This is a genomic window from Agrobacterium sp. RC10-4-1, assembly GCF_014138475.1.
In the GTDB taxonomy this organism is placed as follows: Bacteria; Pseudomonadota; Alphaproteobacteria; order Rhizobiales; family Rhizobiaceae; genus Agrobacterium; species Agrobacterium pusense.
Genome location: NZ_JACJIT010000001.1, coordinates 173,015 through 288,357, shown reverse-complemented (window position 1 = coordinate 288,357; position 115,343 = coordinate 173,015). Strand labels below are relative to the sequence as shown.

The 115,343-nt window shown below is 58.9% G+C and carries 99 protein-coding genes, 1 other RNA gene and 2 pseudogenes (1 of these 102 cut by a window edge); 47 read left to right on the top strand and 55 right to left on the bottom strand.

Annotated features, from left to right (window positions below; genetic code table 11):
- Window positions 1-8: 8 nt before the first annotated feature.
- The 3 genes from ssrS to FHW77_RS01290 form a co-directional block, all read right to left on the bottom strand.
- A non-coding RNA gene (gene ssrS / locus FHW77_RS01300) (6S RNA) lies at window positions 9-167 on the bottom strand.
- A gap of 76 nt (window positions 168-243) precedes the next feature.
- Window positions 244-621 (bottom strand): cell division protein ZapA, encoded by a 378-nt coding sequence (locus FHW77_RS01295; protein ID WP_004445763.1) that lies wholly within the window; start codon window positions 619-621, stop codon window positions 244-246.
- 10 nt (window positions 622-631) lie between these two features.
- Window positions 632-904, bottom strand: a complete 273-nt coding sequence (locus FHW77_RS01290; protein WP_004445765.1) for a DUF4164 domain-containing protein — start codon at window positions 902-904, stop codon at window positions 632-634.
- A gap of 324 nt (window positions 905-1,228) precedes the next feature.
- On the opposite strand from FHW77_RS01290, the gene tkt reads away from it, so the two are divergent.
- The 5 genes from tkt to FHW77_RS01265 all read left to right on the top strand — a co-directional run bounded on the left by tkt (window position 1,229) and on the right by FHW77_RS01265 (window position 8,952).
- Window positions 1,229-3,211, top strand: a complete 1,983-nt coding sequence (gene tkt, locus FHW77_RS01285; protein ID WP_004445766.1) for a transketolase — start codon at window positions 1,229-1,231, stop codon at window positions 3,209-3,211.
- A 62-nt stretch (window positions 3,212-3,273) separates the two neighbouring features.
- Window positions 3,274-4,284: a type I glyceraldehyde-3-phosphate dehydrogenase gene (gap, locus tag FHW77_RS01280; protein WP_004445768.1), complete on the top strand. Its 1,011-nt coding sequence runs from the start codon at window positions 3,274-3,276 to the stop codon at window positions 4,282-4,284.
- A gap of 315 nt (window positions 4,285-4,599) precedes the next feature.
- Window positions 4,600-6,465, top strand: a complete 1,866-nt coding sequence (locus FHW77_RS01275; RefSeq protein WP_035209187.1) for a potassium/proton antiporter — start codon at window positions 4,600-4,602, stop codon at window positions 6,463-6,465.
- 67 nt (window positions 6,466-6,532) lie between these two features.
- Window positions 6,533-7,735 carry a phosphoglycerate kinase gene (locus tag FHW77_RS01270; protein WP_100911223.1) on the top strand — a complete coding sequence of 401 codons (1,203 nt, stop codon included), beginning with the start codon at window positions 6,533-6,535 and terminating at the stop codon, window positions 7,733-7,735.
- A 191-nt stretch (window positions 7,736-7,926) separates the two neighbouring features.
- On the top strand, window positions 7,927-8,952 hold the full coding sequence (locus tag FHW77_RS01265; RefSeq protein ID WP_182590344.1) for a class I fructose-bisphosphate aldolase: 1,026 nt from the start codon (window positions 7,927-7,929) through the stop codon (window positions 8,950-8,952).
- 54 nt (window positions 8,953-9,006) lie between these two features.
- Here the strand turns inward: FHW77_RS01265 and FHW77_RS01260 are convergent, their stop codons facing one another.
- Window positions 9,007-9,162 carry a hypothetical protein gene (locus FHW77_RS01260; RefSeq protein WP_004445774.1) on the bottom strand — a complete coding sequence of 52 codons (156 nt, stop codon included), beginning with the start codon at window positions 9,160-9,162 and terminating at the stop codon, window positions 9,007-9,009.
- A gap of 137 nt (window positions 9,163-9,299) precedes the next feature.
- On the opposite strand from FHW77_RS01260, the gene FHW77_RS01255 reads away from it, so the two are divergent.
- From FHW77_RS01255 to rcdA, 3 genes are all read left to right on the top strand, one after another.
- The gene (locus tag FHW77_RS01255) at window positions 9,300-10,589 is read left to right on the top strand and encodes an MFS transporter (protein ID WP_004445776.1); all 1,290 of its coding nucleotides are present in this window, start codon (window positions 9,300-9,302) and stop codon (window positions 10,587-10,589) included.
- Complete coding sequence (locus tag FHW77_RS01250) at window positions 10,586-10,777, top strand: DUF1192 domain-containing protein (protein ID WP_004445779.1); 192 nt, start codon at window positions 10,586-10,588, stop codon at window positions 10,775-10,777. The genes FHW77_RS01255 and FHW77_RS01250 overlap by 4 nt, the downstream gene beginning before the upstream one ends.
- Window positions 10,778-11,178: 401 nt before the next feature.
- The gene (gene rcdA, locus FHW77_RS01245) at window positions 11,179-11,694 is read left to right on the top strand and encodes a protease adaptor protein RcdA (RefSeq protein ID WP_003506184.1); all 516 of its coding nucleotides are present in this window, start codon (window positions 11,179-11,181) and stop codon (window positions 11,692-11,694) included.
- Between the two features lie 152 nt (window positions 11,695-11,846).
- Here rcdA and rpmE read toward each other — a convergent pair whose 3' ends face one another.
- A complete protein-coding gene (gene rpmE, locus FHW77_RS01240) occupies window positions 11,847-12,068 on the bottom strand; it encodes a 50S ribosomal protein L31 (protein WP_003497640.1) in 222 nt (73 codons plus the stop codon).
- Between the two features lie 260 nt (window positions 12,069-12,328).
- Here rpmE and FHW77_RS01235 point away from each other — a divergent pair, with 260 nt between their 5' ends.
- Window positions 12,329-14,128 (top strand): ABC transporter transmembrane domain-containing protein, encoded by a 1,800-nt coding sequence (locus tag FHW77_RS01235; RefSeq protein WP_037092114.1) that lies wholly within the window; start codon window positions 12,329-12,331, stop codon window positions 14,126-14,128.
- Between the two features lies 1 nt (window position 14,129).
- Here the strand turns inward: FHW77_RS01235 and FHW77_RS01230 are convergent, their stop codons facing one another.
- The 6 genes from FHW77_RS01230 to FHW77_RS01205 all read right to left on the bottom strand — a co-directional run bounded on the left by FHW77_RS01230 (window position 14,130) and on the right by FHW77_RS01205 (window position 20,845).
- On the bottom strand, window positions 14,130-15,776 hold the full coding sequence (locus FHW77_RS01230) for an FAD-binding dehydrogenase (protein WP_100911225.1): 1,647 nt from the start codon (window positions 15,774-15,776) through the stop codon (window positions 14,130-14,132).
- A gap of 89 nt (window positions 15,777-15,865) precedes the next feature.
- Window positions 15,866-16,897: a peptidoglycan -binding protein gene (locus tag FHW77_RS01225; RefSeq protein ID WP_004445789.1), complete on the bottom strand. Its 1,032-nt coding sequence runs from the start codon at window positions 16,895-16,897 to the stop codon at window positions 15,866-15,868.
- Window positions 16,898-16,899: 2 nt separating this feature from the next.
- Entirely contained in the window at window positions 16,900-17,916 is a 1,017-nt protein-coding gene (locus FHW77_RS01220; RefSeq protein ID WP_004445790.1) for a hypothetical protein, read from the bottom strand.
- Window positions 17,917-18,117: 201 nt separating this feature from the next.
- Window positions 18,118-18,918 (bottom strand): inositol monophosphatase family protein, encoded by an 801-nt coding sequence (locus FHW77_RS01215; protein WP_004445792.1) that lies wholly within the window; start codon window positions 18,916-18,918, stop codon window positions 18,118-18,120.
- 164 nt (window positions 18,919-19,082) lie between these two features.
- Window positions 19,083-20,183: a tetratricopeptide repeat protein gene (locus FHW77_RS01210; protein ID WP_044459136.1), complete on the bottom strand. Its 1,101-nt coding sequence runs from the start codon at window positions 20,181-20,183 to the stop codon at window positions 19,083-19,085.
- An 8-nt stretch (window positions 20,184-20,191) separates the two neighbouring features.
- Window positions 20,192-20,845 (bottom strand): thiamine phosphate synthase, encoded by a 654-nt coding sequence (locus FHW77_RS01205; protein WP_034497636.1) that lies wholly within the window; start codon window positions 20,843-20,845, stop codon window positions 20,192-20,194.
- Window positions 20,846-20,949: 104 nt separating this feature from the next.
- Between FHW77_RS01205 and FHW77_RS01200 the strand changes: the two genes are divergently transcribed.
- A complete protein-coding gene (locus FHW77_RS01200; RefSeq protein ID WP_004445798.1) occupies window positions 20,950-21,714 on the top strand; it encodes a sulfite exporter TauE/SafE family protein in 765 nt (254 codons plus the stop codon).
- 102 nt (window positions 21,715-21,816) lie between these two features.
- Here the strand turns inward: FHW77_RS01200 and FHW77_RS01195 are convergent, their stop codons facing one another.
- Window positions 21,817-21,993, bottom strand: coding sequence for a YdcH family protein (locus FHW77_RS01195; protein WP_003506164.1), 177 nt, complete (start codon window positions 21,991-21,993; stop codon window positions 21,817-21,819).
- Window positions 21,994-22,227: 234 nt separating this feature from the next.
- On the opposite strand from FHW77_RS01195, the gene FHW77_RS01190 reads away from it, so the two are divergent.
- The 5 genes from FHW77_RS01190 to FHW77_RS01170 all read left to right on the top strand — a co-directional run bounded on the left by FHW77_RS01190 (window position 22,228) and on the right by FHW77_RS01170 (window position 25,028).
- Window positions 22,228-22,431, top strand: a complete 204-nt coding sequence (locus FHW77_RS01190) for a YdcH family protein (protein ID WP_003497661.1) — start codon at window positions 22,228-22,230, stop codon at window positions 22,429-22,431.
- Window positions 22,432-22,479: 48 nt separating this feature from the next.
- On the top strand, window positions 22,480-22,947 hold the full coding sequence (gene purE, locus FHW77_RS01185) for a 5-(carboxyamino)imidazole ribonucleotide mutase (protein ID WP_034497641.1): 468 nt from the start codon (window positions 22,480-22,482) through the stop codon (window positions 22,945-22,947).
- Between the two features lie 11 nt (window positions 22,948-22,958).
- On the top strand, window positions 22,959-24,035 hold the full coding sequence (locus tag FHW77_RS01180; RefSeq protein ID WP_034497308.1) for a 5-(carboxyamino)imidazole ribonucleotide synthase: 1,077 nt from the start codon (window positions 22,959-22,961) through the stop codon (window positions 24,033-24,035).
- 146 nt (window positions 24,036-24,181) lie between these two features.
- A complete protein-coding gene (gene ykgO / locus FHW77_RS01175; RefSeq protein ID WP_003497670.1) occupies window positions 24,182-24,307 on the top strand; it encodes a type B 50S ribosomal protein L36 in 126 nt (41 codons plus the stop codon).
- Between the two features lie 100 nt (window positions 24,308-24,407).
- Entirely contained in the window at window positions 24,408-25,028 is a 621-nt protein-coding gene (locus FHW77_RS01170; RefSeq protein ID WP_006697180.1) for a tetratricopeptide repeat protein, read from the top strand.
- Between the two features lie 68 nt (window positions 25,029-25,096).
- On the opposite strand, the gene FHW77_RS01165 is transcribed toward FHW77_RS01170, so the two are convergent.
- The 3 genes from FHW77_RS01165 to FHW77_RS01155 form a co-directional block, all read right to left on the bottom strand.
- Window positions 25,097-25,354, bottom strand: a complete 258-nt coding sequence (locus tag FHW77_RS01165; RefSeq protein WP_006314683.1) for a DUF2312 domain-containing protein — start codon at window positions 25,352-25,354, stop codon at window positions 25,097-25,099.
- A 147-nt stretch (window positions 25,355-25,501) separates the two neighbouring features.
- On the bottom strand, window positions 25,502-25,807 hold the full coding sequence (locus tag FHW77_RS01160) for a DUF1244 domain-containing protein (protein ID WP_100911226.1): 306 nt from the start codon (window positions 25,805-25,807) through the stop codon (window positions 25,502-25,504).
- A gap of 15 nt (window positions 25,808-25,822) precedes the next feature.
- On the bottom strand, window positions 25,823-26,611 hold the full coding sequence (locus FHW77_RS01155) for an N-formylglutamate amidohydrolase (protein ID WP_077985791.1): 789 nt from the start codon (window positions 26,609-26,611) through the stop codon (window positions 25,823-25,825).
- Window positions 26,612-26,903: 292 nt separating this feature from the next.
- Here FHW77_RS01155 and FHW77_RS01150 point away from each other — a divergent pair, with 292 nt between their 5' ends.
- Both FHW77_RS01150 and pyk read left to right on the top strand, forming a co-directional pair.
- Window positions 26,904-27,290 carry a DUF1036 domain-containing protein gene (locus FHW77_RS01150; protein WP_318252556.1) on the top strand — a complete coding sequence of 129 codons (387 nt, stop codon included), beginning with the start codon at window positions 26,904-26,906 and terminating at the stop codon, window positions 27,288-27,290.
- Window positions 27,290-28,729: a pyruvate kinase gene (gene pyk, locus FHW77_RS01145; protein WP_004445813.1), complete on the top strand. Its 1,440-nt coding sequence runs from the start codon at window positions 27,290-27,292 to the stop codon at window positions 28,727-28,729. The genes FHW77_RS01150 and pyk overlap by 1 nt, the downstream gene beginning before the upstream one ends.
- A gap of 82 nt (window positions 28,730-28,811) precedes the next feature.
- Here the strand turns inward: pyk and FHW77_RS01140 are convergent, their stop codons facing one another.
- The 3 genes and pseudogenes from FHW77_RS01140 to FHW77_RS01135 all read right to left on the bottom strand — a co-directional run.
- Entirely contained in the window at window positions 28,812-30,716 is a 1,905-nt protein-coding gene (locus FHW77_RS01140; RefSeq protein ID WP_072493307.1) for a peptidoglycan L,D-endopeptidase MepK, read from the bottom strand.
- A 176-nt stretch (window positions 30,717-30,892) separates the two neighbouring features.
- Window positions 30,893-31,063, bottom strand: a pseudogene (locus tag FHW77_RS27045) (helix-turn-helix domain-containing protein); the annotation flags it as partial.
- A gap of 183 nt (window positions 31,064-31,246) precedes the next feature.
- Window positions 31,247-32,437, bottom strand: a pseudogene (locus FHW77_RS01135) (sigma-54-dependent transcriptional regulator); the annotation flags it as partial.
- 170 nt (window positions 32,438-32,607) lie between these two features.
- On the opposite strand from FHW77_RS01135, the gene FHW77_RS01130 reads away from it, so the two are divergent.
- Together FHW77_RS01130 and FHW77_RS01125 are read left to right on the top strand one after the other, a co-directional pair.
- Entirely contained in the window at window positions 32,608-34,458 is a 1,851-nt protein-coding gene (locus FHW77_RS01130) for a M3 family oligoendopeptidase (protein WP_100911227.1), read from the top strand.
- 101 nt (window positions 34,459-34,559) lie between these two features.
- Complete coding sequence (locus FHW77_RS01125) at window positions 34,560-35,195, top strand: aminotransferase class IV family protein (protein WP_006697186.1); 636 nt, start codon at window positions 34,560-34,562, stop codon at window positions 35,193-35,195.
- Here the strand turns inward: FHW77_RS01125 and FHW77_RS01120 are convergent.
- Window positions 35,192-36,100, bottom strand: coding sequence for a sensor domain-containing diguanylate cyclase (locus FHW77_RS01120; protein WP_006697187.1), 909 nt, complete (start codon window positions 36,098-36,100; stop codon window positions 35,192-35,194). The genes FHW77_RS01125 and FHW77_RS01120 overlap by 4 nt on opposite strands.
- Before the next feature lie 252 nt (window positions 36,101-36,352).
- On the opposite strand from FHW77_RS01120, the gene FHW77_RS01115 reads away from it, so the two are divergent.
- From FHW77_RS01115 to FHW77_RS01090, 6 genes are all read left to right on the top strand, one after another.
- Window positions 36,353-37,798, top strand: a complete 1,446-nt coding sequence (locus FHW77_RS01115) for a homospermidine synthase (RefSeq protein WP_100911228.1) — start codon at window positions 36,353-36,355, stop codon at window positions 37,796-37,798.
- Between the two features lie 146 nt (window positions 37,799-37,944).
- Window positions 37,945-38,319 carry an outer membrane lipoprotein Omp10 gene (gene omp10 / locus FHW77_RS01110; protein WP_003506132.1) on the top strand — a complete coding sequence of 125 codons (375 nt, stop codon included), beginning with the start codon at window positions 37,945-37,947 and terminating at the stop codon, window positions 38,317-38,319.
- A gap of 217 nt (window positions 38,320-38,536) precedes the next feature.
- Window positions 38,537-40,453: a 5'-nucleotidase C-terminal domain-containing protein gene (locus tag FHW77_RS01105; protein ID WP_100911229.1), complete on the top strand. Its 1,917-nt coding sequence runs from the start codon at window positions 38,537-38,539 to the stop codon at window positions 40,451-40,453.
- Window positions 40,454-40,806: 353 nt separating this feature from the next.
- A complete protein-coding gene (gene hemH, locus FHW77_RS01100; RefSeq protein WP_022563067.1) occupies window positions 40,807-41,841 on the top strand; it encodes a ferrochelatase in 1,035 nt (344 codons plus the stop codon).
- A 58-nt stretch (window positions 41,842-41,899) separates the two neighbouring features.
- The gene (locus FHW77_RS01095) at window positions 41,900-42,949 is read left to right on the top strand and encodes an SPFH domain-containing protein (RefSeq protein ID WP_022563068.1); all 1,050 of its coding nucleotides are present in this window, start codon (window positions 41,900-41,902) and stop codon (window positions 42,947-42,949) included.
- A 2-nt stretch (window positions 42,950-42,951) separates the two neighbouring features.
- On the top strand, window positions 42,952-43,416 hold the full coding sequence (locus FHW77_RS01090) for an NfeD family protein (protein WP_004445832.1): 465 nt from the start codon (window positions 42,952-42,954) through the stop codon (window positions 43,414-43,416).
- Window positions 43,417-43,451: 35 nt separating this feature from the next.
- On the opposite strand, the gene FHW77_RS01085 is transcribed toward FHW77_RS01090, so the two are convergent.
- Complete coding sequence (locus tag FHW77_RS01085) at window positions 43,452-44,447, bottom strand: KpsF/GutQ family sugar-phosphate isomerase (RefSeq protein WP_004445833.1); 996 nt, start codon at window positions 44,445-44,447, stop codon at window positions 43,452-43,454.
- Window positions 44,448-44,505: 58 nt separating this feature from the next.
- Entirely contained in the window at window positions 44,506-44,871 is a 366-nt protein-coding gene (locus FHW77_RS01080; protein WP_006697194.1) for a PAS domain-containing protein, read from the bottom strand.
- Window positions 44,872-45,284: 413 nt separating this feature from the next.
- Between FHW77_RS01080 and uppP the strand changes: the two genes are divergently transcribed.
- Window positions 45,285-46,778, top strand: coding sequence for a polysaccharide biosynthesis protein UppP (uppP, locus tag FHW77_RS01075; protein ID WP_111814621.1), 1,494 nt, complete (start codon window positions 45,285-45,287; stop codon window positions 46,776-46,778).
- Between the two features lie 58 nt (window positions 46,779-46,836).
- Here the strand turns inward: uppP and galU are convergent, their stop codons facing one another.
- Complete coding sequence (gene galU, locus FHW77_RS01070) at window positions 46,837-47,724, bottom strand: UTP--glucose-1-phosphate uridylyltransferase GalU (RefSeq protein WP_004445838.1); 888 nt, start codon at window positions 47,722-47,724, stop codon at window positions 46,837-46,839.
- 195 nt (window positions 47,725-47,919) lie between these two features.
- On the opposite strand from galU, the gene FHW77_RS01065 reads away from it, so the two are divergent.
- The 4 genes from FHW77_RS01065 to FHW77_RS01050 all read left to right on the top strand — a co-directional run bounded on the left by FHW77_RS01065 (window position 47,920) and on the right by FHW77_RS01050 (window position 52,716).
- Window positions 47,920-49,143, top strand: coding sequence for a lytic murein transglycosylase (locus FHW77_RS01065; protein ID WP_004445839.1), 1,224 nt, complete (start codon window positions 47,920-47,922; stop codon window positions 49,141-49,143).
- 65 nt (window positions 49,144-49,208) lie between these two features.
- Complete coding sequence (locus FHW77_RS01060; RefSeq protein ID WP_004445840.1) at window positions 49,209-50,444, top strand: SGNH/GDSL hydrolase family protein; 1,236 nt, start codon at window positions 49,209-49,211, stop codon at window positions 50,442-50,444.
- Between the two features lie 245 nt (window positions 50,445-50,689).
- Window positions 50,690-51,364 carry a response regulator transcription factor gene (locus tag FHW77_RS01055; RefSeq protein ID WP_004445841.1) on the top strand — a complete coding sequence of 225 codons (675 nt, stop codon included), beginning with the start codon at window positions 50,690-50,692 and terminating at the stop codon, window positions 51,362-51,364.
- The gene (locus tag FHW77_RS01050; protein WP_111814623.1) at window positions 51,361-52,716 is read left to right on the top strand and encodes a sensor histidine kinase; all 1,356 of its coding nucleotides are present in this window, start codon (window positions 51,361-51,363) and stop codon (window positions 52,714-52,716) included. The genes FHW77_RS01055 and FHW77_RS01050 overlap by 4 nt, the downstream gene beginning before the upstream one ends.
- Window positions 52,717-52,798: 82 nt before the next feature.
- Here FHW77_RS01050 and FHW77_RS01045 read toward each other — a convergent pair whose 3' ends face one another.
- Both FHW77_RS01045 and gltB read right to left on the bottom strand, forming a co-directional pair.
- Window positions 52,799-54,253, bottom strand: coding sequence for a glutamate synthase subunit beta (locus FHW77_RS01045; RefSeq protein ID WP_004445843.1), 1,455 nt, complete (start codon window positions 54,251-54,253; stop codon window positions 52,799-52,801).
- A gap of 179 nt (window positions 54,254-54,432) precedes the next feature.
- On the bottom strand, window positions 54,433-59,178 hold the full coding sequence (gene gltB / locus FHW77_RS01040) for a glutamate synthase large subunit (protein ID WP_006697197.1): 4,746 nt from the start codon (window positions 59,176-59,178) through the stop codon (window positions 54,433-54,435).
- A gap of 370 nt (window positions 59,179-59,548) precedes the next feature.
- Between gltB and FHW77_RS01035 the strand changes: the two genes are divergently transcribed.
- Window positions 59,549-60,601 carry a threonine aldolase family protein gene (locus tag FHW77_RS01035; protein ID WP_004445845.1) on the top strand — a complete coding sequence of 351 codons (1,053 nt, stop codon included), beginning with the start codon at window positions 59,549-59,551 and terminating at the stop codon, window positions 60,599-60,601.
- Window positions 60,602-60,631: 30 nt separating this feature from the next.
- Here the strand turns inward: FHW77_RS01035 and FHW77_RS01030 are convergent, their stop codons facing one another.
- The 9 genes from FHW77_RS01030 to FHW77_RS00990 all read right to left on the bottom strand — a co-directional run bounded on the left by FHW77_RS01030 (window position 60,632) and on the right by FHW77_RS00990 (window position 71,562).
- Window positions 60,632-61,321 carry a response regulator transcription factor gene (locus FHW77_RS01030; RefSeq protein ID WP_006697199.1) on the bottom strand — a complete coding sequence of 230 codons (690 nt, stop codon included), beginning with the start codon at window positions 61,319-61,321 and terminating at the stop codon, window positions 60,632-60,634.
- Between the two features lie 49 nt (window positions 61,322-61,370).
- On the bottom strand, window positions 61,371-64,085 hold the full coding sequence (locus tag FHW77_RS01025) for a DUF4118 domain-containing protein (RefSeq protein ID WP_111814625.1): 2,715 nt from the start codon (window positions 64,083-64,085) through the stop codon (window positions 61,371-61,373).
- A 54-nt stretch (window positions 64,086-64,139) separates the two neighbouring features.
- Window positions 64,140-64,706: a potassium-transporting ATPase subunit KdpC gene (kdpC, locus tag FHW77_RS01020; protein ID WP_034497332.1), complete on the bottom strand. Its 567-nt coding sequence runs from the start codon at window positions 64,704-64,706 to the stop codon at window positions 64,140-64,142.
- Window positions 64,707-64,718: 12 nt separating this feature from the next.
- A complete protein-coding gene (kdpB, locus tag FHW77_RS01015; RefSeq protein WP_100911233.1) occupies window positions 64,719-66,803 on the bottom strand; it encodes a potassium-transporting ATPase subunit KdpB in 2,085 nt (694 codons plus the stop codon).
- 43 nt (window positions 66,804-66,846) lie between these two features.
- A complete protein-coding gene (locus tag FHW77_RS01010; RefSeq protein ID WP_004445852.1) occupies window positions 66,847-67,011 on the bottom strand; it encodes a hypothetical protein in 165 nt (54 codons plus the stop codon).
- A 9-nt stretch (window positions 67,012-67,020) separates the two neighbouring features.
- Entirely contained in the window at window positions 67,021-68,724 is a 1,704-nt protein-coding gene (gene kdpA / locus FHW77_RS01005) for a potassium-transporting ATPase subunit KdpA (protein ID WP_100911234.1), read from the bottom strand.
- Between the two features lie 33 nt (window positions 68,725-68,757).
- The gene (kdpF, locus tag FHW77_RS01000) at window positions 68,758-68,847 is read right to left on the bottom strand and encodes a K(+)-transporting ATPase subunit F (protein ID WP_003506089.1); all 90 of its coding nucleotides are present in this window, start codon (window positions 68,845-68,847) and stop codon (window positions 68,758-68,760) included.
- 319 nt (window positions 68,848-69,166) lie between these two features.
- Window positions 69,167-70,114 carry an asparaginase gene (locus FHW77_RS00995; RefSeq protein ID WP_035208601.1) on the bottom strand — a complete coding sequence of 316 codons (948 nt, stop codon included), beginning with the start codon at window positions 70,112-70,114 and terminating at the stop codon, window positions 69,167-69,169.
- Window positions 70,111-71,562: an amino acid permease gene (locus tag FHW77_RS00990; protein ID WP_004445858.1), complete on the bottom strand. Its 1,452-nt coding sequence runs from the start codon at window positions 71,560-71,562 to the stop codon at window positions 70,111-70,113. Before FHW77_RS00990 ends, FHW77_RS00995 begins: the two co-directional genes overlap by 4 nt.
- Before the next feature lie 270 nt (window positions 71,563-71,832).
- Here FHW77_RS00990 and FHW77_RS00985 point away from each other — a divergent pair, with 270 nt between their 5' ends.
- Window positions 71,833-73,260 carry an aspartate ammonia-lyase gene (locus FHW77_RS00985; protein WP_245425376.1) on the top strand — a complete coding sequence of 476 codons (1,428 nt, stop codon included), beginning with the start codon at window positions 71,833-71,835 and terminating at the stop codon, window positions 73,258-73,260.
- Here the strand turns inward: FHW77_RS00985 and FHW77_RS00980 are convergent.
- The 4 genes from FHW77_RS00980 to FHW77_RS00965 form a co-directional block, all read right to left on the bottom strand.
- The gene (locus FHW77_RS00980; protein WP_004445862.1) at window positions 73,229-73,945 is read right to left on the bottom strand and encodes a FadR/GntR family transcriptional regulator; all 717 of its coding nucleotides are present in this window, start codon (window positions 73,943-73,945) and stop codon (window positions 73,229-73,231) included. The two genes, FHW77_RS00985 and FHW77_RS00980, sit on opposite strands and share 32 nt — an antisense overlap.
- A 188-nt stretch (window positions 73,946-74,133) precedes the next feature.
- Window positions 74,134-77,205, bottom strand: coding sequence for an efflux RND transporter permease subunit (locus FHW77_RS00975; protein ID WP_022563085.1), 3,072 nt, complete (start codon window positions 77,203-77,205; stop codon window positions 74,134-74,136).
- Window positions 77,202-78,287: an efflux RND transporter periplasmic adaptor subunit gene (locus tag FHW77_RS00970; protein WP_077985806.1), complete on the bottom strand. Its 1,086-nt coding sequence runs from the start codon at window positions 78,285-78,287 to the stop codon at window positions 77,202-77,204. The genes FHW77_RS00975 and FHW77_RS00970 overlap by 4 nt, the downstream gene beginning before the upstream one ends.
- The gene (locus tag FHW77_RS00965) at window positions 78,287-79,363 is read right to left on the bottom strand and encodes an efflux RND transporter periplasmic adaptor subunit (RefSeq protein ID WP_006697210.1); all 1,077 of its coding nucleotides are present in this window, start codon (window positions 79,361-79,363) and stop codon (window positions 78,287-78,289) included. The genes FHW77_RS00970 and FHW77_RS00965 overlap by 1 nt, the downstream gene beginning before the upstream one ends.
- Window positions 79,364-79,661: 298 nt before the next feature.
- Between FHW77_RS00965 and FHW77_RS00960 the strand changes: the two genes are divergently transcribed.
- Window positions 79,662-80,276 carry a TetR/AcrR family transcriptional regulator gene (locus FHW77_RS00960; RefSeq protein ID WP_100911236.1) on the top strand — a complete coding sequence of 205 codons (615 nt, stop codon included), beginning with the start codon at window positions 79,662-79,664 and terminating at the stop codon, window positions 80,274-80,276.
- 53 nt (window positions 80,277-80,329) lie between these two features.
- Here FHW77_RS00960 and FHW77_RS00955 read toward each other — a convergent pair whose 3' ends face one another.
- Window positions 80,330-81,364, bottom strand: a complete 1,035-nt coding sequence (locus FHW77_RS00955) for a LacI family DNA-binding transcriptional regulator (protein ID WP_004445871.1) — start codon at window positions 81,362-81,364, stop codon at window positions 80,330-80,332.
- 139 nt (window positions 81,365-81,503) lie between these two features.
- Between FHW77_RS00955 and FHW77_RS00950 the strand changes: the two genes are divergently transcribed.
- From FHW77_RS00950 to FHW77_RS00925, 6 genes are all read left to right on the top strand, one after another.
- On the top strand, window positions 81,504-82,538 hold the full coding sequence (locus tag FHW77_RS00950) for a Gfo/Idh/MocA family protein (RefSeq protein WP_111814627.1): 1,035 nt from the start codon (window positions 81,504-81,506) through the stop codon (window positions 82,536-82,538).
- 12 nt (window positions 82,539-82,550) lie between these two features.
- Window positions 82,551-83,453 carry a sugar phosphate isomerase/epimerase family protein gene (locus FHW77_RS00945; protein WP_111814629.1) on the top strand — a complete coding sequence of 301 codons (903 nt, stop codon included), beginning with the start codon at window positions 82,551-82,553 and terminating at the stop codon, window positions 83,451-83,453.
- A 61-nt stretch (window positions 83,454-83,514) separates the two neighbouring features.
- The gene (locus FHW77_RS00940) at window positions 83,515-84,747 is read left to right on the top strand and encodes an ABC transporter substrate-binding protein (protein WP_006697214.1); all 1,233 of its coding nucleotides are present in this window, start codon (window positions 83,515-83,517) and stop codon (window positions 84,745-84,747) included.
- 108 nt (window positions 84,748-84,855) lie between these two features.
- Window positions 84,856-85,758: a carbohydrate ABC transporter permease gene (locus FHW77_RS00935; RefSeq protein WP_006697215.1), complete on the top strand. Its 903-nt coding sequence runs from the start codon at window positions 84,856-84,858 to the stop codon at window positions 85,756-85,758.
- Window positions 85,755-86,582 (top strand): carbohydrate ABC transporter permease, encoded by an 828-nt coding sequence (locus FHW77_RS00930; RefSeq protein WP_004445880.1) that lies wholly within the window; start codon window positions 85,755-85,757, stop codon window positions 86,580-86,582. Before FHW77_RS00935 ends, FHW77_RS00930 begins: the two co-directional genes overlap by 4 nt.
- Entirely contained in the window at window positions 86,579-87,664 is a 1,086-nt protein-coding gene (locus FHW77_RS00925) for an ABC transporter ATP-binding protein (RefSeq protein ID WP_004445881.1), read from the top strand. The genes FHW77_RS00930 and FHW77_RS00925 overlap by 4 nt, the downstream gene beginning before the upstream one ends.
- A gap of 174 nt (window positions 87,665-87,838) precedes the next feature.
- Here the strand turns inward: FHW77_RS00925 and FHW77_RS00920 are convergent, their stop codons facing one another.
- From FHW77_RS00920 to FHW77_RS00905, 4 genes are read right to left on the bottom strand one after another with little or no spacing between them, the layout of a single operon-like run.
- On the bottom strand, window positions 87,839-88,615 hold the full coding sequence (locus FHW77_RS00920; protein ID WP_004445883.1) for an ABC transporter permease: 777 nt from the start codon (window positions 88,613-88,615) through the stop codon (window positions 87,839-87,841).
- On the bottom strand, window positions 88,602-89,423 hold the full coding sequence (locus FHW77_RS00915; protein ID WP_004445885.1) for an ABC transporter ATP-binding protein: 822 nt from the start codon (window positions 89,421-89,423) through the stop codon (window positions 88,602-88,604). Before FHW77_RS00915 ends, FHW77_RS00920 begins: the two co-directional genes overlap by 14 nt.
- Window positions 89,424-89,432: 9 nt before the next feature.
- A complete protein-coding gene (locus tag FHW77_RS00910; RefSeq protein WP_022563095.1) occupies window positions 89,433-90,434 on the bottom strand; it encodes an ABC transporter substrate-binding protein in 1,002 nt (333 codons plus the stop codon).
- Window positions 90,435-90,480: 46 nt separating this feature from the next.
- Window positions 90,481-91,563, bottom strand: a complete 1,083-nt coding sequence (locus FHW77_RS00905) for a 4-oxalomesaconate tautomerase (RefSeq protein WP_006697219.1) — start codon at window positions 91,561-91,563, stop codon at window positions 90,481-90,483.
- A gap of 105 nt (window positions 91,564-91,668) precedes the next feature.
- Here FHW77_RS00905 and FHW77_RS00900 point away from each other — a divergent pair, with 105 nt between their 5' ends.
- Window positions 91,669-92,565, top strand: a complete 897-nt coding sequence (locus FHW77_RS00900; protein WP_004445891.1) for a LysR family transcriptional regulator — start codon at window positions 91,669-91,671, stop codon at window positions 92,563-92,565.
- A gap of 83 nt (window positions 92,566-92,648) precedes the next feature.
- On the opposite strand, the gene FHW77_RS00895 is transcribed toward FHW77_RS00900, so the two are convergent.
- Together FHW77_RS00895 and FHW77_RS00890 are read right to left on the bottom strand one after the other, a co-directional pair.
- Entirely contained in the window at window positions 92,649-93,359 is a 711-nt protein-coding gene (locus FHW77_RS00895) for a DUF2161 domain-containing phosphodiesterase (protein WP_111814631.1), read from the bottom strand.
- A gap of 85 nt (window positions 93,360-93,444) precedes the next feature.
- Complete coding sequence (locus FHW77_RS00890) at window positions 93,445-94,728, bottom strand: cystathionine gamma-synthase family protein (protein ID WP_004445895.1); 1,284 nt, start codon at window positions 94,726-94,728, stop codon at window positions 93,445-93,447.
- 123 nt (window positions 94,729-94,851) lie between these two features.
- On the opposite strand from FHW77_RS00890, the gene FHW77_RS00885 reads away from it, so the two are divergent.
- From FHW77_RS00885 to FHW77_RS00865, 5 genes are all read left to right on the top strand, one after another.
- Entirely contained in the window at window positions 94,852-95,319 is a 468-nt protein-coding gene (locus FHW77_RS00885; protein WP_004445897.1) for an Lrp/AsnC family transcriptional regulator, read from the top strand.
- Window positions 95,320-95,477: 158 nt separating this feature from the next.
- Complete coding sequence (locus FHW77_RS00880) at window positions 95,478-96,443, top strand: MYG1 family protein (protein ID WP_111814633.1); 966 nt, start codon at window positions 95,478-95,480, stop codon at window positions 96,441-96,443.
- Between the two features lie 152 nt (window positions 96,444-96,595).
- Window positions 96,596-97,864: a sugar ABC transporter substrate-binding protein gene (locus FHW77_RS00875; RefSeq protein WP_111814635.1), complete on the top strand. Its 1,269-nt coding sequence runs from the start codon at window positions 96,596-96,598 to the stop codon at window positions 97,862-97,864.
- 11 nt (window positions 97,865-97,875) lie between these two features.
- Entirely contained in the window at window positions 97,876-98,964 is a 1,089-nt protein-coding gene (locus FHW77_RS00870) for a carbohydrate ABC transporter permease (protein ID WP_006697224.1), read from the top strand.
- Window positions 98,961-99,842 carry a carbohydrate ABC transporter permease gene (locus tag FHW77_RS00865; RefSeq protein ID WP_004445906.1) on the top strand — a complete coding sequence of 294 codons (882 nt, stop codon included), beginning with the start codon at window positions 98,961-98,963 and terminating at the stop codon, window positions 99,840-99,842. The genes FHW77_RS00870 and FHW77_RS00865 overlap by 4 nt, the downstream gene beginning before the upstream one ends.
- Before the next feature lie 84 nt (window positions 99,843-99,926).
- Here the strand turns inward: FHW77_RS00865 and FHW77_RS00860 are convergent, their stop codons facing one another.
- The 6 genes from FHW77_RS00860 to FHW77_RS00835 all read right to left on the bottom strand — a co-directional run bounded on the left by FHW77_RS00860 (window position 99,927) and on the right by FHW77_RS00835 (window position 108,319).
- Window positions 99,927-101,225: a hypothetical protein gene (locus FHW77_RS00860; protein ID WP_034497379.1), complete on the bottom strand. Its 1,299-nt coding sequence runs from the start codon at window positions 101,223-101,225 to the stop codon at window positions 99,927-99,929.
- Window positions 101,226-101,320: 95 nt separating this feature from the next.
- The gene (locus tag FHW77_RS00855; RefSeq protein ID WP_111814637.1) at window positions 101,321-103,285 is read right to left on the bottom strand and encodes a glycosyltransferase family 2 protein; all 1,965 of its coding nucleotides are present in this window, start codon (window positions 103,283-103,285) and stop codon (window positions 101,321-101,323) included.
- Window positions 103,286-103,433: 148 nt separating this feature from the next.
- Complete coding sequence (locus FHW77_RS00850; RefSeq protein WP_022563104.1) at window positions 103,434-104,888, bottom strand: HlyD family secretion protein; 1,455 nt, start codon at window positions 104,886-104,888, stop codon at window positions 103,434-103,436.
- 500 nt (window positions 104,889-105,388) lie between these two features.
- Window positions 105,389-106,426, bottom strand: a complete 1,038-nt coding sequence (locus FHW77_RS00845) for a sensor histidine kinase (RefSeq protein ID WP_111814639.1) — start codon at window positions 106,424-106,426, stop codon at window positions 105,389-105,391.
- A gap of 4 nt (window positions 106,427-106,430) precedes the next feature.
- The gene (locus tag FHW77_RS00840) at window positions 106,431-106,868 is read right to left on the bottom strand and encodes a response regulator (RefSeq protein WP_004445914.1); all 438 of its coding nucleotides are present in this window, start codon (window positions 106,866-106,868) and stop codon (window positions 106,431-106,433) included.
- On the bottom strand, window positions 106,865-108,319 hold the full coding sequence (locus tag FHW77_RS00835; protein ID WP_037092065.1) for a sensor histidine kinase: 1,455 nt from the start codon (window positions 108,317-108,319) through the stop codon (window positions 106,865-106,867). The genes FHW77_RS00840 and FHW77_RS00835 overlap by 4 nt, the downstream gene beginning before the upstream one ends.
- Window positions 108,320-108,529: 210 nt before the next feature.
- Between FHW77_RS00835 and FHW77_RS00830 the strand changes: the two genes are divergently transcribed.
- A complete protein-coding gene (locus FHW77_RS00830; protein ID WP_006699868.1) occupies window positions 108,530-108,904 on the top strand; it encodes a response regulator in 375 nt (124 codons plus the stop codon).
- A 44-nt stretch (window positions 108,905-108,948) separates the two neighbouring features.
- Here FHW77_RS00830 and FHW77_RS00825 read toward each other — a convergent pair whose 3' ends face one another.
- The 5 genes from FHW77_RS00825 to FHW77_RS00805 all read right to left on the bottom strand — a co-directional run bounded on the left by FHW77_RS00825 (window position 108,949) and on the right by FHW77_RS00805 (window position 114,558).
- Entirely contained in the window at window positions 108,949-109,941 is a 993-nt protein-coding gene (locus tag FHW77_RS00825) for a sensor histidine kinase (RefSeq protein ID WP_111814723.1), read from the bottom strand.
- Between the two features lie 13 nt (window positions 109,942-109,954).
- The gene (locus FHW77_RS00820) at window positions 109,955-110,410 is read right to left on the bottom strand and encodes a response regulator (RefSeq protein WP_037092067.1); all 456 of its coding nucleotides are present in this window, start codon (window positions 110,408-110,410) and stop codon (window positions 109,955-109,957) included.
- Complete coding sequence (locus FHW77_RS00815; RefSeq protein WP_111814641.1) at window positions 110,403-112,613, bottom strand: ATP-binding protein; 2,211 nt, start codon at window positions 112,611-112,613, stop codon at window positions 110,403-110,405. Before FHW77_RS00815 ends, FHW77_RS00820 begins: the two co-directional genes overlap by 8 nt.
- A gap of 119 nt (window positions 112,614-112,732) precedes the next feature.
- Window positions 112,733-113,773, bottom strand: coding sequence for an SAM-dependent methyltransferase (locus FHW77_RS00810; RefSeq protein ID WP_022563110.1), 1,041 nt, complete (start codon window positions 113,771-113,773; stop codon window positions 112,733-112,735).
- Window positions 113,770-114,558, bottom strand: a complete 789-nt coding sequence (locus FHW77_RS00805) for a DUF1295 domain-containing protein (RefSeq protein ID WP_022563111.1) — start codon at window positions 114,556-114,558, stop codon at window positions 113,770-113,772. The genes FHW77_RS00810 and FHW77_RS00805 overlap by 4 nt, the downstream gene beginning before the upstream one ends.
- A 188-nt stretch (window positions 114,559-114,746) precedes the next feature.
- Here FHW77_RS00805 and FHW77_RS00800 point away from each other — a divergent pair, with 188 nt between their 5' ends.
- Window positions 114,747-115,343 carry the 5' portion of an NAD(P)/FAD-dependent oxidoreductase gene (locus FHW77_RS00800; protein WP_022563112.1) on the top strand. The gene runs 777 nt beyond the window's last position, so only the first 597 of its 1,374 coding nucleotides appear in the window; it begins with the start codon at window positions 114,747-114,749; its stop codon lies beyond the right edge, outside the window.

The following is a 115,343-nucleotide window of genomic DNA, read 5'->3' as shown; positions in this document are numbered from 1 at the left end:
AACTTCAAGCGCGTTCCACGGCGACCGATGGAGATTTACGATCCTGGGTGCCTACAAAAGTAGGTGGGCACCGTGTGTCCAGCCCCACGGGACTGGCCAGGGACAGCTCCCTTTGGATCGAGTATGGCCCCAGGGATTGTGGTTCCTGTCGAGAAGCGCAGAACGCATTCAAGATATAGGACGGATCGGGAAAAACCGCCAGAGGCGCAGAGCGAAATTTTATCGCTTCGGAATTCCGGATGATCAGTGTGCCGCCGGTTTTGGGCGGTCCAGCAATTTTTCGGTAATGCCGTTCAGCCGGTCGGCCAGATCGCCGATGGCAAGCGCCACCATCTCATCCGACTTCGCCTTGTGCTCGGCCATGCCATCGCGATTGCGGGAGAGGGATGCGACCTCACCTTCCAGCTTCTCGATCTTGCGGTTGAGCTCGGAAAGCTCGTCCATCACCATGATACCAGCCATCACCGTTAGCCTCAGGTCGCCGATTTCTCCGAACTGGCTCTTTAGATGCCCCACATACCGGTCGAAACGGGTGGCAAGGTCGGTCAGGTGGTCTTCCTGGCCTGCTTCGCACGCCATGCGATAGGCCTTTCCGTCGATCATAACAGTAACTTGCGCCATGATACCGCTCCTATCGATCCAGCACCGCGCGGATCGTCTCCATGGCCGTCACCAGCCGGCGCGAAACCTCGCGATTGACTTCTTCAAGACGGTTAGCGCGAAACTCGGCCTGGTCCAGTTCCTGCGCCAGTCTGGCGCGGTCAACATGGACGCGCTTCACCTCGTTATCGATCTCGCCGGTCTCTCTCTGCCGCTCGATACGCATATCGATGGCATTTTCGAGATTTGTGATGGCAGCATTCAGCTCCGTCAGCGCAGATTGTAAGGTCTTCTCAGCCGACATCGTTTTTTCCAACTCGCACGCCACCGGCCGAATCGTCCGGTTTCAGGCCATTTAAACGCTCACGAGGTTATTACCCGATTTACCATCCCGTCAATCAAACCAGTGCATTGTGGCGTTTTGCTCTGTGGATGAACGAAGAAACCGGGCCGGGCGGGACACGCAATCCGTTCCAGCCCCCGCTTTGCGAAACGATTTTTATCGACCGCAGAACCGCAATTGCCCGTCGATTTATTGACTTGCCTGCCTCACCTGCTATGGATCAACCCGCTTTTTGGATAGTTGCGTAAAACTATCTCCTTTCACCCGGAAACAGACGGAAAAGCCATGATTTCTCGCGACAAACACAACCGGATGGCAAATGCGATCCGCTTTCTTGCCATGGATGCAGTGGAGAAGGCCAATTCAGGCCATCCCGGTCTGCCGATGGGCGCCGCTGATGTCGCCACCGTTCTCTTTACCCGTTATCTGAAATTCGATCCCAAGGCGCCGCTCTGGCCGGATCGCGACCGTTTCGTGCTGTCGGCAGGTCATGGTTCGATGCTTCTTTACTCGCTGCTCTATCTTACGGGCTACGAGGACATGACGATCGACGAGATCAAGCGTTTCCGTCAATTCGGTTCCAAGACCGCCGGCCATCCTGAATATGGCCACGCCACCGGCATCGAAACGACCACCGGTCCGCTCGGCCAGGGCATCGCCAACGCCGTGGGCATGGCAATCGCCGAACGCAAGCTGGAAGAGGAGTTCGGCTCCGACCTGCAGAGCCACTTCACTTATGTACTGTGCGGCGACGGCTGCCTCATGGAAGGCATCAGCCACGAAGCCATCGCGCTTGCCGGCCATTTGAAGCTTAACAAGCTCGTTCTCTTCTGGGATGACAACAACATCACCATCGACGGCGAAGTTGGCCTCTCCGACAGCACCGATCAGATTGCCCGTTTCCAGGCGGTTCACTGGAACACCATCCGTGTTGACGGCCATGATCCGGATGCGATCGCCGCTGCCATCGAAGCCGCGCAGAAATCGGACCGCCCGACCTTCATCGCCTGCAAGACCGTCATCGGTTTCGGCGCGCCCAACAAGCAGGGCACCCATAAGGTTCACGGCAACCCGCTCGGCGCAGAAGAAATCGCTGCGGCCCGCAAGAGCCTGAACTGGGAAGCCGAAGCTTTCGTCATTCCGGAAGACGTGCTGGATGCATGGCGTCTTGCCGGTCTGCGCTCCACCAAGACGCGTCAGGACTGGGAAGCCCGCCTCGAAGCCGCTGAAGCCGGCAAGAAAGCCGAGTTCAAGCGCCGCTTCGCCGGCGACCTGACGGGCAATTTCGATAGCTCGATCGATGCTTTCAAGAAGAAGATCATCGAGAACAACCCGACCGTTGCGACCCGCAAGGCCTCGGAAGACTCGCTCGAAGTCATTAACGGCGTGCTGCCGGAAATGATCGGCGGTTCTGCCGACCTGACGCCGTCCAACAACACCAAGACCAGCCAGATGAAGTCCATCACACCGACGGACTTCTCCGGCCGTTACCTGCACTACGGCATCCGCGAACACGGCATGGCTGCTGCCATGAACGGCATCGCACTGCATGGCGGTCTCATTCCTTATGCAGGCGGCTTCCTGATCTTCTCGGACTACTGCCGTCCGTCGATCCGTCTTGCTGCCCTCATGGGCATCCGTGTCGTCCACGTTCTGACGCATGATTCCATCGGCGTTGGCGAAGACGGCCCGACCCACCAGCCGGTGGAGCAGATCGCTGCCCTTCGCGCCATTCCGAACCTGCTCGTCTTCCGCCCGGCGGATGAGACCGAGACGGCGGAATGCTGGCAGCTGGCGCTGGAACAGAAGCATCGTCCGTCTGCGCTGGCCCTCACCCGCCAGAATCTCGCTCCTTCGCGCAAGGAATATGAAGAGAAGAACCTGTCTGCTTACGGCGCCTACGAACTCGTCTCCGCCAGCGACGCCAAGGTTTCGATCTTCGCTTCCGGTTCGGAGGTCGAAGTGGCTCTGAAAGCGGCCGCAACGCTGAAGGACAAGGGCGTATCCGCCCGCGTCGTTTCCGTTCCCTGCTTCGAACTCTTCAAGGAACAGCCGGAAACCTATCGCAACGCCATCATCGGCAAGGCTCCGGTCAAGATCGCGGTGGAAGCCGCCATCCGCCAGGGCTGGGATTATTTCATCGGTAACGATGGCGCTTTCGTCGGCATGCACTCCTTTGGAGCGTCCGCGCCGGCGAAGGATCTCTTCAAGCACTTCGGTATCACGGCAGAAGCTGTCGTCGCCGCAGTCGAGGCAAAACTTGCGTAAGGGCTTCCCAAGCCCTCACCATTCAGCAAAGACCAAGCCCATTCTTGATCGGGAGACTGTAAATGACTGTAAAAGTTGCCATTAACGGCTTCGGCCGCATCGGCCGCAATGTTTTGCGCGCCATCGTCGAATCCGGCCGCACCGATATCGAAGTCGTCGCCATCAACGACCTCGGCCCGGTTGAAACCAACGCTCACCTGCTGCGCTACGATTCGATCCACGGCAAGTTCCCGGCCGACGTCAAGGTCGAAGGCGACACCATCATCGTTGGCGGTGGCAAGCCGATCAAGGTGACGGCCGTTCGCGACCCGGCAACGCTGCCGCACAAGGAACTGGGCGTCGATATCGCGCTTGAGTGCACCGGCATCTTCACGGCCCGCGACAAGGCTGCTGCCCATCTGACGGCCGGCGCCAAGCGCGTCATCGTTTCGGCTCCCGCTGACGGCGCCGACCTCACCGTCGTCTTCGGTGTCAACCATGACCAGCTGACGAAGGATCACCTCGTCATCTCCAACGCATCCTGCACCACCAACTGCCTCGTGCCGGTCGTGAAGGTTCTCGATGACGCCGTTGGCATCGATCATGGCTTCATGACCACGATCCACTCCTACACCGGCGACCAGCCGACGCTGGACACCATGCACAAGGATCTGTACCGCGCCCGCGCCGCAGCCCTGTCCATGATCCCGACCTCGACGGGCGCCGCAAAGGCTGTTGGCCTCGTCCTGCCACACCTCAAGGGCAAGCTTGACGGCACGTCGATCCGCGTTCCGACCCCGAACGTATCGGTCGTCGACTTCAAGTTCGTGGCCAAGAAGAGCACGACGGTTGCCGAAATCAACGCAGCCATCAAGGCGGCTTCCGACGGCCAGCTGAAGGGCATCCTCGGCTATACCGACGAGCCGCTGGTTTCCCGCGATTTCAACCACGACAGCCACTCGTCGATCTTCGCCAATGACCAGACCAAGGTCATGGAAGGCAACTTCGTGCGCGTCCTGTCCTGGTACGACAACGAGTGGGGCTTCTCCAACCGCATGTCGGATACCGCTGTCGCCTTCGCGAAGACCATCTAACGAATACCCATCAGTCGATGCATTCCGGCGGGAGCGATCCCGCCGGATTTTTTATTCCCGGTTTTCCTCTACAGTGCCGCCATGTTTTCAATTTCCTGCCTTTGTCTGGTCCATTTTGAAACGGACAAGGGACGCAGGGATAACGGTCGTGCGCAATGCACTTCGGCCCTGCCGTATCTTTCGATACACCCCGCCTTGCGTTACCTTTCAACGCCGCCGACCGAGCGCTGACAGACCGCAACCCGTGGCGCATTGACTGCGAACGTGCAGAGCAATCATTGCGGTGGCCAGCGCGGCGTGAAAGAGGCGGTGGACGTGGAATCATTTTATCTGTTGTTGCTGGTGGCAACTGTTCTCGTCCTCGTCGCCGCCTTCTCGAGCCTCATCGCCTACCGCTTCGGCGCGCCGCTGCTGCTGCTCTTCCTTGTGATTGGACTTGCTGCGGGTGTGGACGGACTCGGTATCGAATTCACCAACAACCCTCTCGCCTATATGCTCGGTTCGCTGGTACTTGCCGTCATCCTGTTCGACTCCGGGTTTGGCACGTCGATCCAGTCTTTCCGGCTTTCCGCGGCACCGGCAATGGCGCTTGCCACGGTCGGCGTTATTCTCACATCCGTCTTTTTCGCGGGCGCAGCCGCCCTCCTGCTCGGGCTCTCCTGGCTAGAGGGCCTGCTGCTCGGTGCCATTGTCGCCTCCACCGATGCGGCAGCGGTGTTTTTCCTGCTGCGCATCGGCGGCATCCACATCCGCGATCAGGTGCGCTCCACGCTGGAGGTCGAATCCGGCACCAACGATCCAATGGCCATCTTCCTCACAGTCGCCCTGGTCGAGATCATCGCCAAAGGACAGGGCCTGGCCGGTATCGACAGCGGTTTTCTGCTGCTTTTTGTTGAGGAAATGGGCCTCGGTGTGATCGTCGGCGTGCTGGGCGGTCTCATGATCGCCGCCGTGGTCAACCGTTTTGCCGCCGATCGGGGACTGGCGCCAATCTTTGTGCTTGCGCTGGCGCTGCTCGTGTTTTCCTTCACCGGCACGATTGGCGGCAGCGGCTTTCTGGCGGTCTATGTCGCCGGCATTGTCGCCGGCAATCGCAGGATCTTCGCCAAGGAAACGATCCGTCGCTTCCACGAAGGGCTGACGTGGCTGGCACAGATCATCATGTTCCTGATGCTCGGCCTGCTTGCCACGCCGTCGCAGTTTCCTGCAATCGCAATTCCAGCCATCCTGCTGGCGCTGTTCCTGATCTTCGTCGCCCGTCCGCTCGCGGTCTGGCTCAGCCTCATGCCGTTTAACTACACCCAACAGGAAACCTCTTTCGTCGCCTGGGTGGGCCTGCGCGGCGCCGTCTCCATCCTGCTTGCCATCATGCCCATCCTCGGCGGACTTGATGACGCCCAGATCTATTTCAATGCCGCCTTCATCATCGTGCTGGTATCGCTCCTCGTGCAGGGCTGGACCATCAAACCGGTGGCAACAAGGCTGGGGCTGATCGTGCCGCCACGCATGGGCGAGGTGGACAAGCTGGAGGTTGACCTTCCCGGCACGGCCAATCACGAACTGATTTCCTACCGCGTGGCAAAGGGCAGCGCCATCCTGCAGGGCGAGCGCATTCCCCGCTGGGCGATGCCTTCGCTGGTGGTGCGTGACGGTAAATCGATTCGCTACCAATATGCCGGGCGACTGCGTGAAAATGATCTTGTCTATCTCTTCATCGCCCCCGGTTATTCCCGCCTGATCGACCGGCTCTTCGCGAGCGCCCTGCCCGTCGCCGATGACGACGCCGATTTCTTCGGCACCTTCGCGATCTCTCCCGCCCGGCCGGCGAAGGAGCTTGATGCCGCCTATGGTCCCGGCCTGCTTGCGCCAGCAGAACAGGCAATGAGCATCGCAGAACTCATCGAGACACGTCTTGCCGGACGGGCCGATTATGCCGACCGCGTGCGCCTCGGCTCCATCGTCCTGATCGTGCGAACTTTGGACGAACATGAGGCGATAGCTGGTGTCGGAATTTCGCTGGAGCCGGTCGAACCGGCTACCACCCTGCCGATCTTCATCAGCTTCTCGGAAATTTTCAAACGGGTGCGCGACTATCTGGCGCAGCGGCGTCAGTCGCGTTCCACCGCTACCGCACAAGACGTGGTCGCACCTTCAAACACCGTGAGAGAAAATGAAGCCTGACCGGCTTGCGTCGGCAATCAGGCATAGTATGGTCCCTGCCGAACTCGCAACAAATCAGGATCGACCTATGCCCGCTTTCAAGACCACCGATGACCTCAACGACATTGCCGGAAAGCGCGTTCTCGTCCGCGTTGATCTCAACGTGCCGGTCGCGGATGGCAAAGTTACGGACAAGACCCGTATCGAGCGGGTCGCGCCGACCATTCTGGAACTTTCCAAGAAGGGCGCAAAGGTTATTCTGCTTGCCCATTTTGGCCGTCCGAAGGGCGAACCCGCGGCTGACATGTCGCTTTCCCAGATCGTACCAGCAGTTGAGGAAGTGCTGGACCATGCCGTCTCCTTCGCGTCCGACTGCATCGGCGCGCCGGCGGCGGAAGCCGTTGCGAAACTGAATGACGGCGACATCCTGCTTCTGGAAAACACGCGCTTCCACAAGGGCGAAGAAAAGAACGATCCCACCTTCGTCGAGGCTCTGGCGGCCAATGGCGATATCTATGTCAATGACGCCTTCTCCGCCGCGCATCGCGCCCACGCCTCCACCGAGGGCCTCGCCCGCCACCTGCCCGCCTATGCCGGCCGCACCATGCAGGCCGAGCTTGAGGCTCTGGAAAAGGGCCTCGGCCAGCCGGTGCGTCCCGTCGTCGCCATCGTCGGCGGCGCGAAGGTTTCAAGCAAAATCGATCTTCTGATGAACCTCGTGAAGAAGGTCGATGCCCTCGTCATCGGCGGCGGCATGGCCAACACCTTCCTCGCCGCCCGTGGCGCCCAGGTTGGAAAATCGCTCTGCGAGCACGATCTGGCCGAAACCGCAAAGCAGATCATGATCGAGGCCGCGACTTCCGGCTGTGCCATCGTGCTGCCGGAAGACGGCGTCGTTGCCCGCGAATTCAAGGCCGGTGCGGCCAGTGAAACGGTCGACATCAATGCCATTCCCGCTGACGCCATGGTGCTCGATGTCGGCCCGAAATCGGTTGAAAGCATCAAGGCCTGGATTTCACGCGCGGAAACGCTGGTCTGGAACGGGCCGCTCGGCGCCTTCGAAATCGAACCCTTCGATGCAGCCACCGTGGCTGCCGCAAAACATGCCGCGGAATGCACGAAGGCCGGCAAGCTCGTCTCCGTCGCAGGCGGCGGCGACACCGTGGCCGCGCTCAACCATGCCGGCGTTTCCGAGGATTTCTCCTATGTTTCGACCGCCGGCGGCGCCTTCCTTGAATGGATGGAAGGCAAGGAACTGCCGGGCGTTGCCATCCTGACCGCCGCCAAGTAAACTTATCTCACTTGCCTGACACGAGGCCGGACAAGCGATGCTTGTCCGGCCTTGTTTTTTGGTAAGTGCACGCGGGAGGAAAAGTTTCAAACGATTGAAATCATTTCAATCGTTTCAATGAGTTAGCGTGCCATTTCCCTGCCCTGGAACTTCTGTTATCGGAAATTTATTGTGCCTTGGGAGAATAGCAAATGACCGAACGTCTCGAAGACATCGCAATCAAAATGGTCGCCGACGGCAAGGGCCTGCTCGCCGCCGACGAATCCACGGGAACGATCAAAAAGCGTTTCGACGGCATCAATCTGGAGTCCACCGAGACCGCCCGCCGCGACTATCGCGAGATGCTGTTCCGTTCCGACGACGCCATGAAGAAATATATCTCCGGCGTCATTCTCTATGAAGAGACCCTGTTCCAGAAGGCTGCCGACGGCACACCTTTCGTTGATATCATCAAGGCGGCTGGCAGCCTGCCGGGCATCAAGGTGGATATCGGCGCCAAGCCGATGGCCTTCCACCCGCATGAATTCATTACCGAAGGCCTCGACGGTCTTTATGAGCGCCTGCGCAAGTACCACGAAGCCGGTGCGCGCTTCGCCAAGTGGCGTGGCGTCATCACCATCGGTGAACAGCGCCCGAGCTGGGGTTCGATCAAGGCAAACTCCCAGTCGCTCGCCCGTTATGCCGCTCTCTGCCAGCAGGCGGATATCGTGCCGATCGTTGAGCCTGAAGTCCTGATGGATGGCGAGCCGGGCACGCATGACATCGACCGCTGCGCGGAAGTCACGCAATGGGTTCTGCAGACCGTCTTCGCGGACCTGTTCGACGCCCGCGTGAACCTCGAAGGCATGATCCTCAAGCCGAACATGATCATCGACGGCAAGCAGGCCCGCAAGGCTTCCGTCGAGGAAGTGGCGGAAAAGACCGTGAAGGTCTTGAAGGCGACCGTACCTTCCGCCGTTCCGGGCATTGCCTTCCTTTCCGGCGGCCAGTCCTCCGAAGAGGCAACGGCGCATCTCTCCGCCATGAATTCCGGTTATGACCTGCCCTGGTCTCTCACCTACTCCTACGGCCGCGCGCTTCAGGATACGGCCCTCAAGACCTGGGGCGGCAAGCAGGAGAATGTCGCTGCCGGCCAGCGCGCCTTCACGCACCGCGCCGCCATGAACAGTCTGGCGGCCAAGGGCAACTGGAAGCAGGAACTCGAAAAGGCAGCCTGAGGCTTCGCTCCAGAGCTTTAGTGAATGAAAGCCGCCTCCCGGGGCGGCTTTTTCTTATGGGCGCAGAAGCAGCGTTACCGACCAGATGACAAAGGCGGCAACCGCTATCTTCCAGCAATCGCCCCGTTTCTTCAGCCCCGGCAGGCCGAGCGGCCGGATAATCTGGACGGCCATGGCCAGCAGTAAAAAAAGGCCGATCGCCTTCGTCATTTATTGAGCCTTTTCTTTATTTCTGCATCGTCACAGGCTGGACATTTTTACCGTTCACCAGAAGAGTGCAACTCATTCGGGTAACTCCCGTTGTATGACCTGTCCGACCGTCCGTCCGAACGCATGAGAGTGTTGTCATGAGCAGAAATCTTCTACCCGTATTCGCTCTTTTATCCAGCACTCTGTTTCTCTTTCTCGGCAACGGTCTTCAGGGCCTCGTGCTGCCAGTGCGTGGCTCGGCAGAAGGTTACTCCAACGAGATCCTTGGTTTCCTCGGAACCTCCTGGGCTGCGGGCTTCGTTGTTGGTTGTTTTGTCGCGCCGGCCATCGTGCGCCGTGCTGGCCATGTGCGGGCTTTTGCGTCTTTCGTCGCATTGGTATGCCTGACCGTGCTCATGACCGGTCTCATCGTTGATGACGTCTGGTGGATTACGCTACGTGCTCTTACCGGCTTCTGCACCGCCGGCACCTCAATGATCATCGAAAGCTGGCTGAACGAGCGTGCCACGAACGAAAGCCGCGGCATGATCTTTTCACTCTATATCGCCATCACGCTTCTGGGCGTCGTGGCGGGACAGATGATCGTGCCGATGGGAGATATCAGCAATACCTCGCTGTTCATGATCTGCGGCATCATTTATTGCATCGCCATTCTGCCGGCAACGCTTTCAAAGGCGGCCAGTCCACAGCCTTTGCAGAAGGTGAAACTGGATTTGCCGGCGCTCTATCGCAACTCCCCGGTCTCCTTCGTCGGCATTTTGATGATCGGCATCGCCAACGGTGCGTACGGCACGCTCGGCGCCGTCTTCGGTGCCCGAGCAGGCCTGGATCCGACCATGATCGCCATCATGGTGTCCGTCACGATTTTCGTCGGCGCATTGGCGCAGTTCCCGGCGGGTCGCCTTTCGGACAGGATAGACCGTCGTTACGTGCTGGCCGGCCTCGCGGGGCTTGGCGCCGTCGCGGGACTTGCGGTCGCAGCCGTGCAGCCGCATCATGTCTACGTTCTAATTCCGATGATCGCCGTTTACGGTGCAGCCGCCAATGCGCTCTATCCCATAGCCGTGGCGCACGCCAACGACTTTGCGGCGTCCGAGGATTTCGTCAAGGTTTCAGGCGGGTTGCTGTTGCTTTACGGCGTCGGCACCATTATCGGACCGACGCTCGGCGGCGCTGTCATGACCTATTCCGGGCCCTATGCGCTGTTTCTGGTCACAGCCGTCGCCCATATTTTGATTACTGCCTATGCCATTATCAGAAGCCGCAGGCGCGCCGCGCTTTCAACCGACGAGAAGGACAATTTCTCGACGATGATGCCGACGACGCCTTCGCCGCTGGTGACACCGGAGAGTATTGCGCTTGACCCGCGCGCACCGCAATATCCCGGCGAGGATGGGGACTACGTGGAAAAAGGAGCAGGCATATGAGCCTCTTTGACGACGACCGCCCGCAAAAACCCGCTGCACACCAGATTGGCAGCGATCTCAGCCTCCTCTCCGTGGACGAACTGGACAGCCGGATCGAGCTTCTCCAGGCCGAAATCACCCGACTCGAAGAGGAAAGAAAGCGGAAATCCGCGGGAAGACAGGCGGCGGAGAATCTTTTCCGATCCTGATGCGCGTTGACCAATAAACCCGGCCCGCACGTGCCTAACGGCAGAAGCGGTTCAACGTGCGTTCCAAAATAAGAGGTTTTGGGTCAGTCTTTCGTTTACCATTAACCAAAAATTAAGCTTTCTGAGAGATTACTATACATGTCCAGTTCTTCTGGATTTCAGGCATCTTCTCCATTCGGCGAATTGGTCTGATTTTTCTCCCTGTTTTACCTTGAGAGCCGCTTTCGCGGCTCTTTTTTTGCCGCCGCCGGCTTCGGTAAAACTGTGGGTATTAACCCTTCTTTAATAATTGCCTTGCGCATTTCAGGTAAAGATACCATCCTGAAAACACTAAAGGCCGGAACAAAATATCCGGATCGTCGTTGCCTGACAGTGTGGTGCGTGAGCAGGGATTTAAAGAAATGTCGGAACAGGTTTTAAATACCATAAGCTTTGCGGGGCGCGCGGCTGCTTCCAACCAGTTCAAGACCCTCTATACCGAAGGCATGACCCTGGTCGAGGAAACTGCAAGCTATCTCGACGGCGCCGGCCGCGCTGCCTCGAAAGTTTTGCCGCGCATGGCCTCAGTGCTTTATGCCGCGGAATCGATGCGCCTCACGACTCGCCTGATGCAGATGGCCTCCTGGCTGCTTCTCCAGCGCGCCGTCAACAACGGTGAAATGACCCGAGATCAGGTTTTGAGCGAGAAGAATAAGGTTCGCCTCGACAGCTTTAACGTCGACCGCAACGCGCCCGGCTGGAACGACCTGCCGGAGTCCTTCCGCGATCTTATCGAGCGCTCGCTGCGTCTCCAGAACCGCATCGCCTTGCTCGACCGCGAAATCTATCGCCCCTCCGAAGCCGCGAAGGTGCCGGACAATGAGAACAGCGTTCAGGCGCAGCTCAACCTTCTGCGCACGGCTTTCTCGATCAACTGAGAAAACACCACATTGAGTGGACAATTTGAAAGCAGGCTCACCGGCCTGCTTTTTTTGTTTCAGCGGTCATGCGGGTAGATGCCGACGCCAAAACAGCGCAACAAAAAAGCCCGGTCAAACCGGGCTTTTTTAACAATCCGTCCGCAAAAGAATCAGAGGCCGAGGCCACCGAAACGCTTGTTGAACTTGGAAACGCGACCACCGCGGTCCATAAGCTGCTGGTTGCCGCCCGTCCATGCCGGATGGGACTTGGGGTCGATTTCAAGGTTCATGACGGCGCCTTCCGAACCCCAGGTAGAGCGGGTTTCGTATTCGGTGCCATCGGTCATGACCACCTTGATCGTGTGATAATCGGGATGGATATCAGCCTTCATGACAATCTTCCTGGTTAAGTGACGTGCGGTCCATTTGCCGCAATTGCGTCAACTGAGCCAATTCAATAAATGAAGCCATAGTCCAGATGGGCTATGGCTTCCCAATTCGATGCGGAGCCTATACATGAAGGTCGCCGAGATAACAAGAGCCTGCTATCCCCTTGTGAAAGGAGATGGCTGCCGGGCAGGAATTTTACCGCAGACCGGAAATTCGCCCGCAAAAGGCCGAAAAATGGCGAAGAACGAGGAGCATAGAGGACGTGGCAGACATCGAACAGCATAAAGCGGTGAAACAGAGAAGCCTGAAACCGCTCCTTGGCCTGTTTCCTTATCTCAGGCGTTATCGTGGCTTGATGGCTGCGGCTCTTTTTGCACTTGTTCTGTCTTCCGCCACGACTCTCGCCTTGCCGCTCGCCGTTCGCCGCATCATCGATCACGGTTTTCAGACGCCTGATGGCGGTATGATCAACAGCTACTTCGCCATGCTTTTGGCCATTGCGGTTGTTCTCGCGCTCGCCAGCGCCATGCGTTATTATTACGTCATGACGATCGGCGAGAGGGTCGTTGCCGATCTGCGCCGCGATGTGTTCGCCCATCTCACCACGCTGTCACAGCAATTCTTCGATGCCAACCGCTCAGGCGAGCTCACCTCGCGACTGACGGCCGACACGGTGCAGATCCGCTCCGCATTCGGCTCATCTGCGTCGGTGGCGTTGCGCAACATCATCATGTGCTGCGGCGCCGTGGCAATGATGATCTATACCAGCCCCGGTCTTTCCGGACTCGCGCTGCTGGCCATTCCCTTTATCGTTTTTCCCCTGATTGCCTTCGGGCGCTCGGTTCGCGCCCGCTCCCGTACGACGCAAGACACATTGGCCAATTCCGCCGCTTATGCTTCCGAGACGATTGCGGCGAGCCGCACCGTACAGTCCTTCAATGCCGAGACGCTGGCGAATGCCCGTTATGGCGCTTCGGTGGAAGCGGCCTATCAGGGCGCACGCGCCGCCATCGGCGCACGCTCCATCCTCACCGCCGTCGCCATCACGCTCGTCTTCGGCAGCGTTGTCGGCATTCTCTGGTATGGGGCGCAAAGCGTCCTGTCCGGTAGCATGACCGCGGGAACGCTCGGTCAGTTCGTGCTTTATTCGGTCATCGCGGCCAGCGGCCTTGGCCAGCTCTCGGAAGTCTGGGGAGAACTGGCGCAGGCCGGCGGCGCGGCGGAACGGCTGTCCGAACTGCTGGACGAGCGCTCGCCGGTTCTCGATCCCGTCGCGCCCGTCACTCTGCCCCAGCCACCGCGTGGCGAAGCCGCATTCGAGAATGTCGATTTTGTCTACCCGCTCGCGGCAGGACGGCCGATCGTCTCCGGCCTCTCCTTCAAAGTCAGCGCCGGCGAAACCGTCGCCATCGTCGGACCCTCCGGTGCGGGCAAGAGCACGGTCTTTTCGCTGCTGATGCGCTTTTACGATCCGCAGCAGGGCCGTATCACCATTGACGGCGCTGATATCCGCGACGTCAAGCTCGCCGATCTGCGGGCGCGCCTGTCCATCGTCCCGCAGGATGTGGCGATATTCGCCTCCTCCATCCATGACAATATCGCCTTTGGACGGCCTGACGCGACACGGGAAGAAGTGCGCGCCGCCGCCATCGCCGCGCAGGCCGACAGCTTCATCGAACGCCTTACCGACGGATATGACACCCAGGTGGGAGAGCGCGGCGTGACGCTTTCCGGCGGGCAGCGCCAGCGCATCGCCATTGCCCGCGCCATCCTGCGCAACGCACCTATCCTGCTTTTGGACGAGGCCACCTCGGCGCTCGACGCGGAAAGCGAGACACTGGTACAGAAGGCTCTCGATGAGCTCATGAGCAGCCGCACCACCATTGTCATCGCCCACCGCCTTGCCACCGTTCTCAAAGCCGACCGCATTCTGGTGATGGATGAAGGCCGCATCATCGAGGAAGGCACGCATCAGAGTCTCATTCGCCAGAACGGTCTCTATGCCCGGCTCGCCCGTCTGCAATTCCAGACCGGGCCCGAAGAACTGCGCGCACAGGCCTGAGTTACGTCAGCACGCTGCGCCCCGCAACGCGCCCGGAAAACAGGCATCCTCCAAGGAAAGTGCCTTCAAGCGCGTTATATCCATGCATGCCGCCACCGCCGAAACCAGCCACCTCGCCAGCGGCATAAAGCCCCGGCACCGGCTCACCGCCGGCGTCCAGCACCCTCGCCTCAAGGTCGGTGTGCAGGCCACCCAGGGTCTTGCGCGTCAGCACATGCAGACGCACGGCAATCAAAGGCCCCATGGCAGGATCGAGCAGGCGATGCGGTTTCGCCGTTCGCATCAGCCGGTCACCGAGGTAACGGCGCGCACCGTGGATCGCCGTTACCTGCGTATCCTTGCTAAAGCCGTTTTCAATCTCACGGTCGCGCGCTTCGATCTGCCGGCGGATGTGGTTGGTGTCCAGACGATCATTTCCAGCGATGGCGTTCATCGCAGGCACCAATTCTTCCAGCGTATCACGAACGGCGAAATCCTCGCCCCGTTCCATGAAAGCCCGCACGGGTCCAGGCGGCTCCTTTCCCAACCTTTTCAGCAACAGGCGCATATTCTTGCCCGTCAGATCAGGATTCTGCTCCGAACCTGAAAGCGCGAACTCCTTCTTGATGATCGCTTTGGTCAGAATGAACCAGCTGTAACCGCTGCCACGTTCACCCAGCATCTTCAGTGTGCCAAGCGTATCAAAGCCAGGCATGGCCGGCGCATGAAGCCGGTCACCATTCGCATCGCACCAGAAGGACGAAGGACCGGGCAGAATGCGGATGCCGTGACCTGGCCAGATCGGGTCGTGGTTTTTGACACCCTCGGTGTAATGCCACATGCGGTCACGGTTGATGACCCCGCCACCCGCCGCCTCGGTGATGGCGATCATGCGGCCATCCACATGCGCCGGCACACCGCAAACCATGTTTTGCGGCGGCTGGCCCAGTCGTTCCACGGGCCAGTTGCGCCGCACCAGCTCCTGATTACCGCCGATGCCGCCGGAACTGACAATGACCGCAGCAGCGGAAAGACCGAATTCGCCCTGCTCTTCCCGGCTGCTCTCCTCTCCGCGTTGCACGGGATCGCTCGCAAGAACCGCGCCGGAAACGCCGGTCACCCCGCCATCGGCGATATCCAGCCGATCAACCCGGTGGCGGAAGCGGAAGGATAGCCGCCCATCCGCCGCGATAAGCTTTGCCTTTTTAACGAAGGGAGCAAGCACCCCGGGGCCCGTGCCCCAGGTGACATGGAAGCGTGGAACAGAATTGCCATGGCCATCGGCCAAACCGCCGCCACGCTCGGCCCAGCCGACAACGGGAAACCAGCGCATACCCATGCGGTGCAGCCATTCCCGCTTCTCACCGGCAGCAAAATCGAGATAGGCCTCCGCCCAGCGACGCGGCCAGTGATCTTCCGGGCGATCAAAACCGGCCGAACCGAACCAGTCCTGCCTCGCAAGGTCGAGACTGTCTCGCACGCGCATCCGACGTTGTTCTGGGCTATCGATGAAAAACAGGCCGCCAAGCGACCAGAAGGCCTGTCCGCCCAGGTTCCGCTCACCCTCCTGATCAACCACGCAGACGCTGAGACCTCGCGCGGCAGCCTCCGTTGCCGCAACCAGCCCGGCAAGCCCCGCCCCGACAACGATCACATCATAGCGTTCCATCAGCCCCTCCCAGATATGACGGAATTACTTTTACGCGAACGTAAGTTTACTTTCGTCGGAAGGCAACCGCCCAGATGCGGTCCGCGATTTCAGCGCTCGGTCAGCTTGAGTTCGATACGGCGGTTCTGCTGCCGTGCCTCCGGTGAGTCACCTTCTGCAATCGGCTGATATTCTCCAAAGCCGGCAGCGACCAGACGGTTTGCCGGCACGCCCTTGGAGATCAGGAACTTCACAACCGAAGTGGCACGGGCCGAGGAGAGTTCCCAATTGTCGCGGTAGCGGCCGGAGCCGGACAGCTGGACATTATCCGTATGGCCATCGACGCGCAGGACCCAGTTGATCTCCGCCGGGATTTCCTTTGCGAGATCAAGCAGCGCGGTTGCGAGCTTCGCCATTTCCGCTTGCCCTTCCGGATTGAGTTCATTGCCGCCGGAAGGGAAGAGCACTTCGGATTGGAAGACAAATCGGTCGCCGACGATGCGGATGTTTTCACGATCGGACAGAATTTCGCGCAACCGCCCGAAGAAGTCGGATCGATAGCGGTTCAGTTCCTGCACCCGCTGCGCCAGCGCGACATTGAGGCGGCGGCCGAGATCGGCGATCTTGACCTGAGAAGAGGCATCCTTGGCTTCCGAAGCCTGCAGCGCGGCTTCGACCGAGGCAATCTGCGCCCTCAGCGCCGCAATCTGCTGGTTGAGCAACTCGATCTGCGCGGAGGCGCGGGAATTGGCCTGCCGCTGCTCGTCCAGTTCACCGGTGAGACTGCCGATACGGGCGTTGGCGCTGGCATTGTTGCCCGAGCCGGCGTCGAGCAGTGCCTGCAGCCGCGACCGTTCATTCTCAGACGCGGCAAGAGTGGATTGCAGGCTCGCCAAGGCGTCCTCCACATCCTGCTTGTTGCCCTTTTCCATGGCCAGAAGTTCGGTCAATTCGGCAATCTGGCTGTTGAGACGCGTCAGCACCTCGTCCTTGCCGGTAATCTCACGCGACAGCACGAATTGCGCGAGCACGAAGACCGTCAGCAAAAACATGATGGCCATCAGCAGCGTCGACAGCGCATCGACGAAGCCCGGCCAATAATCCACACCCCTGTCGCGGCGGCGGTTGCGCGCAAGCGCCATGGCTATTCGCTCCCGTTATCGTGCCGGGTGCGTCCGGAAGACTTCGTATCGCTGTCAATCCGCGCCGAAAGCCGGTCGAGCGTGCGGCGGAGCGATTTGGATTCCTCCTGTTGCGCCTCGATCCAGTCGCGCAACATCTGCTGTTCGCTGCGCATGTTCTTGACCAGACCCTGAATGCCTTCGGCAAGACTGGTCATGGCCGCGAGCGAACGCTCTGTGCTCACCACGGCCCCTGCGTCGCCTCGGGACTCCCTTGGGGCGTCCGTCGTATCCGTCACCGAGGAAAGCCAGTTTTCGAGTTGGGTGTAGAAACGGTTCTGGGCGCGGCCGGCCTGAAGATCGAGAAAACCGAGAATAAGCGAACCGGAAAGACCGAGCAGTGACGAGGAAAAGGCCGTTCCCATACCCGCCAGCGGCGCGGTGAGACCGGCCTTGAGCGAACCGAGAATATCATTGCTGTCACCGGCGCTTGGGTCGAGAGACTGGATGACGTTGCTGATGGCGCCAATGGTGCCGATAAGACCCCAGAAGGTGCCGAGCAGGCCGAGAAATACCAGCAAGCCGACGAGATAACGCGAAGTATCACGCGTCTCGTCGAGGCGCGTTGCGATGGAATCGAGGATCGTGCGTTGCGTAACGGCAGAAAGGCGGACTTCACCACGCTTGCCGATCAGCGTGCTCATCGGCGCAAGCAGTTTGGGCGCGCGACCGACCTTTTCGACGCTGCCGGCGGCACGAAAGGCGTTGAACCAGCGGACTTCCGAACGCAGGCTCATCGTCTGCGTAAACACCAGAATGATGCCGATGGCGAGCACACCGAGAATGAAGCCGTTGAGCCCCGGATTGGTCATGAAGGCGGTGTGCGCCTGCCGATAGAGAATCGCTGCCAGAAAACCGACGAGGATCAGAAACAGAACCATCGTCCAGAGAAACGGTGTGGGGCTGGACAGCTTGTGGCTGTATTCCCGTGTGGTCACCGGTTTCTCGACGCCAAGATCGAGCAGCTCCGAATCCGCCATAACGTTCGCATTCCCTTTGGTCAGCTATCCAGCGGACGCTATTTGAAAATTGCGACGATTTGAAGCGAAAAGCCGGTCTTTCGTGACAGGCCTTTCACGAAAAAGGCATGGAGCCGGGCGAGGGAACACAAAAACGCCCGGCGAACATTCGCCGGGCATCAAAAACTTGTAAAAAACGGCAGGTTTTCTGCTGAAAACCAATCAGCGGCCCGGAATAGGGCGGTTGGCCACCTCAACGAGCGCCTTGTGGATATATTCGTTGCCTGCAGCAACGGAACTGCTGCCGAAGATATCGGTGCCGCCCTTGATGTCGGAGGCGAAACCACCGGCTTCCCGAATCAGCACGAGGCCGGCCGCCATGTCCCACGGCGAAAGATCGGCTTCCCAGTAACCGTCGAGACGGCCAGCGGCAACGTAGGCGAGATCGAGCGACGCCGCACCCATGCGACGGATGCCTGCAGCCTCCCCCATGACGTGACGAAGCTCGACCAGGAACTTGCCGTGGTTGCCGCGGCCGAGATGCGGCACGCCGCAGCCGATGACGCAATCCGTCAGCGCCTTGCGCGCGGCAACGCGGATGCGGCGATCGTTGAGGAACGCGCCGCCGCCACGCTCGGCGGTGTAGAGTTCGTCGGTGGCAGGATTGAAGATCACACCGGCGACGACTTCGCCGTTACGCTCAAGCGCGATGGAAACCGCAAAATGCGGAATGCCGTGCAGGAAGTTGGTTGTGCCATCGAGCGGATCGACGATCCAGCGATGTGCACCATCGGTCCCCTTTTCCTCGCCGCCTTCCTCACCAAGGAAATCATAGGTCGGGCGCGCCTTCATCAGCTCCTCGCGCACGATCTTCTCGGCCTTCAGATCCGCCTGCGAAACGAAGTCGCTCGGTCCCTTGACCGAGACCTGCAGGTTCTGCACTTCGCCGAAGTCACGCGACAAAGACTTACCCGCCTTGATGGCGGCCTGAACCATGACATTGAGAAGGGCTGAACGGGCCATCGATGTTTTTTCCTGGAAAGCTTGCGAACCGCCCGGAAGCTCACCGGGCAGGCACGTCATTATTTTCTTGAATTGAAAGTTTGCGGTTCAAGACCACAAAACGCGCGGAAATTCAAGGTAAAAAGCCCATGGGTCAACCGCGGCCAGGGAACGCAACCCTTCCATCAGGTCGGACGGAAACGATTTGCGGCCTCGATCGCCTTCTTCTGCTGCTCGTCATTGATGCCGAGATAGAAGTCCTCGAGAGACGGATCCTTCAATCCGGCGCGGCGGGAAAGCACGTACCATTTGGCTGCCTCAACCGGATCAGGCCGGGTACCGAGTGCCTGAATATAGAGATGCGCAACCTTGTTCTGCGCCACGACATTACCGCGCTGTGCTGCGCCATAGAGCCAGCGGAAGCCTTCGTCGAGATTACGCTCGCCACCAAATCCGTTGACCAGCCAGATACCGAGATCGACCTGTGCAGTGTCATAGCCGGCCTTTGCGGCGCGCATCAACCAGTCGCGCGCCTTTGCCTTTTTCTCGGCAGGCACATCCTTCACGGACCAGTAAATTTGCGATACCGCATATTGCGCATCGGCAATGCCCTGTTCGGCGGATTTTTCATAGAAGGGCAAAGCCATCAGCAGACCCTTGGCGCCCGGATTTTCCGAAACCAATATCTGGCCCCAGTTGAACTGGGCAGAGGCGTTGCCGGCTTCCGCTGCACGACGCATGAAATCATCGGCCTTCGCCTTGTCACGCGTAACGAATTTTCCTTCCATCAGGATAAGGGCAAATTTGAACATGGCGACGGGATCGCCGCCCTGTGCGGCCTGCTGATACCAGAACGCAGCTGTTTTCTCGTCACGCGCAATGCCAAGTCCGCGCGACATCATTTCCGCCACCAGCGTCTGGGCGGGTGCGTCACCGTTCTGCGCGCGGTTCAGCGCCTTATCAAGCGCCTGCACATATTCGCCGCGCTGGAAATGGCCATAGGCCTCATCCACCCGGCCCTTGAATTCCTTCTCAGGCGGCAGTGCCGGCAGATCCGCACCCATGCGCTGATAGACGTTCACGCCGGCTGAAGGCTGCAAGTCCTTCTGCTCTTCGGATTGCACCCTGCCCTGACGGGTCGGCTGAGCCTCATTTTCCAGCTGTCGGGAAAGCGCGTTGTTTTCACTCTGCGGCCCGGATTGAGCAAGAGCGACACCCGCCGACGCGCCGAAAGCAAACGCCAGCAGCGAAACTGAGAGGCAGAAATGAAGCGAGCGCATGATCATCGCCTGTATCAACCGTCAAACCGTGGCGCTTTTTCGTCAAGCAAAGCGTTGATTTCAGAAACGGCCTGGGCGGCGCCACCGACATTATCGAAAACACCGCTGCGCATAGCCACGAACTCCACGCCCGTCTCGGCCACGGCAACCACGGATGAGAGGTCCGTGCCGCCCATGACGATGGCGGGGATTTCGATCATCGACGCCCACCACTCACCGAGCGCCAGGTTCTTGGGATGCGCCTCGGGCTTGATGTCGCCTTCGAGCTTCCCGAAAAACACGTAATCCGGATTGGCCTCGCCCTGCTCCAGCGCCTTGTGGCGGTCATCGGCATTTCCGCCGCCGACGATCAGTTTCGGGGTGAATTTTTCCACAGCCTCCGAAAGCGCCTCGGCGTTACCGACCACATGCAGCCCGTCCGCCTTCACCCGGCCGGCGACACGGCTGTCACCGGCAATGAGCGCTGCGGCACCCGACGCCTGGACGAGGGGTACGATCAGTTCGGCGCGTTTCTGGAAAGCGGCGTCATCCAGACCATATTGCGGAATGATGACCGAAGCGACATCGCCTCCCCGCAGCGCGGCTTCCACATCTGCCGCCTGCTTTTGCGCATCGTCCGATTGCGGGACGATCAGGACAAGGCGGCAACGGTCTTCAACAATGCTCATCGTTTCGTCCATTTCAGGCAGACGACGCTTCCGACGCGATCTGCACTCGTTTTCATATGACAAATCCGATAAACCGGACCGGCGAAAGGATCAACCATACATCCATGCTGACCGATTTTCATTTTTATCTCGTCGCCATTCCCGCAGTTGTTCTCGTCGGCCTTTCCAAAGGGGGACTGGGCGGCGCGCTGGCGCTGATGGGCGTGCCACTGATGGCGCTTGCCGTATCGCCCGTGCAGGCGGCGGCGATATTCCTGCCGATCCTGATCGTCATGGATATTGTCGCGCTTTTCGCCTGGCGGCACTACAACCATCGCCAGACGCTCCTTGTCATGCTGCCGGGGGCAATCGCCGGCATTGCGCTCGGCTGGGCAACTTCGAGCATGATCTCCGCAGATGCCATGCGTCTCGTCGTCGCCTCGGTCACGATCCTGTTCGTGTTGCGTTACTTTTATGAGAGTTTCAAAAGCCGCAACGGTCAGGAAATTCCGGCAAAACCGCAAAGGCCGGCCGCCGCCACGCTCTGGTCCAGCCTGTCCGGTTATGCGAGTTTCGTGGCCCATGCGGGTGGACCGCCCTTCCAGATCTACGTTCTGCCGCTGAAACTCGACCCGAAGACCTATACCGGCATGAGCGTGCGCTTCTTCGCCATCATGAATGCGATCAAGCTCATACCCTATTTCGCACTTGGCGCGCTCGACGCCACCAACCTCAAGACATCGGCAAGTCTGCTGCCCGTCGCGATGCTGGCGACGCTGGCCGGTGCAAGAGTGGTGAAATACCTTAAACCATCCGTGTTTTACCCGCTGATGTATGCCATGGCGTTGATTGCGGCACTGAAACTGCTGTGGGACGGACTGCCGTTCTAATACGGCAATAAAAAAGCTCTGGCAGCAGGTTTTCGCCGCCAGAGCTCGAAAGGGTCAGACCGCCGACCCCTCATTCATCGAGGGCCAGCGATCTGCCATAAATCAATGTCTTGTGGAGGCTTTGAGCCTCTGGAGTTCATCCTTCAGGCGCAGTTTACGACGTTTAAGGTCCGCGATCTCTCTATCGTCAGACGACGGGGAAGCAAGAATACTTTCGAGCTCCTCCTCCAGAGCACCGTGTTTCTTTTCGAGCGATGCAATATGAGCCTGAATGGTCATGCGGCACGTCCTTCCTTTTTGAACCTACCTCCAGCTCTCCATCGCTGGAGTTTCAGGTTTGCGACGACAATGTGACACGGATCGGTCGGCTTGTCGAAGGCGAAATGAAGGCAATAAGTGGGCAATTTGGTCGCAACGGATAACTTCCCGTTACCGCGATTTGATGATAGAGGCTCGTGAACGATCACATACGCGCCGGAGGCTATCCGGCTGGCATAAAATGGGGATGACAAGATGCCCGATCAGGACCAGGCGGACATCAGGCTCACGCTGGCGCGGCTGCGCCAGGAGCATGAGGATTATGACGCTGCGATCAATGCGATGATCCAGACCAGCTGCGACGCGCTGCGGATACAACGCATGAAAAAGAAGAAGCTGGCCGTCAAGGACAAGATGACGCAGCTGGAAGATCAGGTCATTCCCGATATCATCGCCTGAGCCCGGAGACATTACGTGACAGCAGAAACGCCCCCCGTCGCCATCATCATGGGCAGCCAGTCCGACTGGGAGACCATGAAGAACGCCGCCGACACGCTGGATGCGCTCGACATCGAATACGAAGCCCGCATCATTTCCGCCCATCGCACCCCTGACCGGCTTTACGATTTCGCCAACGGCGCGAAAGACGAAGGCTTCAAGGTCATTATTGCGGGCGCCGGCGGCGCTGCCCATCTGCCGGGCATGACAGCTGCCATGACGCCGCTTCCGGTCTTCGGCGTTCCGGTCCAATCGAAGACCATGTCCGGTCAGGACAGCCTCTATTCCATCGTGCAGATGCCCGCCGGCATCCCTGTCGGCACGCTCGCGATCGGCAAGGCCGGCGCGATCAATGCGGCCCTTCTCGCGGCCGCGGTGCTGGCGCTTGGCGATGAAGACCTTGCCGATCGTCTGGACGCCTGGCGTGCGCGCCAGTCGGCGGCTGTCGCGGAATACCCCATGGACAGCGCCCAGTGACGACACACGACATGGCAAAGACAACCAACCTCACCATCGGCATCATCGGTGGCGGGCAACTCGGCCGCATGCTGGCGATGGCCGCGGCGCGTCTCAACCACCGTACCATCGTGCTGGAGCCGCAGGCGGATTGTCCCGCGGCACAGGCCTGCAACGACCAGATCGTGGCAGCATATGATGACGAAAACGCACTTGCGCAACTCGCAAGCCGCTGTGATGTCGTGACCTACGAATTCGAGAACGTGCCCGTCGCCGCGGCAGAAAAACTCAGCGCCTCGGTTCCCGTTTATCCGCCAGCACAGGCGCTCAGCGCCTCACAGGATCGCTTGACGGAAAAACGCTTCCTCAACGATTGCGGCATTCCAACCGCCGATTTCCGCGCCGTGGATAGCCAGGAAGAGCTGGAAGCCGCGCTGGCCGCCTTTGGCGGCAAAGGTGTGCTGAAAACCCGTCGCATGGGTTATGACGGCAAGGGACAGCGCCTCTTCCGGGGAGGCGAAGACCTCGCAGGCGCGTTTGCAGCGCTTGGTGGCGTGCCGCTGATTCTTGAAAGCTTCATCGCCTTCGAACGCGAAATTTCGATCATCGCCGCCCGTTTCCGGGACGGGACCGTGACCTGTTACGATCCGGCCGAGAACGTTCATCTGAACGGCATCCTGCACACATCCACCGTGCCGGCCGCACTTTCGGATGCCGCAAGGGATATTGCCGTGAAATCGGCGGAAAAGCTGCTGGCCGCTCTGGATTACGTCGGCGTTATCGGCATTGAGTTTTTCGTCCTGCCGGATGGATCGCTGGTCGCCAATGAAATGGCGCCCCGCGTGCACAATACTGGCCACTGGACGGAGGCGGCCTGTGTGATCTCGCAATTCGAACAGCATATCCGAGCCGTATCGGGCCTTAACCCCGGCAACACTGATCGCCATTCCGACTGCATCATGACCAATCTGATCGGCGATGACATCAACGACGTACCGGCATGGCTGTCGAAAAAAGACTGTCTCGTCCACCTCTACGGCAAGACGGAAGCACGGCCGGGCCGCAAGATGGGCCACGTGACGCAGCTTCTGCACACAGGAAAAGCCTAGTCTTTTAAGGCAAAGACGCGGGCAAGTGTTGACAGGCAGGGCTCAAACAGGTATCTGCCTGCCAACCGAAAAGAGCGCGCCCCGTTGCGCGCTTTTGATTGTTTGAATAGCACGGCACAAACCGTGCAAAACTGCGGACCAGTAAAATGAAGATCAAGAATTCGCTTAAAGCGCTTAAGGCCCGTCATCGCGATAACCGCCTGGTTCGCCGCAAGGGCCGCGTCTACATCATCAACAAGCAGAACCCGCGCTTCAAGGCTCGTCAGGGCTGATTGACTGCGACTGCGTTTCGCGATCAGATCGCGGATCACTTTGTTGACAGACCAGAAGTTTGCATTTGATATTGGGCGCAGTCGGGTTAAGCTTTAACCCATGCGCCCAAATCGTTTTTGCACCGCTCTCATTATTGCTCAGGGCTTCATGGTCTCAAGCCTCGCGTTTGCGGGAACGGCTGCTGTTGCCCAAGCGGCAGACGGAAAGCCAGCTGTTACTGTCGAATCGGCGCCATCACCCGCCAAGACAATCGACACGCTTTTCGCTTCGCTGAAAAAGGAACGGAATGCGGTCAAGGCGCGCAGCATCGCCAACCAGATCGCCTCCGAATGGAATGATTCCGGCAGCGCAACGATCAATCTCCTGATGCAATGGGCGGGTGAAGCTGCCGACGAAAAGCGCAACGCCGCCGCTTACGATTTTCTCGACCAGGTTGTTTTGCTCGATCCCGACTATGTCCAGGCGCCCTATCGCCGCGCCATGGTCCATTTCGCCGATGGCGACACCCGCAAGGCAATGGCTGATATCAACCTGACGCTGGAAAAAGAGCCGCGCTATTTCCCTGCGCTTGCAAGCCTGGCCAACATCCTCGAAGCCTCCGGCCGCGACGAGCTGGCGCTGAAAGCCTGGGAGCGTTATCTGGCGCTTTATCCTGCAGACAAGGACGCCCGCAAGGAAGCCATCGACCTTTCAGAAAAGCTGGCTGGCACGCGCGGCTGATGTCGAGGGCAGTTTAAACAAAAATCGCCGCAGAAGCGGCGATTTTTCATTGAGGCATTTTCAGCCGATCATTCCATGCCGAGCGCGGCCATATAAGTCTGAAGAATCGTTTCTTCCTCGATGCGCTCGTTGGCATCCTTCTTGCGCAGGCGGATGATGGTGCGGATTGCCTTGGTATCGTACCCACGCCCCTTCGCTTCGCCCATGACATCCTTGATATCACCCTGAATAGCAGCCTTTTCTTCTTCGAGGCGCTCGACGCGCTCGATGAACTGACGCAGTTCGGCGGCGGCGACGGTTTCGGTGGTGCTGGTTTCGTCCATCATATCATCCTTCATTGGCGGCCCGCAGGTGGGCCTTGTTCATTCAAACTGGCAAGGCGTTCGCCGGTCGCTGCCAGCAGGCAGCAAAATTCAGGCCTGTGAACTGCCCACTGAAAGGCGTCCCGTCAAGTCGATTCCGTCGGTGAAGACTTATTCCTTGGGCCGGTTCTGCTCGAAAGCGGCTTTCTGGTCGCCACTCGCTTCGCCCTGGTGTTTCTCTTTCCAGTCCTCATAGGGCATGCCGTAGACGATTTCCCGGGATTTTTCCTTGCTGAGCGAAACACCCGCTTCCTCGGCCGCTTCACGGTACCAGTTGGAAAGGCAGTTGCGGCAGAAGCCCGCGAGATTCATCAGGTCGATGTTCTGCACATCGTGGCGTTCACGAAGATGTCTGACGAGACGCCGGAATGCGGCCGCCTCAAACTCGATCTGCCCGTTGTCGTTCTCATTTGTCATGGCGAAACTCCAGGCTCAATAGGGGCCGGTGCGGGAAGCGAACAGCTGATATTCATGTAGAACCGGATCGTCATTCATTGCGGCAAAAATGGGAGCGAGCCGGTCTGACCATTCGGCGATCCCCTCCTCGTTCCCTATCAGATCCTGCCTGACCTCCAGAAGTGCGTGCGGTATACCCTTCGCCATACAATGACGATACATGGTATCGCCCTTGAGTGCTCCGTCATAGGGTTCGTTGTCGCCGACGAGAATGTCGCCGGTAGCGCGCAGATGCGCCAGCAGCGGATCGACCGCGCGATGATCCGTATCCCACAGAACCGCCGCATGCCATGGCCTCGGCGTTTCCTTCCAGAACGGTGTATAGGAATGCAGTGACAGGACGAGCGGCGCTTCTTCCGAGGCCTCGGCCACACGGGTCAGCACGCTGTCCACGGCATTGTGATAAGGCCGGTGAAAAGTCTCGATCCGCTTTTGCCATTCCTCGTCGGAAATCGGATGGTTTCCGGGGATGACGGCTCCGTCCGAGATTTTCATGATGAGAGTTGGATCATCCTCACCACGATTCGGATCGATCAGCAGCCGCGAGAAACGCCCGAGCACCGCCGGCACGCCAAGGCGCACAGCCAGCGAGCGCGTTAGCCCCTCTATACCGATATCAAATGCGATGTGGCGATGAAAAGCGGTTTGCGGAAGACCAAGATTGCCGTAGTGTGCCGGCAGAAGGTTCATGGCGTGGTCTGCCAGCAGAACCATGCCTTTGTCATAATCGCCTTCTATGATTTCATAGGGTATGAAGTCGTTCATCGATGATTTTTCTGGGGCAGCATTGAGGAGAGAAACTTGATGGCATGGCTTGAGGCCGGGCGCAAGTTACGGCGGAAGAACAGCCATCTACCTTATCGCACTCACGATCCCACGAACAATATAATCGATTAAACTCGCGTTGACTTTCTTGGGCGGCCACGCCAAGAAGTGTGTTCATTATAACCATGGAATCCGGATGGAAGCCGTGACTCAGTCATCTCTCGCTCGTCCCCGCCACATCAGGCACCTCGCCCGTCTTTTTTCCATAGCGGCATTGTTTCTGACCCCTTTCATGATCGCGGCGCCCGCGTATGCGGATTTTCGCGTCTGCAACAGCACGCAGAATCTCGTGGGGGTCGCAATTGGCTATCGGGCACAGGAGGGCTGGGTCAGCGAAGGCTGGTGGCAGGTCCCCGCCTCGACCTGCGCGACGCTGATCGAAGGTGAACTGCAGTCACGTTATTATTATCTCTATGCCGAGGATGCCGCTCATGGCGGCCGCTGGACCGGTGACGTCAACATGTGCGTGGCGGAAAACGAGTTCAAGATCACCGGTGTGGATGATTGTTATGCCCGCAGCTTCCAGAGAATGGGTTTCAAGGAATATGACACGGGCAGACAGGGCAGCTGGATGGTCCAGCTTTCCGACACGCCAGGCACACAGGGAAATCAAAACTGATGAAGCGTAACCGCAAAGTCAAAATTCTTGCAACTCTCGGCCCTGCCTCCTCCGATGAGGCCATGATCGAAAAGCTGCATCTCGCCGGCGCGGATCTTTTCCGGATCAACATGAGCCATGCGAGCCACGACCTGATGCGGACGCTCATTCAGCGCATCCGTTCGGTCGAGAGCCGCAACGGCCGCCCCATCGGCATTCTGGCCGACCTGCAGGGTCCCAAGCTGCGCGTCGGAAAATTTGCGGAAGGCAAGGTCGAGCTCGTACCTGGCCAGACCTTCACCCTTGATAACAACGACGCACCTGGCGACAACACCCGCGTTTTCCTGCCGCACCCCGAAATTCTCGAGGCGGTCAAACCGGGCCATCGCCTGCTGATCGATGACGGAAAGCTGCATCTGCGCGCTGAAAAGAGCGACGGCAAGAGCATCGTCACCACGGTCATTTCCGGCACGCGCATTTCCGACCGCAAGGGTATCAGCCTGCCCGACACTCTGCTCGGCGTCGGCGTTCTCACCGACAAGGATCGCGTCGACCTCGATGCCGTGCTGGAAACCAACGAGGTAGACTGGGTCGCGCTTTCCTTCGTCCAGCGTCCTGAGGACCTGGCTGAAGTGCGCAAGATCGCACGCGGCCGCGTCGGCCTTATGTCCAAGATTGAAAAGCCGCAGGCGGTCGAGCGCATCGAAGAAATCATCGAGCTTTCTGACGCCCTGATGGTTGCCCGTGGCGACCTTGGCGTCGAAATGCCACTGGAAGCCGTTCCCGGCATTCAGAAGCAGCTGACCCGCGCCTGCCGCCGCGCAGGCAAGCCGGTCGTGGTTGCCACGCAGATGCTCGAATCGATGATAACAGCGCCTGTACCGACCCGCGCTGAAGTGTCCGACGTCGCCACCGCCGTCTTCGAAGGCGCTGACGCGATCATGCTCTCTGCCGAGTCTGCCTCTGGCGATTATCCGGTCGAAGCCGTTTCCACCATGGCCTCCATCGCAAGCACCGTGGAACAGGATCCGCATTATTCCAACATCATCTACGCGCAGCGCGCCCAGCCGGAACCGACAGGCGCCGATGCGATTTCGCTGGCCGCCCGCCAGATTGCCGAAACCCTGAAGCTTGCGGCGATCGTCACCTACACATCTTCGGGCACGACAGGTCTGCGCGCCTCGCGCGAGCGGCCGCAGGTTCCGATCATCGCCCTCTCGCCGATCATCCAGACCGCACGCCGACTGTCGGTTGTCTGGGGTCTGCACTGCGTCGTCACCGGCGACGCCAGCGATCTGGACGACATGGTGAACCGCGCTTGTCGCATCGTCGTTTCCGAAGGCTTCGGCAAGCCGGGTGACCGTATCATCATCTCCGCCGGCGTTCCGCTCGGCACACCCGGCGCGACCAACATGGTGCGTATTGCCTATATCGGCTCGGACGGCCAGAGCGGCGTCTGACGGACAGATATCAGGAACAAAAAAACCCGCCGTCACCGGCGGGTTTTTTATTGGCCTCTCGGGCCGCATTGGCAATGAAGGCTCAGTGCATCTTGACCGGCGTGCTGAAGCGGCTCGATTCGATGGCGACCGCGCCCGGCTTGAAGCTTGCCGACGTCGCGGAAGCCGACATATCGTGGCTCAGCATGCGGTTGGCGACAACCCGCGGCGCCTTGACCGAACGCCCGGTCGTGCCCTTGTTCTGATTGAGCGCCCAATCCGAAATCAGGTCCTGTGTCAGACGCCCGCCGCCGACCATGGCCTGGTGGGAAACCGCAGCATCCTGCTTGCTCGGGCGTGCGCCCTTGGTCGGCAGGCCGGCAGTGAGACCACTATTGATGGCAGGTTTCAGATCGAAAGCGTCACCGAAGCCGGGCTGTGGTTCTGCCTTGGCCGTTTCAGCAGGTGCGACCGTGACCTTGTGATTGACGGCAGCCGGGAAAGGAGCGGCTGTCGGCGTGACGGCTGACTGAACCTGCGACCGGGCAGCCTGACCGCTCTGTTCCAGAGCTGCGACCACCGTTGGTGAAAGGGTGTCCTGCTGCGTCTCGGCGAGGTCGTCTTCACCCTCCGGATCGGCATTCGCGGCCGCCAGCAGGGCTTCCGCAACAGCCGGACGGTTGGCGGGGACCGGAACAGAGGCCAGTTCGCCCGTTGCTGCGGGCGTTGCGCCTTCAGCGGAAGCGGTGAGAACAGAACCCTCGGCATCCCCCTTCATGCCACGCGGCCCGAGAAGCGTCGGCACCGGAACTGAAACCTCGGCGAGATCGGCAAATTGCTGACGCTCGGCAGGCGCGGATGTGGGCGTCGGTGTGGTCGCTGCCTGCAGCGCATCCTGGGCTGCGTTACGCGCCGGCGAATAAAGCGCGGTCGCAAGGCCGGTATTGGCAGGCGGCTGGTTGCCGAATGCGGGACGGGCCGTGGGCAACGGGGCATCGGTCACACCCGGAAGTGCCTGGGCCGAAGCAACGGCGATTGTCGGTTCGGGCTCAGGAGCCGCCTGCTGCGGAGCTGCCGGGCGAGCAACCGCCGGACGTTCGGCGGGCTCGGGCGCTGCGATGCTATCGGGATCTTCATCCTCGTCACCGCCGCCAAACAGGGCCTGCAACAGGGTCTTGCGCTTGCCGCCACCCGAAGAGGCCGGACCGGCACCGGCACTGGAAGCAACCTGAATGGAAGAGGAACTGACGCGCTTCTTGTAATCGGCAAGCGCCTGCTCATAACCGGGAAGCGGCTTGCCATCGGAAGGAAGATGCAGCGTATTGCCATTCGGGAAGATGCGGACGAGTTCCTGGCGGCTCATGCGCGGCCAGGCACGAACGCCGCCGACATCCATATGCACGAAAGGAGATCCCGATGTCGGATAGAAACCGACGCCGCCGATCTGCATCTGCATGCCGATCTCGCGAAGCCGGGAAAGTTTCACGCCGGGGATATAAAAGTCCATGGCCTTGCCTAGCATGTGCTGGCTCTTTTCTGCGACACCCTTGGTGCGCGTGCGCAGAAGACCATTGGTTTCAGGCGAGCGGAAAGCCGACACGACGTTGATATAATCGGTGGCACCACTGCGGCGATAGACTTCCCAGACGAGATCGAAAAGGCGCGGGTCCATGCGTGTCGGCTGGTTGCGACGCCAGTCGCGCAGGAATCGGTTCAGCTCCTGCAGACCCTTCTGGTCATATTTTCCATTGCGCTTGAAGGTGATGACCGCCTTCTCGCGTGTGTGGATATAATACAGCTTGAGACTGCGCGTTTCGGCGGCGGCTTCCGTCGCCGAAACACCAACGAAAGGCATTGCGGCGAGCATCAGGCAGGCAAAGGTGACAGCGCGTGCCGACAGCTTCGTGCATATATCCTTGATCAAGCCGCGCGCCATCTTGCCTGAAAGCGCGTTATTCCGATGCAGATATGGCAATTCGATCCCCGCCTGGAAGACAATTTCTGTCACATTGCCTCAAATGAACGTCAAATACGGTGACACGATGGCAAAATTGCCACACACATACAACCTTCCTCTATATAGTGAATCAGCCACTAACAAGAGGTTTATAGACGGTAAGCGGATATCCTTGCTCAGAAGTTAACGAATTTTGCGATCTGCCCTCGAATAAGTGCATTGCGCGATCATGCGACGTCTCGAAGTGGATCATCGGGATCGATGCCGTAATCCTTCAGCTTGCGATAAAGTGTCGAGCGGCCGATGCCGAGCTTTCTGGCAACCTGACTCATCTGCCCGCGATAGAAACGCAGGGCGAAACGAATAAGCTCCTCTTCGATCTCCGCCAGCTTCCGGATGTTGCCTGTCTCATCCGTGCTGGAGATCAGGCTTCCTCCCCTGTAAATGGTGGTGGAAACATCCGCCGGTTCATCCGTGACGACATGGTTTTCGACGGCTGGTGCCGGTGGCGAATAGGCTGCGAGCTTCAGTGACGATCCGGATGGCGAGCGGATGACATCCTCTGCGTCATCGCCTGTCGAGAATTCCGGCAGTTGCAGCGCGATCTGCGGAAAATCGGCATCCGACAGTTCCCCGCCCTGCGACAGCACGACGGCGCGGAAGACGGCATTTTCAAGCTGGCGAATATTGCCGGGCCAGTCATAAGCGGTCAGCAGCGCCAGCGCGCTGGCATCCAGGCCGACGGGATTGGGCAGCTTCTGCTCCGCGGAAAAACGTTCGGCAAACACCCGTGCGAGGTGGGGGATATCTTCCTTCCGGCGACGCAAGGCGGGAATGGTAATCGGAAAGACGTTGAGGCGATAATAAAGATCCTCGCGGAAGCGGCCTTCCTTGACCTCCTCGATGAGATTCTTGTTGGTGGCCGAGATCAGCCGCACATTTACTTTCTGCACCCGAGCGGAACCGACGGTTTCTATTTCGCCTTGCTGGACGGCGCGCAGCAGCTTGACCTGCACGTCCAGCGGCAGATCGCCGATCTCGTCCAGGAACAGCGTGCCACCATCCGCTTCCATGAATTTGCCGACGTGCTTTTCCGTCGCGCCGGTGAAGGCGCCCTTCTCGTGACCGAAGAGAATGCTTTCCACGAGATTATGGGGAATAGCGCCGCAATTGACTGTAATAAAGGGCTTGTTCGCCCGGTCGCCGGCGGACTGGATGGCCCGGGCGACCATTTCCTTGCCCACGCCCGACTCACCCTCAAGCACCACGGGAATGCTGGACTGGGCGGCGCGCTGCGCCAGTTCGATCACCCTCAGCATTGCGGGGCTTGCGGAAACGATATCGGTAAAATTCACTGCATTGCTCCGTCCGCGCCTGCCCGTGCGGGCCTTTGCCTCTCTTCTGTCGAGCTTGAGCGCATTGGAGATGGCGGCGCCGATCCTTTCCGGTGAGACCGGCTTGACGACGAAATCGAAGGCGCCGGCGCGCATTGCCTGCACCACCGTGTCGATGCCGCCCTGCCCCGTCTGGACGATGACCGGAACGTCGACGCCCAGTTCACCGACGGCTTTCAGAAAGCCGAGACCATCCATCTCCGGCATCATGAGATCGAGGACGACGACATTTATTTCACCGCTATATTGCTTGAGGAGCTCCAGGCCGGCCTTGCCGTTCTCGGCAAGCAGGGCCAGGTGCCCATAACGTTCCACCGCATTTTTGAGCAGGCGGCGCTGGACGGGATCGTCGTCTATCACAAGAACATGCGCGGTCATTTTTAGCTCCGGTTTCCGGTTTATGGACCTGCGTCATGCGGTCCCTTGTGCCGCACTCTGGCACGGGAGACTTGAACATCCAGTTTTGAGAATTGCTTGCATTTTATCCATTGCCGCGGGAAACAAAGGCCCCATATGCTGCGCAAAGCATAATCAGAAGGACATATCCGATGACCCTCAACCAACCCGTTCCGCAGCCTGTCTTCGCCCTCGCCGAAACAGCCGCCCCAGTGCTCGGCGACTTGCCCGGCTGGAAGCTTTCGGACCTTTATCCGTCGGGAGATTCGGCCGAATACAGGGGTGACTTGGAGAAATCGGCGTCGATGGCGGCTGCTTTCGAGCAGAAATGGAAGGGCAAGCTTGAGGCCGCCGCAAAGGCGACGGGCGAAAAGGGCATCGGCGCGGCGCTGAAGGAATATGAAGCGCTGGACGATCTTATCGGCCGCATCGGCTCTTTTGCCGGGCTCACCTATTTTTCCGACACATCCAATCCGGCAAACGGCAAACTCTACGGCGACGCCCAGGCGAAACTGACGGATATTTCCTCCCACCTCCTGTTCTTCACGCTCGAACTCAACCGCATCGACGACGCCACGATGGACGCCTGCATGGCGAATGATGCAGCTGCAGGCCATTACCGCCCCTGGCTCGTGGATTTGCGCAAGGACAAGCCGCACCAGCTCGATGATCAGCTCGAACAGCTTTTCCTCGAAAAATCGATGACCAGCGCGGCGGCGTTCAACCGCCTCTTCGACGAGACGATGGCAGATCTGCGTTTCGACATAGACGGTGCAAGCCTGCCGCTGGAAGTGACGCTCAACATGCTTCAGGAGCCGGAACCGGAAACCCGAAAGAAGGCGGCGGAAGCGCTGAGCGCCACCTTCAAGGCCAATCTGCGGGTCTTCACGCTCATCACCAACACGCTCGCCAAGGACAAGGATATTTCCGACCGCTGGCGCAAATTCGAGGATATTGCCGATAGCCGCCATCTGGCGAACCGCGTCGAGCGCGAGGTTGTCGATGCGCTGGCGGCGGCAGTCAAAAAAGCCTACCCGCGCCTTTCACATCGCTATTACGCCATGAAGGCGAAGTGGCTGGGCATGGAGCAGATGAATTATTGGGACCGCAACGCGCCCCTTCCCGATACGTCGAACACGATCATTTCGTGGGATGAGGCAAAGGATACCGTACTTTCCGCCTATGGCGACTTCGCGCCGGAAATGGCCGATATTGCCCGCCGCTTCTTCGATGAAGAATGGATCGACGCCCCTGCCCGCCCCGGCAAGGCGCCGGGTGCCTTTGCACATCCCACCGTGCCCTCGGCCCATCCCTATGTGCTGGTCAACTATCTCGGCAAACCACGCGACGTGATGACGCTTGCCCATGAGCTTGGCCACGGCGTGCATCAGGTTCTGGCCGGCGAACAGGGGGCCCTGATGTGCGCGACGCCTCTCACTCTGGCTGAAACGGCCTCGGTGTTCGGGGAAATGCTGACCTTCCGCAAACTGCTCGATGACACGAAGGATGTTCGGGAACGCAAGGCCATGCTCGCCCGCAAGGTCGAGGACATGATCAATACGGTCGTGCGCCAGATTGCTTTTTATGAATTCGAGCGCAAGCTTCACACTGCGCGCAAGCAGGGTGAACTGACCTCCGAGCAGATCGGCGACTTGTGGCTTTCCGTTCAGGCCGAGAGCCTGGGTCCGGCGATCCGGATTTCCGAAGGCTATGAAACCTGGTGGACCTACATCCCCCATTTCATCCACTCGCCCTTTTATGTGTACGCCTATGCCTTTGGCGATTGCCTGGTAAACTCGCTTTATGCGGTTTACCAGAAGGCCGAGTCGGGCTTTCAGGAGAAGTATTTCGAGCTTCTGAGGGCGGGCGGCACCAAGCACCATTCGGAACTCCTGAAGCCCTTCGGCCTTGATGCGACCGATCCCTCCTTCTGGGACAAGGGGCTTTCGATGATCGAGGGGCTGATCGACGAGCTGGAAGCGCTGGATAACAGGCAGGCTTAATCTCATCCACCGGCAGGGCTATCCTGTTCCGGATAAGCTTTGCCGGTTGATAGTGCCGGCACAGGATGCCGGTCATCAATTTCGGGCGACGAGCACAGGCCATGAAACGCAAACCCGCCGATCTGACCTTGAGGGAAACGCTGCGCTGGGAGCCACAGACCGGCTTTCAGCGCATTGACCAGCATATCCGCCGGCTGCTGCGCTCTGCCGACGCGCTCGGTTTCCGTGCCCCGGCCAATGCGGTTCAGGCGCTGGAAAAGGCGGTGGGCGGCGACAAGCCGCTCTGCGTCAGGCTGGTGATGAACTACAAGGGGGAACTGGACATCGAAACCACCGAGTTCGAGCCCCTGCGACAGGATACGGTCTGGCGGGTTCGTATCGCCCGGAACGTCACACTCGATTCCACTGATACCTTCTATCGCCATAAGTCCTCGCGCCGCGAACCCTATGACGCCGCCCGTGCTGAATTTTCAGCCGGAGAGGCCGACGAGGTGCTGCTGCTCAACGAACGCGGCGAATTGTGCGAGGGATCATCGACCAGCATTTTCGTGGAAATGCCAGATGGGCAATTGCTGACGCCGCCGCTCGACAGCGGCATTCTGCCGGGCGTGCTGCGCGCCGATCTGATCCGCGAACGCAAGGCGCGTGGACAGGCACTGAGGCCGGAAGACATTGCCGGCCGCAGGCTCTTCGTCGGCAATTCGCTGCATGGGCTGGTTGCGGCGGAACTCATCTAAACCGTTACCGCCAGAAGCCGGTCGCGGCCCTTCTCCTTGGCCGCATAAAGGGCCTGATCGGCACGCGTGAAAATATCGTCCGCGCTTTCCGCCGTCCGATAGGCCGTCATGCCGGCCGAGCAGCTGTAGGAGAAATCCGGAAAATCCGCGAGAGGTCGCGAAAGCCGAACTCGCTGCAGCAGCCGCTCGACAATGTCCCGCCCCTCGGCGAGAGACGTTCTCGGCAGGACGAGCATGAACTCTTCACCACCGATCCTGCCGAAACAATCGACCCTGCGGATGACGGAATGGGCGACGCCGACAAAATCGCGCAGCACCGCGTCACCGCACTTATGACCGAAACGATCATTGATCTGCTTGAAAAAATCGATATCGAGCGTGCAAAGGCAAAAAGAGGCTTCCAGCCCCTTTGAGACCTGCTCGACCTGCAACGCCAGCTTGGCGAAGACGAAGCGGCGGTTCGCCGTTCCCGTGAGTTCGTCCGTCTGGGAGGCGCGTACGGCCAGATCCCTGTCCTGCCTCAGCGTTCTGTAACCCTGGCGCAATTCGGTGACATCGCTTGCAACGCACAGCATCCAGCCATCCTGCTGCACCGTTTCCGTCATCCAGAACCAGCGGCCGTCATACATGTCCATCTCGAAGGCGCGGTAAGGCAGCTTGCCGCGACGGGACTGCGCCGACAGCAGCCATCCCTCGAAATCATTGTTGCGAATGACGACACCGGTCCGCAGCCGGTGGTTCAGCCGCATGATATCCGCCCAGGTCGGAAAATCATCTTCGGCAAGCCTGAAGCTCTCCCGAAACGACGGATTGGCATGCCGCAACCGATCGTCGGAATCATAGAGGGCGATCAAAACGGGGGTGGCACTCTGAAGCGCTGTTACACGCGCGAAAAGATCACTCAACAGGCAACTCCTGTGATGGAGAAATCCCTCCCCCATCATCCCGTCAAGCCCTCCCCGAGCCTTGGTCGATGGCGAAAAGAAGAGTTCAATTATAAACGCGCCCTCCAAAATGCGAAGAGGCAGAATGAAGGGAAGAGAAGCTGAACCGACCTTGCGGGCAGCACCGTCATATGTCCGTCATCTGCCTGCCCTTTATTGTGGCACGCTTTTGTGATCTAGCTTACTTATTGGCTGAAAAAGGAAAATTGACGAATGACGGACGCAAACCACCCGATTTATGGCGATATCGATGGCCCAATCATCATGATCGGCTTCGGCTCCATCGGGCGCGGCACTCTTCCGTTGATCGAACGTCATTTCAATTTCGACCGGACCCGCCTCGTGGTCATCGATCCGCGCGCAGACATCGCCCCGTTTCTGGCCGAGAAGGGCATCCGTCATATCCAGACACACCTGACAAAGGAGAACTATAAGGAGGTTCTCAAGCCGCTTCTTAAAGGCGTGCGGGGTCAAGGTTTCTGCGTCAACCTTTCCGTGGATGCCGCATCCGTCGATCTCATGCGGATTTGCCGTAAACACGGCATGCTCTACATCGACACCGTCGTCGAGCCATGGCCCGGCTTTTATTTCGATGCCGATGCCGACAATGCCGCGAGAACGAATTATTCGCTGCGCGAGACCATGCTCAAGGAAAAGGCGCGCAGACCCGGCGGCACGACGGCCGTTTCGACGTGCGGCGCCAATCCGGGCATGGTCTCGTGGTTCGTGAAACAGGCACTCGTCAATCTCGCAAAGGATATCGGCGTCGACATCGAGGAGCCGCAGTCCCATGACCGGGAAGGCTGGGCGAAACTGATGGAGCGGCTTGGCGTCAAGGGTGTTCACGTGGCTGAACGCGACACCCAGCGGGCGAAAGAACCCAAACCCTTCGGCGCTTTCTGGAACACGTGGTCCGTCGAAGGTTTTATCGCGGAAGGTTTTCAGCCGGCCGAGCTCGGCTGGGGAACGCATGAGAACTGGATGCCGAAAAACGCAAAAAAACAGAAGAAGGGCAGCAAGGCAGCGATCTATCTCGATCAGCCGGGCGCCAACACAAGAGTACGCACATGGTGCCCGGGCCTTGGGCCGCAATATGGATTTCTCGTCACGCACAATGAGGCGATTTCGATTTCGGATTATTTCACCGTCCGCAACGATGGTGGCGACGTGACATACCGACCCACCTGTCATTATGCCTACCACCCCTGCAACGACGCGATTCTCTCCCTGCATGAACTCTTCGGCAATGGCGGCATTCCCCAGCCGGTTCAGCATGTGCTGGGCGAAGACGAGCTTGTCGATGGCGCCGACGAACTGGGCGTCCTGCTTTATGGTCACAAAAAAAACGCCTATTGGTATGGCTCCCGGCTCAGCCTGCAAGAGGCGCGGTCGCTTGCCCCGAACCAGAACGCGACCGGACTGCAGGTCAGTTCGGCGGTGCTGGCCGGCATGGTCTGGGCGCTCGAAAATCCTCAGGTCGGCATCGTCGAAGCCGACGAGATGGACTATCGCCGCTGCCTTGAAGTGCAGCGCCCCTATCTCGGCCCGGTCGAGGGTCATTATACCGACTGGACACCGCTTGATGGTCGTCCCGGCCTGTTCCCCGAAAATCTCGACAAGTCCGATCCCTGGCAGTTCCGCAACATCCTCGTGCGCTGATGGAAGAGTCTCATATTTACCACGCTGGGACTTTCGTGAACGACTTCAGGAACCGGGTAGAGCGAACAACGTTGCCTTGAAATAAAGAACGCTTCACGGCATGGTCGAAGCAAGAAGCTTTTACCGAATCGCAGGAGAACAGGCTCATGAACTTCAAGACAAGCGCGGCTTTGCTTTCAGCCGCCATCGCAGTGTCTTCATGCGTCGCGCCGGGTCCATCGCAGCAAACCTCGATGGCGCCGTCCCTGTCCCGCGGGCCGGCTGTCGACGGCCGCTGGATCGACCGCAACGGCATCGTATCGACCTTCCAGAACGGCGCCTTCTCCACCCGGTCAACCGACACCAACACGCTGCTGGCCTCCGGCACCTATGTCACCATTTCGCCGACGCTTTACGAAATCAATATGACGTCGCTGGTGCGCAACACGCAGTCGCGCGTCAACTGCGCCCTCGTCTCCCCGTCACAATTGAACTGCACGACGGACACAAACAGCCAGTTCTCGCTCACGCGTCAGGGCTGATAATATCACCTATTCAATAAGATAAACCCCTCAGACGCACGCCTTTGGCGTGCGTTTTTCTTTATTGCCTACCTGTCATAATTTCGCTTGCGGCGACTGCCGCTAAATGGAAACATCCGGTTTTCGAAAGACTGACATGTTTTCGGACTAAAGAATGAGCGCGGTCGGAGAATGATCAACCGGCCAGGGCTTCCGCTTTGAACAGGAGAGAGGGACCATGAAGAAAATTTTGGGACTGGGCATGCTGAGCGTTTCGGCGATAACGCTTTCCGCCGGCGCGGCTCTGGCCGATTACGAGCTCAACATTCTTCACATCAACGATTTTCACTCCCGTATCGAATCGATCAACAAATTCGACTCGACCTGCTCTGCGGAAGAGGAAGGCAAGAATGAATGCTTCGGCGGTGCCGCGCGCCTGCTGACAGCGATCAACCAGACAAGGGATGCCCTGAAGGCCGGGGGAAAAAACGTCCTGCTGCTCAATGCCGGCGACAATTTCCAAGGCTCACTGTTCTACACCACCTACAAGGGCACGGTGGAAGCGGAAATGCTGAATGCCATGAAGTTCGACGCGATGACAGTCGGCAACCATGAATTCGACGATAGCGAGGACGGGCTCGCCGGCTTCCTCGACAAGGTTCAATTCCCCGTCGTGACCGCCAACGTGGTGGCCACCGCCGCCTCTAAAATCGGCGACCGGGTAAAGCCGTCCATCGTGCTCGAGGTCGGCGGACAGACAATCGGTATCGTCGGCGCCGTTGCCAACGATACGGCCGAACTGGCAACACCTGGTCCCAACATCACCATTGCCGAAGATGTCGCGAAAATTAGCGAACAGGTACAGAAGCTGAAGCAGGACGGCGTCGATAAGATCATCGCGCTCACCCATGTCGGCTACCCGCGCGATCTGGAATTCATCGCCAAAATTCCCGATGTCGATGTTGTGGTTGGCGGCCATTCGCATACGCTGCTGTCGAACACCGACCAGAAAGCCGAAGGCCCTTATCCGACGCTCGTTGACAATCCCGGCGGCTACAAGGTTCCTGTCGTGCAGGCCGGCCAGTACAGCAAATATCTTGGCGACCTCAAAGTCGTCTTCGACGACAACGGCGTGGTTAAGGAAAGCAAGGGAGACCCGATCCTCGTCGATTCCTCCTTCAAGCCCGATGAAGCCACGCTGAAGCGTATCGATGAACTGAAGGCGCCGATCGAAGCCCTGAAAGCCAAGGTGGTCGGCACTTCTGAGGGCCCGATCGAGGGCGACCGCAAGATTTGCCGCGTGAAGGAATGCTCGATGGGCAATCTGGTGGCCGACGCAACGCTGGCCCGCGTCAAGGATCAGGGCGTCACCATCGCTTTTGCAAATAGCGGCGGCCTGCGTTCCTCCATCGATGGCGGCGATGTCTCCATGGGTGAAGTGTTGACGGTTCTGCCGTTCCAGAACACCGTCGCAACCTTCCAGCTCAAGGGCGAGGATATTCGTGCCGCCCTCGAAAACGGCGTCAGCCAGATCGATGACGGTGCGGGCCGCTTCATGCAGGTTTCCGGCATGAAATATTCCTTCGACCGCTCGAAGCCGGCCGGCAGCCGCGTCGTTTCCGTCGAAGTCAAGGAAGGCGATGCCTTCGTGCCTCTCGATCCCGCCAAGACCTATATCGTTGCGGCCAATAACTACGTGCGGACCGGGGGTGACGGCTTCAAGGTTTTTGCGACCAAAGCCATCAACGCTTATGATTTCGGCCCCAATCTCGAGGAGGCCGTCGCGGCCTATATTACCGCCAACAGCCCCTATAAGCCCTATACGGATGGCCGCATCGCCGAAGTGACGCCCGCAGGTTACGTCGCCCCGGCGAAGCCCGCAGCACCCGCGCCGGCAGCGACGACAGCCGCTCCGGCCGCCACACCGGCACCCGCGCCTGCAGCCCCTGCCACGCCCGCACCGCCCACAACGACGCCTGCTGCAGCTGCTGCAGCCGCCAGCAAATATGTGGTGGAAAAAGGCGATTCGCTCTGGAAAATTGCTGCGGAGAAATATGGCGACGGCGCGCTCTGGCAGAGAATTGCCAAGGCAAACACGCTGAAGCATCCGAACCACATCGAAATCGGCGAGGAGCTGGAACTGCCGGCTCAATAAGCGGGGCTACAGCAGACAGGGCAATATGCCGCAGACACGAAGCCGGCCCTCGAATTTCTGGGCCGGCTTCTTTTTTCTAATTAAAAACAGATACTTACGGTAATGATTTTGCCGCCTGAAGGCATGTGCCTGCCGGAATGGCGGAAATAGCCGGTGGCGGTGGTTTAATCCTGAAGAATTTCGTCTAGAACACGATGAACAAAGTAACGCCACGGGCGTATAGCTCGGGCACGTCCAGCCAAACTTCATTGCTGTTTGCGTTGGGGTCAATAAACAGACGATGGAGCGTTTCCAGCCTTTATCCGAGGCGGAGCGTCCCTCGCACAACCAGTTCGAGTTTCAGGGTATCATTCATGGTGACAGAACTATCCGCACTCCCCGCGAACCATCCCCGTGTCGCATTTGGCAAGGTGGGCGTGCTGCTCGTCAATCTCGGCACGCCCGATGGTACGGATTATTGGCCGATGCGCCGTTATCTGGCGGAGTTCCTGAGCGACAAGCGCGTTATCGAATGGTCGCGCCTCTACTGGTACCCGATCCTTTACGGCATCGTCCTCAACAAGCGCCCGCAGAAGGTTGGCAAGGCCTACGAGGAAATCTGGAACCACGAGCGCAACGAAAGCTACCTGCGCACATATACGCGCAGCCAGGGCGAGTTGATGGCGCAGGCATTGAAGGATTTGCCCAACGTGGTTGTGGACTGGGCAATGCGTTACGGGCAGCCTTCCATCGCCTCGAAGATCGACGCGCTTAAAGAACAGGGCTGCGAAAAAATCCTGCTTTTTCCGCTTTATCCGCAATATGCCGCGTCCACCACGGCGACCGTGAACGACAAGGCGTTTGAACATCTGATGAAACTGCGCTGGCAGCCAGCGATCCGCACCGTGCCGCCCTATCATGACGATCCCGCCTATATCGGGGCGCTCGCCGCCTCCGTCAAAAACCATCTGGCGACGCTGGACTGGGAGCCGGAGATGCTGATCACCTCCTTCCACGGCATTCCGCAATCCTATTTCAAAAAGGGCGACCCCTATTATTGCCATTGCCAGAAAACCGCCCGTCTGCTGCGCGAGGCTCTGGGCTTGACCGAAAAGAACTTCATGATCACGTTCCAGTCCCGTTTCGGACCGGAAGAGTGGCTCCAGCCCTATACCGACAAGACCGTGGAAAAACTCGCCTCGGAAGGCATCAAACGTATAGCCGTGATGAATCCCGGCTTCGTATCGGATTGTCTTGAGACCCTGGAGGAAATTGCCGGTGAAGCCGGAGAAATCTTCCTGCATAATGGCGGCGAGAAATTCACCCACATCCCATGCCTGAATGACAGTGTCGAGGGCATGACCGTTCTCGAAAAGGTTGTGCGGCGGGAGTTGCAAGGCTGGGTGTAATCTTGCCATAACGATACGGGGGTAAAACCCTGATCATGATGTGCTGGAGGGTAAAGTGATGATCGCATTGGGCGGTTTCGACATCGTCGTCTTGGCAGCCGTGGTTCTGGTCATTCTGGTGCTGTTTGCCGGCATCAAGACCGTGCCACAGGGATACCGCTATACGGTGGAACGTTTCGGGCGCTATACGCGCACGCTCGAGCCTGGCCTGAACCTCATCGTACCCTTCTTCGAGCGCATCGGCGCCCGCATGAACGTGATGGAGCAGGTGCTCGACATCGCCACCCAGGAAGTCATCACCCGCGACAATGCCAGCGTTTCCGCCGATGCGGTGGCGTTTTATCAGGTTCTGAACGCGGCGCAGGCTGCCTATCAGATCGCCAATCTGGAAAACGCCATCCAGAACCTTACCATGACCAATATCCGCTCGGTCATGGGTTCGATGGACCTCGATGAATTGCTGTCGAACCGCGACGCCATCAACGACCGCCTTCTGCGCGTGGTGGATGAGGCCGTGGGACCATGGGGCATCAAGGTCACCCGCATTGAAATCAAGGATATCGCGCCGCCGAAGGATCTCGTCGATTCCATGGCGCGGCAGATGAAGGCGGAGCGCGAAAAACGCGCGCAGGTGCTGGAGGCGGAAGGCGCCCGCAATGCCCAGATTTTGCGCGCGGAAGGCGCAAAACAATCCGCTATTCTGGAAGCGGAAGGCCAGCGCGAAGCAGCGTTCCGCGACGCCGAAGCGCGCGAACGTCTCGCCGAGGCCGAAGCCAACGCCACCCGGATGGTGTCGGAAGCCATTGCCGCCGGCAATGTCCATGCCATCAACTATTTCGTTGCTCAGAAATACACCGAAGCACTTGCAGAGATTGGCACGGCCAAAAACGCCAAGATCGTGCTGATGCCGATGGAGGCCTCGGCGCTGATCGGCTCTCTCGGCGGTATCGGCACGATTGCTAAAGAGGTCTTCGGCAACGACGGAGACGCGCCCACTGCTCCCGCCGCCCCCGCATCCTCCCGCTCCGTGCCGCCGACACGGGCTTCGGGCCAGACGATTAACGTCACGGCTCCCGGCAATCCCTTCGGTTCTTCCTCGGAGAAGTGACGATGCTGCAAGGGCTTGCCACGGAACTTGGACCATGGAGCTGGTGGATCGTCGCTTTCGTGCTGCTCGCTGCCGAACTCATCGCCCCCGGCGTCTTTCTGATCTGGATCGGCCTTGCCGCACTGGTCATCGGTGCGCTCTCGCTGCTCCTTTGGCAAACAGCGTTTTGGGCGTGGCAATTGCAGTTAGTGATGTTTGCCGCGCTCTCCGTCGTTTTCGCTCTGCTCGGCCGGAAATACTTCGGCAGAAACCGGGCGACAAGCGACGAGCCCTTCCTCAACCAGCGAGAGGCAAGCCTTGTCGGCCGCACGGCGACGCTTCAGGAACCGATTGTCGAAGGGCGGGGCCGTATCAGGCTGGACGATACCTGGTGGCCGGTCAACGGTGAAGACCTGCCGGCGGGAACCCGGGTGAAGATCGCTTCCGCCCGGGGACGAACGCTGACAGTCGAGCCGTTAGAGCGATAGGTTTTCAGGATCAGCCTTCTCAGGATCGGCGGGCCTCAGGCCACGCCGATTCTCAGCAGATCGTGGAAATGCACCAGCCCTATCGGCCGGTTATCGTCATCAACCACGATCAATGCGCCGATGTGGAATTTTTCGAGCGTTGCCAGCGCACCCGTTGCCAGGACCGATTTTTTGACCGTCTTGGGCGTCCGGGTCATGATATCGTCCACGGTCAATTCGGCAAGATTGCGCGACAGGTTGCGCGCCATGTCCCCCTCGGTGACGATGCCGCACAGACGCCCGTCCTCATCGAGAACGCCGACGCAGCCGAAATGCTTGCGGGAGAGAACACCCACGGCTTCCGGCATGGCCGTTCCTCTGTTGACCAGCGGCACACGATCACCGGTATGCATTATGTCGCTGACCAGCGTGAGACTGGCGCCCAGCTTGCCGCCGGGGTGAAATACCTTGAAATCGCCCGCCGTAAAATTGCGCGCTTCCAGCAGCGCAACAGCAAGGGCATCACCAAGTGCAAGCTGCATCAATGTGGAGGTTGTGGGCGCAAGGCCAAGCGGGCAGGCTTCCTGCTCATTGGGAACCAGCAATACGATATCGGAAGCCTTCGCCAGCGATGATGTCTCGGAACAGGTGAGCGCGATCAGCGGAATGGAAAAGCGGCGCGAATAATTGATAATGCTGCGCAATTCGGCACTTTCCCCACCCTTGGAGATGGCCAGAACCACGTCGTCACCGCCGATCATGCCCAGATCGCCGTGATTGGCCTCCGCCGCATGGACAAAAAATGCCGGCGTTCCAGTGGACGCAAAGGTGGCCGCCAGCTTCGCACCTATATGCCCGCTTTTGCCCACACCGGTTATGATGAGACGGCCGTTCGACTGGCCGATTGTTTCGATCGCCTTGCAGAAGGGGACCGAGAGACCGTCTCGCAGAGCCGTCTCGAGGGCGGCAAGGCCCGCCCGCTCCATCGAAATCGTCCGTACGGCGGATTCGATGGCATTGTCTTCGACCAAGTTGACGGCGCGCGTAATCATGGCCGACTGTTACTCTTTCAGCCGGAATAAGTCCACTCCCTGCCGGAAGCCGCCTGCTTTAGTGGCGCAGATCCGGCGGAGAAATTTCCTCCATGGTTCCCAGCCGCTTAAAGGGAATGTTTTCTTCATCGACGAGATATCGGCCAGCGGTCCTCACCCAGGAAACCGAACCGTCGGTGCGGCGCACGGCATATTCCTGACTGTAGAAGCTTGCGTCCTTCAGGGTGTTCAAGGCGGTCTCTATCACCCGATTCCGATGATCCAGATCCACTTTTTCGAGTATTTGGAAAATACTGATGCCCTGCATTGCCTGTCTTAGTGGAATTCCGAATAGTTCAGCGCACACTTCATCCAAATAGAAGCGGTCATTGGTAATATCCCAACAATAGAAACCGACCTGTTTGATATTCAAAACGGCTTTCATGAAACGACACTGTCACACAAAATAAAATTCAATACGATTTGCCGGGCAATGGAAGGTCAACTTTCGTTAATCATAGGGCGATTCCGTGCCAAATTGAAACGTTTTAATCTTTTCATATTAGGAATATTTTGCATTTGCGAACAGCCCCGCTGCCGCCAGCTCTGACCGGTGCGCGCAGGTAACGGGAGTGGACGGCACTCCAGGACGCCTCCCCGTGACATCAGGAAATTCCGGCGATCTTTATCAACTGTTAACCATAAAAAACCTATTGTTAAAACGATGTTAAAACTTGCGTCGACTGTTTGGTCCCTGGTTTGTCCATGTCGTTTCGTCGGCCTTTCTGACTGGGGCCTGCGGCAATGTATTGGAGGACTGTCGGTCCGGCATTCGGCCCATTCGCCGGGTGAAAAGGAATGACTGTGAAGGGCACCGCCACACGTCTGCCGACGTCGCGGAAAGCAGCAACCCTGCTGCTCGCCTGCACGCTTTTTTACCACCACGAAGATGCTTCTGCACAGACGGCGACTGCCGCCCCGGCAATGCCGGGCGCCGCTGCCACGGCCGATGGCATTGGCTCCGCCGCTCCCGGACCGACCCCCGGGACAATGGCGGGCACGGCCCAGGCCACAACGGCACCTGTCCCCACGCCCCAACTCTGGCGCCCCTCAAATAATCCCGGTGACGCGATTTCCGAGCAGCAGGACGAAGCGGGGCAGCCCTATGCCGACGCAGACAACCCCTATGAGCCGACCGTGGACGGGGGCGAAAACCCACGCGTTGTTACCAAACCCGGACAGACTCCGGGAATTCGGCTGGGCACCCTTCTGCTCCGGCCTTCGATCAGTCAGACCATCAACACGGAAAAACAGAGGAATACGGGTGGTCCCTCGCGACGAAACTATCTGACGACGGGCATACGCGGAACGCTCACCAGCGACTGGTCCCGCCATGCTTTGACTGTCACCGGAGACGGCGCGTGGGAGAAAAACTTCGGTGATAAGGACGGAGAAGAACCAAGGGCGCGGATAGAGGCCGATCTGCGTCTTGACCTCGGATCAGAAACAACCGCCAACCTCAAGGCCGGTTACGAATTCAGCCGTGAAGACACGACCGATCCCAATGCCTTGACCGGCGCCGCCGTGCAGGGTGGCGAACACCATTTCAGCGCCGGGGCATCGATAGAGCGGGATTTCGGCAAGCTGCGAGGTCTGGCCGCGCTTGACCTGTCCCGTACGGTGTATACCGACGCGAAGGGTCTCGATGGCCGGCCGATCAGCCTCAGTGACCGTGATCAGAATGGTGCGTATCTGCGCGGACGCCTCGGCTATGAGCTGTCACCAGCGCTGATCCCCTTCCTCGAACTGAACGCCGGCACAACGAAATATGACAGCCGCCTCGACAATTCCGGTTATGCCCGTTCATCCAATGCCTATGGGGCGAAGATTGGGGCAGAGGTCGATCTCGGCGAAAAGACCCGTGGCGAAGCCGCCATCGGTTATCTGCGCAAACAATACGACGATGATCGCCTTGCGTCGATCGGCGCGTTGACGCTGGACGGCGAACTTAACTGGTCACCCCAGCGCGGCACGAATGTCAATCTTGGCCTGCGCACGACAATAGAGGATTTCGCCGGCGGCCCGCAGGGCGGATGGGTTTCCTATCGCCTGGATGCCGGGCTGACCCACGAATTGCGCAGCAATCTGGTAGCGCGATTAACCGGGCAAATCGTGCATCGCACATTCCCCTCCTCCGACACGGAGGACGCCGTGGAATATACGGCGGGTGCCGGCCTGACCTGGGGTCTCAACCGTTATCTCGATCTGACTGCCGATGTCAGCTACCAGTGGACACCGGTTTATGACAGCAGCGAACTTCGCGTCGGTGCAGGGCTTGTCCTGAAGCGATAAGCGCCAAATAAAAATCCCGGCGCGAAGGCCGGGATTTTGTCATCTATTCTCTGGTCTCTCACTTCAGCCCGTCGATCAGGGCCTTGATCGGCTCTTCGATTGCCGGACGGATATCGCCGCGCTCGAGAGCGAAAGCGACATTGGCCAGAATGAAGCCATCCTTGGCACCGCAATCGAAGGTCTGACCGCGGAAATGATAGCCTGCAAACTCCTGCGACTTGGCAAGCGTCAGCATGCCGTCTGTCAACTGGATTTCATTACCGGCGCCACGCTCCTGATTTTCGAGAATATCGAAAATCTCGGGCTGAAGAATATAGCGACCGTTAATGTAGAAATTCGAAGGCGCCGTACCCTTTGCAGGCTTTTCAACCATTTCGGTGATCTTGAAACCCTCACCCACGGTCTCGCCCACACCGACGATACCATATTTATGCGTCTGGTCGGGAGCGCATTCCTGCACGGCGATGACGTTGCCCTGGGTCTGGTCGTAAAGTTCGACCATGCCCTTCAGGCAGCTTTTCTGTGAATGCATGATCATGTCAGGCAAAAGCACGGCGAAAGGCTCGTCGCCGACGATATCACGGGCGCACCAGACCGCATGGCCCAGGCCGAGCGGCACCTGCTGGCGCGTGAAGCTTGCGGTACCTGCCTTGGGCAGAAGGCCAGCCAGCAGTGTCAGCTCGGCATTCTTGTTGCGCTCGCGCAGCATCTGTTCAAGTTCAAATTGAATATCAAAATAATCTTCGATCACCGCCTTGCCGCGGCCGGTGACAAATACAAAATGCTCGATACCCGCTTCTGCCGCTTCATCGACGACGTACTGAATAACCGGCTTATCTACGACGGTGAGCATTTCCTTTGGAACTGCTTTGGTTGCGGGCAGAAAGCGCGTGCCGAGACCTGCGACGGGAAATACGGCCTTCCGAATTTTCTTATGTTCTACCACATATTCCTCCTGAGAGATAACACTTGATCACAATCCCCGCACGCTGTTGTTATTTCAAAAACAACAACGTTTTGTAAAGGGTGACGCTACCATCTATTAATGGTAAAGAATTTGTTGACGTTCTTTTGTTATCCATGATGACGCCCGATGCGTTTTCGCAATCGAAATGACATTCGAGAGAACGAAAGACAGACGATGACAAAGATGATCCTTTCAGATGTCCGCAAATTCGGCTGCATGGTGGCTGCTGGCCTGGTAATCTCGCTGGCGCCGGTTTCGGCCCGCGCCGATGCCGGATTCCGTCAGTGGATCAACCAGTTCTATGCAACAGCCGCGAAAGAAGGCATTAGCAAGGCGACCTATCAGAAAGCCTTTGCCGGCGTTAGCGAGCCGGATCCCGACGCTTTGCGCAAGGCCACTTTCCAACCGGAGTTCACAACGCAAATCTGGGATTATCTCGACTCCCGCGTCAATCCGTACACGGTGCGGATTGGCCGCGAAATGAAGATGAAACACGCGACGACCCTCAACTGGATCGAGCGCAACTTCAACGTCGACAAGCACATCATTCTCGCCATCTGGTCGATGGAATCGAATTACGGCGCGGTTCTCGAAAAGCCGGAGCGTCTGCACAACATCCCGCAAGCGCTGGCAACGCTCGCCTATTCCGATCCCAAGCGCGCCAAATTCGCGCGCACGCAATTGATTGCCGCGCTCAGGATCCTTCAGGCGGGTGACGTCACCCCCAAACAGCTGACGGGCTCCTGGGCCGGCGCGATGGGCCATACCCAGTTCATCCCGACAAGCTACCTGCTTTACGCGGTAGATGCGGATGGCAATGGCAAACGGGACATCTGGCATTCCGTCCCGGACGCTCTCGCAACTGCCGCCAATCTTCTCGCGAAAAACGGCTGGGAGCCCGGCCGGACATGGGGTTACGAAACCGCCGTTCCGCGTGGCGGCGCGCGGTATGAAGGCCAGACGAAGACCATCGCGGAATGGGCAAAGCTTGGCTTCACCCGCCCCAACGGCAAGAATTTCACCCGTGGTTCCGACCGCGCGATGCTGAAACTGCAGGGTGGGGCAAACGGCCCGGGCTTCCTGATGATGAAGAACTTCTTCACCATCAAGAAATACAACGCCTCCGACAGCTATGCGCTCGCCGTCGGACTGCTCGCGGATGAAATCGCCGGTTACGGCGGCATGCAGCAGAAGTGGCCGCGTCCGGACGGTACGCTGGATATTCGCGAAAAATTCGAACTTCAGACCCGCATGAAGGAACTCGGCTATTATGACGGTGAAGTCGACGGCAACTTCGGCTCCGGTTCCAAGGCCGCCATCAGTGCCATCCAGTCACGCATGGGGATGGACGCGGACGGCCAGCCGTCGCAGCGGTTGCTGAGAGCCCTCCGCAACTGATAATGTGCCGGCGAGTTCGGCGGCAGTTACGAAACGCCGCCGAAATATCCGGAAGGGCCGATGTCATGAGTACGAAACCTGCGGAAAAAACTGGAAGAACCGGCTGGCGTTTCTGCGCTGTCCTTCTTTCCGCTGTTCTTGCCATGCCGCTCGTACCCTCCGAGAGCTTGGCACAGGAACAGCGGCGCACCCTGTTTGAAATGCTGTTCGGCAGGCCGGTGGGCCGCGATGGCGGATCAGGCCGCGAATACCAGCCCCGCAACCGGCGCGATTTCCCATCCGCGCCGCGTGAAAGATCGGTTACCCGCCCGCAACCAGCAAGGAAAGCGCCTTCGGTGGTGCAGATGCGAACCGCTAAGCCGGAGCCTGCCGCCAAGCTTGAAAATGCCAGGCGCGTCCTTGTTATCGGTGATTTCCTCGCCGGCGGAATGGGGGAAGAGCTGGTCAATGCCTTTGCCAGCTCGCCGGCAATTGCGGTCGATGTGCGTGCCAATGGCTCTTCCGGCCTGGTGCGCACCGATTATTACGACTGGTTCAAAAACCTGCCGCAATTCATAAGCGAGACCAACCCCGCCACCATCGTCATCATGATGGGCTCGAACGATCGCCAGCAGATGCAGATCGGCGATATCAAGGAAAAATTCGGCACGGAGGTCTGGCTCAAGGAATATGAGAGGCGGATCGATGAGCTTCTCACCCTCGCCGGCCGCCCGAAAGTGCCGCTATTATGGGTGGGTCTGCCCGCCTTCCAGTCTCCCTCGCTTTCTGCGGATCTCGTTGGGTTCAACCGGCTTTACCGCAGCCATGTGGAAAAATTCGGCGGCGAGTTCGTGGATGTCTGGGACGGTTTTGTCGACGAAGCCGGCAAATTCGTCATCACCGGTTACGACATGAACGGTCAGCAGGCCCGCCTGCGTGAGGCCGACGGTATCGGCATGACGCAGGCCGGAAAGCGCAAGCTTGCCTTTTACGTCGAGAAATTCGTCCGCCGGCACCTCGACGGCGCCGGACCGGACCTTGTGAAACTGGACGGCAGCAATCTGCCGGCACTCACCTCCCTGCCGGCACTTGGCATCGATGCGGGACAGGTGCGCACCCAGCCGATCAGCCTTACCGATCCTGCTCTCGATGGCGGCGACAAACTGCTCGGGGATGTCCCTCTTTCGGCCGCACCAACACGCGTCTCCGTCGTGGAATCCCCGCGTGAAAGGCTGACCAAGCGTGGCGAAATGGCCGATGCGCCGGCAGGCCGCATCGATGACTATCGGATGACGCCCGATACCACACAGGCAAAGCAATAGAAGCTTGCCCGCCGTCTGCCGCCCAGTCGGTCGGCGTAATGTTCAGGCAATCCCACGATGACAGGATAGCTGCAGCTTTGCAGGAATGCGGAGATCGGTCACAAACCTCCGCCGCTCCACCGATTTCGCACGGCGAATGTATTCGACGGCGACGCGTCGCTTGCCATGAGCGTCAACGGCACCGTCGTTTTTGACTCCATGTGTACGCTTCACCCTAAGCGTGCCGACAATGCCGAGACGAATTCATGCGCCTGCTGCTTGTTGAAGACGAACGTGAGATGGCAGCGGCCCTGTCTGCCGCGCTCCATCGGTTCGATATTATCGTGGATACGGTCGGAACACTGGATCTCGCTCGACACGCCATCATGGATGGTGTCCACGATCTCGTTGTGCTGGACCGGCAACTGCCCGATGGTGACGGCATCGAACTGATAGAAAATCTGCGTCTGCTGCCAGTCACCCCACCCGTCATAGTGTTGACGGCCCAGGGCGGGCTCGTGGATCGGGTGAAGGGCCTGAACCTCGGTGCAGATGACTATATGGCCAAGCCTTTCGCTGTCGAGGAGCTACTTGCCCGCATTCGCGCCCTGATGCGCCGACCCGCCGGAACCGTGGCGATGACGGCGAAACTCGGCAGGCTGGAGTTTTGTTTCGAGACGCGCGAAGTGCGTATCAACGGCGCGTTTCTTCCGCTGACGAGACGGGAGTTGCTGATTCTCGAAGCCTTGCTGCGACGACAGGGCAGAACAGTGCTGCGCTCGCTGCTCGAAGAGGCCGTCTATAACTTTGACGATGAAATCCAGTCCAATGCGCTCGATTCCCACATTTCCCGCTTGCGGCGCAAATTGCAGGCCGCGGACGCCGCCGTGGAGGTGCATGGCATTCGCGGCGTGGGATATCTTTTGAGGGCGACGGGATGAGATTGTCAAAGAGAAAGTCACTGAAGCGGCGATTGACCATTCAACTGCTCCTCTTCCAGATCGGCAGTCTGTTGATCGTCAGCGTCGCATTCTTTGCCTATCTGTTGAGCGACGGCGTCGGCAGCGCTCTTCTTAGCTCGGAGGCGGCGCAGATAACTGCAAACGCTTTGATCCGCGATACGGATGGGAAGCTTACGCTGAAAGAGACGGCCGAATATACCAAACTCCGGGAAAAAATGCCCGATTTCTGGTTTGTTGCGCTGAGCGACAAGGATGAGCTCATCCAGGGTGGCCCTGTGCCCGAGGCCTACAGCAACATGGAGAAGGAGTTAAACGACATCAAGATTTCGAACATTCGCGAAGCCGGGATGTCCTACTCCTATTTTGCCGTTCTTTACCTTGCTGTTGTTCGCCGTGCATCCGGGCCAGCCGGAGAGTTCGTGATGGTCGGAAAAGGCGATCTTTTCAGCATGACGCTCCCTGTTCTGCTGTTTTCCAACATCATGATTTTCCCGGTCCTCGTCCTCATCTCCATTGCGACCACGATAGCAATTCCCTTGATCATCCGCAGGGAATTTCGGGCACTCTCGACGATTGCCAAAACCGCGGAAGCGATCGATATCGACAGACGCGGATATCGCTTGCCCGACAATGATATTCCACGGGAAGTGCAGCCGCTGGTGCACGCCGTCAATGGTGCACTCAAGCGCCTGGACGATGGCTATGAACGGCACAAGCGCTTCATTCTCGACGCCGCGCACGAATTGCGCACGCCGGTCGCCATTCTACAGACGCGTGTCGAAACTCTGCTGGAAGGGCCCGCACGCAGCCGGATTTTGGCGGATGCCAACCGTATCGGCGTGCTGGCCGAACAATTGCTCGATCTGCAGCGTCTCGGCGGCCAGAAGGCGCCATTGGTGCCGCTCGATCTGGTCAATCTCTGCAGATCGGTTGTTGCCGATATGGCACCGCTTGCCATCTCGCAGGGTTATGAGCTCTCATTTGAACCGGAGGAAGAACCGATCCTTGCACTTGCGGACGACCCTTCCCTGCGGCGAGCCCTGATGAATATCGTGCAAAACGCCATAGAACACGGCGGCAACCGCGGAACCATAACGATGACAGTGGCGGCCAATCGGGTGATAGAGATCGCCGACGAAGGCAACGGCATTCCTGAAAAGGAGCGGGAACTCGTCTTTGATGCCTTTCATCGCCTGCAACCTAGAGACCGGGGCACGGGCCTCGGGCTTAATCTCGTGCAGGAAATCGTGCGGTATCACGGCGGAGATGTTACTATCGGGGATTCATCCAGCGGTGGGGCCTGCTTCCGGATTACGCTTCCCTATTGCTGAAAAAGGAGCGCTCGTTTTCTGACATCAAAAAAAGGCCTGTTGCGGGTGCGACAGGCCTTTCCATTTTTATCCATTTGCCGGCTTAGCGCGGAAGAACGGTCGCGCCCATCAGCGCTTCATCGATAGCACGCGCCGCCTGACGGCCTTCGCGGATCGCCCAGACCACCAGCGACTGGCCACGGCGCACATCGCCCGCCGCCCAGAGTTTGTCGACAGAGGTCCTGTAATCCGTCTCGTTGGCGACGACATTTGTGGAGCCACGGCGGTCCGTGTTGAGTGTCAGCTTGCCGTCCATTTCCTTCAGAACGCTGTCCGTGAAGGGACCGGAAAAGCCGATGGCGATGAAGGCGAGATCGGCCTTGATGATGAACTCCGTGCCGGCAATGGGCTTGCGTCGGTCATCCACCTGGCAGCACTTCACACCTGTCAGCACGCCGTCTTCGCCAACGAATTCGAGGGTCGCCACCTGGAACTCGCGGATGGCGCCTTCGGCCTGCGAAGACGAGGTGCGCATTTTGGTTGCCCAGAAAGGCCAAACCGCCAGCTTGTCTTCCTTTTCCGGCGGCATCGGGCGTATGTCGAGCTGGGTGACTTTAACAGCACCCTGGCGGAACGCCGTGCCAACGCAGTCGGATGCAGTATCGCCACCGCCCACAACGACGACATGCTTGCCGCCCGCGAGGATCGGATCGGCCGGCCAGCCAACGCTGTCAATGTTTTCACGACCGACGCGCCGGTTCTGCTGCACTAGATAGGGCATGGCATCATAAACGCCATGCAGATCCGCACCGCCGATGCCGGCCGGGCGCGGGGTTTCCGAGCCGCCGCAATAAAGCACGGCATCGTGGTCGGCGAGAAGCGCCTCCACCGTCACATCGACGCCGACATTGACGCCACAATGGAAGGTGACGCCTTCACCCTTGATCTGCTCGACACGGCGGTCGATGAAGTTCTTTTCCATCTTGAAATCGGGGATGCCGTAACGCAGCAGGCCGCCGGGCTTGGATTCGCGCTCATAGACGTGAACCTCGTGGCCGGCACGGCCAAGCTGTTGCGCCGCCGCCATGCCCGAAGGACCGGAACCGATGATGGCGACCTTCTTGCCGGTGTGGATCGTCGCCGGCTTCGGCACGATGAAGCCCAACTCATAGGCTTTGTCGGCAATAGCCTGTTCGACGGTCTTGATCGCGACCGGCGCATCCTCAAGATTCAGCGTGCAGGCCTCCTCGCAAGGGGCGGGACAGACGCGACCGGTGAATTCCGGGAAGTTGTTGGTGGAATGGAGGTTGCGGATCGCCTCCTCCCAGTTATTATTGTAGACCAGATCGTTCCAGTCGGGGATCTGGTTGTGCACGGGACAGCCTGTCGGGCCGTGGCAATAGGGAATGCCGCAATCCATGCAGCGCGCCGCCTGCTTCTGCACCTCGGCATCCGACATCGGAATGGTGAATTCGCGGAAGTGGCGGATACGATCCGATGCGGGCTGATACTTGCCCACCTGCCGGTCGATCTCCAGAAAACCTGTAACCTTGCCCACGTTTATGTCCTCACATCAAAGCGGAGCGCCTGTCGGGCCCCAGTACCAGGTGGCGAAACCCAAAGCCGCCCCAGCACGATGAACTCAAATCCGGTCTCGCCGCCCGTCCAAGTGGTCGCCACGAATGGCGACCGCTGTTATCAGCGAGATCAGGTGGTGTAGTGTCCTCACGCGACGGATTACTCCGCCGCCACGCCCATGCGCATGCGCTCCATTTCCTCAAGCGCACGACGGTATTCAACCGGCATGACCTTGCGGAACTTTGGACGGAACTCGCTCCAGCGATCGAGTATATCCTTGGCACGCGACGAGTTCGTGTAATGGAAGTGGTTGGAGATCAGCTGGTAAAGGCGCTCCTCGTCATGGCGCGTCATGTCTTCGGAAACGTCGACACGTCCCTTGTGCATGAGGTCGCCGCCGTGATGGTGCAGCTTTTCCAGCATGTCGTCTTCTTCCGGAACCGGCTCCAGCTCAACCATGGCCATGTTGCAACGCGTGGCGAAATCGCCCTTCTCGTCGAGAACATAAGCCACGCCGCCGGACATGCCGGCCGCAAAGTTGCGGCCGGTCTCGCCAAGAACGACCACGATGCCGCCAGTCATATATTCGCAACCGTGGTCGCCGACACCTTCAACAACCGCAACCGCGCCGGAGTTACGCACCGCGAAACGCTCGCCAGCCACGCCACGGAAATAGCACTCGCCGGTTATGGCGCCGTACAGCACGGTGTTGCCGACGATGATCGAGTTTTCCGCGACGATACGGGCGTTTTCCGGCGGGCGCACAATGATGCGGCCACCCGAAAGACCCTTGCCGACATAGTCGTTACCGTCACCCACCAGATCGAAGGTGATGCCTCGAGCGAGGAACGCACCGAAGGACTGGCCCGCCGTGCCGCGCAGCGTCACATGGATCGTGTCATCCTTCAGACCCTTATGGCCCCAGCGCTTGGCGAGCGCGCCGGAGAGCATCGCACCGGCGGAGCGGTCAACGTTTCTGATCGGCACTTCGAAGACCACGGGTTCGCGGTTTTCCAGCGACGGCAGCGACTTTTCGATCAGCTTGCGGTCGAGAATGTCATCGATCGGATGCTTCTGGCGTTCGGTCCAGAACGTCGCTTCCTTGGGTGCCTCGACCTTATGGAAGATGCGGCTGAAATCCAGACCCTTCGCCTTCCAATGCGCCAGCATCTCATCCTTCTCGAGCAGTTCGGAAGCGCCGATGATCTCGTCCAGCCTGGTCACGCCAAGCGAGGCAAGGATTTCGCGCACTTCTTCGGCCACGAAGAAGAAGTAGTTGATGACATGTTCCGGCGTGCCCTTGAAGCGCTTGCGCAGAACCGGGTCCTGCGTGGCAACGCCGACAGGGCAGGTGTTGAGATGGCACTTGCGCATCATGATACAGCCGGCCGCAATCAGCGGCGCGGTGGCGAAGCCGAATTCATCCGCACCGAGCAGCGCGCCGATGATGACGTCGCGGCCGGTCTTCAGACCGCCATCCACCTGCAGGGCAACGCGCGAGCGGAGACCGTTCAGCACAAGCGTCTGCTGGGTTTCGGCAAGGCCGATTTCCCAGGGCGAACCCGCGTGCTTGAGCGACGTCAGTGGTGACGCGCCCGTGCCGCCATCAAAACCGGCGACGGTGATATGGTCTGCGCGGGCCTTGGCTACACCGGCCGCAACCGTTCCGACGCCGACTTCCGACACCAGCTTCACCGACACATCGGCTTCCGGATTGACGTTTTTCAGGTCGTAGATCAGCTGCGCCAAATCTTCGATGGAATAGATATCATGATGCGGCGGCGGCGAAATGAGGCCGACGCCCGGGGTGGAGTGACGGGTCTTTGCAACCGTCGCATCCACCTTGTGGCCGGGCAGCTGGCCGCCCTCGCCGGGCTTTGCGCCCTGCGCCACCTTGATCTGCAGCATGTCGGCATTGACAAGGTATTCCGTCGTCACACCGAAGCGACCGGACGCGATCTGCTTGATGGCGGAGCGTTCCGGGTTCGGCTGGCCGTTCAACAGCGGCATGTAGCGGTCGGATTCTTCCCCGCCCTCACCCGTGTTGGACTTGCCGCCGATGCGGTTCATGGCAATCGCGAGCGTCGTATGCGCCTCGCGGCTGATTGAGCCGAAGGACATCGCCCCGGTCGAGAAACGCTTGACGATATCGGCTGCCGGTTCGACCTCATCGATGGAGACCGGTTTGCGACCGAGTGCTTCCGCCGACTTGACCTTGAACAGGCCGCGAATGGTGTTCATGCGCAGCGCCGTTTCGTTCACCATGCCGGCGAATTCGCGGTAGCGATCCTGGCTGTTGCCACGCACGGCGTGTTGCAGCGAGGCGACGGCGTCCGGCGTCCAGGCATGGCTTTCGCCGCGCATGCGATAGGCGTATTCGCCGCCGATATCGAGCGTGTTGGCAAGGATCGGGTCCTTGCCAAAGGCCGCTGTGTGGCGCGCCACGGTTTCTTCGGCGATTTCCGTCAGGCCGACACCTTCGATGGAGGTAGCGGTGCCGAAGAAATATTTCTCGACGAATTCCGAAGACAGGCCGATGGCGTCGAAAATCTGCGCGCCGCAATAGGACTGGTAGGTGGAGATGCCCATCTTGGACATGACCTTGAGGATGCCCTTACCCACCGCCTTGATGTAGCGATAAACGACTTCATCATCAGACACTTCCTTCGGGAAGGCGCCGTGCTTGTGCATGTCGAGCAGGGTATCGAAAGCGAGGTATGGGTTGATCGCCTCCGCACCATAGCCGGCCAGAAGGCAGAAATGGTGGATTTCGCGCGGCTCACCGGTTTCGACGACGAGACCGACCGAGGTACGCAGGCCCTTGCGGATCAGGTGGTGGTGCACGGCGGCTGTCGCCAGAAGTGCGGGGATCGCGATGCGATCCGGGCCAAGCTGGCGGTCGGACAGAACGATGATGTTGTAACCGCCGCGGACGGCGGATTCGGCCCGCTCGCAGAGGCGGTCGAGCATTTCGGGCATGCCTTCGGCACCGCGCTCCACATCATAGGTGAAGTCGAGCGTCTTGGTGTCGAAACGGTCTTCCGTGTGACCGATGGAACGAATCTTCTCCAGATCGCCATTGGTCAGGATCGGCTGGCGCACTTCCAGACGCTTGGCGCGGGCAGCACCTTCGTGGTCGAGAATATTCGGACGCGGGCCGATGAACGACACGAGGCTCATGACGAGCTCTTCGCGGATCGGATCGATCGGCGGGTTCGTGACCTGCGCGAAATTCTGCTTGAAATAGGTGTAGAGCAGCTTCGACTTGTCGGACATGGCCGAAATCGGCGTATCCGTGCCCATGGAGCCGATGGCTTCCTGGCCCGTCGTCGCCATCGGCGACATCAGGAGCTTGGTGTCTTCGCTGGTGTAACCGAAGGCCTGCTGCCGGTCGAGCAGCGACACGTCGCGGCGCAGCGCGCGTGGTTCGACAGGCTTCAGCTCTTCAAGGATGAGCTGCGTGCGATCAAGCCAGCTGCGATAGGGATGCTTCGCGGCAAGCTCGTGCTTCACTTCCTCGTCGGAAATGATCGCGCCCTTTTCCATGTCGATCAGCAGCATCTTGCCGGGCTGCAGACGCCACTTCTTGACGATGCGCTCTTCCGGCACCGGCAGCGTGCCGGCCTCGGAAGCCATTATGATGCGGTCGTCATCAGTGACGAGGTAACGGGCCGGGCGCAGGCCGTTGCGGTCGAGCGTCGCGCCAATCTGCTTGCCGTCGGTGAAGGCAACGGCGGCGGGACCGTCCCACGGCTCCATAAGGGCTGCGTGATATTCGTAGAATGCCTTGCGTTCGGCAGACATGGACTGGTTACCGGCCCAGGCTTCCGGGATCAGCATCATCACGGCATGGGCCATGGAATAACCGCCGCGGACGAGGAACTCGAGCGCGTTGTCGAAACAGGCCGTGTCCGACTGGCCTTCATAGGAAATCGGCCAGAGCTTGGAGATGTCGTCACCGAACAGCGCGGACGAAACCGAAGCCTGACGCGCCGCCATCCAGTTGACATTACCGCGCAGCGTGTTGATTTCGCCGTTATGGGCGACCATGCGATAGGGGTGCGCCAGCTTCCACGACGGGAAGGTGTTGGTGGAGAAACGCTGATGCACGAGCGCGACAGCCGATTCGAAACGCGGGTCCGAAAGGTCCTTGTAATATGCGCCCACCTGATAGGCGAGGAACATGCCCTTATAGACGATGGTCGAGGAAGAAAGGGAAACGGGATAGAAATCCTGTGTTTCCTTGCCGCCGCCTTCGTCATAGATGCGGTTGGAGAGAACCTTGCGGATGAGGAACAGCTTGCGCTCGAAATCGGCATTGCTCGCGGCATCGCGGCCGGCGCCGATGAAGACCTGCACATGGTGCGGCTCGGTCGCTGCGATATCCGGCGCCTTGGAAAGCGAGGAGTTGTCGACCGGGACATCACGGAAGCCAAGGAACTGCTGGCCCTCTTCGCCGATAACGTCGACGATGACCTTCTTGTAGTGCTCGATGCGGGAGGGATCGCGCGGCATGAAGATATGACCGACGGCGTATTCGCCAGCCTTCGGCAATGTCACGCCCTGCGCGGCCATTTCCTCGCGGAAGAAGCGGTCGGGAATCTGCACGAGAATGCCCGCACCATCGCCCATCAGCGGATCTGCGCCGACGGCGCCACGATGGGTCAGGTTTTCAAGGATGAACAGGCCGTCCTTGACGATCTGGTGCGACTTGACGCCTTTCATATGGGCGACAAAGCCGACGCCGCAGGCATCATGTTCATTGGCGGGATCGTAAAGACCCTGCCTTTCCGGCAAGCCGCCCGCGAAACGCGCTTTCGCAGAAACGGGTGCAGCCGCAGCCGCGGTGGGACAGTCAGTGGTCAGGGTTGCGGCGGCGATGTCCGCCTGCGGCTTGTTCGTCATTTTTGTCCCTCCTGCAAATTACTTGCACGGTTTCATGCGAAGGTCCGGCGCGACGCAAATTTCGCCCTTTGGCAAAATCCGCATTCTAGCCGGCTGGATCAAATTTAGGACAGTAAGACTGTCTCAATTCCCGAGGATTTTGGCAGAAACCGGCGGAATTGGCAAGGGCGCGAATCCAATTAGTGAGACCGTCGTTTTATAGCGAAGTTTCGATACTGACCTATTGCGCGAAACTTTCTGTCGCAAATCCCGCCTCCCCATTGCTTTCATTGCCGGATTTGCCAATCGAGGAGTTAGGTCCTAGAACTTTGCCAGTCGTCGTTCCATGCATTCCCCAATCAGAACCCCAGCTATCGGAAAGCCTTCAGAGATGTTTTTTGCTTCAGACAATTGGGCTGGCGCCCATCCGGCCGTCAATGAACGGCTTTCGCGGGAATCCACTCGGTTTGCCTCCGCCTATGGCACCAGCGAACTCGATCTCTCCATCGAAAAGCGCTTCAACGAGATATTCGAGCGCGAGGTTGCGGTGTTTTTCGTCGCCACCGGCACGGCGGCCAATTCGCTTTCGCTGGCCAGCATCGCGCGCGCCGGCGGCCTCACCTTCTGCCATTCGGAAGCCCATGTGATCGAGGACGAATGCGGCGCGCCGGATTTCTTTTCCGGCATGCGCATGGTCGCAGTCGAAGGGCCGAACGGCAAGATGCTGCCGGAAAACCTGATCGAGCGCATTGCCCGCTATCCGCAGGATGCCGTTCACCACGGCCGTGCCGCCGCCATCACCATGACGCAGGCGACCGAAGCCGGCACCGTCTACACACTCGACGAAATTGAAGCCATCTCCAAAATCGCCAAGGAAAACGGCCTGCCGCTGCATATGGACGGCGCGCGTTTTGCCAATGCGCTGGCGGCCCTTGACACCACGCCGGCTGAAATGACCTGGAAACGCGGCGTTGACGTGCTGTCTTTCGGCGGCACGAAAAATGGCTGCTGGTGCGCGGAAGCGATCGTTTTCTTCGATCCTTCGCTCGCTCGGGATTTCTCGTTCCTGCGCAAACGCACAGCGCAACTGTTTTCGAAGTCACGTTTCATAGCAGCGCAGTTTGAAGCCTATCTGCAGGATGATCTTTGGCTCGGTCTCGCCAGCCATGCCAATGCCATGGCCAACCGGCTGCGTGCGGGCTTCGGCTCGCTGAACAGCGCGCGCCTCGCCTGGCCGACCCAGGCCAACGAAGTTTTCGCCATTTTGCCAAAGGCAGCCGCGCAAGCAGCGACGGAAAAAGGCGCAAGGTTCTATGACTGGCTGGAACCGCGCGACATGCCGGAAAAAGTCGGCAAGGACGAAGTACTGATCCGCATGGTCACCAGCTTTGCGACGACCGAGGCCGATGTAGATGAATTCCTGTCCATCTGCGCTGCCGTCTGAGATATCGGAGGGCGTTGCCTTGCGGCGCCCTCAAACCTCCTGTAACCGGTAACCCACCCCGGTTTCTGTCAGGATGTAACGGGGCTGATCGGGGATTTTTTCGATCTTCTGGCGCAATTGGCGCACATAGACCCGCAAATATTGCACGTCGGTCAGTTCATCCCATACGTGCTCCAGCAGGAAGCGGTGCGTCAGCACCTTGCCTGCGTGCTGAACCAGCACCCGCAGAATATCGTATTCCTTCGGGGAGAGCTTCACCTCCCGGTCCTCCACCCTGACGATACGCCGGACAAGATCGACCGAAAGATCGCCGGTCTGAAAGACAGGCCTTTCACCCTGGCTCTGGAGCCGGTGGCGCAGCGCGACACGGATGCGGGCGACGAGTTCGTTCATGCCGAAGGGCTTTGTAATGTAGTCGTCGGCTCCCAGTTCGAGTGCCTTGACGATACCTGCTTCATCGGTTCGGCTGGACAGGATGATGACCGGCAACGCCACCCCCTCGCTGCGCCATTTCGCCAGAAGATCGTGTCCCGACATATCCGGGAGGCCAAGATCGAGAATGACGAGATCGGGCTTGTCCTGCTCGACCAGCTCCATCGCCACCTTCGCATTCATCGCCTCGCTTACCGTATAATCCTGCGTCGACAACCCCACCCGCAAAAGCTTGCGGATCGGCGGTTCATCGTCTACGATCAGAATGTTAACGGCGGAATTGGTCATTCCAGGCTCTCCTTTGGCGGCGTAGTGGGAGCGGGGTCGCCATTTCGGCTCAGGCGGCGCCCTTTTCATGATTTAGCACAGGCGCGTTGGCGGGAACGGGCAAAGTTACCGTGAATTGCGCACCTCCCCGACCCTGCCTGTTCTCCGCACGAATCGAACCACCCATGGCCTCGATGAAACCCTTGCAGATGGATAGCCCCAGTCCGGTTCCCGCCTGCACCTGATCGGTCTTGCGCACCCGGTAGAAGCTGTCGAACACCCGCTCCGCATCTTCGGGAGGAAAGCCCGGCCCCTCATCGGCCACGGACAGGAAGACGTGCCTTCCCTGCTGCCAGCCACGAAGTTCGATGACCGTGTGTTCGGGAGCATATTTGGCCGCGTTGTCTATGAGGTTGAACAGGACCTGTTCGAATAGCACGGGGTCGACCCTAAGCATCGGCAGATCAGGCGGAATATCCAGGACAACCTCATGCCGCACAATGATTTTCGCGGCACGCGAAAGCGCTGTCCCGACCATGTCGCCAAGGAAATGCAGCCCGTAATTCGGCTCCATTGCACCCGATCCGATTCGCGTCATATCGAGAAGATTGGAGATGAAGCGGTTCAGCCGTTCGGATTCCTCAACGATCGTCGAAAGCAGATCGGCGCGCGCATCGGGCGGAATGTCCTCGGCAAAGTCCTTCAGCGTTCCGGCCGAACCCAGAATAGCCGCGAGCGGGGTTTTGAGGTCGTGGGAAATGGAGGTGAGGAGTGCTGTGCGCAGTCGGTCGGTTTCCGCGGCCAGCCTTGCCTTGTCGACATCCGAGGCAAGCTGGATACGTTCGATCGCGAGTGCAGCCTGGTCGGCCAGCGCATCAAACAGGCGCTGTTGTTCAGGTGTCAAAAGCGGCCCGCTTCGGTCATCATCCAACCCGACGACGCCGACGGCACCGCTGCCGGTGCGGAGCGGCAGATAAAGCCGCCGGGCGCCCGGCAATGTGTCTGCGCCGCGACCAGCCGCCTTGTCGTGTTCCCATGCCCATTGCGCGGCCGCGATATCGGCATCCACCAGCGTGTCATCGGGCGGATAACCGGCCTTGACGGCGATGGCGTTATTCTCAGGCAGAAGCAGCACCACCCTCACCTTCAACATCGAAGCCATCTGGTAAGCGGTAGCCCACAACACATCATCCAGCGTGGCCGTTCCGGCAAGCTTTTTGGAAAACAGGTAGAGATCTTCCGTCGTGCGCGCCCTTACCCGCGCCGAGGCCGCCTGCCGTTGCACCGCAACCGTGAGGTTGGAGGCAACAAGCGCCACTCCGAGATAAAAAAGCAACGCCAGAACGCTGTCCGGCGCGCTGACCGTCAGCGTGTATCGTGGTTCCAGAAAGAAAAAATTGAATGCGACGGCGCCAAGCAGCGAGGCATATAACGCAGGTCCAAGTCCTCCGCGAACAGCGGCCGCCAGCACGGCCATGAGAAAAACGAGCGCCAGATTCTGAACGTCGAGCGTCCGGTCAAGCACGATGCCGACAACGATGGCGAGCGCTACGAACAGCGTGCTGTTGAGATAGGAGCCTATCGACCAACGCGAGCGGGACGGTGCGGCCTTCACGGATTGCGCCGGCTTCTCTTCATTCTTGTCGCCGGAAATGACGTGCACACTGATATCGCCGGCATGGTCGATCAGATCATGCGTCAACGAGCGCTGAAAAATTCGCTGCCACCAGGATTTTCGCGGGCGACCGATGATGATGTGGGTGAAATTGTTTGTATTGGCGTAGGAGATGATCTCCCGCGTCAGGTCAAGCGCCGGCAGGGTTACCGTCTCGCCGCCAAGCTGCTGGGCAAGCCGCATGGTGCCAGCCAGCCGGTCCTTCTCCGCCTCCGACAATTGCTGCGAACGCGGCGTGTCGAGATGCAGTGCGGTCCATGGTGCGCGCAGCCGGTCCGCCTGCCTTCGGGCATAACGCACAAGACCGGGGCCGTTGCCGCCATGATCAAGACAGACCAGAACCCTGTCTCCGGCCGCCCAGGGGCCAGAGATGGCATGGGATTGCATGTGATTGAGCAATTGCTCATCCACCCGCTGCGCGGTGCGCCGGAGCGCCAGCTCGCGCAATGCAGTCAGGTTACCGCGCGAAAAATAATTCTCGATGGCGCGCCGTGCCGTACGGGGCAGGTAAACCTTGCCATCCTGCAGCCGCTTGATGAGGTCGTCAGGCGTAATATCGATGATTTCGACATCATCGGCCCGGTCGATGATGCTGTCGGGCACGGTTTCACGGACACGGATGCGGGTGATCTGCGCCACCACATCATTCAGGCTTTCGACATGCTGGATGTTCAGCGTTGTGTAGACATCAATGCCCTGCGCGAGGATTTCCTGAACATCCATATAACGCTTGGGGTGGCGGCTGCCTGCAGCATTGGTGTGAGCAAGTTCATCGACCAGAACCAGGTCGGGGCGACGCGCGAGGATCGCGTCGATATCCATCTCCTCCAGCATCTGGCCGCGATAATCGATACGTTTGCGAGGGACGACCTCCAGCCCCTCGACCAATGCCTCGGTCTCCCTGCGGCCATGCGTTTCCACGACGCCGATAATGGTGTCGACGCCATCCGCAAGCTTCGCCCGGCCCGACATCAACATTTCATAGGTCTTGCCGACACCGGGTGCGGCGCCCAAAAAAATCTTCAACCGGCCCCGCGCCTCGCGCCTGGCGTTTTCCAGAAGCGCATCGGGCGACGGCCGGCCGGGCATGTTGCTGATATCGTCAGGCATTTAACCACCAGTGGTCGAGGCTATGGCTTGCGAACAAGCCATAGCCATTTCAATTCATGAGCCGGCCGCGTCAAGAGCCATGTTGAGCGCAAGAACGTTTACAACGGGCTCGCCCATGAAGCCGAGTTCCGGAGCTTCGACGTGACGCTCAACGATGGCGCGCAATGCCGCTTCATCCATGCCCCTCGCTTTGGCGACACGCGGAACCTGGAAATAGGCGGCTTCCGGCGAAACATGCGGATCGAGGCCGCTGCCCGAGGCCGTCACCAGATCGGCCGGCACCGACGAGGCCGGATTTTCAGCTCTCGCGGCCTCGTAATCCTGTTTCACCCGGTCGATAAGCTTGGCGCTCGTCGGCCCGAGATTGGAGCCGGAGGACGAAGCCGCATTATAGCCATCGCCGGCGGCGGAAGGACGGCCATGAAAATAAGTCTCGCCAGTGAAGGCCTGCCCGATCAATTGCGATCCGACCACCGTGCCATTTTTTTCGATCAGGCTGCCATTGGCCTGCGCGGGAAAAAGCGCCTGCGCCAGGCCCGTCATGCCGAGCGGATAGGCAAGGCCGGTGATGGCCGTCGTGGCGAGGATCAGCACCAGTGCGGGACGAAGCTGTCTAAACATTGTCTTTACTCCTCAGGCGAGACCGAGCGCCGTGATGGCGACGTCGATGGCCTTGATGCCGATAAATGGAACGATGATGCCGCCGAAGCCATAGATGACCAGATTGCGCGATAGCAGCGCACCTGCACCGATCGGGCGATATTTGACGCCCTTCAGCGAGAGCGGGATCAGCGCGATGATGATAAGCGCGTTGAATATGATGGCCGAGAGGATGGCGCTCTGCGGCGTCGAAAGTCCCATGACATTCAGGACGCCAAGCTGCGGATAGAGCGCCAGGAACATTGCCGGAATGATGGCAAAATATTTGGCGATGTCGTTGGCAATCGAGAAGGTGGTCAGTGCACCGCGCGTCATCAGCAACTGCTTGCCGATTTCGACGATCTCGATGAGCTTGGTCGGATCGCTGTCGAGATCGACCATGTTGCCCGCCTCGCGGGCGGCCACGGTACCGGTGTTCATGGCAACGCCGACATCGGCCTGCGCCAGCGCGGGAGCATCATTGGTGCCGTCACCGCACATGGCGACGAGCTTGCCCTTCGCCTGCTCCTCGCGGATAAGCTCCAGCTTGTTTTCCGGTGTCGCCTGGGCGAGGAAATCATCGACACCCGCTTCCGCAGCAATTGCGGCGGCGGTCATCGGATTGTCGCCGGTGATCATGACAGTGCGGATGCCCATGCGGCGAAGCTCCGCAAAACGCTCGCGAATGCCGCCCTTGACGATATCCTTCAACTGCACGACGCCGAGAAGCTTGCCATCCCGAACAACGGCGAGCGGCGTGCCCCCGGTCTTGGCAATTTCTTCGGCAATTGTCCTTATGCCGCGCATGGCATCCGTTTCGGTTTTGACGGCAAGCGCCACATTGCCCTGTTGCGAAGCGCCGCCGTCAACATAGGAAAGAACGGCGTCGACCGCCCCCTTGCGAATGGAGGAGCCTTCGAAATCGACACCGCTCATGCGGGTCTGGGCGGTGAAGGGGACGAAATTGGCATGCAGCTTCTGCATGTCACGGGCACGGATGCCATATTTCTCCTTCGCCAGAACCACAATGGAGCGACCTTCAGGTGTTTCGTCAGCAAGGGACGCAAGCTGGGCCGCATCGGCCAGTTCCTGCTCGGAAACGCCGGCGACGGGGCGGAACTCGGTCGCCTGCCGGTTCCCGAGCGTGATCGTGCCGGTCTTATCGAGCAACAGCGTGTCCACGTCGCCAGCAGCCTCGACGGCGCGGCCGGACATGGCAAGCACGTTGAAACGCACCAGCCTGTCCATGCCGGCGATGCCGATGGCCGACAGAAGCGCGCCGATGGTGGTGGGGATGAGCGTGACGAACAGCGCCACCAGCACGATGATCGGGATCGAACCGCCGGCATAGGCCGCGAAACTCGGTATGGTCGCGGTGGCCAGAACGAAAATCAGTGTCATGCCTGCGAGCAGAATGTTGAGCGCAATCTCGTTCGGCGTTTTCTGGCGTTCAGCACCTTCGACCAGGGAAATCATCCGGTCGAGGAAGGTGGAGCCGGCAGCAGCGGTGATGCGTACCCTTATCCAGTCCGACAGCACCTGCGTGCCGCCGGTCACGGCAGAGCGGTCGCCACCGGATTCGCGGATGACCGGGGCGGATTCGCCTGTTATCGCCGCCTCGTTTACCGAAGCAACACCTTCGATGACCTCACCATCGGAAGGGATGATATCGCCTGCCTCTACAAGAACGACATCGTTCATCTTCAGGCTGGTGCCCGCCACCATACTGTATTGGCTACGGTCATCGCCGGTGAGCAGTTTCGCCTGGGTTTCTGTGCGGGTCCGGCGCAGCGAATCCGCCTGCGCCTTGCCGCGCCCTTCGGCGACGGCTTCGGCGAAATTGGCAAACAGCACGGTGAACCAAAGCCAGAGATTGATCTGGAAGGAGAAGCCCAGATTGGCACCGCCCGTGATGAGATCGCGGATGAACAGCACCGTGGTCAGCACTGACACCGTCGCAACAACGAACATGACCGGATTGCGCGCAAGCGTGCGCGGGTTGAGCTTTTTGAATGCGGCGGCGATGGCCGGCACGAGAATGCGAGAATCTAGGATGCTCACTTGTTTGGACTGGCTCATGAAGAGGCTCCAGCGTTTGAACAGGGCGACCGATGAGGGTCGATCAGCCCGTGATAACTTCGAGAGCGACAACGGCGGCGAACAGAGCCGCCATCATCGCGAGAATGAGATTGGAGGCGCACCAGCCGCCGGGCGTGGCGCTGCCTCTGACGGGAGCGCCGTTGCGGGCGGGAACGATGCGGCGACGTGCGGATTTGCCTTCGTTCATGACATCACCTCAAAAAAGCTGACCTGCCGCCATGACAAGATGTTCGGCAACCGGGCCGAGCGCCAGCGCAGGCAGGAAGGTAAGGCCGCCGACGATCAGGATCGTGCCGACCAGCAGGCCAACGAAAAGCGGGCCATCCGTCGGGAAGGTGCCTGCAGAGGCCGGAACGGTCTTCTTGGTGACCAGCGAACCCGCAATGGCGAGTGCGGGAATGATGACCAGAAAGCGGCCCATCAACATGCCGAGACCAAGCGTGATGTTGTACCAGGTCGTGTTCCCGGTCAGGCCGCCGAAGGCCGAACCGTTATTGGCGGCCGCCGAGGTGTAGGCATAGAGGATTTCGGAAAAGCCGTGCGGGCCCGCCGTCCCAATCGATGCCACAGCCGAGGGCAGGATGGTGGCAGTGGCGGTGAAGACCAGCATGGCGAGCGGCAGGCAGAGAATGGCCAGAACCGCCATCTTCATTTCCTTCGCCTCGATCTTCTTGCCGAGATATTCCGGCGTGCGCCCGACCATCAGCCCTGCCACGAAGATGGCGATGACGATGAAGAGCAGAATGCCGTAAAAGCCCGCGCCGACCCCGCCGACGATCACCTCGCCCAGCTGCATGTTGATAAGCGGGATGAGACCACCCAAGGCCGTGAAGCTGCCGTGCATGGCATTGACCGCGCCGCAGGACGCAGCCGTGGTGATGACCGCGAAGAGCGACGAGAGCGCCAATCCGAAACGGACTTCCTTGCCTTCCATATTACCGCCTGCAAGACCGAAGCTGTGCATCAGCGGGTTTCCGGCTGCTTCCGCCCAGTAGGTGACGGCAACGCCGGCGATGAACAGCACGCCCATGGCCGCAAGGATAGCCCAGCCTTGGCGCTGGTTGCCGACCATGCGACCGAAGACATTGGTGAAAGCTGCGCCGATGGCGAAGATCGATACCATCTGGATCATGTTGGAAATGGCATCGGGGTTTTCGAAGGGATGCGCCGAATTGGCGTTGAAGAAGCCGCCGCCATTGGTGCCCAGCATCTTGATCGCGAGCTGCGATGCGACGGGGCCGACGGCAATCGTCTGCTGCGCGCCTTCCAGCGTCTGCGCGTTCACATAGGCGCCGAGCGTCTGCGGCACGCCGAGCCAGACGTAGACGAGCGTCAGCACGATGCAGAGGGGTAATAGCACATAGAGCGTGGAGCGGACCATATCCACCCAGAAGTTGCCGATCGCCTTGCCGGAAGCGCGCGAGAATGCGCGGATCACGCCGATGGCGATTGCCATGCCGGTTGCGGCGGAAACGAAGTTCTGCACGGTGAGACCGGCCATCTGGGTCAGATAGGAAAGCGTGCTTTCGCCGCCATAATTCTGCCAGTTGGTGTTGGTGACGAAGCTGACGGCCGTATTGAAGGACAATTCTGGTCCGACGGCCGCCATTCCCTGCGGATTATAGGGTAGCACGGCCTGAAAGCGCATCAGGGCATAGAGCAGGGCGAAACCGAGAAGATTGAAGAGAAGCATGGAGACCGCATAGGTCGTCCAGTGCTGCTCCTCACGCTCACTTGTCCCGGCAAGGGCGTAAAGTCCGCGCTCGACCGGCACAAGAACCGGCGACAGCAGCGTGCGCTCGCCATTGAAGACACGCGCCATATAGGAGCCAAGCGGCTTCACCAGCGCAAAAATGATCCCGCAGAAAAGCAGGACCTGGAACCATCCATTGAGGGTCATGGTATCAAACTTTCAACAGCCGCCGCTTCCCGATCAGAAACGTTCGGGGCGAATGAGAGCATAGGTGAGATAGGCAGCGATAAAGACCGTGACGGCGCCGCTCAGGATATAATCAAACGTCATCGCAGCCTCCGTCTAAAGCCGGTCGCAGGCGCGCGTGTAGGCAAAGCAGAGGGCGAAGAACACCGTGGCTGCGCCGATCAGAACAATATCCATCATTGATGGGACTCCTTTTTAATCGAGGAGCCGGACAGGAAGAAAAGCGCCGTCATGTGGGACGTCGCTTTTCATTCTTTCTGGCTGGGAAGAAACACCATCCCTTCCCGCACAGAAGAATGCACCCGAACCGCATAAAGGTTCGAGACGGCCACAGGGGCAATAAAATAGGAATCCTATAGGAATTTCGATGCCCGCTGACCGGACATCGCTTCCGCCAATCAAGTCAGCTGTTGTCACCGAAAGCGGAAACGATGGTTTCCGCCGGACTTTTGTCCGCCAGCAGCGCGGCCAGCAAAATGCGCGCCTGGCCCGGACGAAGTGTGGCTGAATGCACGGCGCCCGCTGCGACGAGATCATGTCCACCGCCGCCGCCGCCGTAACTCGCCACGAGCCGCCCTTCCGGCACGCGGCTGGAGACGACGACCGGAACGCCACGTTCGGCGCAGCGCTTCACGGCTTCGGCGATACGCGGATTGGCATTCCCGGAACCAAGTCCGGCAAGAACGATGCCTTTCGCGCCCGCCTGAAGACTTGCATCGATATGGGTGGCATCACAGCCAGGATGAATGGCAACGATATCGACGCGCTGATCGGCCACCGGGGCGGCAAGCAACAGTGTTCGGGCGGCAGCCAGTGGCCGGGTCGAGCGGAATGCGTCTGCCTCGTCCGCACTCAGCTTGTAGAGCCCCCAGGCCGAGAGACAGCGACCGCCGAAGGAGAGAAGCACACCCTTCGCAGCATTCGCCTGATCGAGCGCTGTTTCTATGGCTCGAGCCAGATTTGCCGGTCCGTCTGCGTCCTTATGGTCTGCCGTAAACTGTGCGCCGGTGAAGACCACCGGCTTCGTGATGGCGTGCTGCAAATGGACGAGTAGCGAGGATTCCTCCATTGCATCGGTTCCGTGCAGAACCACGATACCCGCCACTTCGGGATCGTCGAGTTCGATACGAACGGCATCGCTGATGGTCTGCATGTCGGCAAGCGTCAGGCTGGACGAATCCTTCGCCATGAGGTCCACCGGCTTCAGCCGGGCGCCGATTTCCGGTACCAGCGCAAGCAGATCTTCACCGGAAAGGCTGGGCGTGCTGGCACCATCGGCACCGCGCCGACTGGCGATGGTGCCGCCGGTGGCGATGACCGCCACCAGAGGTATCGCGCCCTGCCCGCTCAATGCGATGCTCCCGCGCGTTCAGCCGCAAGGCGATAGATGCGGTCACGCAGCAGATACCAGCCGATGACGAGCGCCGGGATGATAATCAGCAGCGAAGCGATGGTCCAGGAGCCGACGGGATAGTCGAAGGCCATCAGCACCAGCACGCCGAACAGAAAAACGAGCGTGAGGATGCCGGTATAGGGCGCGCCGAACATGCGGAAATCCGGACGCACCAGTTCACCGCGCTGCGAAAGCTGCCAGAGTTTGAGCTGGCAGAGCACGATGACGGCCCAGGCGCAGATGATGCCGAGCGCTGACAGGTTGAGCGCGATTTCGAACGCGGCGGCGGGGACGACGGCGTTGAGTGCGACGCCGAACACTGTAACGACGGCAGTAACCGCGATGCCACCATAAGGCACGCCATTCTTGTTCATCTTCGCCAGCGCTGCCGGGGCAGAGCCGGAGACAGCCATGGAGTGAAGGATGCGGCCGGTGGAATAGAGCCCGGCATTGAGCGAGGACAGGACGGCGGTCAGAACAACAAGGTTCATAATGACATCGGCACCCTGCACGCCGATCGAGCCGAAGAAGGTAACGAAAGGGCTCTCGCCGGCCTTGTAGGCCGTGTAGGGCAGGAGCAGCGTGAACAACAGCACCGAGCCGACGTAAAACACGACGAGACGCAGGACGACGGCGCGGATGGCGCGCGGCATGACTTTGCGCGGGTCCTCGGTTTCGCCTGCCGCCGTACCGATCAACTCGATCGAGGCATAGGCGAATACCACGCCCTGGATGATGACGAAGGCTGGAAGAATGCCATTCGGGAAGAAGCCGCCATTGTCAGTAATGAGGCTGAAGCCGGTAACGTGGCCTTCGATGGGCGTACCGAAAATGACGAAATAAACGCCGACGACGAGGAAGATCGCGAGCGCCAGCACCTTGATCAGGCTGAACCAGAACTCCAGTTCGCCGAACACCTTCACCGACAGCATGTTCATCGCCAGCACGACCACCAGCGCCGTCATCGCGAATACCCACTGATCGATGCCCGCAAGCCACGGTACGTATTGCTTGAAAAAATTCATATAAAGCGCAACGGCGGTGACATCGGCCACCGAGGTCATGGCCCAGTTGAGCCAATACATCCAGCCGGCCGCAAAGGCCATCTTCTCACCGTAGAACTCACGGGCATAGGACACGAAGGAACCGGAGCTGGGGCGATGCATGATCAACTCGCCGAGCGCACGCAGCACGAGAAACGCGAAGAAGCCGCAGAGTGCATAAACGAAAACCAGAGCCGGACCGGCCTGTGCGAGACGCCCGCCGGCACCCAGAAAGAGACCCGTGCCGATGGCGCCGCCGATGGCAATCATCTGAATCTGGCGCGGCTTCAGGGCTTTATGGTAACCGAGATCCTCTTCGGCGAAGACCTCACGTTCGGCGGGTGCCGTTTTTCCAGAATGCATGGATTTATCCTCCCGATAAAACGCTTGTAGTCGGCAATTAGCCGGAAATCAAAGTGGAACTGGCGTCGTCCCCAAGGCTGGAAATATGGCCAGCGAATGCGCTCATGCTGTAAAGCTGCATGACAGATTTTTGCCGTCATAAGTCCAGACAATGGCATTCGTCAAGAGCTGTTTGCCAATATTGACCTTCCCCCTCCGTAGGAATATGGTCATTAAATCTGTAAGACAGCTTTACAGATTTTGCAACGCTTGAAGCCAGTGGAGGAAGAAGTGAGCGTGACGCGCAGTGAGCATGATTTGCTCGGGTCGAAGGAAATTCCGGCGAATGTTTATTGGGGCGTGCACACCGCGCGCGCGGTGGAAAACTTCAAGATCACCGGGGTGACTATTGGCCATAATCCCTACCTGTTAAGGGGTTTGGCCTATGTGAAAGAGGCGGCCGCACGTGCAAATCACGAACTTGGCCTGCTCGACAGGGATCGGATGGAGGCGATTGCGGAAGCCTGCCGCGAAATCCGCGCCGGCGCTCTTCATGAGCAATTCGTTGTGGATGAAATCCAGGGCGGAGCCGGCACATCCACCAACATGAACGCCAATGAGGTCATCGCCAACCGCGCGCTGGAACTGCTTGGGCACGAAAAGGGCGAGTATGCCCGGCTTCACCCGAACGATCACGTCAATCTCAGCCAGTCGACCAACGATGCTTATCCGACCGCGGTGAACGTTGGCCTGATCGAGGCGATTGACGACCTGGCCGCCTCGATGGGCGTTCTGAAGGACGCCTTCGACCGCAAGTCGCAGGAATTTGCCGGCTTCATCAAGATCGGGCGCACGCAATTGCAGGATGCGGTACCGATGACGCTCGGCCAGGAGTTCCGCACGTTCGTGGTGATGCTGGGCGAAGATCAGGCGCGTCTGATCGAATCCGCCGCTCTGCTGCATGAGATCAATCTGGGCGCCACCGCCATTGGCACCGGGCTCAACGCACCGCGCGGTTATGCCGAGCTTGCCTGCCGGCATCTGGCGGAACTGACCGGCCGGCCGCTGGTGACGGCCGCAGACCTTATCGAAGCCACACAGGACCCCGGCGCCTTCGTGCACCTCTCCGGCGTGCTGAAACGCGTCGCCGTAAAGCTGTCGAAGACTTGCAACGACCTTCGCCTGCTGTCGTCAGGCCCGCGCGCCGGGATTGGCGAAATCACCCTTCCCTCCGTTCAGGCGGGCTCCAGCATCATGCCGGGCAAGATCAATCCGGTCATTCCCGAAGTGGTCAACCAGGTGGCCTATGCGGTGATCGGCAACGACATCACCATCACCATGGCCGCCGAAGCAGGGCAGCTGCAGTTGAACGCCTTCGAGCCGATCATCGTGCGTGCGCTCTCCCAGAGCATCAGCCAGCTAAGCGCCGCCTGCCGCACATTGGCAGAGCGATGCGTGGACGGCATCGTCGCCAATCCGGCCATCATGGCGCAGCGTGTGGAAGAATCGATCGGTCTCGCCACGGCGCTTAACCCGCTGATCGGTTATTATGCGGCGACGGAAGTCGCCAAGGAAGCGCTTGCCAGCGGGCGTACCGTGCCGCAGGTGGTTCTTGAACGTGGTTACATGACAGAGGCCGAACTGCAGCAAGCGCTTAGTCCACGGCACCTTGCCAATCTGCCAGCGGTCACGGCTGGCGAAGCCGATCTTCGCCAATGATCGTCGTCACTACCTGCTTCACCTGCCCGAGGTGAAGCTCCATCGCCTCACGCGCCTCAGGCGCTGAACCGCGCCGGATCGCCTCGACGATCCGGCGATGCTCGAAATTGGAAGCGACGCGGCGACCGGCCATAAGGTTAACCATCTCTGATTGCTGGGCGACGGCCTCGCGGGCGTCCGCCACCACCTTGGCAAAGAGGCGGTTGGCGGAGGCCTCCGCGATGGCGCAATGAAACTGGCCGTCCAGCAATACCCAGGGATGCGGCCTTTCCTCGGTTTCCATGCGGCTACAGAGATCGAGCAAAACCTGCAGTTGGGCGTCCGTGCGACGCAAGGCGGCCCACCCTGCAGCCGGCACTTCGATGAAGGGGCGGGCCTCGATCAGGTCGCGTGCGGAATAGGCACCGTAATTCAGTTCCGATGGCGGCGTCGGGGTCATCACATACGTGCCGCTGCCTGTGCGCGTCTGTGTCAGGCCGAGCGTCTGGAGAGACCGCAGGGCCTCGCGAATAATCGGCCGGCTGACGCCGTAACGCGTTGCGAGATGTGCTTCCGAAGGGAGCCGGGTACCGACCGCAAGCTGGCCTGTCGTGATGGCGGAACGGATATCATCGAACACCGCTTCCGCGGCATTCTTGCGATTGATCGGCTGTCCATCCGCAAGCCAATCCGACAAACCGCCCATCTTTAAATCCTCCGCACTCTCAATATGTCCGCGATATCGACGCAACCGCCCAAATACAAAAGGACGGCTGCCGCTCTCGCGGCTAAGCCGACCTTCCTAACATCATCCTGCACGCGGGAACAACGACGGTGGATATTTTTATTGGAGCGAGGAGGCAGTGCAGCCACCACCTCGCCCGGCATCCGATATCACGCCTGGATTTCTGCGCCCTCCGGCTTCTCATCCTCGCGCGGAATACGAAACCAGGCAACGTAGAGCGCCGGCAGAAAAAGCAGGGTAAGCGCCGTGCCGACCACAATGCCACCCATCATCGCATAGGCCATCGGCCCCCAGAAGATTTCCCGGGATATGGGGATAAGGGCAAGCGTTGCCGCCGCCGCCGTCAGCATGATCGGCCGCATGCGGTGTTCGGTCGCCTCAATGACGGCACGCCAGGCCGAGACACCTTCGCTTCGCAGATGCTCGATCTGCACGACGAGGATGACCGAGTTCCGGATAAGGATGCCGATCAGCGCCAGCACGCCGAGAATGGCAACGAAGCCCATTGGCGCATTGGAGAAGAGCAGTGCCACCACCACGCCGATCAGGGCCGTGGGTGCCACGGCGAAGACCAGGAACAACCGGCTGAAGCTTTGCAGCTGAACCATCAGGATCGTCGCCATTGCAAACAACATCAGCGGCACCACGGCGACGATCGGCGCTTGCGAATCCGCGCTGGATTCCACAGAACCGCCCGTCTCCACCTTGTAACCCACAGGAAGCGTTTTCTCGAAAGCCTCTATTTTCGGCTTCAGCTGCGTCACGATCGTTGCGGGCTGCGTCGGGCCGATGATGGCAGCCTTGACAGTGACCGTCGGTATCCGGTCGCGACGCCAGATGGTCGGTTGCTCCAGCTCGTAGCGGAAATTGGCAATGGCCGAAAGCGGCACGGCCTTGCCGTTGGTCGCCGGCAATTGCAGATTCTGCAAGGTTTCGATGGACCCGCGCTCCGACAACTGCGCCCGCGCCACCACATTCACGAGGTAGATGTCGTCCCTGACCTGGGTGACCGTAGATCCCTCGACAATGCTGTTCATGGCGTTGGCGATATCTTCCGAGGAGACGCCGAGCTGGCGGGCCTTGTCCTGCAGCACATCCACCTTCACCACACGTGTCGGTTCGTTCCAGTCCATGACCATGTTGGACAACAGCTGGTGTTCGCCGACAATGCCCGACAATTGCTGCCCGAGCTCACGGACCTTCTGGATATCCGGGCCGCTGAGGCGATATTGCACCGGCTTACCGACCGGCGGGCCGATATCGAGCAGTTTCACGAAGGCGTCAGTGCCGACGAATGTCCGGTCCAGATATTCCTGCAATTCGGCGCGCACCTTGTCCCGCACGTCCAGCCCCTTGGTGACGATGACGGTCTGGCCGAAGGTGACATCAGGAGTCTGCACGTCGAAAGAGAGGATGAAGCGCGGCGCGCCTTCACCGACATAGGTCGTCCAGTGGTCAATATCCGGATTCTTGGCGAGCATTTCCTGCTCGAACTGCGCCATCTGCCGGTTGGTTTCGGCAATCGAGCTGTTCTGCGGCAGGTTCCAGTCAACGATGAGCTCTACACGGTCCGAGGACGGGAAGAACTGCTGCTGCACGAGGCTCATGCCACCCACGGACAGGCCGAACAGGGTTATGGTGAGGATGATCGTCACCCAGCGCCAGCGCAGCGCCCGGCCGAGAAGCCAGGAAAAGGCCGAGGCGAACCGGCCCTTCTTCTCGTGGTGAGATTTCATTGTCTTCGGCAGAATCGTCACGCCGAGCAGGGGCGTGAACAAAACCGCGACGATCCATGACACGATAAGCGAAACCGCAATCACCACGAAGAGTGTGAACGTAAACTCACCCGCTGCGCTGTTGTTGAGGCCGACAGGAATAAAGCCGGCAACGGTGACCAGCGTACCGGTCAGCATCGGGAAGGCGGTGGAGGTGTAGACATAGGTCGCCGCTTTTCTGAGATCGTCTCCGACCTCAAGCCGCGCGACCATCATTTCGACGGCGATCATCGCATCATCCACGAGAAGCCCGAGCGCGATGATGAGAGCACCGAGCGAAATGCGTTGCAGCGAAATGCCTGTATATTCCATGTAGACGAAGGTTATCGCCAGCACGAGCGGAATGGAAACCGCCACCACCATGCCGGCCCTGAGGCCAAGGCTGATGAAGCTGATGACAAGGACGATTGCAATGGCTTCGAACAGCGCTGAGGTGAAGCCCGAGACCGCCTCATCGACGACGGCAGGCTGATCGGACACCCGGTGCACATCGACGCCAACTGGCAGATCCGCCACCACGCGCTTCATCTGCGCATCCAGCGCCTCGCCGAAATGCAGCAGGTTCGCGCCGGTTTTCATGCCGATTGCAAGGCCGATGGCCGGCTGGCCGTTGAAACGGAACAGCGAGGACGGCGGATCGACATAACCGCGCCGGATCGTCGCTACTTCCGTCAACGGGAAAAAGCGGTTGTTGACGCGCAGGTTGATCGCCCGCAGACTGTCTTCAGACGTGAACTGGCCGCTGACGCGAAGCGCCACGCGCTCAGGTCCTGCATTGACGAAGCCGGACTGGGTGACGGCATTCTGCGATTGTAATGTCTTGATGATGGACTGCTGATCAATGCCGAGCGCCGCGATCTGTCGCGTGGAAAATTCCAGATAGATCGTCTCGTCCTGTGCGCCGATGACATCGACCTTGCCGATATTGTCGACGGTCAAGACCTTGGCGCGGGCATCTTCCACCAGGTCACGCAATTGCCGCTGGCTGAGACCGTCGCTGGTGAAGGCGTAGATATTGCCATAAACGTCGCCGAAACGGTCATTGAAGAAGGGGCCGACCACGCCGGATGGAAACTCGCCCTTGATGTCGCCGATCATGTTGCGCACCCGCACCCAGGTCGGTTCGACATTGCGCGCCTTGGTTTCCGGCACCAGCTCCACAAAGATCGTCGTGCGGCCCGCCACCGTCTGGCTGCGCAGATGATCGAGATTATCGAGTTCCTCGAGCTTCTTCTCGATCCTGTCGGTCACCTGCCGCGCCACTTCCTCCGCCGAGGCGCCGGGCCACTGGGCACTGATCACCATGGTCTTGATGGTGAAGTTCGGGTCTTCCTCGCGACCGAGGTTGAGATAGGAAAAAACGCCGGCGAGAACGAAAACCAGCATGAAATACCAGACAAGCGAACGGTGTTCGAGCGCCCAGTCTGAAAGATTGAATTTCTTCACTGACGGACCTCCTGATCGATCCTGATGGCCTGTCCATCCTTAAGCTTGTGAACGCCGGCGCTGGCAACGCGCTCGCCGGGTTTGACGCCACCGGTGATGCGCACGCTGCCGCCTTCGGCAGGTTCACCCTCTATCGTGACCGGGCGCGCCGTGACGGTCGCCGTGTCGGCATTAACGATCCAGACGGACCAGCCGCCCTCCGTTTTCAGCAGGGCCGATGCCGGCAGCATGATCCGCGGTTCGGAAGCAGCAAGCACGGAAGCCGTGACGACGGAACCGAGGCGGAATGCCGCCGGCGCATCCTGCAGACTGATCTTGGTCCGTCGTGTGCGCGTTGCCGTTTCGGCTGCCGGGGCGATTTCCCGCACCACGCCGGTGGTTCGGATTTTTGGATCGAGCTGCAGGGCGATCTCGAAGGTCGAGCCGATATCCAGACGCTGCGCCGCAAATTGCGGAACATCCACCACTACATCGCGCACTTCCGGGCGGGCGATGGTGACGACCGTCTGGCCGGCGGAAACAACCTGGCCGATTTCACCCGATGTGGCCGTGACAACACCGTCGAATTCCGCATGGAGCTGCGCGTAACCCAGCTGTTCTTCCGCCTTGTCCAGGTTTGCACGGGCCTTGGCAACGGAGGCGTTGGCGGTGCGCGTCGCCTGTTGGGCTTCCTCCAGCGCCGCCTCGGTGCCGCTACGCGCCTCCGCCAGCACACGCTGGCGCTGTTCGGTGGTCACGGCATTGGCGAGCTGCGCTTCGGCATTGGAAAGATCCGACTGCGCGCTCTTCACCGACAGTTCAAGCGCGAGCGGATCGATCGAGGCCACCACATCGCCCTTCTTGACCAGATCGGCGACATCGACGTTCCGCGCTATGATCCGCCCGAGGACGCGAAAACCGAGATCCGTCTGAATGCGCGATTCCACCGTTCCGGTGAGCTGCAGCGCATCCGCCGACTTTTCCTCGACCACCACCGAGAGCACCGGTCGCGGCGCCTCGGCGGCGGCCTCCTGCTTTTCCTGACAGGACGAGAGCGCCATCGCGGGCAGCAGCAAAAACAAGCTTCTGTTTATCCTGAACATTATTGTGCCTGCCCCTTTTCATAGGCGACCTTTTCACCGGTCCGGAGGAATTTGGTCCCGCCCGTGACCACGAGATCGCCGGGGTTCAGCCCCGCCGAGACGACGAATTGACTGGTCTCATAATCCGCAACCTCGATCGGCCGCATGGAGACTTCGGAGGATTGCGGATCCACCACCCAGACGGCGGGTCGGCCTTTTTGCGACGTCATTGCCGACCATGGAAGCTCGATGGCATCCACCTGCCTGAAGCGGAAATGGCCGGATACCGGCGCACCAAGCGGCATGGTCAGATCGCCGTTAAGACCGACCTTCACCCTTATCGTACCATTGTCCGGATCGATCGTAGGAGAGATTTCCCGCACGGGGGCCGCCACGGCGCGGGCGGGATCCGAAAGGAGGCTGACATTGACGAGATTGTCGATGTCGCGCTCCAGGAAAAGAGATTCGTAGACATCAAACACGGCGTCGCGCGGCCCGTCATGCGCCAGCGTGAACACGAGCTGGGCAGCCTGCGCCACCTGGCCTACTTCGACATTTCGCGCCGTGATCACGCCATCCGCATCGGCCCTGAGTTCCGTATACGACAGCGCGTCGCGCGCCGTATCGAGCTGCGCCTGGGCCGATCTGACCGCGCCCTGCGTGGTAAGCAGCGTCTCCTGGGCCTTGTCGACGGCCGAGCGCGAGGTGACCTGCGTCCGGAAAAGACTTTGCTGGCGATCGAATGCCAATTGTGCCTGCGTCTGTTGTGCTTCGGCCGATTGCAGATTGGCAAGGGCAACATCGATGTCGGCCTTCTGCTCCTCCGGATCGATGCGGGCGAGCAGTTGCCCTGTCGTCACACGCGCGCCCACATCCACCAACCTTTCGGTGATTTTGCCACTGACGCGAAACGACAGGTCCGTCTGAACCCTCGCCCTCACTTCGCCGGTGATGATGCTGCCACGGTCGATCGGCTGCTTCTCAGCCTTGACCACATCGACAGTTCGCAGCGGCTTTTCGGCCGGCGGCTCTTCATTGCTGCAGGATGACAGGGCAAAAACGCCGCCCACCGCCCATGCGATAAGAATGGTTCTCATGCTGACCTCTTGATCTTCGCCCTCATCCATAATATTTGACTGACTGTATAGTCAATGAAATTCTTATGCCGTCGCTCTGGAAGCTGTTCGGGGTATCCCTCCCCTAGAGAAGGATCATTGCAGACTGCCCGACGCATTCGCTGGCAAGTAACGGCATATGTTGACATACCGAGCATCAAACCACCTGCAGAAATCGGTTCCGGTTTTTGCACTGGTGCGATAGGCAGACCACCTGTTATTTCCGCCGATCACGACGGGTAGAAGGGCACGCGCCGACAATATGTAAGGATCCGGGGTAATGGCGAAAACGAAACTCTCACGTGCAGAACAGAAGATACAACGTCCGCTGCAAATTCTCGACGCCGCATTTGAGGAATTTACCAAAAGGGGATTTACGGCAACGCGGGTCGAAGACATTGCCGACCGGGTGGGAGTGACGAAAGGCACGGTCTATGTCTATTTCGAAACCAAGGAAGCCCTTTTTGCCGCGATGATCGAGCACGTCGGCAGACCGTTCCAAGAGGCATTCGAAGCCTACGAACGCACCTCCGACGATCCGGTCGAGGAGCTTCGCCTGCTTCTCGAATTCCTGTTCGAAACGCTGGTGGATGACCGGCGTATGCGGGAACTCTTTCGTTTCGTCGTGGCCGAGGGAGCCAAGTTTCCGGATCTGATAGACCACCACCATGATATTCTGATGGCGCCGGTGCTCGCCCGCATCAATGCTATCCTGGACAAAGGTGTCGCGAAAAAGAGATTCAGGGCCAACGCGCCCGAACTTGCGCATGTCGTCATGTCACCAATGGTCGGAACATTGGTTTTCAGGCTGATTTTCGACGACCGGCGCAGTCTGGAAAAGGAGGCCGTCATCAAGGTTCACCTCGACGTGCTCATGAACGGCCTGCTCCCGTGAGCAGCCAAAACATCGTGCCCGCCGCGGGCTGGATGGAACCCCACCTGGCTGACCTACGATACCGGACCTGGATCGCTCTCCCCCGCCACGAGCACCATCGGCCATATGCAATGGCGGGCCTGGGCGGGATAAAATGGCGCATAGGCCGGCATTGTCGACAAAAGAGTCTGCGCCACCGTAACGCCGAGATCATGCAGCGACATGCGGAAGCTTGTCAGGCGCGGTTCGAGAAACTGTCCGCGCGGGCCGTCACGAAATCCGATGACGGCGAGATCCCGCCCCGGTTCGAGCCCCGCTTCCGCAAGACGACGATAAAGACCGACGGCCATCAACTCATAGATCAGCACAATCGCCGTCGGCCGAGGCCGCATCTGCAGCCATTCGCTGGCGGCGTGATAGCCGCCCTGCTCGCTCGATTTCGCCCGGATGACCAAAGAGGAATCATAAGCGATGCCATTATCGTCCAGCGCACGCCTGTACCCATCAAGGAACACATGCCCGAGATTGATATCGCTGTCGGGCGCGGCTACCGCGATCGAACGATGCCCGGAGGCCACGAGGCGATCGATCGCGCTTTTCGCGACGCCCTCGAAATCGAGATCCACCCAGGCATGATCCGTACTGGAGGCGGTCCGCCCGAGCGCTACGAAAGGAAGCCGATTCTGCTTGAGAAAATCGACACGCCTGTCGATTCGCCGGGTGGCGGAAATGATCATCGCATCGACCATGCGGCGCGCCACCATACGCTTGAGATATTCGTCGGGGTCCTCTTCTCCCGGGCAAGGCAGAACGATGAGATCGAGGTTGTGACCGGAAAACACGCTTTGCAGGCCATCCGTCAAGCCGAGAAAGAAGTTATCGGCATTCTCCACCGTCTGCGCGTCGCTGCCCGTCATCAGGCCAATGACATTGGTCGTTCCCTGCCGCAGGCTGCGGCCTGACTGGTTGGCGACGTAACCCAGTTTTTCCGCAGCCTCGAGAACGCGGCGCCGTGTCTCTTCGTTCACGTCGGGCTTGCCGTTCAGCGCACGGGAAACAGTTCCGATCGATATCTCGAGGTAATCGGCAAGCTGGCGAATTCCTTTCATGCGCTCCCCTCCAAATCCCGGCCCGCAATCTGCGCGCCACTTGATGGTCTTGACATATCTAACATCATCGGCATAGTTTCGTAAACGTTTACGACGCTCTGCGCAAAGAGGAGTTTGCGAAAGAGTCCGGGGAGATGAGATGACTTTTAATGCCGTTTTATGCGGGTGCGGAGCCATGGCCAAAGGCTGGCTGCGCGCCATCCAGTCCTCGCCGGAAATCGCCGGCGAAATCAGGATCGCAGGTCTGGTGGACCTGAACGAAGGCACGGCCCGCGCGCTTGCCGAGGAATTCGCCCTCGCTGGCGCGGTTATCGGCACCGATCTTCGCGCGGTTCTCGCCGAAACGAAAGCCGACATTCTTTTTGACATCGTCATCCCGCAGGCGCGTTTCGCCGTAGTCGAAGCCGGTCTCGCAGCTGGATGCCATGTGCTGAGTGAAAAGCCGCTTGCAGCCTCGATGGAGGAAGCCGCGACGCTGGTGGAACTGGCGAAAAAAGCCGGCAAAATTCACGCCGTGGTGCAAAACCGTCGGTTCGTGGCCGGCATCAGACGTCTACGCCGCGCGTTGGAGGACGGCGTCATCGGTGATCTGACCGCCATCCACTGCGATTTCTTCCTGGGGCCGCATTTCGGGGGGTTTCGCGAGGAGATGAAAAACGTCCTGCTTCTCGATATGGCAATTCACACCTTCGACGCGGCCCGTTTCGTCGCCAATGAAAAGCCGCTCTCCGTCTTCTGTGTGGAGAAGAACCCGGCGGGCTCATGGTATGCGCATGGGGCCAGCGCCAACGCGATTTTCGAGTTCTCCAACGATGTCGTCTTCACCTATCGCGGCTCGTGGTGCGCTGAAGGCGAGCGGACAAGTTGGGAAGCACGCTGGCGGCTGATCGGCTCCAAAGGCATGATTCTCTGGGATGGCGAAGACGGTTTTTCCGCCTCGGTGGCTGGCAACGAACAGGGTCTTCTGCGTGGCTTCAAGACCGTAAACGTTTCCGATGTCGTGTCAGAAAAGGACACGCGCGGCCATGCCAGCGTCATTTTATCATTTCTCGAATCCATGCGTACCGGCGAGATGCCGGAAACAGCCTCCTTCGACAATATCAACAGCCTCGCAATGGTGATGGGCGCGATCGAAAGCGCGCGTCTTGGCCAGCGCGTTTCCATTGCAGCATAAGGACCGACAGACGTGAGCAATCCGGCAACATCCATCCGCATCGGCACCATGATCAGCGCCACCAAGGGTCAGGCGGCCGAACGTATCGGGCAGATCGCCGATCTCGGCTTTGAAAGCTTCGAGCCCTTCTTCTGGCAGACGACCAACGGTCAGGACCTTGCCGAACTCGGCAAGCGCTGCCTTGACGCAATTGGCGACCGCGATATCACCATCAGTACGCTCGGCATGTTTGGCAATCCGCTGGAAGGAACCGATATCGACCTTCAGACATTGCAGGGCTGGAAGGATTGCATCGACAACGCCCATCATTTCGGTGCGAATTGCGTGGCAGGTTTCACCGGCCGCCTGCGCGGCAGGCCGCTGCCGGAGAGCCTGCACAGATATAAGGAAATCTGGAGCGAGCTTGCCAGGCGTGCCGCCGACAAGGGCATAAAGATCGCTTTTGAAAACTGCGCCATGGACGGCAACTGGCAGACGGGCGACTGGAACATTGCGCATAATCCCGATGCCTGGGAACTGATCTTCAACGAAACGCCGGACGAGAATATCGGCATCGAGTGGGAACCCTGCCACCAGATGGTTTATCTGATCGATCCGCTACCGCAGATCCGCAAATGGGCGAAGAAGATTTTCCACGTGCATGGCAAGGACGCGACCATCCGCTGGGACGTCATCCGCGAGCACGGCATTTTCGGCAAGGAGAAGTTCGTCTTCATGCGCACGCCGGGTTTCGGCGACAGCAACTGGACCGACATTATTTCCGAACTGCGCCTCGCCGGCTGGTCCGGCTCGATCGATATCGAAGGCTGGCATGACCCGGTCTATCGCGATGCGCTGGAAATGACCGGACAGGTGCATGGCCTGAACTATCTGAAAAAATGCCGAGGCGGCGATTTCGTCGTCGATCCGACATAACGGAAACCTTTTGGGAGAAGGTTCCCGAGATTGCAGAGACGATAACCAAGAGGAGGAGATTATGGGTATCGCAAAATGCATGATGGCCGGCGCGTTTCTGTTGGCGGGCGTGTCCGCCGGCGCGATTGCGGCACAGGCAGAGGACGTGACTTTGACCTTGTGGTCGCTGGACCGGGATATCCAGCCGGCTCCAAATCTCATCAAGGAGTTCAACGCGCTCAATAACGGCATCAAGATCGAATACCGGCAATTGCAGTTCGATGACGTGGTGAGCGAATCCATGCGCGCCTATTCGACCGGCAATGCGCCCGACATCATCGCCATCGACAACCCCAACCACGCCATGTTCGCCGCACGCGGAGCCTTCCTCGATGTGACCGACATGATAGCCAAGTCCGATGTCATCAAGACGGAGAATTATTTCCCCGGCCCGCTGAAATCGGTAATGTGGGATGGAAAATATTTCGGCGTCCCGAAGGCGACCAACACGATCGCTCTTTATTACAACAAGGATCTGTTCAAGGCCGCCGGGCTGGATGCGGCAAAGCCGCCGCAAACCTGGGATGAGCTGGTTGACGCGGCACGCAAACTGACCAACCCTTCCAAGAACGTCTATGGTATCAGCTTCAGCGCCAAGGCGAATGAGGAGGGCACATTCCAGTTCCTGCCCTGGGCGCAGATGGCTGGCGCCACCTACAAGAACATCAACACCGAGGGAGCCGTGAAAGCGCTCGAGACGTGGAAGCTGATGCTGGACGAAAAACTGGCTTCGCCCGATACGCTGACACGCAGCCAGTGGGATTCTACCGCGACCTTCAACGCCGGCAACGCCGCCATGGTCATTTCGGGCCCATGGGAAATCGACCGCATGCTGAAGGACGCGAAGTTCGACTGGGGCGTCACGCTGCTGCCGGTTCCGGCGCCCGATGCGCCGCGCTCATCGGCCATGGGGGACTATAACTGGGCGATCTTCTCGAAGACCAAACATCCTGAAGAGGCCTTCAAGGCGATCGAGTTCTTTGTCTCGCAGGACAAGGACATGTTCAAGAATTTCGGCCAATTGCCGGCGCGTTCGGACATTCCCGTACCGCCCACCGGAAATGCTCTGAAGGATGAAGCGCTCAAGACCTTCGTCGAGCAGCTCAAATATGCACAGCCGCGTGGCCCCTCGCCCGAATGGCCGAAAATCTCGAAGGCCATTCAGGATGCCATTCAGGCCGCGCTGACGGGACAGATGTCTCCGAAGGACGCACTCGACCAGGCTGCACAGAAAATCAAGCTCGTCGATGGCTGATCAGGGAGGCGGCCGGCATGTCCGGCCCCATCCGCAGGGTTCCTCCCGGTGGGGTCGCTTGCCGTGATAAGCGGCGGCGGCCCCGAGCGGAGCTTGCGAGGATTTCTTATGAAAAAGCTGCTTTCCAGCATCAGCGATGGTCGCGGTTTCGATATCGCCCTTGTCGCCTTTCCTTTGGCTTTCCTCTTCGTGATGGCGGGGTTACCCCTGCTTTACAACATCGTCATGAGCTTTCAGGAAGTCGACATGTTCAGCCTGGGCACCTTCGTGCGCCCGTTCGTCGGTTTCAAGAACTATGTCGATCTGTTCCGGCAGCCGGAAACCTGGCCCATCCTGATGAATACGGTAACCTTTGTCGTCGCTTCCATAGCGGGGCAATTTGTCATCGGCTTCGGTCTGGCTCTGTTTTTCTGGGTCAATTTCCCCGGCGCCACCTGGCTGCGGGGCCTGTTCCTCGTTTCATGGGTCATGCCCGGCCTCGTTGTCGGTGCCATCTGGAACTGGATTTTGTCCGGAGACTTCGGGGTTCTGAACTTCTTCCTGCGCGAAAGCGGACTGATATCAGGCAATATTTTCTGGCGTTCGGATGCGAATTTTTCGCTCTGGGCGGTTGTGATCGCCAATATCTGGCTCGGCACCTCCTTCAACATGATCCTCCTTTCCGTCGGCCTCGCCTCCATTCCCGGCGATCTTTACGAAGCCGCCGAGCTTGATGGCGCCAACGCCTGGCAGCGCTTCTACACCATCACGCTGCCCATGATGCGCTCCACCATCGGCGCGATCATCTCGCTCGGGCTGATCTTCACCTTGCAGCAATTCGATCTATTTGCCGCCATTACCGATGGCGGACCCAATAACAGTTCCAACGTGGCGCAATATTGGGCCTGGGATCTGTCCTTCCGGCAATATGACTTCGGCAAGGGCGCGACGATTTCAGTCATCATGATCGTTTTCGTCATGCTGGCCTCCATTGTTTATGTGCGCTCCACACGGCATGAGGTACGCGGATGAGCATCAACAACCGTAACCGCCTGATGCTGGCAATCGCCATCATTCTTGCCATCATCTACCTCTTCCCGCTCTACTGGATGTATCTGACCTCGCTCAAAAGCGGCTCGGAGATGTTCGCCAATCCCCCCTCCTTCTGGCCTGGTGAACCACAATGGCAGACCTACGCCTATGTCTGGAACAGCCGCAACATGGGCCGTTACCTGTGGAATTCGGTGCTGATCGCTTCGAGTGCGGTGTTTTTGATCACCATCCTCGGCGTCGGCTGCGCCTATGTGCTGGCCCGTTATCGCAATGTCTGGGTGGATATCGGCCTGTTCCTCATCCTAATGCTGCAAGTCCTTCCAGCTTCATTGATGATCACGCCGATCTTCGTCGGTTTCTCGCAATTTGGGCTTCTGGATTATCCACGCCTGTCGGTCATCCTCGCCATTGCGGCGAAAAGCATGCCCTTCTTCGTTGTGCTGGTGCGCGCCACTTTCATGGCCGTGCCGCAGGAACTGGAGGAGGCAGCGCTCGTAGACGGCAATTCGAGGGTCGGCGCGTTTTTCAATATCGTGCTGCCACTTGCCAGAAACGGCATCCTCGTCAGCGCCATTCTCATCTTCATGCAGGCCTTCGGTGAGTTCGTTTACTCCAAATCGATGATCCAGGCGGCAGAACTGCAGCCCGCCAGCGTCGGCCTGAATTCCTTCATGGGGCCCAACACCAGCGAATGGAACAACATCATGGCCTATGCGACCATGTATGTGACGCCCATTCTCGCCCTCTTCATTCTCTTGCAGCGCCGCATCGTATCCGGCCTGACATCAGGAGCGCTCAAATGACCCTTCAGATCGAACTATCAGGCGTCAACAAATATTACGGCGCTTTCCATGCCCTGAAGAACATCAACCTTTCCATCAAGAAGGGCACCTTTGTTGCCCTTGTGGGACCATCCGGCTGCGGCAAGTCCACGCTTCTGCGCTCGCTTGCCGGGCTGGAGAGCATCTCGGCCGGTGACATGCGCATTGCCGGCACGCTGATGAACGGCGTGCCGCCGCGCAAGCGCGATGTGGCGATGGTATTCCAGTCCTATGCGCTCTACCCGCATATGACGGTCGAGGAAAACCTCACCTATTCGCTGCGCATGCGTGGTGTCGCCAAGGCGGAAGCCCGCAAGGCCGCGGAAGAGGTTGCCGCCACGACGGGGCTTTCCAAGCTCATGAAGCGTTATCCCCGAGAACTCTCTGGCGGGCAGCGCCAGCGTGTCGCCATGAGCCGGGCGATCATCCGTAATCCGCAGGCCTTCCTCTTCGATGAGCCGCTCTCCAACCTCGATGCGGCCTTGCGGGTCCACATGCGCAAGGAAATCCGCGCCCTCCACGACCGCCTGCATGCCACCTCGGTCTATGTCACCCATGACCAGATCGAGGCGATGACCATGGCCGATCATGTCGTCGTGATGCGTGACGGGGTAATCGAGCAGCAGGGGACACCGCTGGAGCTCTATGACCATCCCGTCAACCGCTTCGTCGCCGGCTTTATCGGCTCCCCAGCCATGAACTTCATCCCGGCGACCGTGAGTCCGGATGGCGCATCGCTCCAGCTGCGGTTCGGCGACGGTGAACCCCTGCAGTCGATCAGGAGCCCCGCCCCCCTGCAGCCGGGCAAACATCTCATCGTCGGCATCAGGCCCGAACATATCAGTCCCGCTACTGCAACGGGAGCGGCGTTGACACTGCCCGTCTCCGCTGTGGAGACAACGGGCTCGGCAACTTTCCTGACACTCGGCACATCCACGGAACTGGTGATTGCGATACAGGGCCGCAGCCCGGTCAAGGCCGGCGAGGTCATCGGCCTCGACGTTGACCCGTCCGATATGCATCTCTTCGATGAAGAGACAGGCGCTGGGCTTGTCAACCGGTGAACCGCAGCGAAGCGGGACGCCGATCATCTTCGGTTTAACGATCCCCTATCGTCCAGCCCCGGAACTCGAAGCTCTGCCGTGTAATATGGAAAGGCCATGGCCCATGTCGCCGCGACGGTTCAAAAAAACGGGGCAGCCAAATGGCTGCCCCGCTGGATTTCAGGTACCTCGGCCTTATGCAGGCCGCTCTTCACCTGCGTTGGGCCTCCACGTGATCAGCCTTTTCTCTGCGACATCGAGAATGAGGTCGATGATGAGGACGAAGACCGCAAGGATGATGATGCCTGCGAAAACGCCGACCGCATCGAAATTGCCTTCCGACCGGGCAATGAGGTAGCCAAGGCCTGCAGAAGCCCCAAGATACTCTCCGATGATCGCGCCAACCACCGCAAAGCCGACGGAGGTGCGCAGCGACGACAAAATCCAGCTCGCCGCAGCGGGAAAATAGACATGACGCAGCAGATCCGTGCGCCGCGCCCCGAGGATGCGGGTATTTGACAGCACGACCGGATTTACTTCGCGCACACCCTGCATGGCGTTGAAGAAGGTGACGAAAAAGACGAGCGTAACCGCAAGGGCAACTTTCGACCACAGACCGAGGCCAAGCCAGAGAACGAATATCGGAGCCAGGACGACGCGGGGAATGGCGTTTACCGCCTTGATGAACGGATCGAGCACGCGGGCGACGAAGGGGCTGAGGCCCAGCCAGACGCCAGCGCCCACCCCGAGACCGGTGCCGATGAGATAACCGAGCACGGTTTCGCTGAGGGTAATGCCGACATGCTTGTAGAAGCCGGCATCCGCAACCCAGTCGATCACCTGCCTAACGATATCGTAGGGTGCGGGAAAGAAGAAGCGATCAATGGCGCCGGAGGACACACCGAGTTGCCATCCGCCAAGAAGCACGACCAGAAGAACGACCTGGATGATACGAACATTAACGGCTTGCATAGCTTTTCTCCACTTCGCCGCGCAGGGACGCCCAGATATCGCGATAGAGCGTCATGAATTTCGGATCGAGTTTGATTTCAGCGACGTTGCGGGGTCGTTCGAGATCGACGGGAAAGCTCTCGATGACACGGCTCTTCGGACCTGCAGCCAGAACGACGACCCGATCTCCGAGCGCAATAGCCTCCTCCAGATCATGGGTAATCATGACCACCGCCCGGCGATCCTCCTGCCACAGGCGCAGCAATTCGTTCTGCATGAGATGGCGGGTGTGGATATCGAGTGCCGAGAAGGGCTCGTCCATCAGGATGACCTTCGGCTCGGTAATCAGCGCCTGCGCCATCTGTACGCGTTTACGCTGCCCGCCGGAAAGCTGGTGCGGAAAACGGTCGCCAAAACCCTTGAGGCCGACTTTTTCGAGCCATGCCGTGACCTTGGCACGCCGCTCGTCCTCGGCAACGCCCCGGAACATCAGACCAAGCTCGACATTTTGAAATGCGGTCTTCCAGGGAAGGAGGGCGTCCTGCTGAAACAGATATCCGATATTGTTCTGCACACCCTGGACCGCTGAACCGTCGATGGAAACCGTGCCCTGCGCGGGCTTCAGCAGGCCAGCAATGGCATTGAGGATGGTCGACTTTCCGCACCCGGTGGGCCCGACAATGGAAAGAAACTCGCCATCGCCGACCTTGAGGTTAACGTCCTGGACTGCAACAAACGCACCGAATGCCATGGTGACGTTCTCGATCGCGACCATGGGCTGTGGTTTGAAGTCCGCCACTGGCTCTAGCTTTCTGACTGGGGATGACATGGCGGCCTCTCAGTTTGCAGCCTTCGAAGCCGCGGCTTCGACGAACTTGTTGGTATAGGTGGTGTTGAGGTCGATCGACGCCTTTGCCACTGCCTCGTTGAAGGTCTTGAGAACGGCAAGCGGCGTTTCGAGATCGCCGGGCTCGAATTTGCCGTCTTCGGAGAAGATAGCCTTCGCGGCTTCGACGGCCTTGATGTAGGTTTTCTTGTCCCCGGACACGAAGTCGTCAGGAAGCTTCTCGACGATTTCTTCCGCCGAATGCTGCTTCATCCAGTGCAGCGCCCGTACCGTGGCATTGGTGACCTTCTGGATCACTTCGGGATTCGCGTCGATATACTCCTGGGTCGCGTAAAGCACGGAGGTCGGATAGATGCCGCCATAAACATCTTTTGCGCCCTGATCGCTGCGTGCATCGATGAGGATTTTGCCCAGCCCGCGTTCGACGACAATCGTGGCCGCCGGGTCATAATTGACGAGCAGATCGATCTTGCCCTGCTGCAGGGCCGCAACGGCGGCGGCACCCGAGCCGACGCCAATGATGGAGATATCGTTGTCGCTTAAATTGTGCTGCTTCATATAGTAGCGAATGAAGAAGTCCGAGGAAGAGCCCGGCGAGGTGATGCCGACCTTCTTGCCCTTGATCGTCTCAGGCTTTGCAGGATCGAAGTCAGTATCGTTCTTGCCTGCAAGAACCAGACCCGAGTTGCGGGCGAGCTGAACGAAGCCCACGACGTGCTTGTTCTGGGACTGCATCTGAATGGTGTGGTCATAAAAACCGACGGCGACGTCCGTGGAGCCGGCGACGAGCGCCTGTAGCACCTTCGAGCCTCCCTGGGCAAAGTTCTCGGTCGTCACATCAAGCCCCTCTTCCTTATAAAAGCCGAGGCTGGCCGCAACGGGGAAAGGCAGGTTGTTGAGGTTGTATGAGCCGACGCTCATTCTGACAGATTCGGCATTGGCGGTTGCCGCCAGCGCACAGAGCGCAGCCGTTGCAAGCAGGTATTTACGCATGAGGGTCTCCTCCCGTTTCGCGATATTTTAGCCACTATGGCCTTGTCTATGCTGCGTCTTCAATCGCAGCCATTGGCTTGGCGAAGGCAAAGCCTTCGAACAGCCTGCGCGCCGTCCTTACAAGTCCGGCTGTTATGGCTCCGTTTCGCATTTCCAGCTGTACATCCAGACGACCTGCGGGATGTTCGATGCGGATCTGGGTCGGCACGGAAAGCCCTCCTGCCGCACTATAGGCGACGGTGCCTTCCGTTACGGCCGCCGTCGCGATGCCGACAGCGCCGGTTGTCGCGAGGGCAGGATGGCACTCGTTCGGCATGAAATACCTGACCGAAAATGTTCCACCCCGCCGCGCCGGCGCTATGAGGACCGGCTTTGGGATGACCATATCCCGAACGTCTCCCATCCCCATCATCTTTCCAGCCTCGATGCGTATGCGGGTCATCCGTTCAATCAGGTCTCGATTGGCGGAGAGCGATTGCGGATCTTCGTAGCCGGTGACGCCGAGATCAGCTGCCCGCATGAGAACCATCGGAATGGCGCAATCTATCGCCGTTACATCCACCCCGTCGATCACATCGACGGGTTTTCCGGTCGGCAACAGCCTGCCGGTTTTCGCGCCGGCTGCATCCATGAATGTCAATGCGATAGGTGCCGCAAGACCCGGAACACCGTCGATCGATGCGTCACCAAGATAAATTACCTCGCGGCCCCGCGTCGGCACCTTCGCCTCGATCAGTTTGCCGGTATTCACGTTGTGAATCCTGACAAGCGTATCGTTACCCTGCGCCGGCACGAGCCCCGCCTCAATCGCGAAGGGACCGACGGCGGCCAGCATATTCCCGCAATTGGGGGAATAATCGACATGCTGCCTGTCGGTGCGCACCTGTGCGAACAGATAATCAATATCGGCGCCGGCGACCGTGGAAGGTCCGATGATCGCCACCTTCGACGTAACCGGATTGCCCCCGCCGATACCGTCGATCTGCAGCGGATGGCCTGAGCCCATGATGGACAGCAGAGCCGCATCCCTTGCCGCCGGATCTCGGGGCAAATCGGACGCCAGAAAGAACGGTCCGCGAGACGTTCCGCCGCGCATCAGCACACAGGGTATCTTCATCAGATCGTTCATGATTAGCCTCAATCTTGCATTTTGCGGATCAATGCGCCGCGTTGTTGCAATATGGGCAAAAGAGTCTAATCTGTTAAATGCAATGTTTTGGAGGTTTATTGCGAAATGAGCATCAATTGCGAAATACTGGATTTGCGCGCATTTCAATCCGTAGTTGAGCTTGAGAGCTTTCACAGGGCAGCGGAGGCGCTGCATATCTCCCAGCCGGCGCTCACCCGCCGCATCCAGAAGCTGGAGCAGGCCATCGGCGCACCGCTTCTGGAGAGAACGACCCGACATGTCGCTCCCACCGCCATGGGCCAGGAGGTGATGCCGCTTGTCCGGCGTATGCTGGAAGAATTCGATGGGTCGCTGTTCGCCATGAAAGATGGCGCGCAACGGCGCGGCCTCATCACGATGGCCTGCGTTCCCACCGCCGCTTTCTACTTTCTTCCCACGGTTATCAAGACCTTCAGTCAGCAATATCCAAACATCAGGCTGCGCATCAGGGATCTTACGGCAAATGAGGGGCTGCAGGCGGTTGCGAGAGGCGAGGTGGAATTCGGCATCAACCTGATGGGCAATTCCGATCCCGAACTGTCATTCGAACCGCTCATCGATGACCCGTTCGTGCTGGCGATGAGGAAAGATCACCCGTTGGCAAATTTCGAAACGATTGAATGGAATCAGCTGGAAGCCTATCCGCTCGTCGTCGTGGACCGTTCAAGCGGCAACAGGACCCTTCTAGACGGCGCGCTTGCGAGACACAATCTAAAGCTGAACTGGTTTTATGAGGTGACTCATCTCAATACGTCGCTCGGGCTGGTCGAAGCCGGGCTGGGGATTTCCGTTCTGCCGCGGCTGGCCACGCCGCAGGACGAACATCCATTTCTCATCACCAGGCCGATCGTCAATCCCGTCGTCTCCCGTACGATTGGCATTGTACAAAGGCGAAGCAGTGCCCTTTCGCCCGCCGCGGAAAAATTCGTCCGGCTGCTGCTGGAGACCTGGAAGACCCAGTAGTCACCTGATGGGTCGGGGATGCCCGGGAGGGCCCCTGACCCCGCAATCCTGATCTCCTGAAGTCTTGGAAAGGTTTTTCGCCGTCAGGTTTCTTCGAAGCCGACCGTGCCTCGCACAATCCCGTCGACAGCCTTTGCCGGCACGTCCTGCTGTGGCCACCGCTGCAGGGCTTCGTGTCCGGCCTCGGTCAGACCGTAGACTCCCCGGTCGAGTCGTTCGAACCAGCCGTAAACATTCGAAAGCAGTATCTTCCCGGCATCGGGTATATTGGACCTGACCTCACGCACACGCATCGGACCCGACGCCAGCGCCACGGCGCAGCCAAGCGCCTGCTGGCGATACGCTGTCATTATTGGCATGCGCGTGCTCCCACCCGCCGTGGGATCGCCCCGCCTCCTCTGGTGTTCCCGCATGAGCCGCGACCGCCGTTTCGGATTGGTTCGCGGCATCGGCGAAACGGCGCCGACGATGATGCTGACGTCACCGGCATCGGAGATTCCCAGCATACCGATCCCGAGCCTGCGGCAAAGATCGCGGTAACGCCTGTCAGCCTCGCGGCCCTTACCCCTGGCAGAGACCCGGGCGGCGATCCACACCTCATCTGCGATAGCCGCGCGATCGACAGCCTGCAAAATGAGCTCCAGATTGAAGCTCAGCTTTAGCTCGCAGATGACGACGACGGGGGGATCGTCATCGCTTAAGCCAACAAGATCACAGCCACCCACTTCGCCCTTGACGGTATAACCCGCCTCTTCGAGGAAATCTTTCACGGGCAGATAAAGCGAAGTTTCCATATGCCTGAAGGTTCACGTGACTATACTACCCCCAGATATATCGATCCGCCTGCACAGGACAACCTCTTGGTTGGCACGTGAAGCGTCAGACCTGATCCAGTGAAAGGGTCAGGTCGGCGATAAGATCGTCGGGATGTTCGATGCCGATTGACAGCCGGATCGTGGAATCAAGCACACCGATACGCTGACGGACATCGGCAGGAACGCCTGAATGCGTCATCGTTGCGGGATGAGAAGCAAGGGACTCCGTGCCGCCAAGGCTTACCGCAAGTTTGAATATGTTGAGCGCATTGAGAAATTTGAAAGATGCGGCCTGCCCGCCGACAATGTCGAACGAGAAGGTGGATCCTGCCCCCGAACATTGGGCGGCAAACACCTTGCCAACCGCGGATGCCGGATCGCTGAATGGTAGGTAGTGGATTTTTTCGACCTTGGGATGGGCATTCAGGAATTCAGCCACAAGCCTGGCGTTGCTGTCCGCCCGTTCCATCCTGATTTGCAGCGTCTCCAGGGAACGTCCGAGCATCCAGCACGAGTGCGGATCGAGCTGCGTGCCGATCGCCCCACGTAGGGCCTTCACCTGCTTCATCACATCCTTGCGCCCCAGCGCCGCCCCGGCGATAAGATCGGAATGCCCGCCAACATATTTTGTCAGCGAATAGAGCGAAATATCGGCGCCATGTTCTATGGGCCGCTGGAATACAGGACCAAGAAGCGTGTTATCGCAGGCGATGATCGGCCTGTGCCCCTGCCTTTTGCCAATCACCTCGGCGACCCGGCCTATCATGGCGATGTCGACAATGCTGTTCGTCGGATTGGCGGGAGTCTCGATCAGGATAACGGACACCCTGCCTTTCGCCATCGCCTCCTCTGCCGCCGCCATGACCGAGGTTTCGCTGACACCATCGGCGAAACCCACTGCCGACACGCCGAAATTATGAAAGGTCTTCGCGAGAAGCGTTTCCGTGCCGCCGTAAAGGGGCTGGGAATGGAGCACCGTATCGCCGGGCCGCACGAAGGCGAAAAGCGTCGTCGAAATCGCGGACATGCCCGAGGAGAAGAGCGCACAGCTCTCCGTCCGTTCATAAACTGCAAGACGATCCTCGACGATCTCGCTGTTTGGATGGTTGAAACGCGAATAAACGAGACCGGCGCCTCTGCCCTCCGGCGGCTCCTTGCGCCCGGAGACATAATCGAAGAAGTCGCGACCATCTTCTGCCGACTTGAAAACGAAGGTGGATGTCAAGAACACCGGAGGCTTCACGGCTCCCTCCGACAACTCCGGATCATACCCGTAATTGAGCATCTGGGTTTCGGGATGAAGAGCATGGTTGCCGATATGGGTTTTGGACGGATGCGGCGCGGTCATTTCCGATGATCCCTCAGCTGGCGTTGAACTTCCTGCAGGTTACACGCAATGAAGTCGAAATGCCTTGCATTTTGGAGCGTTTACATGCCCCATAAAGCAATATATTGCGGAGAATTGTAATTTATGTCGCAGAAAATTGCAGACCCGATCGACCGGCGGATACTTCGGGAATTGTCCGCCGATGCACGGATCACGAATAACGAACTCGCCGAGCGCGTGGGGCTGTCGGCATCCGCATGTCTACGCCGGCTTCGACGCCTGGAAGAAGTGGGTGCCATCAAGGGATATTCCGCCATCATCGATCCGGCGATCGAGGGATGGACCATGACCGCTCTCGCATCCATTCGCCTCAGCCGCCAGCACGATGATGAAATCCGGATGTTCGAAGCGGCGGTTCTTGAGTGGGACGAGGTTCTCGAATGTCATCTTGTCACGGGCACGAAGGACTACATGCTGAAGGTCATGTGCGGCGGACTGGAGGATTACGAGCGTTTCATCAAGGACAAGATCGCGAAGCTGAAATGCGTGGACACCATTGAGACCAGCTTCGTCATGAACACGATCAAGACGCGGCGCATCTGGTCGTCGTAACGCGCGGACAATGTCGCGCTGGCTGTATGCTGTCCGCACTTTCCGGCGGAAATTTTGATCCGAATTAGCGTCGTGGCGGGTTGAGATGATGTACGGCAAAGGGTATCAGGTGCCCCATTCTCGGCGGCTCTTCCGCAAGCAACAAGGCACATCCTGACATGAACCCGGACTTCCTCGTCACCCATTCCGGCGGCTTCCATGCCGATGAACTTCTGTCGAGCGTTGTGCTGACACGGCTTTTCCCGCAGGCCCGCCTCATCCGCAGCAGGGCACCGGAATGGCTCGCTGCCGGTGCGGACCGCATCATCTACGACGTGGGCGGCGCCTACGACGCAGCAAGAGGAATGTTCGACCACCACCAGCGCGGCGCGCCGTTACGCGATGACGGACAGCCCTACAGTTCGTTCGGGCTGATCTGGAAGCATTTCGGCCGCGATTATCTTGCTGCCTTCGGCGTTCCTGAAGACCACATCGAAACCATTCACGCTTCTTTCGATGCCGGTTTTGTGTTGCCTGTTGACCTGGTTGACAATGGGGCGCTCAGCCCCTCGACGGCCGGACCGCTCGCCGGGCTGACCCTGCCCGCCCTGCTCGAAACTCTGAAACCCGTTTTTGATGACACCGATCCCGAAGCGGACAATCGCAATTTCCACGCGGCGCTGGGCATTGCCCGCAGCTTCGTTGAGGCCAAAATAGCTAACAGTGCCGCAAAGTTGCGCGCCGAAGCGCTTGTGAAGCAGGCTATCGTGGATGCTGGCGAAGGGCATATTCTCGAGTTGCCGATGGGAATGCCGTTCCGGCCCGCCATCGTGAAGGCAGGCGCCGATCATCTGCTCTTCGTCGTTCATCCGCGTAACAACGACTGGTGCCTGACCGGTATCCGGCGCGCCGACGAGGGCTTCGCGTTGCGGGCGGATCTGCCGGCGGCCTGGGCAGGCCTGACTGACAAGGATCTGGAAGCGGTTTGTGGCGTGGAAGGCGCGACCTTCTGCCATAACGGCCGGTTTGTCGCAGCTGCAAAGACCCGCGACGCCGCGTTGGCCATGGCAGAACTGGCGGTAAAAGAGGCTCTCTCCGTCAGCAACAATGCACCGGCGACAGAGCCGTCAAATGGCGGGATCTGAACGCCTGGCTGCTGATGCGGTTCGGGCGGGGCAAATCCGCGATCCTGTCTGCATTTTTTAAAACGCGGTTCTCCGCGTAGCGTCTGGACGCAAATTTCTGCGGAACAATCTGTAGATGTTGAAGTTACCCTTCGTGAGGAGGAGGACCATCTATGACCAGCAGAGCCATTTTTGCGGGGGCAGCAACTGCCCTGTCGATGCTTTTTTCTACCGCCGCACTGGCCCAGACCGACCTGACGATGTGGTATCACGGCGCAGGCAATGTTGAAGAACGCAAGATTCTGGCCGGCATCATCGAGGACTTCAACTCGTCCCAGTCGGACTGGCGGGTCTCGCTTCAGGAATTCCCCCAGAATGCATATAATGAATCCGTCACCGCTGCTGCGCTTTCCAACAAGCTGCCAGACATTTTGGATGTCGACGGTCCGAACATGCCCAACTGGGCGTGGTCCGGATATTTGCAACCACTGAAGATCGACGAGACAAAGCTTGCGAATTTCCTGCCCGGTGCCGTGGGCCGGTGGGGAGACAAGCTATATTCGGTCGGCCTGTGGGACGCTGCCGTGGCGGTATTCGCCCGCAAAACGGTGCTCGATGAAAACGGTGTCCGCATTCCAACTCTTGAACAGCCGTGGACCGGCGAGGAATTCAACGCAGCCCTTGAGAAGCTCGCTGCCAGCGGCAAGTTCGAATATGCCATCGATCTCGGCATGGCCGATAAAACCGAATGGTACAGCTATGCCTTCAGTCCCTTTCTGGAAAGTTTCGGCGGCAGCCTGATCGACAAGGAGAATTATCGAACCGCCGAGGACTTCCTCAATGGAGACAATGCCGTCAAGTTCGGGGAGTGGTGGCAATCCCTGTTCGCCAAGAAGCTTGCCCCCGGGACATCGCAATCACCCGCCGACCACGAAACCGGATTTCTGGAAGGTCGCCACGCCTTGCAATGGATGGGCAACTGGGTTGCGGTGAAGGCTCTGGAAAAATATGGAGACGATCTGCTTTTCCTGCCTGCGCCTGATTTCGGGCAGGGTCCGAAAATCGGCGCGGGGTCATGGCAGTTTGGCGTTTCGGCCACCAGCAAGCATCCCGAAGGCGCTTCCGCCTTCATCGAATTCGCCATCCAGGACAAATATCTCGCGCAGTTCTCGGATGCGATCGGTCTTATCCCGGCCACGCCCTCGGCAGCCCAGATGACGAAGAATTACAAGAAGGGCGGCCCGCTCGAAGTTTTCTTCGAACTATCCAGACGCCAGGGTACGTTGCGTCCTGTCACTCCGGCCTACGCCTTCATCTCGCCGGTCTTCTCCAAGGCTCTTTCCGACATTGCCAACGGTGCGGATGTGGCCGATACCCTCGATAATGCAACGGACGAGATAAACAACAATCTGGAACGCAATTCCGGTTACCAACCCAGATAGGGGCGTGATCGATGGCGCTCTTTTCTTCACAGGGAAAACCGGCCCGGGACGGCTTCACGGGCTGGTTCATGGCCGCACCGGCGGTGGTGCTGATCGGGCTCTTCCTGATCACACCATTTCTGCTGGGGCTGGGTTTTTCCTTCACCAACCAGCGGCTCACATCTCCCAACCCGACGGAGTTCGTCGGCTTTGAAAACTACAGCCGGCTGCTGGGCGTCGGTGTGCTGACGCTCAAGCCGGAAAGGCAGGCCGATGGAAGCATCAGCCGGGATGCGGATGGCTCCATCTCCTATCCGAGAATTCGTAATTTCACCCGCAACAACTCCGACTATCCTCATCTGGACGGAATGCGGGAATATAAGAACTTCAGCTGGGGCGAGAACCGGATCGTCATTCTAGCACGCGACGTCGTATTTCTGACCGCCGTCGTAAACACCCTTTCCTTCGTGGTCGTGGTCGCGCCGGTTCAGGCGGCGCTAGCGCTGTTTCTTGCCCTGTTGGTGAACCAGAAAATCCCCGGCGTCACGATTTTCCGTGCGATCTATTTCATGCCGGTGGTCTTGTCGGTGGTCGTGGTGGCGCTTCTCTGGCGGTTTATTTATGCCGCCGATAATGGGCTCTTGAACAGCCTTCTGAGCTATATGAGTTTTGGGCTCTTCCAGCCTGTCGACTGGCTGGGCAGAACCGATACCGCCTTATGGGCCATTCTGGTGATGTCAGTCTGGCAGGGCGTCGGTTTCCATATGGTCATCTGGCTTTCCGGCCTGCAGACTATCTCGCCCGATCTCTACGAGGCAGCGGACATTGAAGGCGCGAGCCGCTGGCAGAAGTTCTGCATGATAACCTGGCCGCTGCTGCGCAACACGGCGGTGCTCGTTATCATCGTCATCACCATGCAGGCTTTTGCGCTTTTTGCGCAGATCGATGTGATGACCAAAGGCGGGCCTCGCGACTCTACGCAGAGCATCGTCTATCAGGCGGTTGAGCGAGGATACCGCCAGCAGGACATAGCCGCGGGCTCCGCAATTTCTGTCGTCCTTTTCCTGCTTGTCCTGTGCATTTCGCTGACCCAGCGCTACCTGACAAGGGAGAAGCAATGATGCAGGCCGGACGCCGCAAAAGTCCCGTTTTTCTCATCGGCAATTACGCGCTCATGCTCGCCTTCGCGGCGATCTTCATCCTGCCCCTGTTGTTCATGGGGTTCTCATCGCTAAAACCGAACGACCAGCTGTTGAGCGATGCGACTTCGATACGAGCCTTCCTGCCGGTCGGAGATCTTTCGCTCGAAAACTATACTGCGGCTTTCGCCCGGGCGCCGATTGCGACCTTCATATTCAATTCCGTTGTGGTAACTGGCGTCACCGTATTTCTCGCCCTGCTGCTCGGCTCGCTTGCCGCCTTCGCTTTTACGTTTTTGAACTGGCGCGGCAAGGACGTTCTCTTCTCTATCATTCTCGCCACGCTCATTATTCCGTTTGAGACGATTGCCGTGCCGCTGCTGCTGGAGGTCAACAATCTGCCATGGATCGGCAGCGGCGGGTTTACCTGGGGTTGGCTCAATTCCTGGCATGTGCAGATCATTCCATGGATCGCGGACGGACTGACGATTTTTCTCTTCGTCCAATATTTCAAGGATCTGCCGAGGGAATTGCTGGAGGCGGCACGCATCGACGGAGCCAGCTGGCTGCGTATTTACGCACAGGTGGTAATGCCGCTCAGCGGGCCGGTGATCGCAACAGCTGCGATCTTGAAGTTTCTCGTCATGTACAGCCAGCAGTATCTATGGCCGCTTCTCGTCACGCAGTCCGAGGCTTACCGGCCGGTTATGGTGGGGCTGCAGTATTTCTTCCAGCTCAACACGCCCTGGGGTGAAGTCATGGCCTATCTCACCATTATTACCCTGCCGGTGCTGATATTTTACCTGTGTCTGCAGAGACTTTTCATCTCCAGCATCGCAGCAAGCGGGATAAAGGGATAGCGTTTTGAAGGCTGCCCGGCATCTTAAACCGCCAGGCCCGCCGCCATCCGGTCTTCTCGCGATCCCACGACAACAACATCCTCCTTACCCCCTGCCGGGACGGGCATAATTCCGACAGGGACGCGTGCAACTGCTTTCTCTCAAAAACGGGTTCCAGTCTTTCGCCGCCAGGATTGCCCAGGCAGTAGCGCCGACATGCGGCAGTCTGAAATATTTGAAATCGGCAGAGGTCGAGGCAGGCCCGATCATCAGCCCCGTCGTCAACTCCGGCCCGACAGTGGCATAGACCAGACCATCGGGCGATACCTCAGCATCAATGATGGCAAGCAGGGCTTCGGCGCGCCCGGCGTGGCCTGCATGCTGAAACGCAAGCGCTGCCTGCGCCGTGCCTTCCAGCCAGATGCCGTCCCGGTCATCGTTGAAATCAAAGCCTTCCCCGACCGCATAGTGCCGGTCGATCCATTCCAGCACGCGCTCGGCGCGGCCGCGGAATTCCGGAACGGCGAGGATGGGCCAGAGTTCGGAATCTATTCCCGACTGAGTTAAATTGGGCCGATCGCTGCCGGGCAGGCTACCAACATAAAAACGACCCTGCTGCTCATTCCACATGGCGTCGAGGAACTTGCCTGCCCTGTCCTGCATCGTCCGCCAGGTTTTATCGTCCCCACTCTCGGTGAGCCAGCTGGCAACGGCGTAAACGTCAAGATTGTGCTCCGTCGATTTCCAGTCGAGTTTCACCGGAGACGGTTCGTGGCCGAATGTGCCGCCCGTGTAACCGATGTCGCTGTCACCCTTGGTATATGCATCGATCCAGCGCATGATTTTTGCCGCGGCCTGCAAATAGGCTGGATTGTCGGAGCGCTCAGAGGCGGTAAGCAGGGCAAGGGCCGCCCAGGCGAGATTGCCTGTCGCACTGCCGACCTGATAGCCGTCTTCGACCCAGGCATTGCTGGCGGCATTCCAGAAACCGGGCAGGAGCATAAGCTCCGTTTTGCTGACGACCGGGCCGGAGCGATAGGCGTTGCGCAGGCGGCCATCACTGTAACGGCGGTCACGGTTCACGGCCAGCAGCAGCGCATCGGCAACCCTTGTTGCTTCTGCGTCTTTCCCACATGCAAAAAGAGCGATGGATGCCAGCGCATTGTCATAGGTGAAACCCGTATTCGAAAGCGCCGGATCGAGCGCCTTGCCACCGGGCGCAGGCTCGAAGCTGCGGAACACGAAGGGCGCGGGAGAACCATCCATCTTCCCGGCAAGACCCGCGCATAAGCGCGAAGCGAGCATATCGCGGACGGATCCGGATGCAGCGCGCCCGTCACCTCCAGCCAACACTGTCATGACACAGGACATCAGGATCGCAGGGATGATCGATCTGAGAGGCATGAGCGGAATTCCCGTTTGATCGAAACCTTTCAAGGCGGCAGCCGGCCATCGGGACCGTGTTGTGTCCGGCAAAGTCCTGTTCAATCGCCCCCTGATTAGCTGAAGGCCCTCGCGAGCAACATCTGCATGGATTTTATCAGGTCGCCCTGTTCCGCCACATTTTCCGGTGCAGTGCGGAAAAGCAGCCGCAGGATAGCCCGATGCTGCTCGGCGGTTGCAGCAAGGCAGAATTTTCCGGATATTTGCTGGTCTTTTGTTGCATCGATCTGCAACCAGCCCACCTCCGGCACGAATATGGCCTGCGCTTCTGTAGAAGAAGTGAAACCCGCAAGCGTCACGGTTTCAGTCGACAGTGCCACGATCTTCACCCCTGTCACCGCATTGCCCTGCCGTAATTGTCCGCCAAGGTTTACGCTGATCGGCTCCTCCCTGTCGAAACGCGGCAATTCGATGCAGCAGATAAGGCTGATGAAGGCAATCACCATGGCGACGGCCGACCAGATAAGGTTGAGACAATCGCGCGCCGAAAATTCCACGGGTGCGTCCCATCCATAAACGGCAATCAGCACGGAGATGGCCGAAGCGAGGGTTACAAGGGCAAAGAATAGCGCCGTCGGGCCGTGAACGCGCACCTGTGACCTGTCTCCGCCCTTTTCCGTGACCTTGAAGGGGCGTCCGAAAGGTTTTCGCATGGCCTGAAAAAGCGTGATCGTGATCGGAACGGCGGTCAGTGCGTGTGTTACCTCGGTGAAAAGTGGCAGTGTGCGCTTTCCCGATATCCAGGTGGAGTAGGCCCAGAACAGCGCAAGCGATGACAGGCCGAGTTGCATGAACATCAACTCATCAGCCTGGAGCGCGGAAACGCCGGTTAGCCAATAGATGGAAGGCGCGAGCAGCAGGCAAAGGATGAAGGGTTTCGAAAGCCAGCAGAACAGGCCGTGCAGATAATGCAGCCGCTGCGTCAGGGTAAAATTGCCGCGCCACAGCGGCCCGGTGCGCAAAAGTCCAATCTGGATGGTACCGAGACACCAGCGCGTGCGCTGCGTGATATACTCCGGCAGGCCTTCTGCCGATAATCCGACGCTGAGCTTTTCATTTAGCCAGCGTGTCACATACCCCCGTTCCATCAACCGGTAGGTCAGCAGCATGTCTTCCGAAAGTGCATCATGCGGGAAACCTCCGAGTTCGTTCACCGCTGCCCGCCGCAGAACGAAACTCGTTCCGACGCAGAACGCACAACCGACCGCGTCCTTTGCAGGCTGGAATACGTCGAAGAATACCCGTTGATCATCCACGAAGGAATTGCGGATACCGAGATTATGCTGGATGGGGTCGCTGTTGAAATAAAATTGCGGTGTCTGCACCACGGCCACTTTGGGATCGGCAAAAAGTCCGGTCACGCGTGACAGGAAATTGGCCTGCGGCGCAAAATCAGCATCAAGAACCATGATGAAATCTGAAATTTCCGACAGCGCATTGGTGTGGACAAGCGCATTGTTCAGGTTCCCCGCCTTTGCGTGCTTATTGTCCGGCCGCGTCACGTAATTGACGCCGACTGTTTCGCAATAGTCCCGAACCTCGGACCTGCGCGTATCGTCGCAGACGAAAACGCGCAACCGCGGATATTGCATTGCCTGAGCCGCGACAATCGATTTTTCAAGCACGTTCAAAGGTTCATTGTAGGTGCAGATGAACACATCGACCAGTGGCGCATTGGGATCGCCCGTAATCCCGGCTTCGGCTTCGTCTGCAATGGAAGACCAGTCCGTTCGTCTTGTCAGGATCAAAATCGATCCCATCGCATAAAGCACGGAGATCAGTTCGAAAGTGAAATAGATGTAATTCCAGGCGGTTTCCAGCGAAAGCTCTAAGGGAGGCAGCGTATCGGTGGCGCGCCACAAAATATAGACGCTGAGCGAGAGCAGCATGATGGTGCTGAACGCCAGCCGGTCCAGCGTTCGCCGCGGGTCGGCAAGCATGGTGAACAGGATCGCGCAGAGGGCGATGATGAGATTGACATAAAGGACGGACTGAACATCGCCCTCTGAAGTGAAATACATCGCTTGTCCTCATGGTTGACCGGATACGTCCCAAAAGCCGCGCCCGATAGCGTGCGCGAATGAGGCTGCTTCGACTGTGTGAAACAGGTGGGTCGCCCTGCGGGCGTCGTGGACGCGCCCGCAGGGGCTTGCCCAATCCATGCGGGTGTCAGGATTGGGTGCGCGGTGCTTTCGCGGTTGCATCTGCACCGCTGATCGCATGCTGCGTGATGATATCCGGCTTTGTAGTGGGCGCCGCTATTCCCGGCGGCTGTTGCGGCTGCCCGCCCATGCCCATCTGCTCGAATATTTTCTCTCGGGATGTCTCGATGAGCGTCCAGGCGGCCTGCCTCACGTCGGGCATTTCGCTGGCGGATGCCTGCGCAAACTGGAAGAGGCTTGCCGATGCCTCATGAACATATTCCCGGGTCTTGCCGAGCCATTCGCGCGGCAGACTTACACTCACCCAGGTACCGACCGAACAGACGCCGTTTTTCATAAACTGGCTCTCGGATGTCCCGGCCATGCGGATATAAGCGTAAAGCTCCCGCCGCTCCGTGGGGGGAAACGGTACGGCATAATCGAGGTCGACGCGTTCGGTGGTTCGGGGCACCAGCCGCTCTACCACCCCGTCCGCTTCCTGCGCCCACGCATCGGCATTTACCTTTACCCTTGAACCCACGGAAAGGGCCTGCGCCTGACGTTCGGAAAAAATTGCCACGACGAAAGCGTTGCGACAGTCGAGCGCCTCCGCCAAGGTGTCGCCGGCCACCACTTCACGTCCCGTCACGGCAACCGGCTTATAAAGCGTCGTGCCCGGCGGAATGGCGAGATCGGCTCGGGTCAGTCTGTCGATACGCGCGGCCTCCGCGGAGGCAAGCGCTTCGAGTTCGCTTTTCCGCGTCTGCATGGTCGTCATCTGCATCTGGATTTGCAGCAGATCGGCGGACCTCGTGCGGATTTCCTGCTGAAGATTTTGCAGGGATTGCAGGTCGGAACCGATATAGATGCCCTGGCGCGCGAAGCTCATTTCCTTGTTCAGCTTGTCGACGGCAACTTTCGCGGCCTGCAGTTTTGTATCTTCAAGTTGTATCGTATCGGCGATGTCGTCGCCGATTCCGAAATAAACGCCCTTGGCAACCAGCTTCTGTTTGCGCACCGCTTCTGCTTTCGCGATGCGGGTCGAATAGGTCACCATCTGCAAAGCAGCCTTTGCCGCTTCAAGGTCGGATTCTGTTCTCTGCAGTAAAGCCGCTTGCTGGCTGAGAAGATCATTGTTCAGATTGTCGACCCGGCTAGCATAATCGCCGATAATCGCGTTTTTCTGGCGAAGTTCATTGTCGAGCGCCGCCAGTTGCACTTTCAGGCCGATCAGAGTGGTGTTGTCGACCTTATCGTTTTCAACAGCCGCCCTGCCGTTACCGGATATTTTCACCACGCCACTGATGGGGGTCGTCAGCGGAATGACGGGAGCATTGATCAAGGCGCGGTTTGTCTGCGAAGTGAAGACAGGTGGAAACACGGAGGAGGAAAACACTGTGGCGACAACACCGAGAACAGTATATGAGGCCAGCCTGACCGAGGCGCCTTGAGGTTTTTCTTTATCTCTATTGCGGAACAGCATGGCACGAACTCCTGTTTTGTTGAACAGCATTTCCTCCCGCAGTATTAAAATAGTCCATCAAGTTTTTTTGCAGCGCAACATCGTTAAGATTGCATTAAGACATTTTCCGAGATTGCCGAAATACTATGCATCTGCCGGCTTTATGGACGCAAAATTTCACCCATGAAAACTTCCTGGGTCAAATTTCAGTCGTTCCATATTAGCTGTGCCTTTATAGCGGCAGCCGGCACCCGCCTTGTGCAGTTTGCTCGACCGGGGCGCACAACCTGAGAATGTACCGCGTTTCCACTATGGCAGAGAGAAAAATTTTAAAGAATCGCTTTTACGGCAGGTCGCTCTGCTCAGAGCGCCGAAAGCGGCTTCACTCTTCCGTGCTTCGCGCAAAATATTTTGACCATTCGCTCGCGCTGAAGGCTATGGGGACGGCCAGGAGGTCCAATCGCTCTCCACTAGACAGCCGTTATATCGAGATATAATCGCGAGGCACGGCGGCCATGCCGTCACCGTTCATTCCATATCATCGAGAAACGGGTGCCTTTTTTGAGTTCCGGGTGCGTGTGCGTCTGCTCGACCCGGGCGCCAATATTCTGCGCCATCGCCATGATCAGCTTGGTGCCGAGACCGGTGCCGCGAGGGGCTGAATCCGGTTTCACACCGACGCCGTCATCCTCCACAACAAGAATGAACCGGCCGTCCTGGGCGGACAGGTTAATGCGCACTGTGCCTTCTTGATCTGGATAGGCATATTTGAGCGCGTTTGTCAGAAGTTCAGTGACGATGACACCGAGCGCAACGGCATGGTCGGCGTTCAGATCAACCTCACAGAGTGACGTTTCGACCGTGATGGAGGAAGAGCCCGGGACAGCTTGGAACAGGTCGCTTATGATTGAGGTGAGATAGGAATTCAGGGATACGAGCCCCACATTCGCGGTATTGTAGAGACTGCGATGAACGCCGGCGATCGCAGAAATCCGGCTCTGCGTTTCCAGCAACGCCGTTTCTGCTTCCTGGGACTTCAGCGTATTGATCTGCAGCCGGATCATGGCGGAAACCAGTGAGAGACTATTCGCGATGCGATGGTTCATCTCTTTCACCATCATTTCCGCATGCTCTTTGGCCTTTATCAGCAGACGGTCAGCTTCCTCTTTTGTTTGCCGCAGGCGATGGTTTTCAAGCGCCTGGTTGATGGCTGCCAGCAACAGCGGAAAAAAGTCGTCTCCAACATTCTTGATGACGTAATCGGCGGCACCAGCCTTGAGCGCGTCTATGGCGATCTGGGCCTCGTTGGACCCCGTTACGTAAAGAACGGGAACCCGGGCCGGCACCGTCTCGATAGCCGCCAGAAACTCCATTCCCGTCGCCGTCTGAAAATAGTGATCGAGAACGACGACATCGAACTGCCCGTTTTGGAAAAGCTCAAGCCCGGAAGCAACGGACGCGGCATGGACCACCTCCATTCCGCGGCGACCAAGGACGCGGCTCGCAAGCCGCGCCAGAGCCGGGTCGTCATCGACATACAAAACGCGCAGAGCCATCATGCCTTCAGGGTATCTGTATTACGGAAAAGAAAAGGCCGAGATTTTTGATGGCATTCGCGAAGCCCTCATAGTCGACCGGCTTTGTTATATAAACATTCGCACCGAGATCATAGCATTTCTGAATTTCGGTTTCGTCATCAGTGGTCGTCAAAACCACGACAGGCAGACGGCGGGTGTATTCATTGCTTTTGATCTGCTCGAGAATGCTGATGCCGGACATGTCGGGGAGATTGAGGTCGAGCAAAACGAGCAGATAGCGATCTTTGCTGACGAGCCCATCCCTGCTTTGGCCCAAAATGTAATCCAGCGCCTTTGCACCGAGTGTGAACGGCACGATCTCGTTGTTGACACCTGCTCTGCGCACATTTTTCTCGATCAGACGGGCATGTCCCTCGTCGTCTTCGATCATCACGATCGTTACTTCCTGACCGGTCGCTTTCATTTGTCGCCTTCCTTCGTTACTCTTCTGAGGTCACTCGGAAGCAGCAGGATAAATGTGCTGCCTTCCCCGAGTCGCGACTCCACCCTAATGTCACCTCCTAAATTTCTGATTAGCGAACGGACATGTGCGAGACCTATTCCTTCACCGGGCTGGTCCTGTTCGCCCGCCCGACGAAACAGTTCGAAGACACGCTCAAGATCCTGCTCACCGATACCGCGCCCGTTGTCGCCAATTTCAATGGCGATCGCGCCGCGCCCGGCCGGATAGGCGCGTGCCGTTAACCTCAGAGGGCGCCCAGGCATCTGATATTTCACCGCGTTATCGAGAAGATTACCTAGAATCTGGTCGAGAGATATGCGGTCCGTCACGACTGTCAGCTTGGGCGTGTCGACATGAATCTCGCCTCCATTGGCCGTGATCTGATGGCGCACGGTCTCTGAAAGCGAGGAGAGCAAAGTTTCGATATCGACTTTCTCCGGCTGAAGCTTGCGCTGGCCGTCACGGGATATCTTCAGAATGGCGTTGATCAGCTGGTCCATCTTGCGGGTCGATGAACGGATAAACCCGATGGCTTCGGGTATGTCTTCCTCAACCGCCAGCCGCGCCTCTCGGATCACGTCCTGCGTCAGCGTTTTTCCATCTGCCAGGACATAGTTGGTGACCGGCTTCAGCGACGTATCGAATTCAGAAAGGAAGCCCATGATGTTGACAAGCGGCGCCCTCAGATCATGAGTAACGATATAAGCGAAGCGCTGAATTTCCTGGTTGGCCCGGCGAAGATCGCGTGTTCTTTCCTCGACACGCTCCTCAAGATGGCGATTGAGTTCGTCCACATCCTCCCGCGACCTGTTTAGCGCGCGAATATAAGTAAAGACGAGCAGTATCGACCCGCCGACCACGATGAGAATTGCAACGGCACCGCCAATCGTTACCCAACGAAGTGTATTGGCGGCGCCCAGTTGATCCGCAACGATGACGCGCAGGCGATCGTCGGTATCCGACTGAAGGTCCGACAGGACACTCCTGATCTCATTCATGAAGCGTTTGCCGTCGTTATTTCGAACGACCTCGGCTGCCTCGGTAATGCGACCCGCGCGCTGCAAATCGATGGTTTCGCGTGTCTCGGAGAGCTTTGCGTCGATCGCCTGCTTCAAGCCAGCGAGAGGTTGCTTATATCGCTCTTCCCCTTTCAGAAGATCGAGAAGTCGCGCCTGGCGTTCGGGCAAGCCCTGAAGGGCCTCTTCGTAAGGCCCCAGATATTCGCGATTGTTGGTAAGCAGATATCCCCGCTGGCCGGTTTCGACGTCCTGCATCGTCGTCAGCACATCCAGAATTGCGGCACGGACACGGCGCAGTTCCGCCGTTTCCTGGGAATAGAGATTATTCACCTGCACCAGCCACAAAGATGTGGAGACCATGCCAATCAAAATTGCAACGCCAACAGCAAGCATCAAAAGGCTTCGCTGGGCAAACGGTGAAAAACCAGTCACAGCAGTAACATTCCCGGTAGGCAGTTAGTTCGCGGCACAAACTAGAGTACGCAAGCGACGGATGCGAATGATTTCTTTTTACACAAGGGTGGAACCACCTCGATCTTCAGGCGTTCAGCGCTGTTGGTAAAATGTCCGGGCGCGCCTGCGACCATGTGAATGCGGTAAGCTATGCAATATGATTTTCAGGGAAAGCATATCCTCGTTCTGGAAGACGACGCCCTTCTGGCGATGGATATGGAGGACTTTCTGTCCGACCTCGGTGTCGACGTCATCGGGCCGGTTTCCGATATAGCCGCAGCGCTGGAGAAAATAAGCGCAACCGATCTGGATGGAGCGGTCATCGACCTCAATCTCAAGGGCGAGTTATCCTTTCCCGTGATCGAACGACTGAGGGCCGAGAGCATACCTTTCGTCATCTGCAGCGGATATGCCGAGATACCCGGTATTCGCACGCAATTGACAGGGCTGACGATCATTTCCAAGCCGTGCGATTTTGATAATCTCCCGAATGTTCTGGCGACCGAATTCGCGCACACCGGCTAGCGGGAAAATACCCGCAACGTCCGGTAACGCTGATAGGCGACACTTCAGTCCAGAGGGAAAATCACCCGATATTTCAGGCCGTCGCGATCATAGCGGATTTCGCTGTCGCCCTGCAGCTCGTACTGGGCTCCCCTTGTAACAAGGGTCGTTCCGAAACCGGTCTCCAGCGGAGCGGAAATGGGCGGGCCACCGCTTTCATGCCAGCGCAGCTCGATAAGGTCCCGGCCTTCATCGTTACGAAGCCTTTTCCAGAAGACCTGCACCTTCCCGGTAGCTTCTGAAAGCGAACCGTATTTCTGCGCATTCGTCACCAGTTCATGCAAAATCATGCCAAGCGCCAATGCGGATTTAGGCGATACGCTAACCCCGTCCGGACCTTCGAGCTCGACGCGGCTGGCAAAAGTGTTATGGGGTTCAATTGCCCGCTTCACGACATCCTTGAGATCGGTTTGCCCCCAGTTGCTCTGGAAAAGCAGGGCATGACTCTCGGCGAGCGCACTTACGCGGGCCACGAGCCTCTCCTGATAATCCTCTACGGATGAACTGCCTTTTGCAGTGCGACGAATGATGGAAATGACCATCGCCATTGTGTTCTTGACACGGTGGCTGAGTTCGCGGACGAGCAGCTCCTTGTGCATTTCCGCCCGTCTCCGCTCCTCCTTTTCCCGTGCTTCCGCGAGAGCGCGACCCACTGCGGAGGGCAGCCTCGCCAGTCGCTGCTTCAGGACATAATCAGTGGCGCCGCGCCTGAAGGCATCGATCGCCGCGTCTTCGCCGAGAACACCGGAAACGAAAATGAAGGGCGTGTTGGGTCTCGTTTGCATGACGACATCAAGCGCAGCCATGCCGTCAAAGTCCGGCAGGGAAAAATCTGCGAGAATGATATCGAACTGCTGATTTTCCAGCGCCTCGATGAAGGAAGTTTTACCCACCGCCCTGGTTACGACAGGGGGCGGAGAGATCCGTGAAAGCTGATCCTCGATCAGTTCGGCATCGACCGAGCTGTCTTCGAGAAGAAGAAGCTTGCTTTGCTCCATCTGCGGCATCGCCTCACGCACCATTGCGGCGCGCGCCCGGCGGCGGTTCGTTCAGCAGGGCCCAGAACACGCCAAGATCCTGTATCGCCTTAAAAAACTGATTGAACTCCACCGGCTTCACCACAAAGGCGTTCACGCCGAGTTCGTAGCTCTTTACGAGATCCTGTTCTTCACGGGAGGAGGTCAGCATGACGACCGGAATATGCTTGAGGTGATCGCTGCCCTTAACGGTCTGGAGGACCTCGAGCCCGTCAACTTTCGGCAGCTTGAGATCAAGAAGAACCACGGTCGGATCACCGGCAGGCCGGTTGTGGAAGCTACCCGAGGCGTTGAGATAATCAAGCGCTTCGGCACCATCACGCGCAATGACGACCTCGTTCGCCAGTTGACATTTTTCCAGCGCAGTTAGCGTCAATTCCAGATCGCGTGGATTATCCTCCACGAGAAGAATAGGTCTGAGTTCAGGCAATTTTTTCCTCTTCAACTTTCGTAACCGGCAATGTGAAGGAGAACGTGGCTCCCTCTCCCACAGTTCCCTTAGCGCTGACCGAACCGTGGTGGCGTTCAACAATTCGTCTTACCAGCGCAAGTCCAATTCCCGTTCCCTCAAAATCCTCTACCCGCTGCAATCTCTGGAACACACCAAAAAGCTTGCTGTAATAGGCCATGTCAAAGCCGACACCGTTATCCTCGACCGAGTAGGTCACGCCACCTTCGGTTTCTGCCGCGGAAATGGTGATAATCGAAACGGGTTTCTGGCGGGAATATTTGATCGCGTTGTCAACGAGGTTGTACCACACCTGCCGAAGCAGGGTCGGATCTCCGAGCGATACGGGCAGATCGCCGATATGCCATTCGATCTGCCGATCAGCGATGGAATGAGCGAGGGACAGGCGAACCTCGTTCACGACTTTCTCCATGTCTACCGGCACCATTGTGATTTGGGTGCGGCCGAGCTGCGAGAAATTCAGAAGATCATCCACGAGCCTGCCTGCGCCGAGTGCCGCTTCGGAGATCATCTGCAGATAGTGGAGCGATTTTTCATCCAGGGCGTTGCTGCGTTCGCGCAAGAGCTGGGCGAAACCGACAATATGACGGAAGGGCGCGCGGAGATCATGCGAAACCGAGTAGGAAAATGCCTCCAGCTCCTTGTTGGTCCTCTGCAATTCTTTCGTCAGATCCGCCATTTCCTCCGCCTTGCGCAGGACGATGCCGATGATCGCGCCACGCAACTCCCGCGCCGCTGCAAGCTCGGGGGCTGACCACGGTGAGGCCGTGTTACGCACCTGCTCTTTCCAGGTTTCGAACGATTTGCGCGGATGAATGCGCCCGCTCTCATGCACTGTCTTGTGCGGATCCCCGCCCCAGCGCACCGTCTTTACGACTTCCGGCCGAAACCAGATCAGCCAGCTTCCGTGCAATTCCGAAACCCGCATCGCGATGATCCCGCTCGCCACGGACGCAAACGCCGCAGCAGCGGGATAATCGCCGGCAAGATTGTCTGTGGCAAACAGGTCTGCAACCTCGCGTTCGCCGAGCCAGCGGATCAATCCTTCGACCTGCTCCTGCGAGGGAGTCTTGCCCACGAGATGGTACTCATCGCCAAAAAGGAGTGCCGCTCCCTCAGCCCCCACCTGCTCCAGCAGATCGTCCTTTTCGCTCTCCCCGCCCAGAAGGCCGTCAACCCATCTTTGTGCCGCCGCCATCCGCTTGAGCAGGCGAGCCTGGACATGACCAAGTTCCAGCCGGCGCGAAGCATCCTGAGAACTTTGCTCCATTGCGATCCGCATCGAAAGGAGCTGGGCGGCGAAATCGCAGGCTTCGCGCACGGCGAGCGAGACGGAGTGCGGGGCGGCGTGATGGCATGCGATCAGCCCCCACAATTTGCCATTGACGATGATTGACACCGACATCGAGGCCGCCGTCGCCATGTTACGCATGTATTCCAGATGAACGGGCGAAACGCTGCGGAGCTGTGAAAGGCTCATATCGAGCACTGCGCCCGTTTCCGAGTTGACCTGCGGCATGACAGGCACGGGCCTGTAATCGACGTCCGGGATCATACGCAGACGGTTGACCGTATAAAGCTTGCGCGCCTGCGGCGGGATGTCGCCGGCCGGGAAGCGAAGCCCGATATATGAAGGCAACGCCCCGCTGCCGGCTTCCGCCACGACATGACCGCTCCAGTCGGGACCGAAGTCATAAATGAGGGTCCGGTCATAACCGCTGATCGAGGAAACAAGCTGTGCAACTCGAGACAGTGCGTCGCTCAGCGACGGCGTGCTGTTGAGATATTGGGCGAGGCCTGTCAATTCGCTCATCAGCGCTTCGGCGGATGCGCCCTGGCCTGTTCTCTCAAGCTCGACGATGATCACGCTTCCCGACCGATGCGCCGAGACATCGAGTTTTTTTTCGGTCCAGACATATCTGAAGCTGCTGTCGTCACCGGAATACCAAGCCGGTAATGCCTCGATAAAAGGCAATGTTCCCCCGTCTGGAATCACCCCGATCGATAGAGGCGCATCAAGAAAATCCTGCAGGTTATCGCTCGCCTGCACGACGGCCAACTGACGCGCGGACAGCACGAAGAGTGCGCCATGTTGCTGGATAGCGCCGGGAATGTGGATGGGCTCGGCGCCGCAACTATCCAGCTTCGGCGTGACTGAACTCATGACTTTCTCCAGCCGCTCTGTGATCGACGGCCTGCTCAAAACGCGGCCAGCCTAGCCATTATTCTACGGATGTAAACGTTTGCTTACGCGAAATTGTTTCGCCGTCGGCCACGTCCCTCTCAGGTTTCGGCAACAACAGCGGGCTTCATGAGATAATGACCCACACCCCAGACGTTACCGTCCTCGTGACCAAATAGCCCGGCCGTTGCGAGAAAAAACAGACGCCAGCGGCGTTCCCATAACCGCGCGTCAGCGCCATAAACCCGCTGCAGGATCGGCCTTATGTGGCCGATTTCCCGATCGAAATTCTCAAGCCAGGCGAGAGCCGTGCGCCGATAATGCGATCCCGGCCAGTTCCATTCCCTTTCGACGGTAAGAACCTCGCTGAAACGATGGGGAAGATCAAAAGCGGGCATGATGCCGCCGGTGAAAAAATGCCGGGCAATCCAGTCGGCGGGGTTGTTGTGGTCGAAACGATAGGATCGGCTGCGGTGGTTGAAGACATGGAGGAAAAACTTGCCATCAGGTTTCAGCCAGGCACGAACGCGTTCGAAGAGCACCTGCCAATTCGACATATGTTCGAACATTTCGACCGATACGACGCGATCAAAGTGATCGCCGGTCGCAAAATCGTTCATGTCTGCGGTCACCACGGAAAGATTGGACAGCCCGCGCTCACGCGCGCGGCCGAGGATGGATTCCCGTTGCGACGCGGAATTGGAGACAGACGTGATCCGCGCATTGGGAAAACGCGCTGCCATATAAAGCGACAGCGAACCCCAGCCGCAGCCGAGTTCGAGAATGTCCATGCCGTCCTCCAACTCGGCATGGTCTACCGTCTCGGCGAGAGCAGCTGTCTCCGCTTCATCAAGGCTTGTCTGGTTATTGGGATAATAGCAGCAGGAATATTTCCGCTGGGCTCCGAGAACCAGTGCGAAAAATTCAGCGGGGACTTCATAGTGTTGCCTGTTCGCCTCGTCGGTATGGCTGGCGACGGGGAATTTCGCCATATCCGCCGCAAAAGCCGCCTCGGCATCCGGCGGTATTTTTGCGAGCCGCCGTTTCGTTCTTGCGCAGAGCATATCTATTCCGGCGAGTGTAACGCTGTCGTTGAGCGCCGCGCGTTCTGCGGCATTGATGGCAAAGGCGAGCATATTCATGGCGCTTCCTCGTTTTTGCGCGGCCCCGGAAAGAAGGCGTTGACGCGGCGTTGCAGGGCACGGAATTTTTCTCCGCGCGATTTCAGCATGTGCTCTTCAAGCGGCGGAATGCCGGAGACATGGACGAGCAGCCAGTACATCATGACGGGCGCGGCAAGCGACGCCCAGGACAAGCCGTCCGCCTGAAGGGCCAGCAGCGGCAAGCTGCACCAGAAAAGCCATTCGAAGAAATAATTGGGATGGCGTGAATAACGCCAGAGACCGGTTTCACATATACCGGTTTTCGCTTCGGGGGTTTTCCTGAATTTCGACAGCTGGGCGTCCGAGAGCGCTTCACCTGCCAGTGCAACAAGCGCAACCATGGTGGCGAGAAGATCTATCGTGCGCGGGAAAATCCGGTCGTTGCTGGCGGCTAGATAAACAGCCAAAACAAGCACGAAGGCGGCAACCGCCTGTATTTGCAGGAAGAAGAAAAGCCGCCGGGGACCGGTTTCGCCCCATTGCTCCATGAGTTTTGCATAACGCGGATCTTCCCCGCCACCCCGCGTGCGCAGGCCTATGTGTCCAGCAAGCCGCAGGGACCATACGACAACGAGACAGAATACGACACTGCGCCGCCCGCCATCGCCCTCCGCCAGCAACACAGCCAAGATGCTGCCGAGCCCGACGCTTGCCGACCAGACGGTGTCGATCCAGCCGCTCGAGCCGGTCGCTCTTTGTAGAGCCCAGGCTCCCGCCATCAGCAGCGACATCAGAATGGCAAGCGTCAGGATCACGGAAAACATCACTACTTCGCTCACCACTTTTAATCGATCGAGGCCGGGTTTCGTGATGGCAAATACGGCCTAACCAGCAAAAGAGTTTCAGGGTTCGAAAAAAATTCGAAAAACCGCCTGCCGCTGAAACTTATCAGACGGCTGCTTCGTATCTGCGCTGTCCAAAGACAATTTCTACAATGCGATAGCGAGGATCGATGACCGACACCGAAACAATGCGACGAGACAACCGGCGCCGCATCGCGATAGTGGGAACGGGAATTTCCGGTCTGTCAGCAGCCTGGCTCTTGTCGCAAAGGCACGATGTCACGGTCTTCGAGGCGGCAGACCGCGTCGGAGGCCACAGCAACACGGTGACATTCGATACGAAGAATGGCCCGATCCATGTCGATACGGGTTTCATTGTCTATAACGACTGGACATACCCCAATCTGACCGCGCTTTTTCGAAAGCTGAACGTGCCGACCGCAGCCTCGAACATGTCGTTCGCTGTTTCCCTTGATAATGGCGGCTTTGAATATTCCGGCGGAAACGGGTTTGGCCTGCTCGCACAGAAGAGAAATGCTCTAAAACCCCGCTTCTGGTCGATGCTTGCGGACCTCCTGCGATTTTATCGCAACGCCCCGCGTGACCTGCACTCGATGGCTGACATGTCCCTCGACGATTATCTGACGCGTAATCGCTACGGCGCAGCGTTCCGCGACGATCATCTCTACCCGATGGCTGCGGCCATATGGTCCACACCGGCCATGGAAGTAGGCCGTTATCCGGCGGCGCATTTCATCAAATTCTGC

Excerpts from the sequence above, each read along its gene's own strand:
- kdpA (WP_100911234.1), bottom strand. The coding sequence starts at position 68,724 with ATGACCCTCAATGGATGGTTCCAGGTCCTGCTTTTCTGCGGGATCATT.
- FHW77_RS01160 (WP_100911226.1), bottom strand. The coding sequence starts at position 25,807 with ATGACAAATGAGAACGACAACGGGCAGATCGAGTTTGAGGCGGCCGCA.
- FHW77_RS00825 (WP_111814723.1), bottom strand. The coding sequence starts at position 109,941 with ATGGAGCAAAGCAAGCTTCTTCTTCTCGAAGACAGCTCGGTCGATGCC.
- rpmE (WP_003497640.1), bottom strand. The coding sequence starts at position 12,068 with ATGAAGGCTGATATCCATCCCGATTATCACACGATCAAGGTGGTCATG.
- FHW77_RS01115 (WP_100911228.1), top strand. The coding sequence starts at position 36,353 with ATGACGGACGCAAACCACCCGATTTATGGCGATATCGATGGCCCAATC.
- purE (WP_034497641.1), top strand. The coding sequence starts at position 22,480 with ATGGGCAGCCAGTCCGACTGGGAGACCATGAAGAACGCCGCCGACACG.
- FHW77_RS00935 (WP_006697215.1), top strand. The coding sequence starts at position 84,856 with ATGAAAAAGCTGCTTTCCAGCATCAGCGATGGTCGCGGTTTCGATATC.
- FHW77_RS01030 (WP_006697199.1), bottom strand. The coding sequence starts at position 61,321 with ATGACCAATTCCGCCGTTAACATTCTGATCGTAGACGATGAACCGCCG.
- FHW77_RS01205 (WP_034497636.1), bottom strand. The coding sequence starts at position 20,845 with ATGAGCATTGTTGAAGACCGTTGCCGCCTTGTCCTGATCGTCCCGCAA.
- FHW77_RS00890 (WP_004445895.1), bottom strand. The coding sequence starts at position 94,728 with ATGACCGCGCCGCATCCGTCCAAAACCCATATCGGCAACCATGCTCTT.
- FHW77_RS01155 (WP_077985791.1), bottom strand. The coding sequence starts at position 26,611 with ATGAACGACTTCATACCCTATGAAATCATAGAAGGCGATTATGACAAA.
- kdpC (WP_034497332.1), bottom strand. The coding sequence starts at position 64,706 with ATGTTTAGACAGCTTCGTCCCGCACTGGTGCTGATCCTCGCCACGACG.
- kdpB (WP_100911233.1), bottom strand. The coding sequence starts at position 66,803 with ATGAGCCAGTCCAAACAAGTGAGCATCCTAGATTCTCGCATTCTCGTG.
- FHW77_RS00980 (WP_004445862.1), bottom strand. The coding sequence starts at position 73,945 with ATGGGCGGTTTGTCGGATTGGCTTGCGGATGGACAGCCGATCAATCGC.
- ykgO (WP_003497670.1), top strand. The coding sequence starts at position 24,182 with ATGAAGATCAAGAATTCGCTTAAAGCGCTTAAGGCCCGTCATCGCGAT.
- FHW77_RS00850 (WP_022563104.1), bottom strand. The coding sequence starts at position 104,888 with ATGCTGTTCCGCAATAGAGATAAAGAAAAACCTCAAGGCGCCTCGGTC.
- FHW77_RS01200 (WP_004445798.1), top strand. The coding sequence starts at position 20,950 with ATGCTGACCGATTTTCATTTTTATCTCGTCGCCATTCCCGCAGTTGTT.
- FHW77_RS00970 (WP_077985806.1), bottom strand. The coding sequence starts at position 78,287 with ATGTTCAGGATAAACAGAAGCTTGTTTTTGCTGCTGCCCGCGATGGCG.
- gap (WP_004445768.1), top strand. The coding sequence starts at position 3,274 with ATGACTGTAAAAGTTGCCATTAACGGCTTCGGCCGCATCGGCCGCAAT.
- uppP (WP_111814621.1), top strand. The coding sequence starts at position 45,285 with ATGACTGTGAAGGGCACCGCCACACGTCTGCCGACGTCGCGGAAAGCA.
- FHW77_RS01250 (WP_004445779.1), top strand. The coding sequence starts at position 10,586 with ATGAGCCTCTTTGACGACGACCGCCCGCAAAAACCCGCTGCACACCAG.
- FHW77_RS00815 (WP_111814641.1), bottom strand. The coding sequence starts at position 112,613 with ATGAGTTCAGTCACGCCGAAGCTGGATAGTTGCGGCGCCGAGCCCATC.
- FHW77_RS01260 (WP_004445774.1), bottom strand. The coding sequence starts at position 9,162 with ATGACGAAGGCGATCGGCCTTTTTTTACTGCTGGCCATGGCCGTCCAG.
- kdpF (WP_003506089.1), bottom strand. The coding sequence starts at position 68,847 with ATGACGTTTGATTATATCCTGAGCGGCGCCGTCACGGTCTTTATCGCT.
- FHW77_RS00805 (WP_022563111.1), bottom strand. The coding sequence starts at position 114,558 with ATGTTTTCCGTGATCCTGACGCTTGCCATTCTGATGTCGCTGCTGATG.
- FHW77_RS00870 (WP_006697224.1), top strand. The coding sequence starts at position 97,876 with ATGGCGCTCTTTTCTTCACAGGGAAAACCGGCCCGGGACGGCTTCACG.
- FHW77_RS00925 (WP_004445881.1), top strand. The coding sequence starts at position 86,579 with ATGACCCTTCAGATCGAACTATCAGGCGTCAACAAATATTACGGCGCT.
- FHW77_RS00950 (WP_111814627.1), top strand. The coding sequence starts at position 81,504 with ATGACTTTTAATGCCGTTTTATGCGGGTGCGGAGCCATGGCCAAAGGC.
- FHW77_RS00865 (WP_004445906.1), top strand. The coding sequence starts at position 98,961 with ATGATGCAGGCCGGACGCCGCAAAAGTCCCGTTTTTCTCATCGGCAAT.
- FHW77_RS01025 (WP_111814625.1), bottom strand. The coding sequence starts at position 64,085 with ATGCCTGACGATATCAGCAACATGCCCGGCCGGCCGTCGCCCGATGCG.
- FHW77_RS01295 (WP_004445763.1), bottom strand. The coding sequence starts at position 621 with ATGGCGCAAGTTACTGTTATGATCGACGGAAAGGCCTATCGCATGGCG.
- FHW77_RS01090 (WP_004445832.1), top strand. The coding sequence starts at position 42,952 with ATGCTGCAAGGGCTTGCCACGGAACTTGGACCATGGAGCTGGTGGATC.
- FHW77_RS01130 (WP_100911227.1), top strand. The coding sequence starts at position 32,608 with ATGACCCTCAACCAACCCGTTCCGCAGCCTGTCTTCGCCCTCGCCGAA.
- FHW77_RS00940 (WP_006697214.1), top strand. The coding sequence starts at position 83,515 with ATGGGTATCGCAAAATGCATGATGGCCGGCGCGTTTCTGTTGGCGGGC.
- FHW77_RS00915 (WP_004445885.1), bottom strand. The coding sequence starts at position 89,423 with ATGTCATCCCCAGTCAGAAAGCTAGAGCCAGTGGCGGACTTCAAACCA.
- FHW77_RS01265 (WP_182590344.1), top strand. The coding sequence starts at position 7,927 with ATGACCGAACGTCTCGAAGACATCGCAATCAAAATGGTCGCCGACGGC.
- FHW77_RS00810 (WP_022563110.1), bottom strand. The coding sequence starts at position 113,773 with ATGAATATGCTCGCCTTTGCCATCAATGCCGCAGAACGCGCGGCGCTC.
- FHW77_RS01080 (WP_006697194.1), bottom strand. The coding sequence starts at position 44,871 with ATGAAAGCCGTTTTGAATATCAAACAGGTCGGTTTCTATTGTTGGGAT.
- FHW77_RS01255 (WP_004445776.1), top strand. The coding sequence starts at position 9,300 with ATGAGCAGAAATCTTCTACCCGTATTCGCTCTTTTATCCAGCACTCTG.
- FHW77_RS01095 (WP_022563068.1), top strand. The coding sequence starts at position 41,900 with ATGATCGCATTGGGCGGTTTCGACATCGTCGTCTTGGCAGCCGTGGTT.
- FHW77_RS00835 (WP_037092065.1), bottom strand. The coding sequence starts at position 108,319 with ATGCTTGCTGTTGGCGTTGCAATTTTGATTGGCATGGTCTCCACATCT.
- FHW77_RS00895 (WP_111814631.1), bottom strand. The coding sequence starts at position 93,359 with ATGGAAACTTCGCTTTATCTGCCCGTGAAAGATTTCCTCGAAGAGGCG.
- FHW77_RS00955 (WP_004445871.1), bottom strand. The coding sequence starts at position 81,364 with ATGAAAGGAATTCGCCAGCTTGCCGATTACCTCGAGATATCGATCGGA.
- FHW77_RS01065 (WP_004445839.1), top strand. The coding sequence starts at position 47,920 with ATGACAAAGATGATCCTTTCAGATGTCCGCAAATTCGGCTGCATGGTG.
- FHW77_RS01215 (WP_004445792.1), bottom strand. The coding sequence starts at position 18,918 with ATGGCCCGTTCAGCCCTTCTCAATGTCATGGTTCAGGCCGCCATCAAG.
- FHW77_RS01180 (WP_034497308.1), top strand. The coding sequence starts at position 22,959 with ATGGCAAAGACAACCAACCTCACCATCGGCATCATCGGTGGCGGGCAA.
- FHW77_RS01190 (WP_003497661.1), top strand. The coding sequence starts at position 22,228 with ATGCCCGATCAGGACCAGGCGGACATCAGGCTCACGCTGGCGCGGCTG.
- FHW77_RS00965 (WP_006697210.1), bottom strand. The coding sequence starts at position 79,363 with ATGAGAACCATTCTTATCGCATGGGCGGTGGGCGGCGTTTTTGCCCTG.
- FHW77_RS00845 (WP_111814639.1), bottom strand. The coding sequence starts at position 106,426 with ATGATGGCTCTGCGCGTTTTGTATGTCGATGACGACCCGGCTCTGGCG.
- FHW77_RS01170 (WP_006697180.1), top strand. The coding sequence starts at position 24,408 with ATGCGCCCAAATCGTTTTTGCACCGCTCTCATTATTGCTCAGGGCTTC.
- FHW77_RS01220 (WP_004445790.1), bottom strand. The coding sequence starts at position 17,916 with ATGGCGGATTCGGAGCTGCTCGATCTTGGCGTCGAGAAACCGGTGACC.
- FHW77_RS01210 (WP_044459136.1), bottom strand. The coding sequence starts at position 20,183 with ATGATCATGCGCTCGCTTCATTTCTGCCTCTCAGTTTCGCTGCTGGCG.
- FHW77_RS00860 (WP_034497379.1), bottom strand. The coding sequence starts at position 101,225 with ATGCCTCTCAGATCGATCATCCCTGCGATCCTGATGTCCTGTGTCATG.
- FHW77_RS01270 (WP_100911223.1), top strand. The coding sequence starts at position 6,533 with ATGCCCGCTTTCAAGACCACCGATGACCTCAACGACATTGCCGGAAAG.
- FHW77_RS01010 (WP_004445852.1), bottom strand. The coding sequence starts at position 67,011 with ATGAACGAAGGCAAATCCGCACGTCGCCGCATCGTTCCCGCCCGCAAC.
- FHW77_RS00930 (WP_004445880.1), top strand. The coding sequence starts at position 85,755 with ATGAGCATCAACAACCGTAACCGCCTGATGCTGGCAATCGCCATCATT.
- FHW77_RS00830 (WP_006699868.1), top strand. The coding sequence starts at position 108,530 with ATGCAATATGATTTTCAGGGAAAGCATATCCTCGTTCTGGAAGACGAC.
- hemH (WP_022563067.1), top strand. The coding sequence starts at position 40,807 with ATGGTGACAGAACTATCCGCACTCCCCGCGAACCATCCCCGTGTCGCA.
- FHW77_RS00990 (WP_004445858.1), bottom strand. The coding sequence starts at position 71,562 with ATGCATTCTGGAAAAACGGCACCCGCCGAACGTGAGGTCTTCGCCGAA.
- FHW77_RS00885 (WP_004445897.1), top strand. The coding sequence starts at position 94,852 with ATGTCGCAGAAAATTGCAGACCCGATCGACCGGCGGATACTTCGGGAA.
- FHW77_RS01125 (WP_006697186.1), top strand. The coding sequence starts at position 34,560 with ATGAAACGCAAACCCGCCGATCTGACCTTGAGGGAAACGCTGCGCTGG.
- FHW77_RS00855 (WP_111814637.1), bottom strand. The coding sequence starts at position 103,285 with ATGTATTTCACTTCAGAGGGCGATGTTCAGTCCGTCCTTTATGTCAAT.
- FHW77_RS01035 (WP_004445845.1), top strand. The coding sequence starts at position 59,549 with ATGTTTTTTGCTTCAGACAATTGGGCTGGCGCCCATCCGGCCGTCAAT.
- FHW77_RS01290 (WP_004445765.1), bottom strand. The coding sequence starts at position 904 with ATGTCGGCTGAGAAGACCTTACAATCTGCGCTGACGGAGCTGAATGCT.
- rcdA (WP_003506184.1), top strand. The coding sequence starts at position 11,179 with ATGTCGGAACAGGTTTTAAATACCATAAGCTTTGCGGGGCGCGCGGCT.
- FHW77_RS00875 (WP_111814635.1), top strand. The coding sequence starts at position 96,596 with ATGACCAGCAGAGCCATTTTTGCGGGGGCAGCAACTGCCCTGTCGATG.
- FHW77_RS01225 (WP_004445789.1), bottom strand. The coding sequence starts at position 16,897 with ATGGCGCTTGCGCGCAACCGCCGCCGCGACAGGGGTGTGGATTATTGG.
- FHW77_RS00880 (WP_111814633.1), top strand. The coding sequence starts at position 95,478 with ATGAACCCGGACTTCCTCGTCACCCATTCCGGCGGCTTCCATGCCGAT.
- pyk (WP_004445813.1), top strand. The coding sequence starts at position 27,290 with ATGAAGCGTAACCGCAAAGTCAAAATTCTTGCAACTCTCGGCCCTGCC.
- FHW77_RS00960 (WP_100911236.1), top strand. The coding sequence starts at position 79,662 with ATGGCGAAAACGAAACTCTCACGTGCAGAACAGAAGATACAACGTCCG.
- FHW77_RS01085 (WP_004445833.1), bottom strand. The coding sequence starts at position 44,447 with ATGATTACGCGCGCCGTCAACTTGGTCGAAGACAATGCCATCGAATCC.
- FHW77_RS00905 (WP_006697219.1), bottom strand. The coding sequence starts at position 91,563 with ATGAACGATCTGATGAAGATACCCTGTGTGCTGATGCGCGGCGGAACG.
- omp10 (WP_003506132.1), top strand. The coding sequence starts at position 37,945 with ATGAACTTCAAGACAAGCGCGGCTTTGCTTTCAGCCGCCATCGCAGTG.
- FHW77_RS01060 (WP_004445840.1), top strand. The coding sequence starts at position 49,209 with ATGAGTACGAAACCTGCGGAAAAAACTGGAAGAACCGGCTGGCGTTTC.
- FHW77_RS00900 (WP_004445891.1), top strand. The coding sequence starts at position 91,669 with ATGAGCATCAATTGCGAAATACTGGATTTGCGCGCATTTCAATCCGTA.
- tkt (WP_004445766.1), top strand. The coding sequence starts at position 1,229 with ATGATTTCTCGCGACAAACACAACCGGATGGCAAATGCGATCCGCTTT.
- gltB (WP_006697197.1), bottom strand. The coding sequence starts at position 59,178 with ATGACGAACAAGCCGCAGGCGGACATCGCCGCCGCAACCCTGACCACT.
- FHW77_RS01195 (WP_003506164.1), bottom strand. The coding sequence starts at position 21,993 with ATGACCATTCAGGCTCATATTGCATCGCTCGAAAAGAAACACGGTGCT.
- FHW77_RS00920 (WP_004445883.1), bottom strand. The coding sequence starts at position 88,615 with ATGCAAGCCGTTAATGTTCGTATCATCCAGGTCGTTCTTCTGGTCGTG.
- FHW77_RS01150 (WP_318252556.1), top strand. The coding sequence starts at position 26,904 with ATGATCGCGGCGCCCGCGTATGCGGATTTTCGCGTCTGCAACAGCACG.
- FHW77_RS01105 (WP_100911229.1), top strand. The coding sequence starts at position 38,537 with ATGAAGAAAATTTTGGGACTGGGCATGCTGAGCGTTTCGGCGATAACG.
- FHW77_RS01165 (WP_006314683.1), bottom strand. The coding sequence starts at position 25,354 with ATGATGGACGAAACCAGCACCACCGAAACCGTCGCCGCCGCCGAACTG.
- FHW77_RS00910 (WP_022563095.1), bottom strand. The coding sequence starts at position 90,434 with ATGCGTAAATACCTGCTTGCAACGGCTGCGCTCTGTGCGCTGGCGGCA.
- FHW77_RS01055 (WP_004445841.1), top strand. The coding sequence starts at position 50,690 with ATGCGCCTGCTGCTTGTTGAAGACGAACGTGAGATGGCAGCGGCCCTG.
- FHW77_RS01230 (WP_100911225.1), bottom strand. The coding sequence starts at position 15,776 with ATGGAACGCTATGATGTGATCGTTGTCGGGGCGGGGCTTGCCGGGCTG.
- FHW77_RS00840 (WP_004445914.1), bottom strand. The coding sequence starts at position 106,868 with ATGAAAGCGACCGGTCAGGAAGTAACGATCGTGATGATCGAAGACGAC.
- FHW77_RS01050 (WP_111814623.1), top strand. The coding sequence starts at position 51,361 with ATGAGATTGTCAAAGAGAAAGTCACTGAAGCGGCGATTGACCATTCAA.